Genomic DNA, 115,343 nt, shown 5'->3' on the forward strand with positions numbered 1-115,343 from the left:
CAAGTTAGAGTAACTGAAGGCACGCGGGAAAGGTTACAGGCTTTTGAAGGCATCGTGATTGCTAAACGTAATCGCGGTTTGAATTCAGCATTTACCGTCAGAAAAATTTCGCATGGCGTGGGTGTTGAGCGTGTTTTCCAAACCCACAGTCCATCGGTTGGCAGTATCGAAGTAAAACGTCGCGGTGACGTTCGTCGCGCTAAACTTTATTATCTGCGCGATTTGGCTGGTAAAGCCGCACGTATCAAAGAGAAACTTTCTTAATACGCTGCAATCTGGTTCGTTTATAGCGAATCAGGTAATGAGAAAAGGCGGCCTGCTCAGCTGCCTTTTTTTTTGCCGATAGCAAAAGAGAGATGTGATGCCTTTACATATCGTTTGGCAAAATGTTGCGGATGGTGAAGAGTCCCTGCTCGCCGTGCCACTACTCAATGCGGAATTGATATTAACCATGGCCGGTGAAATCATTACGGATGCATCTTGGCACGTTGGCGGAGAGTTAACTAAGACTTTGTCACCACAGGCTGTTAGTGTGCAAAGTTATCTGTTAAACCCGATGCAAACCGAACTGCATGTTACCTTGCTAAGCCAGGGTAGCGTGTACGCTAATACGGTTTGGAGTGCGTTATTGGCTATTCCCGTCGGGCAAGTGGAAACATATTCGGGGTTGGCGGAAACGCTGGGTTCAGGACCTAGAGCAATAGCGGGGGCTTGCCGAAATAACCCTTATGCCGGGATTATCCCGTGTCATCGGGTGGTGGCAAAGCGTGGCATCGGCGGTTTTATGGGGCAGGCCGATGGCGAGTTTGTGGCGCTTAAACACCGTTTACTCGAGTACGAGCGTGGTTTGGGATTGGACAGGGAATGAATTCGGCGCAGACCATAGAGGCATTCTTAAACGCATTGTGGTTGGAATTTGGATTAAGCGACAATACGCTATCGGCTTACGGCAGCGATCTTAAATTGTTTGCGAAGTGGCTGAAGGATAAGGATATAACCGCTGTTGACGACACGACGATCAAGAGTTTTTTGGCTAACCGACAGCAACAAGGTATAACCAGCCGTTCGTCGGCCAGAATTGTCTCTTGTTTGCGGCGCTTTTACGGTTATTTGCTGCGCGAAGGTAAGATTAATATCGATCCTACCCAATTAATAGACTCGCCACAGCTTGGCCGCACGTTGCCTGATTCATTGTCAGAAACCGACGTCGAATTATTGTTAAATGCTCCGGAAGTTGCCGACAAGTTGGGTTTCAGGGATAGAACGATGCTTGAAATGCTTTACGCCACAGGGCTGCGGGTGTCCGAGTTAGTCGAACTGAAGTTTAGCCAAATCAATTTCCGGCAAGGTTGTGTGCGCATCGTCGGTAAAGGCGATAAGGAACGCCTGGTGCCGGTTGGTGAAGAAGCCATGGATTGGGCGGAACGTTATCTGAATACTGCCAGACAAGCAATCCTGGGAAATAGGCAAAGCGACTATTTGTTTGTTACCACCCGGGGCACTTCTATGACCAGACAGGCTTTTTGGCACATTATCAAACGCTATGCTGTGCGGGCAGGTATCGATAAACATTTGTCGCCGCATACGCTGCGTCATGCGTTTGCCACGCATTTATTGAATCATGGCGCTGACCTTAGAGTGGTTCAGCTACTGCTCGGCCACTCGGATTTATCCACTACCCAAATTTATACGCATATTGCCCAACAGCGTTTGAAAGTATTACATACCCAACATCATCCAAGAGGCTAACCATGACTGCATCGATTCATCCCACCGCTTTTATCGAAACCGGCGCCATGCTTGGAGAAAACGTCAGCGTTGGGCCGTTTGCGGTGATAGAGGCGGGCGCCGTAATAGGGTCGAACAGTCAAATAGGTGCTCATGCCGTAGTGCATGCGCATGTCAAAATGGGCGACGGTAATGTGTTACACCCGCACGCTGTGCTAGGCGGCTTACCTCAAGATTTGGGGTTTGATGCGCAAACCGAGTCGTGGCTAGAGATTGGGGACAATAACGTGTTTCGAGAAGGATTTACCGCCCATAGGGCTACAGTAGCTGGCAGCGCTACCAGGATCGGTTCAGGTTGCTATTTCATGAACAACAGCCACGTTGCCCATGATTGCGCGGTTGGTGACAAAACGATTTTTGCCAATAATGTGGCGATTGGCGGTCATGTAGAGGTGGGGCATAACGTGTTTATGGGCGGGGCGGTAGTTGTGCATCAATTTTGCCGGATCGGCGCTTATGCCATTGTGCAAGGCACTACGGGGATTAACATGGACGTGATCCCGTTTATGCTGATAGGTGGCCGGCCCGCGAAACATTATCGGCTCAACATAGTGGGCTTACGGCGAGCCGGTATAGTAGGTGAGAATTACAAAGTGCTTTCCGCCGCGTTCAGATTGTTGAAAAATAAAAAAAGCCTCGAAGAATTGCAATCTACCGAAGAGCTGCAATACTTAAGGCGTTGGCTGGCGGTCGATTCCAAGCGTGGATTACACGGATTTATCGATGTTACCAACTGAATTCAATAGTCAGGGGCAATGCCGTAGGAATTTAACAAATTAGTTCCGGAGGTCAAAGTGGCAAGCCAGTCAGCTAACAGACAGCAAGATTTATCATGAAAATACAAGTAATCGATAACATCGACCAAATCCAGCCACTGATGTTGATGGCGGAAGCGGATGTTGCGTTTTATTCGGATGAGATCCAAGCCCTTAATGCCGCTGAACAGCTCCAACCCAACATCATTTTGCTGAATTTTGCGTTGCGCGGTAGCCAAACGCCCGACTATACCAACTTGTTATTGGCGGCCAGTCCGACCAGTAATATCGTGATCATCGGCGATGACTTGCATGAAGAGCAAATTCTGCACTGCGTGTTGGCTGGCGCCAAGGGCTATCAGAATAGTCAGTCACTGGCGGCCTATATCAACAGAATGATCCACGCAGTCGCGGCTGGCGAGGCTTGGTTGAGCCGTAAGATCGTTGCTTATCTTCTGGATGCCATCCACCGGAATTATTCGCTGCAAGCGAGCAGCTAAAAGTGTAAACCAGCCTCGAAATAAAAAGTTTGTCCGGCGATGGGCTGATTATAAGGGTAACTGGACGTAGCCGGTTCCTTGCCATGGCTATCGAACAGGTTCCGAGCGGATGCAGTCAGATCCAGATATCCCATCAGTTTTTTAGCATTTAAAGTTAGGTCGACCGTTTCATAATCTTTTAAAACTCGCGTATCTTCCGGGCTGCTAAGGCGGTGACCTATCCAGTTAATTTGGGTTTGAATCTGCCATTTCGGCATAAAATTCCAGGCGAGTGCGGTGTAAACATGATGCTCGGGGACATTGCTAACCCGGGTGTGCGTCGCTTCGCTGCGGGCAAATTGCCAAGCGTAGTTACCGCGTAGATTCCAATCTGCGTGAAATTTCCAATCCCATTCAAACTCGCTGCCATAGCCGTCTTGACCTGACGTGTTACGCTCGGTTAGCGTGCCGGCGCCGGAAATCGGGCCGCTAATCAAATCGCGGATCTCATAATGGTACAAATTCAACGCGGTTCTCAGATTCTTCGTTGGACGATAATCGAATGCCAGTTCGGTAGTTGAGATGGTTTCCGGGCTCAAAGCCGGGTTACCAAGGAAAAGCGGACTGTTTTGCTGATATTGTTCTACGAAGCTTGGCGCTCTGTAAGCTTGTCCATAGAGCAATTTAGCAGTCAACTCAGAATTGATGTTCCAGACCAACGCAGCGCGGGGGTTCAATGTGCCGCCAAAGTCGGAATAGTGGTCAAATCGCAAACCGGTGGTCAGGTGCCAGTCCTTGGCAAATTGCCATTCGTCTTGTATCGCCGCGGACCAGATGTCGCGATGATGGTCGTCAATGAATGTGAGAGGGGTTCCAGTTAAGTCTTGTAAACCGCCAGCAACATTGATGGCGGGAAATGCCGATAGCCCGGACCCGTTGATAACACCTACGCCGTAATTGCGCGCTTCCTGGGTGTTCATCTCCTCATAGCGGAAGCCGGCGATCATGCGGATTAAATGATCGGAAAAGCCTTTGTAAATACTGGTTAACTCAAAACTGGGTACAGTATTTTTAAAACCGGCGACAAAGCGCAGCCCCTCCGGAAATAGCACCAAGCCTCGGGTCGCCGCCAGTTGATCGGTGACGTTGCTGTCCGCGCCAATCGGTAAAATTGAGCCGGCCGGAAACCCGTAAATATTGGCGGATACATCGCTATGTAAAAAGCTGGCGTGTGCTTGTAGTTCCCAGTTCTCCAAATCATCCTCAGTGGAATAACGCACATCCGCCAAGTAATTGCTGCCATCGCCCTTGCCCTTGTTATCCAGCGCGCCATAAGCGCCGGAACGAAACCCGTAATCGCTTTCGTTAAAAGCCCAAAATCCCAAATCCCAATGTTTGCGCTGTAAGCTGAGATGACCGTTCCAGCGTTCGTTTTGGGTTTGCATGGGGCCGGGAGCGAGCGATATATTCGTTCCCAACGCTTGGTCGACTTGGGTTTGCGCGTCGGCAGCGATGATTCGCTCGGGATCGACCCCGTTATGACTATATTGCAGGCTACCTGCCACATCCCAGCCTTGCCATTTACCGCCGTATTGACCCCAAGCGCTTTTCGTATCGGCATTGCCGCCGCGTGCGCCGACCGTGACGCCATCAATATCCGCGGCCTTTTTGGTGACAATATTAATCACCCCCGCGAAGGCGTCCGCCCCGTATAGCGCTGAGCCCGGCCCGCGAATCACCTCGACACGTTGAATATTTTCGACGGGAATAATCATTCCCGCCATATGCGTACCCTGATAGGGCACGGAGAAACGTGTGCCGTTGAGCATGAGCAAGACTTCGGCATTGGTTTCATTGCGCATGCCGCGCATCGTGTAACTATAGTCGTTAGTCACCGGTTGGATCGTAACATGCATGCCAGGTACGGTTTCCAGCACCTCGTGCAGATCGGTAGCGCCCATCGTGGCAATTTGCTCGGCGGTGATAACGGTGGTCACTGCTGCCGATTGCGATACCGATTTGGCGGTACCCGAGGCAATACTCACTGAAATATTGGCTAATTCCGCTGGCGATAAATCCAGAAAATCGTTGACGGTTTGGTCGGCATAGGCCTGCTGACCGATGAGACTAAGGACTAGAGAGTGTTTGAAAAGCCGTTTCTTCACTGTTTTCAGCATAGGATTTCTCATAATTCCCGCAGAGGTGCCGGTTTGGCAATGCCGTAGCCTTGTGCGTAATTCACTCCCAAGGTTTGTAGTAGATCGAAAATACTCTGGTTTTCCACAAATTCGGCGATGGTTTTTTTGCCCATTACATGGGCGACCTCATTGATCGCTTTAACCATAGTCAAATCCACCCGATCATCCAGTATGTCTTTTACAAACAGCCCGTCTATCTTTAAATAATCGACCGGTAGGTTCTTTAGGTAAGCGAAAGACGATAGGCCACTGCCAAAATCATTCAGGGAGAACGAGCAGCCTTTTTGGCGCAGCGAATCGATAAATTGCCGGGCATAGGAAAGATTGCTGATAGCCGCTGTTTCGGTGATTTCGAAACAAATCTTGTGGGTGGGTATCTGCCATTTGCGGAATTGCTCGTCGATAAAGCCCAGCATGGCTTGGTCCGACAGCGACAAACCGGACAGATTGACCGAGCACATTTCCAGACGGTCCAGAAAGCCTGGTGTCGTTGCCAAGTGCTCGAACAAACGGGAGATCACCCAACGATCTAAAGGCGAAGCCATATTGTAGCGTTCCGCAGCAGGTAGAAAGGCGCCGGGCGGAATCACCTTATCTTGATCGTCTCGGTAGCGGATTAAGGTCTCGAAATGCAGACCACCACGATTAGCGGCTATGGGTACGATCAATTGACCGAACAACTGGAAGCGGTCTCGCTCGATTCCCAGGCGGATTTTTTCCACCCATTGCATTTCGCCTTGGCGCAGCGTGAGTTCTTCATCGTCCGGGCTGAATATATGTACTCGGTTGCGGCCTTTTTCCTTGGCGGCATAACAGGCGGCATCGGCTTCTTTCAATACATCAACAGCATTGCCGCAAGCGCGATTGATGGGGGCGATACCAATGCTTACGCCGATATTGAAACTGCGATTTTCCCAGGCAAATTGGAAGTCGCATACCGCATTACGTAACTTTTCTCCGGTGATGATGGCTTGTTCCAGAGAACAATACGACATCAGGATGCCAAACTCGTCGCCGCCCAGTCTAGCCAATATGTCCATTCTGCGTACTTGTTGGCGCAGTACTTCGCCGAGTTGCCGTAGTAGCTCGTCGCCCGCCAGATGGCCGCAGGTATCGTTGACGATTTTGAATTGATCCAGATCCAAATAACACAAAACGTGATGGCTGTCGTTGGCTTGCGCCTCCAACACCAAGTTTTGAATATGGATGTCGAATTGGCGGCGGTTGACTAGGCCGGTCAATTCGTCGTGGCTGGCCTGATAAGCGATTTTTTCCGAGAGGCGTCGGGTTTCGGTAATGTCTTCGCAAACCAGCAACAGGTGCGAACGATTGTTTTCGTCTTTCACCAGACGCGCGGTTTCCCTGGCCCAGATGATGTTGCCGTTGCGGCAGATGATGCGGCTTTCCAGCTTATGTACTTGTTCGGGATGATTACGGCAGATTTGGAAGAACTGGTTGCAGTTGCCTATATCTTCGGGATGGGCGAAGTTGAAAATAGAGCAGCCTTGCAGTTCTTCAACGCTCAAACCCAGCTGGCGGGCGCCGAAGCGGTTTACCGAGATGATTTGCCCTTGCATATCCAGGTTAAACACCATGGTCGGGTTGTTGTCGTACAAGGCCTGGAAGTTATTTTTGACACTAATCAAGGCTTTGTTTTGAATCTCCACGGTATCCAGCATACCGTTGAACGCATCGACCAAAATGCCCATTTCATCATTGCTGTGCTTGGCTGCGCGCAAGGAATAGTCGTGTTCCTGGCTGACTTTCTGCGCGGTTTTAGCCAGTTGGGCGATGGGTTTCGCCACCCGGTTTAATAAGGGGGCAGTCAGCAAAAAGGTAATGGATAAAGCCACAAACAATACAATCAGCACCACACCGATAAATTGCAGTTCTCGCCAGAAGGCCGCACTGAGGTCGGAGGATAGAAAAATTCCGCCGACAATTTCGTCATCCAGGCGCATGGGCTGATAAACATAAAGGTTGAGTTTATCGAAATAATTACGCAAGCCATGCGATACGATCGGGCAGGTGGCGGATTGCTTGTCCAGCGAGGTGAACAGCTGACCTCTTTTGGTGTAAACGCACGCGCTGCGCAAATCAGGGAGATTATTCAAGGACACCAAGTTTTCCTTGGCCAAATTGGCGTCGTCGAACATCACTGCAGCCACACTTCGGTTGGCGATCAGGCTGGCTACGGCGATTAAGTCGCTTTGGGCCTTGCGCTTTACTTCGGTGACGTTCACCGTTACCAAAATCACCAAGGCCAACAGCATGGAAAATAAGCTGGAGGTGATGGCGATGCTGAACAATTTGCCTTTGATGGATAGCCGTGAGAAGAATCTACTCATGCTCGCCCCCCTCCACCAGCGTGGCAACTTCGATGAGTTTGGCGCTGACGTTAAAACCGCTTTGCTTCAAAGCCTTGAGGTTGAGGTGCAGTTTGACTTTGCCGTCGTCGAGTGCAAAGCCGATCATGCCGCCGGATTCGGCAAAAAACGGCTCACTACTGACCGTCAGTGATTTTTTCAGCGATCCGACCAGTAATACACCGGGTAAAGCAAGGTCCGCCCGCTGTTCGGGATTGTCGAAATAGACGATGTCGCAATCTTTCGCCTGTTTGGGCGCATCGAATTTGAACAACCGAATCGGTTTTTCCTGAACGGTCTTGCTCTCCAGCGGGCTCAGCAGACTGCCGAAAGGGTCGTGGCCGATGATACAAATATTAAAGGTGGGGCTGGCTTTTTCCGGCCAAGTGATGAATTTGGTGAAGTTATAGAGATAGGCGGCCTTGACCTTATACTCCAGGTTCAGTTCGTCTGCCGGCGACGGCTGACTGACAACGCAACATAGGATTACCCACTTTACGAGCTCAAAAGCGCGCCGCAACGACAATGCGTCATCAGTGGAAAAGACGGAAACCAAGGTTATTCCCTACCGGATAAAATCATCAGGCAAGGATAGTTGAAAAATTATCGGTTGCTGAAAAATCCCCGCAAGGCCCGAATCATATAGGCATGGTCGAGTACGCCGGCACTCTCGCGAATGCTGTGCATGGCCCACATAGGGGAGCCGACATCGACACTGCGGATGCCTAATTTCGCCGACGCTATCGGGCCTATCGTACTGCCGCAAGGTAGGTCGCCGTGATGCGCGTATTTTTGATAAGGCACGCCGGCTTGCTGGCAAACGCGGATGAAAGTCGCCTCTGAAATGCATTCGGAGGCATAACGATGGTTAACATTTACCTTGATGACCGGCCCATGGTTGACGATAACTTTGTGGCCGGGTTCGTAGGCGCCGGGAAAGTTGGGTTGATAGGCATGCGCCATATCCGCGCTAACCATAAAACTATTAGCTAGCGAACGCCGGTAGTCGTCCGGGTTACTGCCTACCGCATTGGCGATACGCTCAAGCACATCCGGCAGGAAACTGCCAGCCGCGCCTTTGCAGCTTTCGCTGCCGATTTCCTCGTGATCGAAAAACGCGCAGACCAGAGTGCTCTCGGTATCCAGTGTCGGTGCATCCAGCAAAGCCGTCAGTCCGGCATGGCAAGACGCCAAATTATCCAATTGGCTATCGGCATAAAACAGTTGCTCATCACCCCACAGACTGCCTTTCTGGGTGTCGTAGGCATTGAGCTCCCAACTTAAAATTCGCTCGGCGGCAATGTTGCCGGCTTGTTCCAGCAATTGCCGAAACCGGTCGGCGGGTAATTGTTGCTCGACACTGGCTGAAAAAATTAGCGGCAACTCACTTTGTTTTTTTAGCTTCAGGCCGTCTTCGTTGACGCTGCGGTTCATATGAATCGCCAGATTCGGCAGACGCAGCAACGGTTCTTCAAATCGCAGTAGCCGGCTGGCAATGTTGCCGTTTTTATCCAGATAGGCAATACGGCCGGCCAGACTCAGATCACGGTCAGTAAACGTAGCGAGAATTGGCCCGCCGTATACTTCCACGGCCAGCCGCAGCAATTTGTCCGAGTCGATCAGCGGCTGCGGTTTGACGCGCAGCCCCGGCGAATCGGTATGGGCGCCGAGTATTTTGAAGCCGGTTTCCGCCAAGGCTTGTTTGCCGATGACAAATGCGGCGATGGAAGAATCGTCTCTGATCACATAATAGCGACCACCGCTAACCAATGACCATGTGTTGCTTTCTTGGATGCGTTGGAACTGATGCGCCTGCAAGCGTTCTTCTATGCTGGCCACCGCATGCCAAGGGCTGGGGCTGGCGTCGATGAAGTCCAGCAAATCTTGCACTTGTTGCTGAGCGGAGATCATGATTTTTCCAGTGTCAGCGCCACGGAATTAATGCAATAGCGCAGGCCTGTTGGTTGCGGTCCGTCTTCGAATACATGGCCAAGGTGAGCGCCACAGGACTGGCAGGTCACTTCAATTCGCCGCATGCCGTGGCTGTTATCGGGGTGCTGATCCAGGCTTTCCGAGTTCAGCGGATTCCAAAAACTGGGCCAGCCGCAGCCGGAATGGAATTTATGTTCAGAAGTAAACAGGGCGTGACCGCAGCAGACACAGCGGTACACGCCGGCTTCGTCACAATCGGTATATTTGCCGGTAAAGGGCGGCTCGGTACCTTTTTCCCGGCAGACATGATATTGCTCGGGAGTTAGCTTCTCGCGCCAGGCTTGTTCAGTATCGTGTTTCTCGGTCATGGTAGTGTTCCGCATGCTGTAATTAGTGGGCATTGTACCCAGTCTACCTCGGCATCAAAAGCAATCAAAAGCCGGGAATATTTCAGTTCATTGCATCAGGAGGTCCTAATGTTCTTGAGCCGTAAGGTTTTGAAGCATATAACACCACTATAAAAATAATTAATATGCAGAGTGTGTTCATCTAAACAGCAGCGAGGAGAAGGTCATGGCAAGAATTGTAGTGTTGGGTGCGGGGATCGGCGGTGTGCCGATGGCTTACGAAATGAAGGAAACAGTGGGGAATGCGCATGAAGTCGTGGTGATTTCCGATTCGCCGACTTTCCACTTTGTGCCGTCCAATCCCTGGGTGCCGCCGAAATGGCGCAAACCGGAGGATTTGAAAATCGAGCTGGCGCCGGTGATGGCGAAAAAAGGCATCAACTTCATTCAAAAGGCCGCGACCAAAGTCGATCCGGCCAACAACAAAATTGATCTGGCGGATGGCTCTTCGGTTGAATACGACTATTTGATTATCGCCACTGGTCCACGCCTGGCCTTCGATGAAGTACCGGGTTTGGGGCCGCACGGTGGGCATACCTCGTCGGTCTGCCATGTCGATCATGCTGCATTGGCTGCCGAGGATTGGGACAAATTTATGGCCGATCCCGGTCCAATTGTCGTTGGCGCGGTGCAAGGAGCGTCCTGTTTCGGCCCGGCTTACGAATATCTGATGATTCTGGAAACCGAACTGCGTAAACGCAAAATCCGCGACAAAGTGCCGATGACTTTTGTCACCTCCGAGCCATATATCGGCCACCTGGGCCTCGGCGGGGTCGGCGACACCAAAGGCTTGCTGGAAAGCGCGCTGCGCGACAAGACCATTAGATGGATCGCCAACGCCAAAGTGGATCGCATCGAAGCCGGCATGATGTATGTCACCGAAGTGGATGAAGACGGTAACGACAAGAAAAAACATGAAGTGCCGTTCAAGCATTCGATGATGCTGCCGGCGTTTACCGGCGTAGATGCGGTGCGCCATTGCGGCGCGGAAGGTTTGACCAATCCGCGGGGATTCGTGATCGTAGATCAACATCAACGTAATCCCACCTACAAAAACATTTACTCGGTCGGGGTCTGCATCGCCTTGCCGCCGGTGGAGAAAACCCCGGTGCCGACCGGTACCCCTAAAACCGGTTACATGATCGAATCCATGGTGACGGCTACCGCCCACAACATCCGCGACGAACTAGCCGGCAAACAGCCGTCGGACATGCCGAGTTTAAGCGCTTTGTGCCTGGCGGACTTGGGCGACACCGGCGTGGCGTTCTTGGCCGTGCCGCAAATCCCGCCCCGAAATACCACTTGGTCCAACCATGGCAAATGGGTGCATCTGGCCAAAATCGGTTTTGAGAAATACTTCATGCGCAAGATTAAAAACGGCATCAGCGAACCATTTTATGAACGCATGATCTTGAAATTCCTCGGCGTGGTGCGTTTGAAATAGCAGGCTATATGTCTATTGATCGTCTGGTAATGGCGTTTGCCGGCTCGTTCGTTCTGATCAGTCTGGCGCTGCGCTGGCGCGCTGGCATTCGCCGAATTGGCTTTGGTTTACCGCGTTTGTGGGCGCCAATCTTGTGCAGGCGTCATTCAGCGGCTTTTGCCCGTTGGCGATCATTCTGAAAAAGCTGGGTGTTAAAGCCGGGGAGCGCGTATTGAGTTGTTAGATTTTTGCTGGGGAATTGGGTTGGTAGCGTTTATACCAACCCTGACAGCATGTTGATGAGGGGTTTATAATTCGAGCATTAACCGCTCAGCTAACAGAGGAATCCTACACCAGCCTGACCCGCAATTTTAGCTGCTAGTTTCTCGAAATCTTCATAGCAACTTCTAACTGCTTCAATATGGGCGCCAATCGCACCATCAGCGGATTTCAGAAAAAAGATCGGTTTACGTGCTTCCATTGCCATGGGCATAAGGCTGCGGTAGTGTTTGAGCATGGATAGACAATATGGATCTTGTTCCACAACAAGTCCAGAACCGCTTTGCTCATCCAATACGTCAGTTCGATAAACATCTGGAATACGTTCCATCCATCGTTTATAGGCTTTCACCGGGCGCGTGCTCATCGTACTGTGTTGCATTACGATATAACCGATCGGTTGCATAGAACCTTTGGGCATTGATAGATCGGAAGGTGCTGTTGGAAGAATCTCACTCCACACCCTTCGCCATTCTCGCAAAGTGGGCCCGAGGTTTTTGAGGCCTTGCAAAGAAAAGAGATCGGGAGCCAAAGGCAAGCAAACTTGATCGGAAGCAATTAGTGCTGAACGGTTGATCGCTCCCAAATTGGGGCCAACATCTATGAACGCTATTTCCGCTCCCCAGTCCGCTCCTTGCTGAATCAAGCGATGAAAAGCCGTCATAGACCGAAAAGCCGACTCATCGTTGTTACGACAGCGCGGCCACGCATCGGAAAGTTTATCCTCAAATCTTGAAAGGCCCAGATCACCGGCTATAAGGCCAAGTTGTTCAGTAATCATTTCTACATGTGGCTTGTTAATATCACCTATGCCTCGCAGAATGGGGCGAATTGATCCGTACACAGTGTCGGGATGTTCTGCATCCGGCCAAAGCTCCTCCAGCCTATTCTCATCCAGAAACATACTGGTAAGGTTGGCTTGGGGATCAAGATCAGCCGCCAGAGTTTTAATGCCATGGTCTGCAAACATCCAAGCCAAATGATAAACGAGGGATGTTTTACCTACGCCGCCTTTGTTGTTAAAAAAAGCGACTGTCTTCATGTCGGCCTCCGGTAAACCTTAACTAGTACCGTATGCTCATCGAACACGAACTCGGCCGGACGATTGCCGTTCTGCGCTAACAGGGCTTGCGCTCTTTGAACGCCGTAACCGAACCTGTTTACAAAACCGAGCGATTTCATTGCCTCGGCAATAATCGGATTCCGATAACTATTGCGCGTTGGGAAGTTTTCCGGCGTTGCTTCTCCATACAAACCGCCCGGGCTATGAATTTCGATGTGATCACTGAACATATAAAAGCGAATTGGCGTATTGCTGTCGTAGTTGCGATGCATCACTGCATTCATCAACAATTCCCTTAAGGCCCATTCAGGATAATCCGGGAGTAGTTTCTCGGCAAGTAAGCTGGTTGGGCGCATGCTGGTCTGGATAATGCTTTTTAGCCTGACCTCCAATTCGCGCAGTACTGAATGAAGATCGCCGGAAATTTCAGCCTGATCATCAGGCAGTTCGGTAAGCGTAGTGTTGGGAACCTTGAGATATTGGACATATGCCCCCGGCAGGAAAAAACGCGGGTTTTTGCCAAATAACAAAATGCCGGCATGAGAAGGACGTTGTCGCTCCGGATCGTAAAGCCGAAAAGAGGCTAATTGTTGTTCGATGGGTCGATGGTTGGCTGCGATGGTTTCTGAATCGACCGCTTCGCGCCGATAAGCGTCGAATTGTCCTAGAGCCAGATCACTGATTGTTGATTCCGGACAGGGGCGAGCGTCGAACGAGCGAGCCATGGCGACTCTGCGTTCGCTGAGTATGCGTTCTTCTTGTTCGGTGGCAATAGCTTTGCGTGGGCCGACCCTGATCCATACCCGGCCTTTGTAGCGTACCGGCGGCAGATCGGACGCCGTGACTTCGACGACTGCGATGTCGCCGTCGGCAAAGGAAAACTTGCTGACGGTCATGGGGGGTTGCGGTAGAACGTTGCCATCGGATCTGATGCCGCCGAGATTCTTCAATAATTCATCATTGACAGTCAAGCCGGCGAGTGTGCCATCGTCTTTAACGCCAATTAGTAAGTAACCGGGTTGTTTGTGATTGGGTAAGTTATTGGCGAAAGCGCATATCGCTTCGCAAAACTTGTCGGTTTTATTGATCGACTCAGTTCTTTCGATGTTGTCGGCTTCTAGTTTCAGTAACAAATCACGTAGGTGGCTTTCGGTCAACATAAGGAGATACAAGGTCAGTAGAGCCGTAATAGTTAGATGATCGGTCGATTATGGCAAGTTAACCGAACGACCAGCAAGCTAATAACAACAGCAATTGGCGATATTGGTCGTCCTCTCCGTGCTGATTGTAGTCATCATTCCTCCGTAAGCTCCGGTTTGTCGTGTTTGCTACAATTTAAATTCAACAAAACCAGATAGAAATCAGTGTCTTATCAAATGGCACACCGGTTGCTTTGTTGTTAACAAAAAGCGAGGTGTGATGCCATGAAATCGACCAAAGATATTGCGGAACTGCTGGACGAACCGGCTTGCGAGCATAACAAGAAGGAAAAGTCCGGCTGCGCAAAACCCAAGCCCGGTTCGGCGGCGGGCGGCTGCGCTTTCGACGGCGCTCAGATTGCGTTGCTGCCGATCGCCGATGTGGCTCATATCGTCCACGGTCCTATCGCCTGTGCCGGCAGCTCCTGGGACAACCGCGGCACCCGTTCTTCCGGCTCGGAATTATACCGAATCGGTATGACCACTGATTTGACCGAACAAGACGTGGTGATGGGGCGTAGCGAAAAACGCCTGTTCCATGCGATCAAACAAGCCATCGAAACCTACAATCCGCCGGCGGTGTTTATCTACAACACTTGCGTACCGGCTCTGGTGGGCGACGACATCAACGCGACTTGCAAATCCGCCGCCGAACGCTGGGGCGTGCCGGTCGTACCTATTGATTGCGCCGGCTTCTACGGCACCAAAAACCTGGGTAACCGCATCGCCGGCGACGCAATGGTCAATCACGTGATCGGCACCCGCGATCCTGATCCGTTGCCGCCCGGCACCGAGCGCCCGGGTATCAAGGTACATGACGTGAATCTGGTGGGCGAATACAACATCGCCGGCGAGTTTTGGCACGTGCTACCGCTGCTCGACGAAATGGGCTTGCGCGTATTGTGTACCTTGTCCGGCGACGCCCGCTTCCGCGAAGTACAAACCATGCATAAAGCCGAAGTCAATATGATGGTGTGCTCTAAGGCCATGGTCAACGTGGCCCGCAAACTACAACAAAGCTATGGCACGCCGTGGTTCGAAGGCAGTTTTTACGGCATTACCGATACCAGCCAGGCTTTGCGCGACTTCGCCCGAGTGATTAACGATCCTGATTTAATCGAACGCACCGAAGCCATCATTGCCCGCGAGGAAAACCGCATCCGCGAAGCGCTAGCGCCCTGGCGAGAAAGGCTAAAAGGCAAGCGGGTATTGTTGTTTACCGGCGGCGTGAAAAGCTGGTCGGTGATCTCGGCACTGCAGGATTTGGGTATGGTGGTGGTGGCTACCGGCACCAAGAAATCTACTGAAGAAGACAAAGCGCGGATTCGCGAACTGATGGGCGAAGACACGCTGATGATCGAAGACGGCAGCCCGAAAGCCTTGTTAAAAGTCGTTGCCGACTACAAAGCCGACATTCTGATCGCCGGCGGCCGGAATATGTACACCGCGTTGAAAGCGCGGATTCCGTTCCTGGACATCAATCAAGAGCGCGAGTTCGGTTACGAAGGTTATCAAGGCATGCTGGAACTGGTCCGGCAATTGGCTTTGACTTTGGAAAGCCCGGTTTGGGAAGCTGTGCGGGCGACACCGCCCTGGCGCACCGGAGGCCTGAAAAAATCGGCCACTATCGAGGCGCCAGCAGAGCCTTTAGCGGCTCAGGCGGCATAGCATGGCCGACATCGTCAAACGCAATAAAGCCCTGTCGGTCAATCCGCTAAAGGCCAGTCAACCTACCGGCGGTTCCTTGGCCTGCCTGGGTTTTGACCGGGCGATTCCGATGCTGCACGGCTCGCAAGGTTGCACGGCGTTTGCCAAGGTGTTTTTCGTGCGGCATTTCCGAGAGCCGATTCCGCTGCAAACCACTGCCATGGATCAAGCCAGCTCCGTGTTGGGTGCCGACGAAAATGTCATCGAAGGCATCAAAGCGATTGCCGAAAAATCCAACCCGGCTCTGATTGCGGTACTGACCACCGGTTTGGCGGAAACTCAAGGCTGTGACGTGCACCGTAATGTTCGCGAGTTTCGCGACCGTTATCCGGAATATGCCCACGTGGCGGTGGTCGCAGTAAATACGCCCGATTTCACCGGCTGTGTGGAAACCGGCTATGCGGCGACGATTTACGAAATTATCAAAGCTCTGGTGCCGGACGCGGAAACCGCAGGGACCAAGCCTGGCAATCGTCAGCGTCAGGTCAATTGTCTGGTTAGCCCCATGTTGACGCCCGGCGATCTGGAAGCTTTGCGCGATTTGATCGAACAATTCAATTTACGCCCGGTGCTGGTGCCGGACTTGTCCGATTCGCTGGACGGCAGCTTGACAGACGACGATTTTTCGCCAGTCACCATCGGCGGTACGCCAGTGTCGGAGTTGGCGACCTTGGGTGAAGCTAAAGCCAGCTTGATAATCGGCGCCTCTCTGCGTAAATCCGGCGAACTGTTGCAGGAAAAAACCGGTGTCCCCAGTTTCTATTTTGACCATCTTTATGGCTTGCAGGCTAACGACGCCTTGATTACAACCTTGGCCGACATCAGCGAAATGCCGGTGCCGCAAAAGATTGAACGGCAGCGCGCGCAATTGCAGGACGCAATGCTCGATACCCATTTCATGCTCGGCCAACTGCGGGTGGCGATCGCAGCTGATCCAGATCAACTCAATGCTTTGATTCATCTGGTACAAGGCATGGGTGCGGAAGTGGTGACCGCGATTTGTGCCGGAAATACACCAGTGCTGGCGACGGCACCGGTGGACAGCATCAAGATCGGCGACCTGGAAGATTTGGAAGTTATGGCTAAAGAACGCAAGGCGCAATTGCTGATCGGTAACTCGCATGCCGTGGCTAGCGCCGAACGCTTGGGCATACCGATTCTGCGTATCGGTTTTCCGTTGTACGACATCATCGGCGGTTATCAGAAAACCTGGATAGGCTATCGCGGCACTCGGCAAACCTTGTTTGATTTAGCCAATTTGGTGATCAACTTTGCCCACGAGGAGATCGAGCCTTACTACTCGCCGTATGCGCAAAAACCCGAATCCGAACGTCAAGCGTGCTCGCCGTCATGTCATTAGCCCGCCGCATGCACGTTTTGCATACCCACGAACAGAGGATGCCTATGGAAACCGCTATTAAAGTCGCTTTTGCCACTACCGACATGGTGCACGTTGATCAGCATTTTGGCTCAGCCAAATCGTTTGCTGTCTACGCGGTGGATCCGGAACAGTTCGAATTCATGGAAGCTGCGCAATTTGGCGAACTCGCGCAGGACGGTAACGAAGACAAGTTGTCGGTGAAGATTCAGTTGCTGGAAGGCTGCGCGGCCGTGTATTGCCTGGCGATTGGTGCCTCTGCAGTGAAACAAATCGTCGCGCAAGGCATTCAGCCGGTCAAAGTCCACGAAGGCAGCACCGTCAAGGATCTGATCGCGGATTTGCAAGCCGAAATGAAAGCTGGGCCATCCAGTTGGTTGGCCAAAGCCATCAACCTACACAAAGGCCCCAATCCGGAGCGGTTTAACGCGATGGAAGAGGAGGGGTGGGATGAATAGATTGGGTTGGGGTAGCTCGTAAATAGTTAAAAGCCTTGGCGCGTCGGAATGGTTTTGCCCCGCATGCCGCGCCGAGCACCGGAGCTTTTGAACGGATCGGCCCGGTAGGGGCGCCGCAGGGATGCGGCGCGTTGCCGAAGGGGCAGGAATCCCCTTTCGGCAACCCTGTTCAAAAGCTTCGGAGCGCAGGGAATAAGCGGCATCCGGGTGTCTTTTCTTTTGGATACTTTTCTTTGGACAAGCAAAGAAAAGTATCTCGCCTGTCGGTGCGAGAACCGACATTAAAACAGTCGTCGCGTTAGCGACACCCAAATGAATATTTTTCAGTTAGGCCATAAACCTAACTAAACAAAAACCCAAAGGAGAACCACCATGGCCCAACCCGCATTAGTCGTCGAAGCAGGCGACCCGTTCATGAACTCGGAAATCGTCGTCGAGATGGTCAAACAACTGCGCGCACTCGATACCTACGACACCTACGAAGGCTGGTCGGAAGAAAAGATCATCGATCCTTTGGTGATGACCAAAGAACGCAAACGCGAGATACCGATTATCGGCGACCCGGATGAAATTACCTTGGCGCGCGTCAAAGCCTATTACAACTCCATTGCGTCGTTGATCGAAAAGAAAGGCGGCTTGATGGCCGTGCCGGTGATCAACATCACCCACGAAGGTTTCGGCCGGGCTTTGGTATTGGTCGGTAAATTGATCGTGGTGGATAAAGTCTTGCGCGATGTGCACCGTTTCGGTTTCCCCAGCCTGGAAGATTTGGCGGCCAAAACCGATGCAACCATTGAGAAAGCGCTGGGTTTGATCACAACCTATAGAGAAGTAGCCGAAGCTTGAGGTGTGCGATGAGCGACGAAGAACTGAAAGTATTGGAAAAAGACGTAAAAAAAGCCAAGCGTATTGCTAGTGAGGCTGCCTCGGTATTGCACGATTTGATCGAAGACAGATTGCCGGATGCCTATGGCGAACTGATGGGCATTGCGCAAGCCACTTACGACGCCTGCAAAGCCTGGGATGATGCCAACAAGAAGTTCTTGGCTGCCAGCAAAGAAACGGCTTAGGAGACGATCATGAGCGAATTTGTAACCGGCGTGACCTTTGGCGGCACCGTTTGGACACCGTCTTACGTTACCGACATTAATCAGCGTACTTGTATCGGTTGCGGCCGTTGTTTCAAGGTTTGTCCGCGCGACGTATTTGATTTGGTCGAAAAAGACGAAGCCTTATCAGCCGAAGATTTTGGCGACGATTACGGCGACTTTGAGGACGATGACGATAACAGCATGGTGATGAGCTTGAAAAATGCTGCTGACTGTATTGGTTGCGAGGCATGTTCCAAGGTGTGTCCTAAGGATTGTTTTACGCATGAGCATAAGGCGGCGGCTTGATTTTTTAGCTTTTAAGTTTCGGCTTATCGTAGGGTGGGCACGGTTTTTGTGCCCACGCGGATTTTAAGCAATGTGTCGCTGGCGCGACGGCTGGTTTTGAAGTCGGGTCTCGGCCCGACAGCCGAGATACTTTCTTTTGCATGGCCAAAAGAAAGTATCCAAAGAAAAGGCCACCCCGATGCCGCTTTAATCCTGCGCGCCGCAGCGTTTATCGAGGGTCGGCAGAAGGGGCATCCCAGCCCCTCCGCCGACGCACCGCATCCCTGCGGTGCCCCTTCGGGCAATTCTCGATAAACGCTGCGGTGCTCGGCGCGGCATAGGGGATCTGGCTTGTCCCGGAATTGCTAAGTTATTGGAGTTAATTCGGGGGTGAGCTGTCGCCAGCTGTTTTAGGTTCACAATGCTTTGTAAAAGCCCTTTTTAGTTTTCTGGTGCTGGATGTAAATCTAGGAGCATCGAGAGTAGAACGGTCGTCTCCCGTATGCCGCGCCGAGCACCGGAGCTTTTGAACGGACAAATCGGCAGGATAGCCGATTTGCATGCGCAGCACCCGAAGGGCGAGGCACATGGATGTGCCGAGTGAGCAGCCCGCAGGGGCGCCGCAGGGATGCGGCGCGTTGCCGAAGGGGCAGGGAGCCCCTTTCGGCAACCCCGTTCAAAAGCGAGGAGCGCAGGGAACAAGCGGCATTCGGGCCGCCTTTTCTTTGGATACTTTCTTTTGGCGGAGCAAAAGAAAGTGTCTCGGTTGTCGGTCCGAGAACCGACATCAATGAATTCGTCGCGATAGCGACACCTTATTTTTAGTTAAACCATAAGGAATCCCACTATGCCTCGTCCCGATAAACACGTATTCGTCTGCACTCAAGCCCGTCCGCAAGGCCATCCGCGCGGCTCCTGTACCGCCAGTGGTTGTGCCGAGGTGATGAACGAGTTCATGAATCAAATTCAGGCCCGTAACCTGTTCGAGAAAATCGGCCTAACCAATACCGGTTGCATGGGCCCGTGCATGCTGGGGCCCAGCGTATTGGTCTATCCGGAAGGGGTGATGTACGGCAAAGTCACCAAGGATGATGTCAAAACCATCATTGATCAGCATTTGTTGGGTGGCGAGCCGGTCGCCGCGTTGGTTGCGCCCGCCGAGGTCTGGTAATCCATGAGTCAGCTCGGCTTTTTTGAAGAACGGGTTTTATTCAGTCCGGATGTGCCGGAAGAGGTGAATAAACTGTTGCAGATGGCGGTAGCGGCCAGCCACGCTGACAAGCCTTTGGCGGAAAAGTATTTCAGACAGGCGCAGGCCTTGGATAGTGCTTGTCTGCAAACCTATTTTGCCTTGTATAAATTCTATTTTTACCAAGGCCGTTTGCTGGAAGCCGAGCTTGAAGTCATGGCGGCACTAAACGAAGCGGCTCGGCAGGGCGGTTTTCCAGCCGACTATCGGAAGCTGGGCCGCGAGTTGGCGCAGTGGGATATGTACGCCAGCGAAGTCGCGCTGTTTTATCTCTACAGTTTAAAAGCGCTAGCCTTTATCAAACTGCGGCGGCAGTTGGATGCGGAAGCACAATCGATATTAGTCTTGATGCGTGCATTAGACCCGGAAGACCGTTCCGGCGCCTCGGTGATTATGGATTTGGCGGATGCAGTGCTGGAGGATGCCGCATGACCAGCGAACAGGTTGCCGAGCAGGTGGCGGCACGGCGGGCTTTCGGCGAGACAGTCTGTCAACGCATTATAGAAAATATCGTCAAGCTGGGCTTTCCGCTGCAAACCGAACTCAGTTTGCCGAAATTCGATAGCGCCGAGTTCAGTTTAGTCACCGACCCGTTTACCCAAACCCAGGATCTGGTGGGTTATTGGTACAATGCCGGTAAGCAGCGCATCGGTCAGATTAAATTTCATGGCGACGGCAGTTTTTATGCCGAATACGATGTTGTGCAGCCGCACCCGACCAAAAAACAATGGTTCGTCGAGGCCATTAATGCCTGGGGCCAGCAAGACAACATTAAAACCGAAGCAAAATTGCTAGACATCCCGCAATAAGGGGGGGCAATGGCTAACCCAAAACGCTTGTACGAATTGCTGCTGGACTATTGCAGCAGCGATGCCGTGGTGGACAACCTGATGATCGGTTTGGTTTGGACAGTGTGCCAAAGTCAGGGCCGGGCGACCGCCGGTTTGGCGATGAGTCCGGGGCAGAACACGCGCACCTTGCCGTGGTCCGGCACCTTGGTGGGCAAACCGGTGACGGATTTAGCCGCCTGGATTACCGAATGGGAACCGTATAAAGCCACGGTTGCCATGGCAGCCATCAACAGTTGCATCAACGCCCGGCCTTTGCCGGATTCGCTGGTGTTGGACAGTCACGACGAACATGCCAATCTGGCGGTGTTCGAGCATTTTTTGCCGCAGCTGCATGGCAAAAACGTGGTGGTGATCGGCCGTTATCCGGGCATCGAACGCTATCAAGACAAAATGCATTTAACCATTTTGGAGCGACAACCGTCTGCTGCCGATCTGCCGGATTCCGCGTGCGAGTTTTTATTGCCGCAAGCTGACTGGGTGTTTTTGACCGCCAGCAGTATTCCGAATAAAACCTTTCCGCGGCTGGTAGAGCTATCCAGTCACGCCAAAACCGTGTTGATGGGCCCCACCGTACCGTGGCTGCCGCAGTTGCATGAGTTTGGCATCGATTATCTGGCCGGGGTGGAAGTTGTCGATCAAGCGGCCTTGTATCACACCGCCGCGCAAGGCGGAGGCGTGCGGATCTTTAATAATGGCTTACGCTACCGCGTGGCGGAACTGGCCCCGCAAAGCAGTATTAGCTGGTTGAAGCAGCAAATCGCCGATTGTTTTAACGAAAGAACCCAGCTGACCGAAGCGATGGAGCAATGGTATCGCGACGGTAATAAGGCGCGCTTCCCGCAGTACTCATTGTTGGACCAAATCAACAGCCGGCTGTCGCGCTTGGATAGCAGCTTTAAATCGCTGTGGGACAATTGTGCGCCTGGCTAAACAATGAACAACGCAGTGCCGGAGGCGTTTAACAGCCACCGATTATTATTGATGTACAAAGGCGATATTAGCGCCTTGACCTTGTTTGCCCAGCAGGCCGGCGGCAGCGTGTGCTTTCCGCAGTCTTTGCCGCCGCTGTCGGTCGCCTTCGATGAGGACGCGACGGTAAACGACGGAAAAATCACCGTGCATCCGGCAACGCTGGTTAACGCCATCAATCGTCTGCTGGGGTTCGATAACGATTTACTCTATGCCGAAGCGGGTTTTAAAGAATACGTCGATACCCCAAAAGGTACCGTCACCGTATACATGGCGCGTTTCAAACTGCTGGATCCGCCGCACCGCTTGATGCAGTCCTTGGGTTGCCAGATGCGCACCTTGCCGGAGTTGCGCGGTCGGCCGCCAGCTGAAATGGAGTTGTTGCGCCGGGCTTACACCAAAATGATGGAGGGCTAACATGTTCGATATGATGGATTTTGGCATGGGCGAATTTACGGGCGATGACGGCTCGGGGTCGCCTGCGCCCAACGGTCCGTATATCCCGGAAGCCAGCGAATGTATGCGCTGCGGCATGTGTGTCAGCAGCTGCCCGACTTTTCGCTTGTTCGAAATCGACGCCGAAACGCCCCGGCAACGCATCCGCACCATCAGCAAAATCTTGGTGGAGGATGTACCCATCAGCGCTGAAGAGCGCGCCCATTTGGATAGTTGTCTGCAATGCCGCGCTTGCGAAACCGCCTGTCCCAGCCGGATGCGTTACGGCGCCTTGTTCGATCAAGCCCGAGCGAAATTGCAGGAGGCGGTGGCCCACCCTTGGTTAGCCAAGTTGGCGATGTACTTTATCGAACATAAACGCCGGCGGCGGATGTTGTTGCCCATGCTGTCGTTATATTTACGTTCCGGTTTACGAAAACCGCTGCGAGCCAGCGGCTTGCTGCGCAAATTAAAATTAGATACCGCCGAAAGTTTGCTGAACGAGCCGGCCCTAGGCAGTTTGGCCGGGATTTATCCGGTCGGCAGGCGGCAGCGGCAGCGCGGACGAGTAGCCTTATTTACCGGTTGCCTGGCCGAACATTTTGACCGCGCCACGCAACGGGCTGCAATCAAGCTACTCAATACCATAGGCTATGAAGTGGTGGTGCCGGAAGGCCAAGGCTGCTGCGGCGCCATTCATCAGCACAACGGCTGTTCCGCGCAAGCCTTGAAAGAGAAAAATATCGAAGCGTTTTACCAATTGGAAGTGGACGCGGTGATCTACGTGGCCAGTGGCTGCGGCGCGATGTTGAGCGAGTACGAAGGCGATAATAGCGAAACCGCCGGTTGGTTTGCCAAGCGCCTGCAGGACATCAACGAATTTTTATTGGAACATTGGCCGAAGAACTTGGAGCCTGCTGCGTCCAATATGAATGTGGCGGTGCACGAGCCGTGCAGCCAGCGCAATGTGTTGAAAAACGGCCGTGCCGTGCATGAGCTGCTGCGGAAAATCCCCGGTTTAAATATCGAAGCCCTGCCGGATAATCAACTCTGCTGCGGCGCCGGCGGCAGCTATATGCTCAGCCACCCGGACAACGCCCAGCAACTGCGTAACGCCAAGCGCCAGGCCATCGAAGGCTCCGGTGCGGATGTGGTGGTTAGCAGTAATTTCAGCTGTGCGTTTTACCTGAACGCCGAACGCGCCGAGACCGCGCGCAAGCTAGTGCACCCTATCCGCTTGTTGGCGGATAGGGTATAGGTTTACCACTTCATACTTTGGCTTCATAGCCAATCTTGGCACTGTAGAGTAGCCAACCGCCTAGTCGATACTGCTCAGGTTGCAGTTTGCTAGGCGGGCTGGATCACTGGTAAAGTGGCTGCGCAACCTCTTCAGCGCTCCCTATGACCTGTTTCGATGACCCAAGATGACCGGTAACTATCGATTCCACTTGTACGCGGTGGTTTTGGTCGGCCTCTTTGAGACGTTAGAGGCCTCGGCCGATGTCCTGATTCAGGGCATAGACGGTGAGTTATTAAGGAATGTTGAAATCAGCTTGTCTTTGCGTGAACAGGACTGCAAGGCGCCTGATTGGAAAATCAATAGTCTGTTCCTCAAGGCCGATCAGGAGATCGACGATGCGTTACGCGCGTTAGGTCACTACCACGTCAGCCTAGAAAAAAATCTGGATATTAAGCCCGATTGCTGGCAGGCGCGCTTTGTTATTACGCCCGGCGAGCCGATGCGCGTGACCGCGATTGACCTGCAATTTCTCGGTGAAGCGGTTGACGATCCGGCATTCGCGAGCTTACGGGAAAAGTTATCCGCCAAAGTAGGCAGCCCGCTGCATCACGGGCATTATGAAGCCTTAAAAAAACAAATCGAGGCATTGGCCTTAGAGCGTGGTTACTTGCAAGGCCGCTTTGCCACGAGTCAATTGCGCGTCGATCCTTCTCAAGATCGGGCCGATATTGTGCTGCATTACGATGCGGGGCCGCGTCTTTATTTTGGCGAAGTCAAGATTGACCAGGCTGTTCTTGATCCCGCGTTTGTTGCCAAGTTGGTCAAGGTCAAAACCGGCGAGTATTACGATAGTCATAAGCTAGCCGATACGCACAATGCGCTGTCCAACAGCGGCTATTTCAAATCGGTGGATATTCATCCGGATTTAGCCGGCATAGCCGATAGGCAGGTGCCCGTCATGCTGAGTCTGTATCCGAACAAGCGCCATCATTACGGGATGGGTTTTGGATACGACACCGATAAGGGGCCTTTGGTCAGTGGAACTTATCTCAATCGTTTGATCAATCCGCAGGGCCATTATTTCAACGCCGAACTGGATCTATCGCCGGTCTTGGCTACAGCCGGCGCTGAATACACCGTACCGCTGGATGATCCGCTCAACGACTCCTTGAGCTTTGGTGCGGGTGTGAAACGCGAAGACACGACCAGTTATACCTCGTGGGCAGGGAAATTATCGGCGCGCTTGAAGCACGCATTCACCAGTGGCTGGAAGCAGACATTGTTTATCGACTACAGTTACGAGAAGTATACGGCGGCGAATACGACCGACACGACGCTATTGCTGTTACCCGGCGGCAGTTGGTTGCGTTCGGTATCGGACAATCCGCTTCGACCGACACGCGGTTATCGGTTGGAGTTCTCAGTGGATGGCAGCTACAAAAGCCCGCTGTCCAATATCAGTATGCTGCAAGGGTCAGTGGCGGGCGTGTGGATGCACCCCGTTGGCGACGTGGGACGCATTGTGCTGCGTGGCGAGCAAGGCGCCACGTTGGTGGATAATTTCGACAAGCTACCCACTACTTATCGTTATTTTGCCGGCGGTATGAACAGCATACGTGGTTACAGTTACAAAGAACTGGGACCTAAGGACGCTACGGGCGCGGTGGTGGGCGGGCGCTTTTTGAGTGTGGTCAGCGTTGAATATGAACATTCGGTACTCGACAATTGGGGGGCGGCCGCCTTTATCGATGCCGGCAATGCCTATAATTTGGACGGCATTCAAGTGAAGACAGGCGTGGGATTAGGGGTGCGTTGGTACTCGCCGATTGGTTTGGTACGCCTGGATTTTGCGGTGCCCCTGCAACCCGCCGACTCCTCGTTTCAAATCCATTTTGCCGCAGGGACACGTTTGTGAGCCTGTGGCGCTGGTCGATGAGGTGTCTGCGGGGGCTACTCCTGGTACTGCCGTTGCCGTTGCTGCTGTTGGCGGTCGTGCTGGCTATGGCCAACAGCCAGTCGGGAAGTCGCTGGCTGATTCAGCAAGTACTGCCGACCGAGGCCAGCATTACCGACATCGACGGCACCCTGCTGCATCGTTTGCAGTTGGCAGGGGTGCAGTATCATGCCGATGGCACCCAGCTCAAACTCCGCTACCTCTCGCTGGCTTGGTCCCCGCTCGATTTACTGAAAGGCGCGCTGCAGATCGATGAAATCGCCATCCAGGGTCTGGAATTGACCCTGGAATCGGACACTCAGCAGGCGGATGCCAGCAGCCATTTTGACCCGGAAGCCTCGCTACCCGTGCCGCTGGCGCTGCGCTTGGATCGTTTGACGGTTAACGATGCTACATTCATCCAGTCCGGGCAACGTCACGATCTCCCAAATCTCACTTTGTCTGCCAACACCGAAGGCGGCCGCTTGCATTTAACCCATATGGTCGCTGAGGCTGCGGACTATCAGCTTGATCTAAATGGATGGTTGGGCTTAGGTGGCGGCTATCCACTGGCGCTGAACGCGAAGTGTCAGTTGCGTTCGGCCGAATATGGCGACTGGCAGACAGCCAGCAAATTCAGCGGCGATCTGAAGCGCTTGATACTGGACATCAGTGCCTCAGGCCCGTTCGCTGCAACCTTGCACGGCCAGATTGATGAGCTGTTACAAACCCCGGGTTTTGCATTGCAAGGCGATTGGGTCGATGCGCGCTGGCCCTTGGTCGGCAATCTTCCGCAATTGACAAGTCCGCAGGGTTCGCTGACGGTGCAGGGTAGTGCCTCAGCCTTTCAGGCCAAGCTGACCGCCGATGTGCGGCGAGCCGAGTTGCCGGATGCTCACGTGGATCTGGCAATGGAGGGCACGCCGACGTCTGCCAAACTCCAGCGATTCCTGGTGGCATCCAAGGCGGGCAGCTTGGCTGTCGACGGTACGATTGCCTGGCAGGACGCTGTCCAATTTGCTTTGCATGCGCAAGCCAGAGATTTTAACCCGGCGGTATTGCTGCCGGATTTGCCGGGGCGCTTGTCGCTTGATGGGGATGTCGAGGGACGTTTGAACACGGGCGCACCGCAGCTTAAGGCGCAACTGCATAGGCTGGATGGGCAATTGCTCGGCCAGCCGTTGAGCGGTGGGGGAAAATTTGCGCTGGACGGGCAGGTCGTGGCGGTCGATCAGTTACAACTGTCATCAGGTAGCAATCGGTTACACGCTGATGGTCGTTTGGGTCCGGCTGAATCCGCGCTTCGCTTTGATTTGCATACGCCGGCTTTAGCCGGTTTGTGGCCCGGTCTGCGTGGTAAAGCGCATGTTAACGGTCTTCTGCGCGGTGATTGGCATTTGCCGGATATTGAGTTGACGGCGCAGGCGGCGGGGCTTGGCTATGCGCAACAGCAAGTCGGCGCATTTGATCTGACCTTGGATTTTCAGCCAAACGCCCATAGCCGGCTACAAATGCATGCCCAACATGTGCTTAGCGGTCACGACACCATCGACAGCGTGGCGATAGCTGCCAGCGGTACTACAGCAAAACACAGCGTTAGCCTGGATGTCCGGGCGCCGCAGGGGCAATTGGCGCTGGCGCTGGCCGGCCGCTGGCAAGCGCCGCGCTGGCAAGGGGCGTTGCAGGCTTTATCCTTGCAAGTCCCTCAACTAGGTGCCTGGGAATTGCGGCAAGCGGCCGCCTTGACGATAGACCAGCGGCCTGCCGGTGCCGATGTGCGCTTGGCCGATACCTGTCTGACGCAAGCGAATGCGTTAATCTGTTTGCAGGGCGATTATCTGGCAAATGGCGATCTGAGCGGTCAGGGGCGGGTCAGCGACTATCCGTTGGATTTGCTAAGCGCTTATCTGCCGGCGCATTGGCAACTTTTTGGCAGCTTGGCCGCGACTGCCGAGGTTCGCAAACGCGGGAGCGGTTTGCAGGGTGATTATCGATTGGCGCTGGCAGAAGCCGGCGTGTCGCTGCCGGTCGGCCGGAATGGGTTGGTGGTGCCGTTTCGCAAGGCCATTCTGTTCGGCAATCTCGCTGGCGAGCGCTTGACTGCCGATCTTGATTTGGCGACTGACGGTAGCGACTTTATCCGCGCTCAGTTGCAACTGGATCAAGGTGCCGGACAGGGCTTGGCCGGAAACCTGGCGGCAAAAATCAACGATCTTGGTTTGTTTCAGGGGCTGGTGCCTAATATGTCCGGGCTTAAGGGGCGATTCGGCGCCGATCTAAAACTGGGGGGCTCGTTGCCTCAGCCAGTTGCACAGGGGCGTCTGAGTTTGGAGGATGGTCGCTTACAAATTGATGAGCTGGGTATTGTTTTGTCCGATATTCAGCTGCATGCCGATGCTGTGAATGATGATCAGCCGCTTCAAGTACACGGCAGCCTTCGTTCCGGCGGCGGTCGGCTTGCCATTGATGGTTTGTTGGGCCTGGATGGCACTGCCGATCTTGATGTGCTGGGTAATGACTTTGAGGTAGCTAAGTTGCCAGAAGCCGAAGTGACCATCGCGCCGCATCTTAAGCTGGGCCGCTCGGCCCGTGGTGATGCCAAAGTGACCGGGGCGTTGGGAATTGACAAAGCCATGGTTAAAATCAAAGAACTGCCGGCCAGCGCGGTGGCGGTCAGTCGCGATGAGGTGATCGTCGGCAAAACGGACTCGGATCAGGCTATCGAAGCGCCACCGGGTATCGACGCTGACGTGGCGATTCAGTTGGGGCAGCAAGCCAGTTTTTCCGGGCTTGGCTTGGATACAAAACTGACCGGGCAACTGCAATTTCTGAAACTTGATAGACGTCTTGCCTTGCATGGTGCCATCGATATGGCTGACGGCCGTTACCGAAGTTACGGACAAGATCTGAAGTTGCGTAAGGGCCGGTTTTTATTCAACGGCCCGATTGATCGCCCGTGGCTGGACGTCGAAGCCTATCGGGTTTCCAAGGATCAGAAGGTGACGGCCGTGTTGCAGGTGAGCGGTTCGGCCACTGCGCCGCAGACCAAGATTTATACCGAGCCCAGCCTGCCCGAGTCCGATGCGCTGGCGTATTTGATTACCGGGGCTTCGCTGAACCAAGCCGGTAAGGATGAAGGCAATATGATCGCGAGCGCCGCTTTATCCTATGGCGCAGGGCGGCTGTCGTGGCTGACCGAGAAACTGGGTATAGACGAGTTTGAAGTGCAGCAAGGCAAGTCGTTTGCCGATACGCTGGTCACTGCAGGACAGTATCTGACGGCTAATACCTATGTGGGCACCAAACTAGGCCTGTTCAGTAAGCAGGCACTGCTGGTTTTGAAATACAAACTCACCGATAGCATCAATCTGGAAACCCAAACCGGCACATCGCAGCGTGTCAAAGTCAATTATGAGTTTGACACGGATTAAAGCCCGCTACCCAAATGGCCATCATTCATGGTCTAAAAAACGCTCTCATCCAAAGTTAAGCCTTTCCTAATACATTCTTAATTAAACCCTCAGGTTTTCTCTCATCTTGGCTCGGTAATCTAATACTCAAGCGAATAGGGGTTATCAACCCGTTCGCATTAGGTTGGGTTTCCAGGGACGGTGACCCTTAGTCATTGGATCAAGACGATATAGGGGTTAAACCATCATGCCACTCGGTTTGGGAAATATTTTCAACGGGCTTTTTAAACAGTACGGTCACACGGTGATTTTGTTGCTGCGCGTCATCGACGTCGCCATGTTGTTTGCTGCCGCTTGGGTGACTCACTATTTTTGGTTGCGCGAGTACGTTGTCGATCAGGATTACCGGATCGTCATCGCGCTGGGCATCCTGGGTGCCATCATCTTCTTCGAAATCGGCCAGGTCTATCGGCCTTGGCGTAACGATGCGATGCGCGGCGAAATTGCCCGTATCGTCAGAGCTTGGATTTCAGCGTTGGTGGCGGTGGTGTCCATCGTCGCCTTAATCAGATTGCATTTTTGGTTCGGTTCCAGTTATCGCTGGATTGCCTCCTGGGGTGTGCTGGGTTTGGCTTTTGTGTTGGTAGCGCGCGGGGTGTTGTCGCAAGTGCTGCGTTTCTTACGGGCTCGCGGTTGGTCACAGGGCCGCATTGTGATGGTGGGTTTGAATCAAATGGCGGTAGCGGTAGCGCGGCAGTTGAATCATTCGTCCTGGGCCGGGCTGCAAGTGGTCGGTTATGTAGACGATAGAGGCGATGATAGAAATTCGATCAACGATTTTGCACTGCCGCGTCTCGGTAAACTGGAAGACCTGCCGGGCATCATCTCAGCTCAAGCGATTGATGAAGTATGGGTGGCTTATCAGGGTGAATCCTTGACTGAGCGCGCCCAATACCAACTCCGCCATTTGCCGGTCAGCATTCGGTTAGTGATCGACTGTTTTGCCTTCAAACAAAGCAAATTTCTGAGCTTGAACACTGTGGCTGGTATTCCGACCCTGGATTTCTCAGTATCGCCGTTGCATGGCATCAATCGTTACATCAAGGAAATCGAAGATCGACTTTTGGCTTTGATTTTATTACTGCTGATCAGCCCGCTGATGTTGGTTTTGGCAGTGGGCGTGAAGCTGAGCTCGCGGGGCCCGGTGTTTTATCGCCAGGAGCGGGTGGGTTGGAATAATCGCTCGTTCACGATGTTGAAGTTCCGCTCCATGCCGGTGGATGCCGAAGCCAAAACCGGCGCGGTCTGGGCCAAGCCCGGTGAAAATCGCGCCACCCCGTTCGGCGCTTTCCTGCGCAAAACCAGCCTGGATGAACTGCCGCAATTGATCAATGTGTTGCGCGGCGATATGTCGTTGGTCGGCCCACGCCCCGAGCGTCCGGATTTCGTCGAAGTGTTCAAGGACCAAGTGCCTAACTATATGAAAAAACACATGGTGAAAGCCGGCATCACCGGTTGGGCGCAAGTTAACGGCTGGCGCGGCGACACCGACCTCAACCGTCGCATCGAACACGATTTGTATTACATCCAGCATTGGTCGCTGTGGTTTGATTTGGAGATCGCCTTCCGCACCGTGCTGACCGGTTTTATCAATAAAAACGCCTACTAAGGACACACTTACATGTTTAGATTGATTCCCATCATGCTGATCTTAACCTTGCCTGGTTGTTTCCTGGCGCCAGGCATGGATATGAATACCGATAATGGTTTGACCGAAATCGAGATGCCGATGAAAAAAGACGGGCAATTGGTCAAGGAGAAAGTCCGCATCGTGCCGATTACCGCCGATCTGATCATCGAAAGAGAGACCTCTCGCCGGCAAGCGATCAACAGCCTGCCGCCGGTAGACCCCAACAAAACCAGCTACCGCATCGGCCCGCAGGATAGATTACAAATCACCGTTTGGGAGCATCCGGAACTGAACGATCCCGGCGGCGAAAAAATCATGCCGGAGCTGGCCGGTAAAGTAGTGGATGAGAACGGTGACCTGTATTACCCCTACGTCGGCAGTATCCACGTGGCCGGCAAAACCGTCAGCGAAGCCCGCGCCGATTTGACGCGCGAGCTGTCCAAATATTTCAAAAAGGTCAAACTCGACATCCGCGTGCTGTCCTTCCAGGCGCACCGAGTCGCGGTGGTCGGTGAAGTCGTGCGTCCCGGCGTGCAAACCATGAACGAAACGCCATTGACGGTCGCTGAAGCCATCACCCGCGCCGGCGGCTCGACCAAGGACTCCGATTTTGCCAACGTAGCGCTGGCCCGCGACGGCAAACTCTACAAACTGGATGTGCAATCAATGTACGAAAAAGGCCTGACCACCCAGAATTTGCTGTTGAAAGACGGCGATGTGTTGAATGTCGGCGATCAAAAAGACAGCAAGGTGTTTGTGATGGGCGAAGCCAATCGCCAGCAAGCCATCCAAATCAACAAAGGCCGGATGAGTTTGTCGCAAGCCTTGGCCGAGGCGTCCGGGGTTGATTTTAATACCTCGCGGCCCGGTGATATTTACGTGATTCGCGCCGGCGACATGCAGCCGGAGATTTTCCAACTAAATGGCGAATCGCCCGACGCGATGATTCTGGCCGATCAGTTTCCGCTGCAAGCGCACGACACCTTATTTATTGGTACCGCAGGTGTTACGCAATGGTCTAGGGTCCTGAACCAAATTTTACCCGGCTCGTTTACCGCAATCATGTCGCAAGCCGCGATGATGGGGATGTAACAAATGATTTACTCACAAAACGAAGCTACCCCGGTTTTGCAACCGCTGAATCAGGTGCGGATGCCAGAGTCTAGCGTCAGTATTCGCGACTACGTCGATCTGCTGATCGAAGGTCGGAAAACCATTTTTATCGCGCTGTGTTCAGTGTTGCTGATCACCACCGTGTATCTGGTGTTGGCACCACGTACCTACAAAGCCGATGCTTTGCTGCGGATTGATAAAAACAAGGCCTTGCTGTCCGCGACGCTACGCAGCGAAAACAATCAAGCGCCAGCGGAAGCGGAAAGCCCGCGCGCGCAGCGCGAAGTGGAGATTTTGCGTTCGCGTTCGGTGTTGGGCAAAGTCGTGGATAACCTGAATTTGACCATCGAAACCGAGCCGTACTTTTTTCCGTTGATCGGTGAAACGCTGGCGCGCCGGCACGATGCGCACGACGGCATAGCAGATGCCTGGTGGGGGTTCAGTCGCTGGGCTTGGGGTGGCGAAAAGCTGAAAATCGCTGCGTTCAGCGTGCCAGACCGTTATCTGGAAAAAGAGTTTACCTTGATCGCTTTGGAAGCCGGGTGTTTTCAACTGCTCGACCCGCGCGGCGACGAATTGCTGGCTGGCCAGGTGGGCGAGGTGTTGAGCGCCGAGATCGGCGAGAAAACCCCGGTGACGATTAAAGTCGAAACCCTGGAAGCGCATCCGGGTACGCATTTTGAATTAACCCGCCGCACCGCGCTGTCGGCTATCGAAACCTTGCAAAAAGCCTTCGCGGTCAAGGAAGTATCGAAAGACACCGATATTCTGAGCGTGGAATTGAAAGGCCGCGACCCGGAGCAACTGGCCAAATCGGTGAACGACATTGCGGCAATTTACGTCAACGCCACGGTGAATTGGGAATCAGCGGAAGCCTCGCAAAAACTGGGTTTCCTGGAAAGCCAGTTGCCTATCGTCAAGGAGCGTCTGGAAAAAGCCGAGCAAGGTTTGAGCGCGTATCGCCAGCAACACGGCGCGGTGGATATTTCCGCCGAAGCCGAGATTCTGTTGAAACAGGCGTCGGATATGGAGACCCTGGGTATTCAGCTCAAGCAAAAATACGACGAACAAAGCCAGCGCTTGGAAGCCGAGCATCCGGACATGATTTCCACTAATGCCCAGATTAAGCGCGTGAATAACAAGCTGGCGGCTTTGGAAAAACGCATCAAGGATTTACCGAAAACCCAGCAAAACATGGTGAGTTTGTCGCGCGACGTGCAGGTAAACACCGAGTTGTATACCTCGCTGCTGAACAGCGCGCAGGAACAACGCATCGCTGCCGCCGGCTCCTTGGGTAACTCACGCATCGTTGATTTCGCCGTCACCCCGGAAAAACCTTACTGGCCTAAGCCTGGTTTGTTGTTGGCGATAGCTAGCTTGCTGGGTCTGAGCTTGGGCTCGGCCTTGATTTTTCTCAGACATTCCTTGCAACGCCACGACAACTATCCGGCCTTGCTGGAATATCAAGTCGGTTTGCCCTTGTTTGCGGCGATTCCGCATAGCAAAAAGCAGCATAAATTGGGACGCTTGCTGGGTAAGGATAAAGACAACGGTATTCTGGTCTCTCAGGATCCATTGGATATTTCCGTCGAGTCGCTACGCGGACTGCGTACCACACTGGAAGCCACGTTGGCCCAGCATGAAAGCAAGGTGATCATGGTCAGCAGTCCGGCGCCGGGCATGGGTAAATCCTTTGTCAGTTCCAATCTGGCAGCCTTGCTAGCCAGCATTAAAAAGCGGGTGCTGGTGATCGACGCCGACATGCGCAACGGCCGCTTGCACGATACCTTTTCGATTGGCAAGCAACCGGGTTTGTCCGATTTATTGTCCGGCCGCGCCACGCTGGGCGAAGTGATTGTCAGCTTGCCTGACGTGGGTATCGATTTGATCCCGCGCGGCAATATGGTGCTGAATCCGGCGGAATTGCTGGTGCTGGGCGAATTGTCGGAAACCCTGGAACAACTGAAAAGCTTTTACAACCACATCGTCATCGATTCGCCGCCGATTCTGGGCGCGACCGATGCGGCGATTCTCGGTAAGCATGCCGACGCCACTTTCCTGGTCGTGAAAGAAGGCCGATATACCGCGCAAGAACTGGAAGTCAGTGCCCGCCGTTTCCAACAGGTTGGCATCAAACCTAACGGTTTCATCATCAACGATATGAAAGAAGGCTCGTCTTACTATCCGTATTACGGTTATGCCTACCAACGCGCGGATCAGGAACCGAAGGACGAATCCAGCTGGAGCGATAAATATCACGCAGTGGGCGATTGGTTGGGTAAGCAGTTGGACAGGGAACTGTTGCCGGTTCCTGCCGAAAGCGACGAGCGGGTTTAAATAATAACGATGAGAATCCGCCTGGAAAAAGACCTGCCGGTGCTGTTGATTGCGCTGGTTGGTGCATCAACGGTTGCTTCGCTGCCGCAGGTCGAATCGGCTTGGGCCGGTATCAAGGAAGTCTACGGCGAGCAGGAAATGGGTTTGCGGATTCTGCGCGAGGCGTTATTGGGCGTGCTGATCGTTTACGCTTGGCTGGAACCGCGTTTGCGTAACGGAATTTTTACCAGTTCGGTGTTGGCGTTTCTGGGGGTGATTTGTAGCTATGTCCTGTTTGAAGTGGGCTACGCCCTTTATCTGGATTTGCCGCTGGTCGTACCGCTGACCGGCCTGCGGGTGTTCGAATATCTGCCGGTGGCCTTGATCGGTTTCGTCACCAGTCGTTTGGGTGCCGGCGATTACGTGTTGTACAAATTCGCCAGCTACCTGCGCTATTACCTGGTGTTGCAAACCGGTTTGGCCCTAGCCCAGGCTCTTTGGGCGCCACCGTTGTTCGGCGTGTCGATGTTGGGCGGCGGCCGGCCGTTCGGCACCTTCGTCAGTCCTAATTTGTTTGGCGCGACGATGGCGACTTGCGCGTTGGTATTTGCCTTGGTGCCGGGCATGCGCCGTTGGTTAGCGCTGAGCGTATTTTTAGCGTTGTTGAGTGGCTCCCGCACCGCGTTTATCAGCTCGTTGCTGGTGGTGTTTTTTCAAGTTTATGCCGCATTGCGGCCACGTGATCGCTGGGCGTTAGTGATGCCCGCGCCGATTTTGGCGGTGGGCGCGTTGATTTTGGCTTCCAGCCCTTTATTGAGCGGCCGCGACGATGCCGATCCCACCCAGGACGGCAGGATCGATTTGTGGCAGCGGGTGTTTACCAATCATGTGCACGATCCGATGGATGTGCTGTTCGGTTGGGGCTTGGGTTTGAGTTCCAACACCGTCAATCTGTTGTTCGGTGCCGAGTATTTTCCCGGCCAGTTCGATTCCGACAGCCTGTATTTATTTCTGTTGAACGGCTACGGTGTGATTGGCTTGCTGGCTTATCTGACTTTTTTATGGATCACGACACGGATGTCTATCCACCCAAACAAAGGCTTGGTGGCGATGTTCATCTTCGCTGCCGGCCTGACTTTTAACATGTGGGAGTATTTTCCGCAGAATGCATTGTTAATGATGCTGTGGGGCATGGTACTGGGCTGCACGGCCAAAGCCGGGGCAATGGTTCAGCCCATGCCGGCCGGAACCGATTACTCCCCGCGATTACCTTAGGAAATCTGCGATGTTCGGTGCATTGAAACAGAGCAAATTATTTGGCGATGCCTTTTGGGCCTTGTTCGGTCAGGCGGCCTCGGCCTTAGCCTTATTGCTGGGTATGCGCCTATTGACGGAACTGGTCAGTCCGGCGGTTTACGGCCAAGTGGCCTTATTGAACGGCTTTGTCGCGCTGGGCGTGGCGGTGTTTTCTTATCCGTTTATCTGCGCCGGCATGCGTATCGTGCCGGAATGCGAAACCGCCGGCCAGAGTACTGGTTTGCATGCTGCCGTCGCCGGTTTGACGCTGCAAGCCACCATGTTAGCCATTGGCCTACTGGTGCTGGGTGGTTTTGCCTACGGTTATTTTGTCGAGGTCAGCAGCGTGTTGTTTTTGCTAACCGGCGTGTTGTTGGCGATGACGGTACAGCGGGAATTAGGCATACAGTTGGCGATAGGCGAGCGTAAACAGCGCCTGGCCAGTCTTTGGCAAACCACTGACAGCGTGTTGAGACCCGCTTTGGCGATAGCGCTGGTCTGGTGGTGGGGCGGCAATCCGGAATGGGTGTTGCTGGGGTACATCCTGGCCAGTTTGCTATCCAATCTGGTTTGGATCGTTTTGAAGCGCCGCAATGCCGTTAGGATGCCAGCGACCGACAGCCGCTCTTTTCGCCGCGAGGTTTGGGTCTATGCCTTGCCCCTGATTCCGATGGAATTGATTTTCTGGATCAACGGTTTGGGCGATCGTTATGTGATCGGTTATTTGCTGACTGCTGCCGACGTCGGTTTGTATGCCGCGACTTACATGATTGTCAACGAGGCCTTTAACCGCAGCGCGATGGTGCTGCTGCGCACCTTTCAGCCCGCCTATTTTCAGGCCTTCTCCGCACAGCAATTGCAAAAGGCCTTTTCGATTTTATGGGTCTGGATAACCAGTGTCGCGGCCCTGGGTGCGTTCGGTTTGTTGCTGTTACTGCTGACTAAGGATTGGGTGGCTTCATTGGTCTTGGCAAAATCCTATCACGCCGCCGTGGATTTAATGCCGGCGATGGCGCTGGGCTGTGCTTTGCATGCCTTGGGTACGGCGCTGGCGCAACCTCTGCTGGCGCATAAGCGTACCAAAACTTTGTTGAAAGGCCGCTTGTGCGGCGCGGTAGCGGCGGCGGTGACGATTCCCGTGCTGGTCAGCCAATACGGTTTGCCCGGCGCGGCCTGGGCCAATCCGGTTTATTTCGGCATCGAAGCCGTGGTATTGGCAATCTTGGCAAAACCTTGGCAAGCCGACCGCCGCGCCAAGTCTGGAACGATTCAAACATTGAGACAACAACCGCTCGCGGCGGATGCTTAAAAGTGATAACGGTGAACACGATGACATACGCAACAATGACAACAGAAATCTATGGCGAAGTGCTGCGCGCCTGCGTAGCTTGCGGCGCGGAAAAAATCGGTTTTTGGCGGCAAAAAGACTATCTGTATACCGATAGCGCCAGCAGAAAAGCCTTCCGGATTTACCGCTGCGCCTGCTGTGGCACCGGATTTTTGAATCAACCGCCGCATCGGCAATGGTTGCAAGCCATCTATCAATATTCCGGGCAGGCGTTGACGCAAGCGATCACGCTGGACGAAGTGATGGGCCGCGAGGCGGCGTTTCCTAACTGCATCGTGGATGCCAAGCGCATGGCGCTGCAAGCCGATCAGTTGAACAAATCCGGCAACCACCGGGCTTTGGACATTGGTTCCGGGTTTGGCTTTTATACCCGCGCCTTGCGCTTGCTGGGTTATCGCACCGTCAGCATCAATCCCGGCCAGTATGAAAATCGGGTGTTCCAGGATTTAAACGGCGACGAGCCCTTGCCGATCATGTTCGAGCAGTATCAGCCCGAACAGGCATTTGGCGTGGTAGTGATGTCGCAAGTGTTGGAGCACATACTCGAACCGGACCGCACTATTGCCAAAGTGGCCGATCTGCTGGAGAGCGGCGGCGTGCTGGCCTGTGCGGTGCCCAACTATGCGTCGTTTTTGGTCAAACTGCTGGGTACCAAAGAGAACGCCTGCCTGTGGGTGCCGGAACACGTCAATTACTTTACCGAAAAAGGTCTGAAAAGTTTGTTGGAGCGTCACGGCTTGCGCGTGGTTAAAACCGAGCAAGTCACCCGGATTCAGTACAACGCGCTATCCAGGCGTTTGGGTCTAACCGGCAGCTTGGCCAAGCTGGCCGACACCTTGGTTAAGTATGCGCAGATACCGTTTGCGGCGTTAATGGATACCTTGGGTTTGGGCATTTACCTGAACGTGTACGCGGTGAAGCAATAAGCCATGTTGACCGTCGTTATTCTGACCCAAAACGAGGAAGCCAATCTGCCGAGCTGTTTGGCCGGTATCCCCGAACGCTACCCCATCGCGATTGTCGACTCCGGCAGTACCGATAACACGCTGACCATTGCCCAAGAGCGGGGCTGCGCGATTCATCGTAACCCCTGGCCGGGTTTTGCCGAGCAACGCAATTTCGCGATTCGTCAATGCGGCATAGACACGCCGTGGATTTTGTTCGTCGATGCCGACGAAATTTATCCGCAGGCCTTTTACGACTGGTTTGAAGCCAAATTATCCGAAACTCACAGTATCGACGTGTTGATGGTGCCTTCGGTGTTGTATCTGCGTGGCAAACGCTTGAACCATGCGCCCGGTTATCCCATTTATCACCCCCGACTGGTGCGCCGCGAGACTACCCGGTTTGTACGCAACCACACCGGGCATGGCGAAGCGGTGTTGGATAGCTGCCGCATCGGCTATTCCGATATTCCTTACGAGCATTATTTTTACCACGGCGAAATTATCGAGTGGATGCACAAGCACGTCGGTAAGGCTGCGCAGGAAGTGCAATTACAACCCACCGCCGGGGCGGTGATGACCACGCGCGGCCGTTTGAGCGTATTGCTGGGACGCTCCTGGCTGCGAATACTGGCGCGGTTTTGTTATCACTATTTGTTACGCGGTGGTTTTTTGGATGGTGCGGCGGGGTTGGAGTTTGCGCTGATGTTTACTTGGTACGAAGCCACGATTTATTTGCAAGCAAAAGCCGGTAACTGGGCGAGGAGTGCGGTATGAAAATTTCGTTGGTGTTGGCAACCTTGGGCAGGGACGCGGAAGTCTTGGATTTTTTGAAATCGCTGCTGTTTCAGACCTATAAAAACTTCGAGCTGATCGTTATCGATCAAAATCGCGACGGCAAGATCGACGCCATTTTGGAATCTTACCGAGCGTTGATGAACATCAAGCATATAAAAGTGCAATTCACCGGCAACGCCCGGGCCAGGGATTACGGTATCGGTTTGGCGCAAGGCCGCATCGTCGCCTTTCCGGACGACGATTGTGCCTATGACCAGGATGTGTTGGAAAAAGTGGTCGCTGAATTTAAGCGGCGCGCAGATATGGCCATTCTGGTGGCCGGTTCCTACGATTTTTCCGCTACCCGGTTCAGCATCGGCGTGAATAGCCACAAAGCCGGCTATTTCAACCGCTTCCGGATGATGGGCGTGGAATTTACTCAGTTTTTTGATCTGCAACGGGTCGATAGGCAGCAGTTTCATTTGGATCACGATTTTGGCATCGGTTCCAAATATTCCGGTGCCGAAGGATTTGAGTTGCTGTACCGCTTGCTGCGCGCCGGCGGCAATGCGTTTTACACGCCGGAGATCAAGATTTTTCATGCCAACAAGGATCATTACAAACTCGGCACCGCAAGGATGTTGATGTATTCCACCGGCATCGGCGCTTATATCCGCAAGTTTACCAATCAACATGATGTGTTTATTTGGTACTACATAGCCCGCAAGATGTTTGTCGCGCCGGTGTTGAAAATGGCTTTGGCGCTGCTTACCTTCAATCCGCAAAAACTGGCGTATTCGTTTTACAACTTGGTCGGTATCTGGCGCGGGTTTTTGACCTACGGTAAATCGGAAAAATGTATTTAAAGACTGTTTCGGGAGAAATGAAATGGATGTAGGTATTGTCGCGACCCATGTGCCGCCGGCCAAAGGCTATGGTGGGGTATCGGTGACCTGTGGCGTATTGACCAAAGCTTGGGCGGAGCGCGGCCACAAGATGGCGCTGGTCGCCGCCGACGAGTCGATAGACGGTCGCTTGCGCGCCGAGGATGTCAAGCTGGGCAAGCAAGTCGATGTCAGGCTGTACCGGTGTTACGGCTTTCGACGCTGGGGCTTTGGTTTGGGCGCCATGCCAAAGATTTTCAAGCTCTGTTGGCAGGCACCCCGGATCTATATCCACGGCATTGCTACGTGGCCTTCCACGCTGGCGGCAATGTTTTGCGTATTGCTGCGCCGGCCGTTTATGGTGGCGGTACACGGCGGCTTGATGCCGGAACATGTGGCGCTGATTCGTCGGCAAAAGCCGCATAAATGGTTGTTTTACAAGTGGTTGACTTTTCCGACCCTGCGCCGGGCCATTGCGGTGCATTGCACCAGCGATACCGAAGCGGAGGGCGTCACCGACGTTTTGGGGCCGGACGCCAAGGTTTTATTGGTGCCGAACGGCATCGACAGTCGCGAGTTTCAAGTCGCCGGCTATCCGCAAGGCGAGGGCACCCAATTGTGTTTTCTGGGGCACGTGCAGCAAGAAAAAGGCATCAATGCGTTTATCCGGGCCTGGTTAAAAACGCGCCGGCCAAATGACCGTTTGGTGGTGGCCGGCCGCAGTGTCGATGGGGCTTATTTTGAAGAATTTCAGGCTTTGCTGGCGCAGGCTGGCGGTGCTATCAGTTATAAAGGCTATTTGCCGGTTGCCGAAGTGAAGCAGTTGTTGGCCGACAGTCATTTCCTGGTGTTGCCGTCCGGTTTGGAAGAAACCGGCGGTATGCGCGAAAATTTTGGCAATGTGGTTGCGGAGGCCATGGCAGCCGGTCGACCGGTGCTGGTCGCGAAAGGTTTGGCTTGGGATCATTTGGCAATGTATGGCGCCGGTTTGGTGTTCGAGCGCAATGAGGCTTCGGTTTGTGCGGTGTTGCGGCAAACGCAAGTGGTGACTCAAGCGACTTGGCAAGACATGGCGCTGCGTAGCCGTGAATATGTCGAACAGCAGCTGGACCCGGTTAAATTAGGCGATAAAGTCTGGAAAGTGATGACAAAAGCCGATCACGTTAAATTGCCGCAGTCCTTAATAGAAGGTTCGTCTTATGAATAAAAAAGTGGGTCTGATCGTGCCGACTCTGAATGCCGGCGAGCTTTGGGAATCGTGGTTACAAGCCTTTGCCGCACAAACTGTGAAGCCTGATTATTGGCTGCTGATAGATTCCTCATCCGCCGACCACACAGTGGCTTTGGCTCGCGACGCGGGTTTTGACGTGGAGGTGATAGCCAAGTCCGAGTTTAATCATGGCGGCACCCGGCAATTTGGCGTGAACCGGCTGGCGGATGCCGATATTCTGGTGTTTTTGACTCAGGATGCCTTGCTGGCGGCCCCCGATGCCATCGAAAAATTACTGGCAGCGTTTACAGACGACAGCGTCGGCGCTGCTTACGGCCGGCAATTGCCCCATCGCAACGCCGGGCCGATCGGCGCGCATGCCCGTTTATTCAATTATCCGCCGCAAAGTCAGGTGCGCAGTTTGCAAGATAAGGTGCAATTCGGCATCAAGACGGCGTTTATTTCCAATTCGTTTGCCGCGTACCGGCGCAGTGCGTTGATGGGCGTTGGCGGGTTTCCTGTCAATACCATCATGAACGAAGATACTTTTGTGGTCGGCAAGATGTTGCTAAACGGCTGGAAAGTGGCTTATTGCGGCGATGCCTCTGTGTTTCATTCGCACGATTACGGATTTGTCGACGAATTTAAGCGCTATTTCGATATTGGCGTTTTTCACGCCCATACGCCTTGGTTGCAGCAGACCTTTGGCGGTGCTTCGGGCGAAGGCCGGCGTTTTGTCGTGTCGGAGTTGAAGTATCTATTGAAAAATGCGCCCTGGCTGCTGCCTTCGGCCTGTTTGCGCACCGGTCTGAAATGGCTGGGCTATAAAATGGGCGGGAGGATGCACGCTAGAATGCCGCAGAGCTTGAACAGACGCTTTAGTTTGCATAAAGCTTATTGGGCGGGCGCTATTTCTGAAAATAGCCTTAACGGCAGATCGTAAATCGATGATTTCCTTATGACGACTAAGCCAGTATTTCCGCGGAATAACGGCAAAACTGGTTCTAAAATTAATCCAATCTTCATCTTATCCTAATCTAAATTACAGTTTTTCTTCATCTTGACTCTGTAGATTCCTAGCCAACATTGTGTTTTTCCGGTCAGAACCGGTTTTTTTTGTTCATTGTACGTAGGCGTCGCGCCGGTATGGTTCAGCAAAAATTCGGAAAAAATACAAGGTTGGATGTGCAAAAGGCCGACAGGGTCTTTCACCGATAGAGCGGGGATAACAGCAACATTTGTTATCAATTCTTTGAGTTTGAAGAGTAGTGCCCGGATGTTTAGGGAATTTGATTAATTACGTTATGGAGTTTCATCTTGATTTCTGAAAAGCATTCATTTGATAGTTGTTTTGAGGTTTTTTTAGCTGACACGCCTGAAAGCAAACGCATTCATTACAACCTCAGATACCAAGTTTATTGCGACGAAATGGGGTATGAGGACAAAGAAAATTTTCCGGAACAAATGGAGTTCGACGAATGGGACCGCCATTCCGTGCATTTCATGGTTCGGCACCGATACACCGGGCAATGGTTGGGCGCGTTACGCTTGGTTTATCAGAATCAAGCGGTTTTCCCTTTCGAAGCCAAGTGCGTTCCCGACCAGCCTATAACCCCTCAGCAATACCAACAATCAATAGAAATATCCCGTCTCTGCGTATTGAGAGAAGCCAGACGCTTTGCCCCGAGGGCTTTCCCGCAACAGGAGCAAGACGCTGAACAAGTTGCCAAGGACAGCGGTAACATTCGTTATCTGCATACCATTAAAAATCAGACTCGCAGCATAATGTGGGGTTTGTATCGGGCGGCGGTTGTCTACTCGGCGCGGAACGATATTAAACAGTGGTACATATTGGTAACGCCGTCTTTGGCTTACGCGGTTAAGAAAGAGGGGTTTGAAATGCAACAGGTAGGCGGCGCCTGCGACCATCGCGGTCAGCGTATTCCTTATGCATTGGATGTTGAGCATATTCTTGCCAATCCTTTGTGGCAAAAAGACTATCAGTTGGATTATCGCAAATATTCAGAACTGCTAGAGCAATCGGTGGCTAAGCGGCAAAGAGCTTAAAGTATCGGCGCGCGATCATGCCCAGTTTTAGATACTAAGCGGTTTGCAGGGCATTTATCGCATCCAAAAAAAGCCCGGTTTGCGCTGGCGATCTATTAAATCTGGGCGGTGCGGCTGCCGGATTGGAGTAAGCCGCTAGTGTCGTTACCGATGCCAGACCATAGCGTGAAAGCAGCCCTAAGTCATGCGGCAGACGCCGCGCGGGCGTGTCGGCGTTGTTTAAATCCCCGCGCAGCTTATTCCCGGAAACTTCCGTCTTCTGAAAGCCATTATGTCGCGGCTCGTCGTTAAGCCTTTACGCTCTCAGTTCCTCTAAAGTCAGGCCGAGCAGGCTTGAGCTGTTTAATTAGCGCCAGCCCAAAAGAACCACGCGCCTCAAACCGAAAACTTGATGCCTCAGGTCCAGCCGTACCGGGAATCTACATAAGATAGAGCCCGGACATAAACAATCCATTTTGAATTTGCCAAGGCTGCCGGCCACCGTTGCAGACACTGTGCAGCCGTTTTTTGGGTGGGCGTTTTTCTGTCTTATTCCAGCAGCTTACGGTAAAGTTGCAGAGTCAAACTGATATACTGGCTTTCGTCTGTCTCAGCTTAGCTATCTGCTGTTTCGGGTCGGAAGCCTACGTCATTATTATAAAAACTATATTAGCCAGGATTATTTATGGAAGCTTATTTGCCCATGATTCAAAGCATACTGTCGGATTGGTATCGATTTACGCTGGAAAACCAGGAATATGCCGGCGCTTTAGCGCTTGCCGTGTGGTTGCTGACGGCAATGTTTTACAGTATCAGGATTTATTTTTTAAAAAAAACCAATGCCATCAATTTAAAAGCGCGTCTTGCTTTACAAGCTGATTTGGAGGCGGCGCAACAGCAACAGCAAGCCTTGCAAGAACAATTGACTGCCAATACCGAGCAGATGGAAGCTGCCAAAGCCTTGGCTGATAACGAAACGCAACGGGCAGCCGGTCTGGAAGAAAAGCTGGTACTGGCAAATCGGCAGGTGATCGACAGTATCAAAACCTTGGCCACCAGTTTCGAATTGACCGAGCCCGCCTTACCGGCCGCCAACGATCTGCAATCGACTGATCTGTGGCCACGATATTTCGCGCTTACCGCGCAAATTACCGAACGCTTTAAAGCTGAGCAGCAGGGCAAAACCGAGTTGCAACTGGCTCTGTGGGCGGAAACCTCCAAAGTCGCTGAAAAAGATGCGCTATTGGGGCCGTTGCAGTTGCGTTTGGAATCGCAAACCGAACAGTTGAATAAACTGGAATTGGCGGTGGAAGAGCAAAAAATTCTGCGCGAGCGCGAACAAGCCAGCGCGGAAAAACTACTGGCGGAGGCCCAAGCCAAACATCAAGCCGAACTGGCGCGTTACGCCGACTCGGCCAAACATTCGGCGATTCCTGCGCCTGTTTACTCGCAGCCGGTATCTCAACCGGAGCCAAAAGTTGTTATCAACGAAGCGCCCGCAGTTATCCAGCCTGCCCCGGCTGTTGTTGCTGAACCTGTCGTGGTTCAGGCACCTGTCGAGCCGCCAAAGCCGGTCGAGCGCGAAGTTGCGCCGGTTGTGGATAAGCCCAAACCAGTGGTTGCCGAGCCGGCACCGGCAAAACAGTCGTCCGTCGATAAATTGGCCGAGAAAAGTGGCAGTTTCGGCAAGTTCAAGCAAATGTTGAACAACACGATGCAGCAAATGGCTAAGTTGGATCAGAAACTGGGTACACAAACAGAAGTCGCGGCCGAGGCCATCCAGGAAGAGTTGGAAGAAGTCGCCACACCTGTCGTGGAGGCGGCCGCTGAACTTAAGGAAAATGTGGTGGAAATCGCGGAAAATGCCGCAGAAGCGATCAAAGAACCGGCTGCCGGCGTTGGCGGAAAGCTGAAAGGTTTGTTCGGTAAAAAAGCGGCAGAGCCCGCCGTTGAGCCTGAACCGGTAGCGGAGCCCGAGCCGATTGCCGAAACAGTTGCCGCCGCAGTCGAACCCGCCAAACCTGCCGGGCTAAAAGGTTTGCTCAAAAAGTGGAAATGATAGTTTCCGCCGTTTAAAAAGCAGTCGGGCAAACCTTGTTTGTTCGGCTGTTTTAATCCGCCACCGATTCCAATAGAAACCTGCCAGTGGCTCCAGCCGGCCATGAATCGACAACTGCATGTGGATTGTCAAAGACTGCAACGCTGTAGCATCAATGGAGGGGCTGCGGATTCGAGGGTGTCGGGGCGCTAGCCACCAAATCTGCATCGGCAATTGCAGGACATTGCCTTTCGAAACCTCGATTGCATAGAGGCTACTTGCTTTAAACTTGTGCGCAACCCGTTTGACCTCGTGCACGAGATATTTTGCTATCGTCGCAACCTTTTTTACCTTGCACGCAAGCCTCCGAGCCTGGCGATTAAGCCTAAAAGCCTTGCGGGCAAGGCAAATTGATTCGCCCGCAAGGCAAAATGCCTAGCGCGCAACCCGATTGACCTCGTGCACGAGATATTTTGCTATCGTCGCAATCTTTTTTACCTTGCGCGCAAGCCTGCCGAGCCTGGCGATTAAACCTAAAAGCTTTGCGGGCAAGGCAAATTGATTCGCCCGCAAGGCAAAATGCCTAGCGCGCAACCCGATTGAGTTCGTGCATGAGGTATTTTGCTATCGTCACAACCTTTTTTACCTTGCGCGCAAGCCCGCCAAGCCTGACGACTAAACCTAAAAGCCTTGCGGGCAAGGCAAATTGGTTCGCCGTTCCGGCAAAACGCTTTGCGCGCAACGGGATTAAGCTCGCGCGCAAGGTCATTTTCTATGGTCGCGAAGCTTTCTGTATTGCCTGCCAGCTCACTAAACCATGCGGCAACGTGTTTTGGTTAGAGTCAGAGCGAACGAGGCTTGCGCGAATTGCTCAATGCGATTAAAGCGAGGCATCAAGGCGCGAATGAAGGGGAAATAGTTAATACCCGAAAAAATCATGCCGCGCACTAACCCAATCGCCCTGGAATTGAATGCAATTGATCAATGTATTGTTGGCAGGTTTGCGCGGCTACCGGCCACATTGCGACATTCAAGTTTTTAATTTATGGCAGCTGAAATTCAAGAAACTGTCGTTCAGAGTTTAAGCTACTGCTCCAATGGAGAAATAGAGGCGGCATAACGTTCAAAGAAGATACTAGCGTTCTTGTGAGGCTGATAGCTCTTATGGTAATGCGCTACTTCCTCCCAGAGAGTTCGAAGTATAACTTTCATTAGGTCGAGCGGTTCCACGAAGTTCTGAGTCGGCAATACGCAGTCGTCAGATGACGGCATGTAGGTGTCTAGTGCCATTCCATCAGCCCAGCCATGATCGGTCATCCGCTTAACGTAGATCATCAAGTCTGGCTGAACCTTCACTGCGTCCAGGATCTGGAGTGCACACAGGCCCTCGAAGATGTACGGAGTATTAGCCTTCCGTAGATGATCTGACAGTTCTTTCAGTTTGAGATTAGCGAAGAAGCCTCCTTGATTCCTGTGCAGAAAGTCATCAGCACTGATGATATTTAGGTTCCAGTGCGCTGCAAGACTTCTAGCAAGTGTTGTCTTACCTGATGCTTGGAAACCGTCAATGGCAATGACTTGCAACCCCTTTGGCGATATGGCCGAGGCTACTTCGTCAGTGGAGTGGTAGACAGGCATTTGGTTTAGTTTAGTGTTAGTTGAGCGAATCACACCATATGTAAAATCAATAAATTTAATTGATTACAGTAAAAAAGCAGCAAACCCTAATAACTTGCTAGACGCAGACCAAGTTCATTCTGGAGTCCGAGCATAATTGAAGGGGGGGCATCGTCAAGAAGATGCCCAATAGAAAGCTTTGAGAGAGGTGAAAATTCATCAATCACATTATATTTATCGGATAGTAATTTAAACAAAAGTTCTGTTGCTTTTGCATTATTAAAATTTATCACCTCAGCTTCCGCAAAATTTGCAGATGCAAAGTCTTGGTCAATAGCATGAGCAAAATCTGCTAAATTAGCTAGTATCTCTTTTTGATCATTTTCGCTTAGATTATAACCAGTTGAAGCCGCCATAGTTCGAAACTCTGCAATTAAACTTGCCATGATGTTAGCAATATAATGAGGAGCACCAAGTACTGTTGAAACATACGACAGATATATTGATATATAGAAAATAGTCAGGTAATGGCGAGCCATAAGAGGTGACTCAATAATGGCGCTTGCTGCAGGAAATGATGAACAAATTTGTCCTGGTTCAAATTCTGAAAGAATTTTTTCTGCAGAGTGACATCCTTGTCTAAATGCAATTTGGCCTAATTGCAGGGCGGATATACTTGTTCCATCTGAAAAGATGAAATCATTACCATTGCCCTGGTTCTTAGGTAATTGGTTGGAATGTTCACGATCCAAGGATATTGGATGATTCTTTAACTCTTTCTTACCATGTCCATGGATTAACTCCCTTTCCTCTTTATTTAGTAAGAAAGTTAATAATCCAAGTGACATCATTCCAGAAAAACCACCGAAAACTAAGGCCAAAAAAATTGTAGTACCTAAATCAGATTGAGGCGCAAATTTCACAAAAACACCACCAGTGACCATTGCACCAAAAATCATTGCTAAATTTATAGCCATCTTTATAGACATTTTTTAACCTTTTAAAATTAATTATTAGATTCGTAAGTCGATTAGAGAAACGAAAAAACTAGCAAATGCTTTGAAATAAAAGTTAATTGTTGAATTCAAACCACTAAATTTTAAAGTCTTAAGGCTTGGTTTCATTATTATTCAGCCAGCCTACTTCCACAATCGCGGAGTTAGCTTATTATTCGTTAGGGGGGCAATGCAAAGCTCAACTGACTGTCGCTTTTGGGTCCAGGGTGTGTAAAAACGTATAAATCCAAAGAGCGGTGGAAAAATAAGTTAACTTGACTCGCTCATTTTATTTCTGGGTGGAAAGATTTATTCCCCAAGCAGATGAAATAACCAGAAAAGTGGGAGAAATTTTAATTTTTGAATTTTATTTTTGCGTTTTTACACAGCCTCGCTCGATCAGAGACAATTCGCCTCTTTCCAAAGACCTTGTAGTGTTCAGCCGCCGCCCTATCGAATTGGGGCCCCGATACGCCATCGGAACAGATGGCGGTTTTCAATCGGAATAAGCAAACTGTCTAAACTTCCGGTACGAAAAAGAACGGGCTGCCTTCGTGGCCGGCGTGCTGTAAAGGTGCATATTGCGGCATTTGTTCGAAACCGCCTTTTGCCGCCGAAGCCCTTACTTGATTGGCCACATCCCGGAAAATATCGTAATCCTCGATGATGCGTTTGTTACCGCGCAATACTTTCAAAAACGCATTGGCAAACACCGAATGGTCGCCGCCACCCTGATCCATAACCGGTTTTACGCCGCCGGAAGTCAGCACGGTGCGGGCCTTGCGGCTATTCATCGCTTTTAACCAGCGTTCGCGCTTGGCGTCGTCCATGCCTTCCGGCAGTTTGGCTACTGCCGAACCGGTCAACGCGCCGGAATAGCAAGAATCGGCTACCACCATAATGTGTTTGGCCGGCATGATGCTTAAAAATTCCGTGATGCTTTGGCTGGAAATCCAGTTGGCGCTATTGCCGGTTTCCGAATCGACCGGCAGCCAATAGGCGGTCTGACTTTTCTTGTCGATCTCGCCGTGGCCGGCGTAGTAAACCAGCAAATTATCCTGTTCGGTGAGTTTTTGATTCAGTTCGTTGAACGCCGACATAATCGTGTGGCGATTGGCGTTGATCAGCAATTTGGTTTTGAAGCCGTAGCGTTCGCGTAATAGCAGTTCCAGGCTTTTGGCGTCGGCGATGGGGGTTTTCAAAGACGGATAAGCGCCGTACTCGTTATTGCCGATAATGATTGCGTAGAATTTGCCGAATTGAATATCGCCCGAGCGTTTCAATTCACTGCCGTTGCTGCTCGGAAACACTGCCTCGGCCGCGTTACCGGAAGCCAGCAGGCGCAGGCTCAAGTCACTGCTTTGATTGCGTTTGTCTGTAGCGACGATGCGCACCAAGGTTTCGTCGCCTTTCAAGCTAACGTCGGTTTCAAAACGGCCGTTGGCATCGACTTTTATCGCTTTGTCGTTTAACAGCAAGCGGCTCAGGCCGGTCGCCGCGTCGATTTTGCCGACGATGCGTTTGCTGCTCTCGCCCAAGCCAAATTGAATGCTGGGAATACCCCGGGTGACGGTGACGGCGGGTTCCAGCAATTCGATATTCGGACCGTTGCCGGAGGCCACCACGTTGGATGCTTGTTGCTGGAGTTTTTCTTTCAGCGCGGCAATTTCCTTGGCTTGCTGTTGCAAGGCCTGCTTGCGCAAATCTATTTGATTTCTGTCCAGTTTGTCCTGTGAGGTCAGCCAGCCGGTCAGTTCGGCCGATTGTTTTTGGTAGGTTTCGATTTTTTCGTTGAGCTTGTTTTCGATATCGTTGGTTTTGCTTTCGACAGCTTTAGCGCTGGGGCTTTGCTGGCGCGCGGCTTCCAGTTCGCGTTTCATGCGCTGCCTTTCCTGGCTGAGAGATTGTGTCAAACTGCCCAATTTGGCTTGTTGGTCTTTTAATTGGCTTTCTTTTTCGCGCAATTGCTTTTCCAGCGATTCGATGTCGCTGGAGCCGCCGGGCGTGGTGGATTTTTGTTGTTGCAGTTTGTTACGCAAGGCTTCCAACTCGTCTTGAGCCTTGCGTAAACTTTCCTGTTGATCCTGGGTTTGCTGGCGGGTGCTTTGCAGTTGCTCGCGCAGCTGTTCTGCTTCGCGGCGGGATTCGGCTACTTCGCTGCGCAAGGTCGCCAATTCTTCGCTATTGGCGATGGCTTGGGCATTGACGGCAGGCGCGAACTGGATGCCGGCGTCTTCCAGGCCGGCCGATTTGCGATACCAACGTAGCGCGGTTTCCTTGTCTTCGGTAACACCCAGGCCTTTTTCGTAGAGATGACCCAAGTTCAACTGTGCTTGGGAATTACCCTGATTGGCGGCTTTTTCGTACCACTGCGCGGCGGCTTTGTAGTCGGCTGGCGTACCCAGGCCTTTTTCGAAAATTTCGCCGACATACAGTTGGGCGGCGGCATCGCCTTCCTGGGCTTTGGGTAGCCAGATATTTAAGGCGCTGGCGTAATTGGCGCGGTCGTAAGCGACATATTCGCCGCCGCGGACTTCACAATCGGCAGCGGTCGTGCGGATGGGGCGGCGGGCGCTGAGATAAGTCATTTGCGAGCCTAGCTTGCGTACCTGTCCGGGCAGTAGGCAATCGACGACAAACAGTTTGCTGGTGTCGGCCACGATATAGCCTTCGGTGGCTTTAGCCATTTCTTCCTGGCTGACATCGCGGGCGCAGGCGGACATTAAAATGCCGCCAATTGCCAATGCCAGCGTACGGTTCAATACTCTTTGTGTCGCCATGGTGTGCCGCCTCGAATGATTGATTTTATCTGGCAACCATAGCAGAAATCCGCTACCCCGCAAATGGCTAGGGCTGGTGGTCCAGACGTTTTAGCATCTGCGGCCAAATGGCTTGCCAGCCATGGCCGTGATCGGCATCGACGATTTCGACTTGGCTGTTGGGGCGTTGCTGTAAGGCTTGTTGGAATAATGCCGGCGGAATGTTGTTATCGCGCTGGCCCAGCAGATGCCATTCCGCGATGCCGGGTTTGCCGGCGCGCTTAGCCGGGTTTAGTGAGTCATGCAAACGCTGGTAGCCGTGATGATCGGCCCAGATATCGATGTCGTAATTCCCCGCCAGAGTCACCAACGCGACGGTTTGCGGCAAGCGCTCGGCTATCAATAGTGCCAACGTGCCGCCGCCGCTGTGGCCGATCAACACCACTTCGCTGTAACCGTTTAGCGTGCAGAACTGTGTTAATGCTTGGGTCATAGCCGCTACCACGCTTTCGCTATAGCGGGCGCCGGTCCACAAGCTTTGCGAGCAGCCGGGGTCGCCGGCGTGGCCGTTGTAGCATGGCCGTCCCAGGTATAAAGCTGGCTTCGGGTCGGAAGCCATTAATGACAGAACGGTAGCTGTGCGGGTGGTCGGGTCAGAGGCTGGAAACAGTCCACGTTCCCAAGGGTAGCCGTCACCTTCAAGATAAACATGCAGGCGTTTACCGGCGGATGGCGGCAAATGGGTAAACGATGTGAGATTGAATCCGGCGGCTTCCGACTCCAAGGCCTGAAAGCCGAATGCCGTGGCTTGCTCAAGTAGGCGCATGGCCGGGGTACTGCAAGCTGCCAGGAAAAGCAGCAGACTCAGTTTAATCAGCAAATGTAGCCGCTTGACAGGCATGAGGTACAGGCGATTTTGAATAGACCACGCTGCTTGCGGGGCTTGCAGCGTGGTCAGGAGGCTTGGTCGTCCGGCAATCGACCGTTTGCCAGGTTGTTTAAAACGACAGACGCAACCCGCTGGAAAAGGCGTGGTTTGACACGTTTGCCCGGTCGATGATGGTGTTGTAGGCCACGAAAGCGGACATGCCGTCGGCAAATTGGCCGGCCACGTTAAATCCTAATTGCATGAAATCGCGGTCCGGATTGTCGGAGCGGATGTTAAAGCCGGCATTGTTTTGCACGAAGCGCACGACGCTGACTTGGGCGTTATAGCTGGATTCATGTACCCATTCGGCATTGACTTGCGGCACGATCACGCCCCAAGGCAGGCTCCACGCATACGAAGCCCTGGCGCCGGCTTTGGTTAGCATGGATTCTATGTTTTGTTTGCCGTAGCTGGTGCCGAAGCTGGAGCCACCTGTTTCGCGGTAGCCGTCCACTTCGGTTTTGGCGTAGTCGAAACCGATATAAGGTCCGACCACTACCTTGTCGATGTGGTAGTTATAACCTGCGCCCAAGCTGGAGGCATACTGCATGCCCGAGGTGCTGCCTTTTGCCGAGGTGTTGAAAAAGCTCATTGCCCGCTCGGATTCGTAATCGATGCCGCCGACACTGGCCAGCGCGTCGATATAGAAATCCTGAATATTCAAAGTGCTGTATAGCGAGCCGGTATAGGCTGCGGTATAAAGCTGGCCGGCGCGGTTGCTGAAATCGGCTTTGTTGTGAGCGTTATTAAAGGCCACCCCCACAAAAAAATTATCGGTGAAAGCATAATCCGCACCGACCGTGACACCTTGATTGTCAAAGCTGTAACCCTGTTCGTTGGCAGTGCGGTTCCGGCTACCAAAACTGCCGTCGATATTGCCGTATAGGCCCAGGCGTTGAAATATTTCCGGTAGTTCGTCGCCGCTGCCGCCGCCGATTTTGGTGCCGCCCAGGTTGATGCCGCCCGCATTACCGGCGCGCAAGGTGGCGATGCGATCCATTACGCTGCTGAAATTCGCTCGCGAAGTGGCAACCGTTGTGGCTGCAATCGTATTGATCTCTTCAGGGGTGATTTGATCGATAACATCGGCTTTGGCAGCCGCGCCCAGGCCGGCGATTCTGGCGCAGTCGCTGATAACAGCGCTGCTGGTGGGTGATGCGCACAAGCTATTAATTGCCAGAGAGGTAGCGCTGGCGTTGGAGGTGGATTCGATAATTTGCGATTGGGAAATGACCGCGCCGCCGCTGCCGGCATAGCTAATCAATCTTGCACTGCCCGAGCCGGTGCCGGTGCCGGGAATGATCAGTCCCGAGTCGCCGACTATCAGTAACACATTGCCCGTGTCGCTGTTTATATTGGAACCCGCGATAGCGTCGGTTGATGCAAACGGGTAGTTTGCCAGCGCGACAGTATAGCTGCCGGGGCTCAAGGGGTAGTCGTTAATCAGCGAGTTAAAATTCGGAGAAACGCCCGCCGCGCCGCAGTCTATTTGGTTACAACCGTCGTCGTTCTGAGTGAGTACGGAGAGGCTGGTAAAATTGCCGGTGCCGCTCAGCAGGAAAATATAGGGGTCCGTTGTGGGGCCGCTGGTGGCAATATCGACCAGTGTGGTTTGTGATAGCGAGAAGGGCAGGTAGCCCACGGATCCCGCCCCGGAGCCGGTTAGATTGAATGTGCCGCTCGCGAATTCCACGCCTGCCGCGAGTGGCGACGCCAGCAGCAATGTCACTAACGAGCCTGCGGTTAGGGATTGCCGTTTGCTTAATCGCGCAACAGCGGTTTTAGAGCAGAATAGTTCAAAAAAAAACAGTGATTTCATGAGCATTTATTCCAAATAATTTTTGCAACTTATTATAGATGCATGTTGATGTTTTCAATAGTAATTAAATTTTTCTGGAGATTCGGTGTCGGCCAATCGCGCTTTTTCTTATTGAATCGTGGTCAGTAAATTTCTGATGACCGTCGGGCTTGGGAGAGATCAAATGCAGCGGTGGCGAGAATTTGCCGGACCTGGACGGGATTTATCCCGGTCGATTTTGGTGCTTGGCGGTTTTTAGACCATCAAGGGCAATTGCCGCGACACGAACAAGCTCTTCGGCTAAAATCCTTACACTTTCCCTGACTGTCGTTTGCCATGTCCAGATTTGAGCTCGCATTGAAAGCCTTTCAGCAGGCTCAACTAGCCTATGAAGATTTATTGGCGGTGGCAGCCGCGTTAAGCGCGGAACCCGAACAGGTTTTAGATGCAGCCCGCCAATTCTTGGAAAACGAATATCGGAACGGAAAAATTGGCGCGGATGTTTATCGCGGTTTGCAATCGGTCATGCAAGACGAAACCCGGTTTGTCGACGACCAAACCCAAATGGCGCCTTCACGGGTCTCCGCTCCAGACGATGCAACCAGCATAGTATCGGCGCCGGCTACGGCGACGACGATACTGCCGGTTTCACCCGCTACGCAAACACCTACCCTGACGACCGAATCCTTGCTGCAAGGCTTGGATCCCTCGCAGCCGCGCGCCGAGCTGACAGTCGGTAGTACCTTGAAAGGTCGTTTTGTGCTCGAAGAGTTGCTCGGGGTGGGCGGCATGGGTATGGTGTTTAAAGCCACCGACTTGCGCAAAGTAGAGGCCTCGGATAAAGAGCCTTTCGTCGCTTTAAAGGTGTTAAACCAGGATTTTCAATTCAATCCGATGGCACTGGTGGCTTTGCAGCGGGAGACCAAGCGCGCGCAAACCCTGTCTCACCCCAATATTATCAAAGTCTACGATTTTGATCGGGACGGTACGCACGTGTTTATGTCGATGGAATACCTACAGGGTAGGCCGCTCAGTCATCTGATACGCGAGCATGTCGACAGCGGATTACCCTTCAAAAAAGCCTGGCCTATCATCAGTGCGATGGCTGAAGCCTTGGCGCATGCGCATAAGAAAAATATCGTGCATTCCGACTTTAAACCGGGGAATGTGTTTGTCGGCGACGACGGCGAAATCAGAGTGCTGGATTTCGGGATTGCTTGCGCCATTGGCCGCAGCGAAACAGACGGCCACGACGCGACGATTTTTAATGCGAGGTCGCTGGGCGCTATGACTCCGGCCTATGCCAGTTTGGAGCAACTGCAAAATAGCGATCCCGATCCGCGCGACGATATTTATGCCTTGGCTTGCATCACTTACGAACTGTTGAGCGGCAAGCATCCGTTTGGCCGGTTATCGGCGGAAAAGGCCACGGAAGTCAATCTACAGCCCAAACCCATTGCCCAGCTTAAACGCCGGCAATGGAAAGGATTGCAAAAGGCTCTGGCTTTTAGGCAGGAGGATCGCTGTGCCACTATCGACGAATTTTTAGCGGCCATCGGACCGCATACGTCTGTCTATTACGGACTGTGGTCAACGGGTGTGTTGCTGGCTTGTTTGATCGGGTTGAACGTCTATTGGACTCTAAACGAAAAGCAAACCGCTACCGAAGTGGTAAAGGTCGCTGTTGAGCTCAATCCCGAGCAAAACCAAAAAATTAAGGATTTGCTGGAATTGGCGGATATTCATTTTGATGTCGGTTACCTCACCGCGCCGACCGGCAGCAATGCGTTCTGGGCTTATCAGGAAGTTTTGAAAATTGATCCATACAACAAAGCGGCCATGGATGGCATCAATAAAATTGCCGATACGCTGGAACAGCAGGCGTGGGAGTTTTACGAAAAGAACGACCGCTCGGAGGCTTTGAAAAAAGTACAGGAAGGTTTGGAAGTCAACCCTGTGCACAAGGGCTTACAGAGTTTGCGAGATAAGCTCAGGTTTAATTGATTTAGTTTTCCGATCTTTGCGGAGGGATTTTCAAAGAGCGGTGAATCTGGGGGAAGAGGTGTGTTTACGCAGATTATCAGCAGATAATTCTGCAAGTAATTCTGATTGGGCTATTTGTCGCGGCTAAGCCTGCTAAAGCCGGTCTGTGACCGAGTTTAGCAGGATGAAAGCGCAGTTTAGTGTTGATTATGCAGCTTTACGACGGCGAGACATGGCGATGCCAAACAAGCCCAGCCCGGTCAAGGCCAAGCTTGCTGGTTCGGGTACGGTATTATTTGGTTGGGTCACAACGCGAATTTTGTTTTCAATCGCGGCTGCATAAGCATTCGCGTCAGCAACGCCAATGTAAAAGCCTTGAGTTGGGAAATTGTAAGGTGAGGTTGTGTCGCAAGGACCCGGGTAGCAAATGCTGTTTTGCAGATAGGCAGTATCTACCCCGCCACCAATGCCTTCGATACTGATGTTATCCACGCCGGCAGCAATCAAATTATTGCGCGCGGTAATTGCGGTTGCTTCGTTGCTTGTGACTCCGTCTGTTGCAAAATTTACGTAAGAAAAATCGATATTCAAAGTAGACGCCGCCAGAGTGGTTCGCATGGTGTCGAATGCCGCTGTAAAGTTTGTGCCGCCACCACTATAACCTAGGTTGGCGATACTCGTGGCCAGTGATGTGCGGCTGGCCGCGTCTGTGACGAGGAAGTTTTGAATGTCCGCGGTCGCAGAGCTGCTAAATGTCACGACAGAGATTTCATAGTTGCTGTTCAGCGGAATCAAATTATTAACAGCGTTGGATAATCCAGCTTTGATGATATTCCAGTTTGATGAGCCAATGCTGCCTGATTCGTCGAGAATAAAGCCAAGTTGGATGGTGCCGGCATTGGCTGAGCTGGACGCAAATGCGCTTAGTGCGAAGGTAGCCGCCATTGACGCAGCCAAAGTGAGTTTGCGGATTTTTCTCATGTGATCTCCAAAAAGTGTTCCATTCAAGTTAACTCCCCAACAGTTCGGAGCGTTTTTACCTGGCAAAGCGTTTTCGTTGGACGAGTCCCGATTGCCAGGTAGTGTCTCTTAGTTGGGGAAAGCAATTCATAAAAAGCAAGTATTGGGCCACCTTATTATTTTCAATAATTTGCACTTGAACGGATTGTTCGACGTATTTTTTTTGTAAAAAAAATCGACACTATTTTAGGGGGCGGACTATCGATTGGTTTTAGATTTCAAGACCGGAAGTTCGATGGTTTTCAATTTGTTGTTTTGAAATAAATAAAAGACTTGCCGTGCCGGTTGCAAGGCAAATTAGTAAATTGGCAAACAGGTGGTTTTTTTCATGATCGGTGGCCTCCTAGTGCAGGTGGATATTTAAGGGGTTGGCGCGGATGACATGCTAAAATTCGGCGCATTATGACTTCCTATGCGCCGATTGCCAGTGGCTTCTCAATTATTCCCAGTATCCGATGATGCAACGCCCGCGCGACTGCGGGAAATTCCTTATAACTACACCTCGTTTTCTGATCGTGAAATCGTCATACGTCTGCTCGGCGAAGACATGTGGTGGGTGCTTGAGTCGTTACGCGGTGAGAAAATTACCGGGCGCTCCGCGCGGATGTTGTATGAAGTATTGGGCGACATTTGGGCGGTACAGCGTAACCCTTATCTCGAAGACGATTTGCTCGATAATGCCAAGCGGCGGCGCGCCTTGCTGCAAGCCTTGCGGCATCGTTTGGGGCAGATGGAGGGCCGGCAAGCCGAACTGGAGAATCAGCACACCGGGCGGGCCGAGCGGGTGGGGCAATTGATTGCTGCTGCCCATCAGGCTGTAAATGAATTCGAAGCCCATTTCGAACGTACCGCGCAACTGCGCCGTAGCGTGCTATCCCTGCTGTCGCAATTCACCCGCAAGGACAACATCAGCTTCGACGGTTTCGCCCGCGTCAGCCACGTCACCGATGCCACCGACTGGCGGGTGGAATATCCGTTCGTGGTGCTGTATCCGACATCTGAAGATGAAGTCGGGCATTTGGTGCGCGGCTGTATCGAACTGGGCTTGACTATCATCCCGCGCGGCGGCGGCACTGGTTACACCGGTGGTGCGGTGCCGCTCAATGCTTATTCGGCGGTGATCAACACCGAAAAGCTGTTGGTGATGGGGGCGGTAGAGCGACATACGCTATTACCGGGCGTGGAGTGTTCGTATGCGACGATTTACACCGGCGCCGGCGTCGTCACCCGGCGGGTGATGGAAACCGCCGAACAGGCCGGTTTGGTATTTGCCTGTGATCCGACCTCCGCGGATGCGTCCTGCATCGGCGGCAATATCGCGATGAACGCCGGCGGTAAGAAAGCCGTGCTATGGGGAACCGCGTTGGACAATCTGGCCTCCTGGCGGATGGTGACGCCGGACGGCAATTGGCTGGAAGTAGAGCGGCTGAATCACAATCTGGGTAAGATCCACGAACAGGATAAAGCCAGCTTTTTGTTAAAGCGTTTCGATGCCGGTGGCAAGCAATTGCTGGGTGAAGAAACTCTGGAAATCTCCGGCAGTTTTTTCCGCAAGACCGGGCTGGGTAAGGATGTCACCGACAAGTTTCTCGGCGGTTTGCCGGGTATTCAAAAAGAGGGTTGTGACGGCATCATCACCTCCGCACGCTGGATTCTGCACGAAATGCCGCCGGTTAGCCGCACGTTTTGCCTGGAGTTCTTCGGGCAGGTGCGAGAGGCGGTGCCTTCTATCGTCGAAATACGCGATTATCTGGCGGATTTGCCGAAAGAGGGTGCTAGCCGCGTGATGCTGGCCGGTTTGGAGCATCTGGATGAACGCTACGTCAAAGCGGTTGGCTACGCCACCAAAGCCAAACGCCATGGCCGGCCGAAAATGGTTTTAATCGGCGACATCGTCGGCGACGATGAAAACCAAGTCGCAATGGCGGCGTCCGAAGTGGTGCGCATATGTAATGCGCGCGGTGCCGAGGGCTTTATCGCCGTGAACCCGGAAACCCGCAAAAAATTCTGGCTGGATCGTGGTAGGACGGCGGCGATTGCCCGGCATACCAATGCCTTCAAAATAAACGAAGACGTGGTGATTCCGCTGCCGCGCATGGGTGATTATTGCGACGGCATCGAGCGCATCAACATCGAATTGTCACTGAATAATAAATTGCGCTTATGCAGTGCCTTAATTGAACTGCTGGGCGGCGACTTGCCGCTTAGAGCCTACGAAGAAGGCGTGAATAAAGCCGAATTGTTGGACGAGCGTCGGGCCTTGGCGTTGGATGCGGTAGACACGGTAAAGCAGCGCTGGCAATGGATTTACGATAATTTGGATTTGCCGTTGGCCGAAGCCGAAAAAGCCTTCGCGTCACAAGGTATCCAGGCCGGCGAACTGAGCAATCGTGCCGCCGAGCCGATTTTGTTTCATCGCTTGCAGGATTATTCGTTACGGGTGTCGTGGAAGCAGGAATTACTACCGCGCTTGCGGGAAATTTTCGAAGGCGATAATTTTCGGCCCATCGTCGAGCGCATCGAGGCTTTGCATAAGGAAATTCTGCGCGGCCGGGTTTTTGTAGCCTTGCACATGCATGCCGGCGACGGCAACGTGCACACCAATCTGCCGGTCAACTCCGATCATTACGAAATGCTGCAAGAAGCCAATGCCGCCGTGGCGCGGATCATGACCCTGGCGCGTTCATTGGGCGGGGCGATTTCCGGCGAACATGGCATCGGCATTACCAAATACGAATTCTTGACCGAGGACGAGTTGGCGGATTTTCATGCGTATAAAAACCGTATCGATCCGGAAGGGCGTTTCAATCGCGGCAAGTTGATGCCGGGTGCCGATTTGCGTTCGGCTTATACCACGTCATTTAGTTTGATGGGTTTTGAGTCCTTGATCATGCAGCAAAGCGATATTGGCGCGATTTCCGATTCGGTGAAAGACTGTTTACGCTGCGGCAAATGCAAACCGGTCTGCGCCACGCATGTGCCGCCGGCCAATTTGTTGTATTCGCCGCGCAATAAGATTTTGGCGACTTCATTATTGATCGAAGCGTTTTTGTACGAAGAACAAACCCGGCGCGGGATTTCGATTACCCATTGGAAGGAGTTCGAAGACGTCGCCGACCATTGTACGGTCTGCCACAAATGCTTCAATCCGTGTCCGGTGGACATCGATTTCGGCGATGTGTCGATGAATATGCGCAATCTACTGCGCAAGATGGGTAAGCAAAGTTTCAATCCGGCCAAGACCATGGCCATCGCATTTTTGACTGCGTCCAGCCCGAACACCGTCAAAGCGATGCGCACGGCAATGATTGACTGGACTTACAAGGCGCAACGCATCGGCAATACGCTGTTAAAACCGTGGAGCAAGGCGCAGATCGCGCAGCCGCCGGCTACAGTCGGCAAGCCGCCGGTGCGTGAGCAGGTGATTCATTTCATGAACCGAAAAATGCCCGGCGATTTGCCGACTAAGACGGCGCGAGCGCTGCTGGATATTGAAGATGGTCAAATCGTGCCCATCATTCGCGACCGTGCGAAAACCCGCACCGATTCCGAAGCAGTGTTTTATTTTCCGGGTTGCGGTTCCGAACGCTTGTTCTCGCAGGTCGGATTAGCGACGCAGGCGATGCTGTACGAGATCGGTGTGCAAACCGTGCTGCCCCCTGGCTATTTGTGCTGCGGCTATCCGCAACGCGCCGGCGGGCAGTTTGATAAGGCGCAGAAAATTACCACTGACAACCGGGTGTTGTTCCACCGGGTAGCCAATACCTTGAATTACCTGGATATTAAGACCGTAGTGGTCAGTTGCGGCACCTGTCAGGATCAATTGCAGGATTACGAATTCGAGAAAATTTTCCCCGGTTGCCGCTTGATTGATATTCACGAATATCTGCTGGAAAAAGGCGTACGGTTGGAAGGCGTGAACGGGGCGCGTTATCTATATCACGACCCGTGTCATAGTCCGTTCAAGCAGCAAGACCCGATCAAAGTGGTCAATCAGTTGATCGGAGCGCCGGTCGCCAAATCCGAGCGCTGTTGCGGCGAGTCTGGTACCTTGGCGGTGGCGCGGCCGGATATTTCCACGCAGATTCGTTTTCGTAAGGCGGAAGAATTGCAGAAAGACACGGCTAAATTACGGTCAGACGGCTACGACGGCGCGGTGAAGATGTTGACCTCCTGTCCGTCGTGCATGCAAGGCTTACAGCGGTTCGAAGACGAAGTCGAGCAAATGGAAGTCGATTACATCGTCGTGGAAATCGCTAAGCATGTGTTGGGTGATAACTGGATGACCGGTTATTTGGATCGGGTGAGCAAGGGCGGTGTTGAGCGGGTTTTAGTGTAGGGGAATATTGTTGAGGGCGGCCGACTGATATTTCAGTCGGCTTTGCTATAAAGACGAAAGCCCTCTTTGCCGCAAAGGCTGTGCTTGTCCAATCTTTGATGATGAGGGATGTACTTATCTTCGGACAACAAAAAGCCGCGATAAATCGCGGCTTTTTAAATTTGGAGCGGGAAACGAGACTCGAACTCGCGACCCCGACCTTGGCAAGGTCGTGCTCTACCAACTGAGCTATTCCCGCAAAATATAGTAATGGAGGCTGCGACCGGAATCGAACCGGTATATACGGCTTTGCAGGCCGCTGCATAACCATTTTGCTACGCAGCCTTTATAAGGACAATAAAAAAGCCGCGATTTGCCGCGGCTTTTCAAATTTGGAGCGGGAAACGAGACTCGAACTCGCGACCCCGACCTTGGCAAGGTCGTGCTCTACCAACTGAGCTATTCCCGCTTGGCTTACTATCCTGCGTATTATAAAAAGATATTTTTTTGTGTCAACAGTTATTGCAGGTTTATTGCCGAAGTCCAGGCTTTTCGGCCTTGGCATTCGCCGGATTCAGTGATCTCAACTTCCGCCCACAGAACATTTTTGTCGGTGGTGTCAGCTTGAGATTGAATCAGTTTTACAGGAGTGTTAAGCGGCATGTGTTTGCAAGCGCCGTCGCGGTCATTTTCTTCGGTATCATCGTAAGCGGCCATGGAGCCGGGAACGGAGACCAATCTTACAGTTGCATTTGGGTCATAAGTGTTGGGGCTTTTCAACACGTAGTTCTGACCGGGAACCATGGCTTTGGCTTGGTGAACAGGCAATTTGGCATCGGAGCCACCACCAAAAATCAAGGCGACCAAGACCAGCGCCGCAGCGCCCACGCCGCCAAAAAATACTTTAGGATTGGATTCTTTTAGTGCCAACAGGTTAGCGACAATATTTCCGGCCGCATCTTTTGCCGCTACGGCGGAATCAGCGGCTGAACTTGTTTCCGGTTGCTTAGGCTCTTCAGCTTGATTTTGGGCTTCAGTCTCGTTGTTGTTTTCGTCAAGGCTCATGCGATGTTTCCTCTTAAGCTAGTTATTATTATGGTTAAGTGGTTAAAGTTACCACGCCGTTCGAACATTTCAAGCATTCATTTTTTTAGTCATTGGGTCGTATCTTAAGGGGAACTGTAGCAAAAATGAACAGGCTGGGATAAAAAAGCTAATTGGATCGCTGGTTTGCTGTCTTTGCATGGGGGTGGTCGATGTGATTGTCCTGTTCGGAGTTGCCGGTTTATATCTGGATTCTTTGACAGTGCTTGTTGTGGTACTCGGGGCTGTGATGATAGGAGTGAGATCTTTTTGGTCTGATCATGAATGCGATTTTTGCTTTGACTTGTTCTTTTTGGAGGCTATCTCGAGGGTGTGTTTTTCGACTAATCGGGAGTTGGCTAAGGTTGTGGAGGCGGAAGAGTACGCTGGACTGGTTAATCCATCAATCTTGGAGGAAAACTGGTTTTCCTCCAAACCAATCTGCGGTCCTATTTCGATACCCAAGTTTCACCTTTTGCTTCTTCAATGCTTTTTCTAAAAAGGTTCAAACTATATTGTTTGTAAGTGTCATTTTTCCAATCCACATCCATCGTTGATACCGCGCTTATCCATGCATCCTTATTTGGCCTGTTGTAAAACCAATGGAATTCATTATCAAAGATCATGTTTTTAATCTTCTTTGGATAGATTTTAATTCGCTGAAGAATTTTGGCATCCTGTTCCGGAGAGTTATAAAAATACAAGGATATAATGCCGCCATAGCAAGTAAAATTTGCCAGGTTTTCATCTTTGGAAAGACAGGATTTTTCAATAATATTTAGTGTTGTTTCTAAGGCATGAGAGGAAGAAATGGATTGGAGTGTTTTTTTTCCTTCCGTAACCTCGTTATAAGCTTTCAAACATTGCTTGTCATTATATTGAATGCATCTATTTAAAATGTCTAAAGTTTTAGGAAAGTCCAGGCCAAATTTGGCGAGATATATTTGCTCAAAGGATTTTGGTAAAAGAAGTTCAAGATTTTTTTGTTCGGTATTTACAGCATCGCAGCTGAAGCTAAGTATTAAAAGCAACGCGAAAATGATGGTTTTCACAAGGACTGTTATATACATTATTTGTATTCCGTCCAGTTTGGGTTACCGAGTGAAGTGGGTGTTTTTTCAATCCGTTCCATTATATTTGTTATGTTAGATGGAGTATCGACAACGCCAAAATCGATTTTATTTTTTGCCCCCGCGCTAGCTACGCCGAAAACTCCATTCCAGGTTTTTGCGAAGCCTTCGGTATAGCATCCATAAAATTTTGAAACCTGCTTGGGTTTTTTGATGAATTTCTTAACTAGAGCGCTATTTTTTAAAATATCTGCTTTATATATCATATCAGTAGCAAAGGCAGTCGCTTGACATGCCGAATTATGAGTAAGAGCTAGCATTAATCCATCCCCGCTAGCATGTCCGCTATACCAAACCCGGCTAATAGAGTTATCGCTCAGTGATAGCAGATAGCTCCAAAAGTCTTCTGGTTGATTAATTCCTTTGTATTGAATGCTGTAGGTTTTAGCAATGGTTTGAATTTTATTTATATAGCTGGTGCCGCCCGCTGCTATTAATTTATCTGTTGCCATTTTTCGGATACTGTGTAGGTTATATCCGTCATCTTCCTTTTCTTCGGCTTTGGTGATAACTGAGTCAGCATCCCATCTTTTTTTATAAGGCGGCTCGTATAATACCCAATGAATTAACTCCTTGGGTTGTTTATTGTACAAGTTTTTCATCGCAGCCAATTGCAATGGCACAATATAATTTGACCAACGCTGGTCATGAGCTTTATCACAACCCATAAATAAACCTGGGCCGCCAATCAATATAACAAAGTTTTCCATTTTACTTTTCCAATATTATTTGAGTGTTATTTTGTGCAGTGTATGTAGCAAGTAATGATGTGGTGTCTGTGCATCGCCCTAACCAGGGTGATATACAAGGCAGGTTCGAGTCGCCTGCTCAAATACGCTTTGTTATTGAAGCTCTTCCGGGTGAAAGTAGAAATATTCAAAGCGGGGCGTTTTTTACCTTATTTAATTCGAATCTAAAAACCGGGTATTTCCCTGTTAAAGCGCCACAGAAACGCATTGAAAGCTTTTCTTGTCCTCGCTCTCGTCGCTTAGCAGTACGATCTGGTTTTCATTATTCGGAAAAAAGAACGCGGCTTGGATATTCAGCTCTTCGAGATCGGCGGGATTTCGCGTCAGATGGTCGAACACGCTTAGTTCGTTGTCTTCGTCGTCCGCAGTGATGAAGTAGCCGTCATTTAGCGCAATTGCGCCGGATACATTTGATCGGCCTTTGTAGATTTTTGTATCCATATCAGAATCGCTGGCGAAATGTTGATTTCAAGATAGCTGGCCGGCTGGCGATGCCTGATTAATCCGGCCCTAATATTGTCACTGACGCGCAGCAGGTAGCCCTGTTGCCAAAATGGATTCCCGCTTTCGCGGGAATGACGAAGGCTTACTGAACCGCGCTGAAGTAAGCTCGGGGGTTACTCGTCCGGGCTGCCGATAAAGCGATAAATCAATGCGCCCAAAACCGCGCCAATAATCGGCGCCAGCCAGAATAGCCAGAGTTGCGCCAAGGCCCAGTCGCCGACGTAAACCGCCACACCCAGGCTGCGCGCTGGATTGACTGAAGTGTTGGTGACCGGAATGCTGATCAGGTGAATCAATGTCAGGCCCAAGCCAATCGCGATAGGCGCCAGTCCGGCAGGGGCGCGGGCGTCGGTGGCGCCGAGGATGATCAGTAAAAACATCATGGTCATCACCACTTCGGTAATTAATGCGGACAATAGGGAGTAGCCGCCCGGCGAATGTTCGCCGTAACCGTTGGAGGCAAAGCCGGCGGCTACGTCGAATCCGGCTTTGCCGCTGGCGATTAAATACAACACGCCGCCGGCCGCAATCGCGCCGAGCACTTGCGAAACGATGTAAGGCAACAATTGATTGGCCGGAAAGCGGCCGCCCATCCACAAGCCAACCGATACCGCCGGATTGAGGTGGCAGCCGGAAATATGGCCGATGGCATAGGCCATGGTCAGTACTGTCAAACCGAACGCCAGCGAAACGCCGAGCAAGCCGATGCCCACATTCGGAAATGCAGCGGCTAACACCGCGCTACCGCAGCCACCAAGAACCAACCAAAATGTCCCGAAGGACTCGGCTACATACTTTTTCATATGACTCTCCTGTGTGTTGTTATTGTTTTGCCTGTTATTGATCGCTTGTTTTTTGTTTAATAATCAATTGGCTAGCGCACTGTATTCTCTGTCTTTGTGTGATGTCAATCACAATAAACGGCTAGGTTCTTGCTTGGTGCTTGCTATTTCCAGCTAGCTAGCCGGTTGCGCGGAATCGAGAGCGTTTTGTGGTACCGGGAATTCCGGAAGAATAGTTCGGGAAAGTTTATTTCGTATGGCTAATTTCCCTATTCGATGTGAGAATTAGGGCTTATCAGTGTCCGACATTCTTCTCAGTTAGCCCCCATGCCCGATATTTCCCTGCACGGCCACAGTACCAATTTGATCGGCATGGCGACGGCGTGTTTGGCCAGTCACCTATTTAACGAATACCCCAAGCCCTTGCATATCGCCGGAACCCGAGAATCCGCGCCCGGACTGTTTGAGCAGTTGGCCGGACAAGCCTCGTTGGCGGATTGCGGGCGGATATTTCAAGACTACATGTGCGTGGTATTCGGCTTCGAAACCGAGCAGCGTTTACGCGACGATGCCGACGGCCGGCGGCGTTACCGCAACAGCTATCTGCGCCTGATTCAAGATTGGGGTCTGGATTCCAATAACGCTCAAGGTGCGGTACTGAAGGGTTGGGTGGAAAGCCGCTTTGGCCTGTTCCCCAATTACCATAAACAACAAATCAGCAGTTTCATGAGTAAGGACTGGGTAACTTACATCGAAGAAAAGATGAACAGCCGCTACCACAATAATTGCATCTACATGCAGTTGGATTTGTTATATGAGTTTTGCCAGTGGGTGATCGAGCGCTTTCAGGTGCCGGCTGCAACCCACAAAACCCTTTATCGAGGGGTCAATGCCTTGGGCGATTGGAGCCGCGAGCACAAGATTGTGCATTTCAACAGCATTGTGTCGTTTACCGACCGCTACAGCATCGCCAGCGAATTTGGCGGCTATGTTTTGGAGGTTGAGGTGCCGATGGTGAAGCTGGTGTTTTTTAACGATTTGTTGCCGCACCACGCCTTGCGCGGCGAGGCCGAATATTTGGTGATTGGCGGTGATTATCGAGTGAAGGTGTTGCGATGAATGAGCAATTAATGGATCGGGCCCTGGGTGCTTACCTGGGTTTTGCTTGTGGTGACGCGCTGGGTGCGACGGTGGAATTCATGTCGCCGAAGCAAATTCAGAGTCGTTACGGCGTGCATACCGAAATGATAGGCGGCGGCTGGCTGGGTTTGGAGCCGGGGCAGGTGACAGACGATACGCAAATGTCGCTGGCCTTGGGGCGGGCTATCATTGAGCATCAAGGTTGGAATTTGAAGTCTGTGGCCGACAATTTTCTCGCCTGGTTGGAAAGCGATCCGCCGGATGTGGGCAATACTTGCCGACGCGGCCTCGTGCGGTATCGTGATGAAGGTGTATTGATGGGGTTGCCGCGTGAAGATGACGCCGGTAACGGCGCCTGTATGCGTAATTTGCCGGTGGTGTTGGCGACGCTAAATCGGCCGGATGATTTCGAATTATGGAGTCTGGAGCAGAGCCACATCACCCACCATAATCCATTGTCCGACGCTGCTACGCTGGCATTGGGTCGAATGACTAACCAGTTGATTCATGGACAACCTGTTGAAGCCTGTTTACTGGAGGCCAAACGCTTGATCAACCAATACAGCGAATTTGCCTACCACCCTTATCCGAGTAAAGCCTCGGCCTACATCGTCGATACCACACAGACGGTGCTGCATTATTTCTTCAATACCGATAATTTCGAATCTTGCCTGATTGCTACCGTGAATCAGGGCGGCGATGCCGATACGACGGGTGCCTTGGCCGGGATGTTGGCAGGGGCCAAGTATGGATTGGCGCAGATTCCGGAGCGGTGGCTGGCTCAACTGGATAGTCGGGTCGGTGCAGAAATACGCGGGCAGGTAGCGGCACTTATCAAGATGAATAACTGATAAGCACACCGGCGGTTTTTGTGTCATTAGATATGCAGATGGCTTGTCGTTAACCAAGTTAGTAAGGATATGTCGATAGTAAGCTGATTTCCGGTCCAGGCCGAGGATTGTTGTCGGCTCAGAACAAGCTGGTTTGGTGCGTTATTTCCTGATTTACCGCAATCAGCCTAGAATAGCCGGCTCATATCTACTGTCATTGGTCATCGATGAAAGATAAATCGTTTACTTTCGAACAAATTCATATCGAAGTCGCCCGCAACGCATCTGACGATTTCAACTTGTTTCACGACAAGCATAAATGGCTGCAGGTCACGCACAATCCGTTTAAAGGCCCGATCGTGCTGGGCTTTCAGTTAAATACTTTGATCGAATATCAGATGCGCTTATACCGGGAGGCGCATCACGAAGACCAGATTATCGCCGACAATCAGCTGCGTTTTAGTAATTATCAGATCATCTTTGTTAATGCCTTGCGGCCGCGGCAAGAGATGACGCTGGATATTAAAAAGACCTTGATTGCGACAATACCCGAGCTGACTTTGACCAATCGCATCGCGATAAAGTCGCAAGGCAAAACCATTTTGCTGGGGTATAAAAAAGAAACCAAACAGCCTTTGTTTTTAGCGGATACTGATTTAAGCGGCCTGCCGGATTTGAATGCCCTATGCGATAAAACCGTGGTGCCCGGCACCGAGTTTTTTTTAAAGCGCAAGTGGATGAATAACGGCAACGTCAAGAACTTTTTGTCCGGATCGTTTGCGGAACAGTCGGATTATTTCGACGAGTTGTTGCAGGTGGCGCAGTATCCGGAAGTGTTTCCCTGCAGTTTGACGTCCGGCGCGTTGCTGGAGAAGGCGCAGTTGGAAAACCACGACTTCAAACGCAATCCGATGGTATACACCTCTCACGACATTTCAGTGGATCGCGTGCATCTGGCGACTTTGAAAAACAACGACAAGCTGCATATTCTGGTCAAGCAACTGCCGGAGTCCCCGGATAAAACCCTGAATCACACCAGTATCATGCTGCGTACCTACGAATGTTTTGGCGTGTTGGAGAACCAGGCAGTTTTGTTCCGGATCAAACTGAATTTGGTGCCTTTGGAAGAAATTATTAAAAATTTGAGCGGGAAAACATAGCCTCAGGCCGCGAATCGCCTAGTCGCGGGCGAATGTTGTGAATTTTTTGGAACATAAAGTATAATCCGCGCTGTCGTTAGGCAAGGCCAGTGACGAGATTGCAAATTCAATTAATACAACACTAAAGATAAGGTAAGTGCTCGCAGTCAGGCATTTGCATTGTTCGAGGAAAAAAATATGAGTAATATCGAAGAACGAGTAAAAAAGATTGTCGCAGAACAATTAGGCGTAAAAGAAGAAATCGCGAACGATGCGTCTTTTGTTGACGATCTTGGTGCTGATTCTTTAGACACAGTTGAACTCGTCATGGCTCTGGAAGAAGAATTCGAATGCGAAATTCCAGACGAAGAAGCTGAAAAAATCACCACAGTCCAATTGGCTATCGATTACATCAACGCCAATCTGCAGTAAGTTGTTTCCAAAAGTTAGTGGGTGCTTGCCATCCACTAGCCGGTTTATCTCCCTTCTCTGGTTGTCTTCTTTTTTTACCGGTAGTTTACTGTGAGCACACGTCGAGTTGTTATAACGGGCTTAGGCGCCATTACGCCGTTAGCCAATAATGTTGCCGATACCTGGGATGGCATTGTCAACGGGAAGAGCGGCATTAGTCCGATCGATTCATTTGACATATCCCCTTTTGCAACGACGTTCGGCGGTGTCATCAGAAATTTCAATATCGGCGACTATATTGCCGAGAAGGATGCCAAGCGCATGGACGGTTTCGTGCATTACGGCATTGCAGCGGGCTGCCAGGCGATTGAGGATTCCGGTTTTGAAGTCACCGAAGAAAATGCCGAGCGGATCGGTGTGGCTATCGGCGCCGGCATCGGCGGCATTACCGGTATTGAAGAATGCTATGCCACCTACGTGGCCGGCGGACCAAGACGGATTTCGCCTTTCTTTGTGCCGGGCAACATCATTAATATGATTTCCGGTAATCTGTCGATCAAATACGGTTTGAAAGGCCCCAACTTTGCCATCGTCACCGCCTGTTCAACCGGTACGCATAATATTGGCGACGCTGCGCGCCTGATCAAATACGGCGATGCCGATGTGATGGTGGCCGGTGGTGCAGAGCGCTGCACGACCTCGCCGACCGCGATGGGTGGATTCGCTTCGGCAAAAGCCTTGTCGCGCCGTAATGACAGCCCTACCACTGCTAGCCGACCCTGGGACCGCGACCGTGACGGTTTCGTCCTCAGCGACGGCGCCGGAGTAGTAGTCCTGGAAGAACTGGAGCATGCCAAGGCGCGCGGGGCGAAAATTTACGCGGAGCTGGTTGGCTACGGCATGAGTGGCGACGCATACCATATTACTTCGCCGTCTGAAGGTGGCGAAGGCGCGGCGCGTTGCATGCGCAATGCGATGCGTGACGCTAAAGTTAATCCTGAAGACGTGCACTACATTAATGCCCACGGCACCTCGACGCCGGCTGGAGATATTGGCGAAACGCATGCCATGAAGTTGGCGCTAGGCGATCACGCTTATAAATTGGCCGTCAGTTCCACCAAGTCTATGATCGGTCATTTGCTAGGCGCGGCGGGTGGCATCGAAGCGGTATTGACGGCATTGGCTATCCAGCACCAAATCGCACCACCCACCATCAATTTGGAAAATCCCGATCCTGAGTGCGATCTGGATTATGTCCCGAACATAGCCAGAAACATGAACATCGATGTTGCCATTTCCAACTCGTTTGGGTTTGGTGGCACCAACGGTTCTCTGGTTTTCAAACGTTACCAATAAGCGTTTCCGCTTCCGCAGTGTCGTCTGGCTATGTTTTTATTGAACGGCGAGCACAGACACTGTGTCGATGTTGCTGATCGAGGATTTCAATACGGCGACGGTCTATTCGAGACTGTCGAAGTATTGCAGGGCAAACCGCTGTTTTTTGATCGCCACCTAACACGCTTAGCAGAGGGTTGTCGCCGGCTGCGAATCCCGATGCCGGATACTGTCTTGCTCGACACGGAAGCCCGGAAATTGTGCGAATCCAGCGAGCGGGCCGTGTTGAAATTGATGGTCACGCGCGGCAGTGGTGGCCGCGGTTACCGGCAGCCAGAGCAAGTTATCCCTACCAGGCTGTTCAGCCTGCATCCTTACCCCGATTATCCCCTGCAATTTCAAACAGACGGCATCGCCGCGCGTTTTTGCGAACAGCGTTTGTCTTTGAATTCTAGCTTGGCCGGTATCAAACACATGAATCGACTCGAGCAGATTTTAGCCAGAGCGGAATGGCAAGATGATTCGATTCAAGAGGGTTTGATGTTGGATACTCAAGGCCAGGTCGTGGAAGGCACGATGAGTAATCTATTCATCGTCAAGTCAGGCAGTTTATACACGCCGCCGTTGGGACAATGCGGCGTCGCCGGTATTGTGCGAGAGTTGATTATGGCGTTCGCGCAGTGCAGCAAGCTACCGTTGTTTGAGCAAGCAATCGATCAAACTGCCGTTTTGCAGGCTGACGAGCTATTTGTCAGCAACTCGGTAATCGGTATCTGGCCGATTAAACGGCTGGAAGCGCAAGTTTTTAGTGTCGGCGCCATCACCCGGCGCTTGCAAGACTTGCTCAACGCAGCCCGCATGGCAGAGGTATAGCAGTGTTTAGAAGCATTATCGCATTTACATTATTGATGGTATTGGGTTTGGTGTCGATTTGGGCCGGCATGCACTATCAACTGATTCTAAAAAAGCCGGTCGTCATGACCGAAACCGTGATTGAAATTAAAAAAGGCGATACGCTGGAATCGGTGGTGAAAAATCTGCGTGCCCAGCAGGTGACGGTGAATCGCTTATGGTTTCGGTTGTTTGCCTATCGGAAAAATCTCGACCATTTGTTGAAGGTGGGTGAGTATGTGTTAGCGAAAGGTTCTACCGCCGCCGACATTCTGCAACAATTGACCGATGGTAAAACCCGCAAGTATTCGATTACGTTTCCGGAGGGTTGGTCCTTTAAGCAAATGTTCAATACCATCAAAAACAACCCCAACCTGCAACACACGCTGACCGATAACCAATTGGAAGACCTGATGGCGCAAATCGGTTCGGATAAGAATCATCCGGAGGGTTTGTTTTTTCCCGACACCTATTTCTTTGAAAAAAATACCTCCGATGTCGATTTGCTTAAGCGTGCGCATGATCGCATGCAAGCGGTGTTGAACGAAGAATGGCAAAAACGCGATGACGGCGTGCCCTTGGAAAACCCTTACGAGGCGTTGATTTTGGCGTCTATTGTCGAAAAAGAGACCGGCGCCGGCGAAGAGCGCAGAAAGATCGCCGGGGTATTTGCGCGGCGTTTAAAGAAAGGCATGTTGTTGCAAACCGATCCTACCGTCATTTATGGCATGGGCGACGATTACCATGGCGATATCCGGCATAAAGATTTGCGCGAACCCACACCCTACAACACCTATATCATCGAAGGCCTGCCGCCCACACCGATTGCAATGCCGGGCAAGCAGGCGATAGTAGCCGCCTTGCACCCGGATAATAGTGATGCTTTGTTTTTTGTCGCCCGCGGCAATGGCCGCCATGCGTTTTCTTCGACCTTGGCTGAACACGAAAAATACGTCGATCAATATCAACGATGACACACGGACGATTTATTACGCTGGAAGGTGGAGAAGGCGTTGGCAAGTCCACCAATCTGCAATTTATCAAACAGCTGCTGGAAGAACGAGGCATCCCGTTGGTACTGACCCGCGAGCCGGGTGGTACCGGCATTGCCGAAAAGATTCGCGGGATTTTGTTGGAACGGCAAGCGGAAAGTTTGACCGAGCAAGCCGAGTTGTTGTTGGTGTTCGCGGCTCGCGCTCAACATATTCAACAAGTGATCTTGCCGGCGTTGCAGCAAGGGCAGTGGGTGGTGTGCGACCGTTTCACTGACGCTACTTATGCGTACCAGGGCGGAGGCCGCCATATGGATCTACACACCATAGCCTGGCTGGAAAACACCGTGCAGGGCACGCTTCGGCCGGATTTGACCTTTGTCCTCGATGCGCCGATAGAAATCGGCATGCAGCGCGCCAAGCATCGGGGCGAACTGGACCGGTTTGAAACCGAACAGTTAGCGTTTTTCGACCGAGTCCGGCAAGCATATTTGCAACGTGCCGCGACGGATTTGCGTCGTTACAAAATTATCGATGCCAGTTTGCCGCTCAGCGAGGTGCAACAGCAGTTGCGCCTTGAGTTGGCAGGCTTGTGGGCCGATTGATGTCTACCCAAATGCAGGTTTACCCCTGGCAACAGGATAATTGGCGGCAGTTGCACGGTTATATCGAGCAACAACGCATCCCGCAAGCCTTGCTGTTTTCCGGCGCGGCAGGGCAAGGCAAACGGCATTTGGCCGGATATTACGCCCGAACCCTGTTGTGTCACGCGCCGCTGGCCGATGCGAGTGCCTGCGGTCATTGCATTGCTTGTAAATTGTTCGATGCGCAAACCCATCCCGATTTTCTGACGATAGAACCTGACGAACCGGGCAAGGCCATCGGTATCGACAAAATCAGGCAGTTAATCGTCAAGCTGGCGTTGAAGCCGCAATATGACCATGCCTACCGCGTGGTGATTATTCAGCCGGCCGATGCCTTGAATACGGCTTCGGCGAATGCGTTTTTGAAATGTCTGGAAGAGCCGACCGAACGCACGTGCTTATTGTTGATCAGCGAGCAACCGAGCCGTTTGCCAGCGACGATTCGCAGTCGTTGTCAGAAAATCGATTGCGTAACCCCCGCTCACGAACTGGCAATGACTTGGTTGCGGCAGCAGCGCAGTGTCGGAGAGCAGGCCGATCTGCTCTTAACTCTGGCCCAAGGCTCGCCGCTATTGGCTCAGCAATACGCCGAACTCAATATGATTCAGCTCCGGCAGCAGTATTTCGACGCCTGGTTGCAAGTGGCACAAGGCAAAGAGAATCTGTTAACCGTCGCCGAATTCTGGCAAAAGCAGGAAAAGATTGATTTGGCCGTGGTGTTACGCTGGATGGCAAGCTGGGTCGCTGATATTGTTAAATGCGCTTACCGGGCGGAATCGCTGGAACTTGCCAATCCGGATCTGAAAAATGCCTTGCAAGCCCTCGCCCAGCGGCTAGAATTGAAACGCCTCTATCGGTTTTACGATAATGTGCTTACCACCAAGTCGCAATTGAACACGCAACTTAATAAACAATTGATGGTCGAGCAGCTATTGATTAGCTGGTCGCAACTGAATAGACACTAAGCGTATGGCAGAATCAGCAGCACCCAGACAAGGTATCCTGTCCTTATCGATCAAGGATAAAAACGCGCTGTATGCGGCGTACATGCCCTTCGTGAAAAATGGCGGCTTGTTCATCCCGACCAAACGCGAATACGAGATGGGTGAGGAAGTGTTCATGTTGCTGAATTTAATGGACGAAACTGAACGCTTGCCGATTGCCGGTAAAATTATCTGGAAAACGCCGTCCGGCGCGGAAGGCTATCGCGCCGCCGGTATTGGCGTGCAATTCAGTGATCAGGATGGTGGTGCTGCGCGCAATAAAATCGAAACCTATCTGGCCGGTGCATTAGAATCTGATCGCTCCACGCACACCATGTAAACACTTTTGCGGGCGGACTTTGCCGCTTGTCTTTACTTTTCTAAACTCATGTTCATCGACTCCCACTGCCATCTTGATCGTATCGACTTGGCGCCCTACGCTAATGATTTCAATACCTTCATGCAAGCGGCACGCGCGGCCCAGATCAGCCATATGCTGTGTATTGCTATCGATATGGAAGCCTATCCGGCTATGCTGGAGCAAGTCATGCCGTATTCGGACATCTCCTTGTCGGTGGGCGTGCATCCAAATGTTCATGATGGGCGTGAGCCCACGCTGGATGACTTGCTGCAGTTGGCCGATAACGAAAAAGTGATCGCCATTGGTGAGACGGGGCTGGACTATTTTCGTAGCGAGGGCGATTTGGAATGGCAGTTTCAACGGTTTCGCACCCATATCGCCGCCGCCAAGACACTCAACAAGCCTTTAATTATCCATACTCGCGAAGCTGGGCAGGATTCCTTGGATGTGTTGCGGCAAGAAGGCGCGGACCAAGTGGGCGGGATTATCCACTGTTTTACCGAGGATTGGGCTTATGCGGAAAAAGCATTGGATTTGAATTTCTATATCTCTTTTTCGGGCATCGTGACCTTCAAGAACGCGGAAGCCATCAAAGATGTGGCGCGTAAAATACCAGCCGACCGTTTTCTGATTGAAACCGACTCACCGTATCTGGCGCCGGTGCCGTATCGCGGTAAACCGAATTATCCGACCTATGTGCGCTACGTGGCGGAACATATTGCGGATTTGCGCGGAACCTCTGTCGAAGCCATTGCCGAGCAATCGACCGAGAACTTTTATCGCCTGTTTGCCGGATCTTCGGCCGATAAGCTACGTCGGGCTAGCTAAAAAAAACGACCGGGTCCATGTTGCGATGGACCGGCCGTTCGGAGAGGTGGGGTATAACTCTCATTCCCCATAGGGGCGCATACAAGAGTTGCTTGCAGTTTACTGAAGCGACACTGTCCTGAAAATGTGGCATTTTGCCGCGTGGCAAATTGTCGCTGCCCTGGCGGTTAACCTAATTCCTTGAAGTGCCGTCATGACATCTATCTACCTTTTATGCCCTGGGGTATAGCAACTTTATTTTTCTCGGAATATGGATCTGGAATTAGCTAGTCCGCTAGGAGTTTTTCAACTCCAGCGCTTACCTTTTCGCAAAAATGAACTGCTGCGGGCTTGGGATGCTGCTGACGAATATCTGTTAAATCACCTGGCTGCCGCAGGCATTGCCGAGCATGGCAGTATCGTCATCCTCAATGACAGCTTCGGTGCGTTGGCAGTTTCGCTAAGCGCTTACCGGCCAACCGCTATGTCCGATTCCTGGCTTTCGCAGCAGGCGACACGTATTAATCTGGCATTGAATCGCATAGACCACGAGCGAGTGCGCTTGTTGGATAGCCTGTCGCTACCGGAAGCGGACATTGATTACCTACTGATTAAAATCCCCAAAACCATGGCTTTGCTGGAGTATCAATTGCATAGGCTTAAACCGTTGTTGAAGGCTGATTGTCGGGTAATCGCTGCCGGTATGGTAAAGACCTTACCGCCAAACACCTGGAAATTGCTGGAGCGCTTGGTCGGGCCCACGCAGCCCTCTTTGGCGGTGAAAAAAGCTAGACTGATTTTTGCCAGTGTGGATCAAAATCTGCAACTGCCGGAAAACCCTTATCCCACGCGCTATCAGTTGGAGAATAGCGATCTTTCGGTCTGCAATCACGCCAACGTATTTTCTCGCGATAGCCTGGATATAGGCACCCGTTTTTTATTGGAGCATCTGCCGCAAAACTCCGAGTACCGAGATTTTATCGATTTGGGTTGTGGTAACGGCATCGTCGGCGTGATGTTGGCAAAACAAAACCCAAATGCGCGAATAGGGTTTATCGACGAATCGTTTATGGCTATCGCCTCGGCCAAAGAAAATTTTGCGGCGGCTTTTGCCGATAGTCGGCAGGCCGATTTTTTAGTTGCCGACTGTTTGAGCGATTACCCGGAGAACAGTGCAGACTGCATAGTCTGTAACCCGCCGTTCCATCAACAGCACACCATAGGCGATCATATTGCCTGGCAGATGTTCCGGCAGGCACATAAGGTCTTGCGTAAGGGCGGTGAGTTACGGGTAATCGGTAATCGCCATTTGAACTATCATCTGGCGCTGAAGAAATTATTCGGCAATTGCCGGCAGCTGGCGGCAAATGCCAAGTTTGTGATTTTCAGCAGCGTGAAGGTTTGAGCTATTCGATATTTTTATAATGTAAGGATGAAATCTGTTCGGAAACGATGCCGATCAGAAAGATAAACAAGGACGACAAAAACAGTACTGCGCTCATATTGGTAAATCGGTTTTCCGTGAAGTAGGTGTAGCCGTAATAGCCGGCTCCCAAGCTAAATACTATGCTGCTGATGGGTAAAAATAGCCGCATGGGCGAGAACAGCACCCCAATCCGTAAGATAATAATAAAAAATCGAAAACCGTCATGCATCAGCCGGATATGGCTTTTGCCGCTGCGTTTGCCGGCGTGGATAGGAATGTAGGCTACCGGGAAGCCGGAGCGAAAAAACGCCATCGTACTGGTGGTCGGATAAGAAAAACCGTTGGGTAACAAGTAAAGAAATTTGCGGAATTTGTTGGCTCGGGCCGCACGAAATCCGGAGGTAAGATCTTCTATTTTGTGTCCGGTCATCATTGATGCCAGCTTATTGTAGAACTTATTCGCCAGACGTCGGAATAATGAGGCATGGCTACCGGCGTTTCGGGCACCGACCACCATATCGTAGCCGTCGTTCAGTTTGTTAAGCAACGCCGGAATGTCGCCGGGGTCGTGTTGTCCATCGGCATCCATAAACACCAAAATATCGTTTTTTGCATGTCTGGCTCCGGTTTTAATCGCCGCACCGTTGCCCATGCTGTAAGGGTGATCAATCACTGTGACACCGGCCGCGCGAGCGATGGCGGCAGTATCGTCCGTCGAGCCATCGTTTATCAGCAGAATTTCCGCATCCGGGTACAGCAGATGTAACAGCGGTAAAAAGGACGGCAGATTTTTAGATTCGTTTTTCGCGGGGATGACGATGCTGATCGACGGGATGTTATTCATGAAAATCCAAAGGTTGGCAAGGAAACATGCCGAAATGTGGACAACAGTCTAGCAGAATTAAAGGGTATCGACAGCTGGGGTCGATTTATCGAAACTGGTCTTTCAATAGGCGTAATTGCCTGAAAACCGCCAAGTCGGATTGGTCTGTCATGCCGATATTGCTGCGAATGCCGAGGTCGTGCGCCCTAAAAAAAGGGTTGGTCGCCAATTCCAGGCCGATAGTCGAGGGAAGGGTGGGGCGGTTTTGTTGGCGAAGTTCGGCGACTTGATCAATTCGCTGTCGCAATTGCGGATTGTCCGGATCAACCGACAACGCAAAAAGGCCATTTGCGGCGGTATATTCGTGGGCGCAGTAGATGCGGGTTTCGGCCGGCAAGGCTTTCAGTTTTTCCAACGAATGCCACATCTGTTCGGCGCTGCCTTCGAACAATCGGCCGCAACCCAGCGAAAACAAAGTGTCGCCGCAAAACAAAGCCTGGCTATCGGCGCTGTAATAAACGATATGCCCTACGGTATGGCCGGGTGTGTCGATGACCTGAAAGCACTGATTGCCGAGTTTAACTACATCCCCGTCGCCGAGCAGTATGTCAATGCCGGGGATACGCGCCTGGTCGGCTGCCGAGCCAACGATCTTGCAGCCGGTTTGCTGCTTGAGTTGTAAATTGGCGCCTATATGGTCGCTGTGATGATGGGTATTAAAAATGTAATCAAGTTGCCAGGATTTTTCGACTAAAACATCGATAACCGGATCGGCAACGGCGGGGTCAATCACGGCGGTCAATCCGGAATAAGTGTCTTGTAATAGATAAATGTAATTGTCTTGTAGAACCGGTATTTGCAGGATTTCTAACATTTATCTATGTGCAATAGTTAATCAATAATTATTTTCTGGCAATGAAGACCATTTGGTGACAATGGTAAGGATCGATTTTTTCAAAAACAGGCTGAATGAAGTTTGGCAGCGGATATAAGCCAAAGCCATACCCCGTGACTTGTGAGAAACCAATAGTGTTTAGATATTTTTTCAGCGTCAAGTAACTGAATACCACTAAATGGCGGTGAACAGGTGTATCGGACTCGGTATCCCAGTGAAGTTCATCTGCGCTGACCTTAAAAACTTCCTCCGATTTCAGCAAAATATCCGAGTCGGGGTGTGGGCCGCTAGAGGGCATTTTTCCGGCAAGAATCAGGGCGGCGGTGAAATAAGTGCTAATGTTTGGGGTTAAAAGCACCAGTTTGCCCCCTGGCTCTAATGTTCTATGCGTCTCTTTGAGAAAATGACAGCCATTTAGTAAATGTTCCAAAACAGAAAGCGCGAATACACAGCTGAATTTGTCGTTTTCGAAAGGCAGCTTTTTATTCAGATCGCCCTGCTGAACATTAAGCTGCTTTAACCGGGCCGCATTGACGCTGTCACTATCCCACTCGATGCCGTGATATTGAGCGTGGGTTAAACCTATTTCGGTAGCAAGGCGATCAAACCAATAGCCGCTGTTGGCACCACAGTCAAGACATGCTCCGCCATTCTCTTTTAGCGCCGATACTATTTCCCTGGCCGCCAACGCATACGCTTCCGACATCGTGCGTTGGTACAAGGACTTGAAATAGCTCTGTAACATCGGGCTGTTTACGCACAAACCGCCCGAATCTTAGCCAAGATACCCTTAGTATCCAGGCTGCATAATGCCAGCAATTCCTCGCGACTACCTTGCTCGACGAAGCGATCCGGCAGGCCGATGTTCAACACCGGCATCAGAATGTTCTGTGGCTGCAAGAACTCGTTCACCGCACTGCCGGCACCGCCGGCAATCACGTTCTCTTCAACCGTGACGATCACGTCATGGCTTTTCGCCAGCTCTAGAATCAAGGCTTCATCCAGCGGTTTCACAAAGCGCATATTCACCACCGTCGCGCCCAGCTGCTTGCCGGCTTCCACTGACGGTGTCACCATACTGCCCCAGGCCAGAATCGCAATGCGGCTGCCTTGATGGCGGATTTCGCCTTTGCCGATGGGGAGTTCGGTCAAGGCCTTATCGACCGTGGCCCCCGGCCCCTTGCCGCGCGGATAGCGCACCGAGGCCGGGCCTTTGTGCTTGAAACCGGTGGTCAGCATCTGCCGGCACTCGTTCTCATCGGCCGGCGCCATCACCAGCATATTCGGAATACAGCGCATATAACTATAATCAAACGCCCCGGCATGGGTCGGACCGTCCGGCCCCACGAGACCCGCTCGATCCAGGGCAAACAGCACATCCAGATTCTGCAAAGCGACATCGTGGATTAACTGATCGTAAGCGCGTTGTAAAAACGTCGAATAAATCGCCACCACCGGCTTGGCCCCCTGACAGGCTTGACCGGCCGCCAAGGTCACCGCATGTTGCTCGGCAATCGCCACATCGAAATAGCGTTTCGGAAACTGCTGGGAAAACGCCACCAAGCCCGAGCCTTCGCGCATCGCTGGGGTAATCCCTAACAGCCGCTCATCCTGCTTGGCCATATCGCACAACCAAGTGCCGAACACTTCCGTATAGGTCGGGTGTGGCGAAGGCGCGGCTTTAGGTAAATAATCCTTGCTCGGATCGAAAGCCGGCACCCCGTGATAGGCTAACGGATCTTTCTCGGCTGGCGCATAGCCTTTGCCTTTCTTGGTCACCACATGTAAAAACACCGGCCCGGACAAATCCTTCAACTTCTCTAAAGTCGAAACCAGCATCGCCACATCGTGGCCGTCGATCGGCCCGAAATAATTAAAGCCCAACTCCTCGAACAAGGTACCCGGCACAATCATGCCCTTCACATGCTCCTCGGTTTTCCGGGCCAGTTCCCACACCGACGGCATACTAGCCAAGGCCTTCTTACTCTCTTCCCGTACCGACGAATAAAACTTGCTCGACAACACCTTGGTCAGATAATTATTCATCGCGCCTACTGGGGGCGAAATCGACATATCGTTATCGTTCAAAATCACCAACAGATTGGCATTCACATCACCGGCATGATTCATCGCCTCGTAGGCCATGCCGCCGGTGATCGAACCGTCACCGATGATCGCCACCATCTTCTTGTCTTCCCCGCGTAACTGCGAAGCAATCGCCATGCCCAGTGCCGCACTGATCGACGTTGACGAATGGCCGACGCCAAAGGCGTCGTACTCACTTTCCGAGCGGCACGGAAACGCCGACACCCCGCCCAAGGTGCGAATCGTCGGCATCCGCTCTTTCCGCCCCGTCAAAATCTTATGCGGATAAGCCTGATGGCCCACATCCCATACCAACTGATCCGAAGGCGTATCGAACACATAATGCAGCGCCACCGTCAGTTCCACCGTGCCCAGGCCAGCCGAGAAATGGCCGCCGGAGATACTGACGGTATGGGTCAGATAGCGACGCAACTCATCGGCCAGGGGTTCGAGTTGTTCAGGCTTCAGGGCCCGAACGTCGGCGGGAGTCTGGATGGTATCTAGTAACGGAAATTCGTTAGTCTGTTTCATGATCAGTACAGGGGTTCACGATAGAACATCAGGATGACGCCTATCTGGAATAAAGCGAACACTGAAATAAATCCGGCTACGTTTTTACCGGGCGAATCTAGCTTAAGTTCCAGCCAGCGACCGCAAGCCAGGATCAGCGAGAATACGCCCATCATGGTATGGCCGACCTGAATCAGGAAGGCGGTTTTTGCCTCGAAACCGACATGCGAATGCGCCAACAGCATCATGCCGCCAAATGCCGCCAGCAACGGAAACATGTAAGGCATGAAGCCGCTGTTATTGTTAAGACGGGCTCTAACTTCGATCAAACCCAATACGAATACCAGTAAAGTGGCGATACGATGTTGCAGAATTTCGCCATTGTTAAACGTGCTTTCCCAGAAACCGATAGGGCCGAGCGGCCAGCTTTCGGCGTCGCTGCGGAAAAACAGGAACACGCCCAATGCCATGAAACCCACCGGCCAGAAGCGCGCCCAACGATGGAAGCGATCAGAAAACGACAACATCGCGAAGAAGCTCATGGTCGCCAGGAAGATGCCGGAGATGTTGTGGTTGTAATCCGACCAGGCGGTAGCGGCCTCGGACGGAATCTGACCGACGATGGCCACCCGTCCGGCTTCACCGGCAATTAAGGCTTCGTGAGTCGGCGATTCCCAGCGTGGTACGCGCGGATGAAACATGTTCAAGACTTCTTCAAAACTGGCCGTTAAATGCGGAATGTCGACTGCGGGCGGTTGCGAGGCCAAACTGGCGGCAGTGAACAGGATAGTCAGCAGTATCAGGGTTTCCGCTTCGATATAGTAGGGCACGCGCGCGGTCAGGGCATACAGGCTGCGGCTGGTGAAATAGGCATTCACGGCTTGCCGATTCAACCAGGCAAAGCCTAATGCCAGGCCCAGCATGATGATTTTTACCAATAACAGATTGCCGTAGCCAGCGCCGATGAAGCCTTGGAAAGTGCGGATGTAATACCAGGCCAGCGGCGTGCCGGTGACCAGCAATATGACGACTGAGCCGATGCCCACTGCCGAGAAGCGTTTCAGCAATAAAGGCCAAACTTCAACGGCTATGGCATTACGTTTTTTCAAGCCCCATAACGTCAGAATTTGAAATATGCCGCCTACCCAAGTGGCCGCAGCGATCTGATGCGTGACAGTTAACGTCATTAACAGGCCGCGATCCTCCAAACGACTGGCGCCGTGTACCAACCAGGCTGCGGAAATGACCAGCGGCACAATAATCGCCGTGGACAGCACCCAGAATTGTTTGGAGCGTGGATTGCTTTTTAACGCTTGCCGGATGAACACCGCCAAAATAAAAGCGCAGGTAGCGCGCGCTAAACCGGCCTGGAATTGCACGGTTTGGAAAAACGCCGGGAACGGCGATTTGCCCAAGGTCACGGCCATCAGCCATATTTTCAGGCCGATTTTCGACAATTGGGTGATGACCAGGGCTTTGCTGCCGAAATGAATCAGGTTGACGGTTTTGCTCAGCAAGGCCGAGTTATACAGCGCCTCTTCATGCCAGGGGCGCAGGACTAACAGTCCCCACAGCAAGCCACCGATGGTGATGGAATAAAACGTGAGATCGACGCCGCCTATCAGTGAGTCTAAATAATTTGCAATGCCTTCCATGCGGATCACTTAGCCTGTTTGACAAAAAAACGCAGCAGGTCTTCGCTGAGATGGCCGTCGGCGGCGAAGATTTTTAATTTGATGGCATATTCGCCGGGTTCCAAGGCTGGCAGATGCAGCAAGACTTGGCCGGGTTTTTCGCCCGGCGTGGCCGTAATGGTTTGCATTTTATCCCCGGCACTGACCAGGAATACTTCCGATAAATCCAATTCCACTTTGGAATTGAACGATAATTCCACGTCACTGGCCAAATTGACCGGCACGGGTTTGAGTTTTAAAGAATTGTGCGTGACAACGGCGTGGCCGAAAGCGCTGTTACTGGCGACCAGTGCCAAGGCGAACAAAGCGGGTTTGAAAAAATTCATGTAGGGCACCTTATTTTTTGTTTTTCAGAGCATGGCCGGCCAGGTTTTTACCCAGCGTCCAGATCGAACCGGTGACGTTATGCGTATCGGCAATGGTTTTTTCCACGGAATTGACGATCCAATCGCGGTCTTTTTGAGTCAGCGTCAGCGGCGGTAAAAATTTGACCACGTTCATGCCGTGGCCGGCCACTTGCGCCAGTACCCGATGTTCCTTGAACAGCGGGATCAGGATCATCTGGCAGAAGAGGCCTTTGTTGGCGGCTTCCAGCATGGCCCAGGCGGCTTTCAATCCCAAGCTTTTCGGCGACTGGAATTCGATGGCAATCATTGAACCTTTGCCGCGCGCTTCCTTCAGGAACTCGTATTTTGGCGCCATCGCGTTGATGGTGGCTATGATGTCTTCCCCGACCTTGGCACTGTTTTCGACCAGTTTTTCTTCGTGAACCACATGCAAGGCAGACAGGCCGGCAGCCATTGCCATATTGTTCTTAGAGAAGGTTGAACCATGCACGACGGCTCGGTCCATGCGGTTGAACACGGTGTCCATGATATGGGTGGTCATGGCGACGCCGCCGACAGGGATGAAGCCGCCGGACAAGGCTTTGGCCATCAAAATCATGTCCGGTTTAACGCCCCAGTGCTCGATGGCCCAGAACTTGCCGGTGCGGCCTATGCCGGTCTGGATTTCGTCGGCCACGAACAAGGTGCCGTATTTTTTACATAAACGCTCGACTTCCGGCAGGTAGTTGTCGTCCGGAATGTTGACGCCTTTGCCCTGGATGGGCTCGACAATGAAAGCGGCGACATCTTTGCTGCTCAAAGCTTGTTCCAGTGCGGCCAAGTCATTGAACGGTACGGAAGTACATTCCGGCAATAGTGGGCCGAAACCTTCGCGGAAGATGTGTTCGCCGGTCAGTGACAATGAGCCCATCGTCAGGCCGTGGTAGCCATGGTCGCAATGCACGATACGCGAACGTTTGGTGGTGTAGCGGGCGAATTTGATCGCCGCTTCGACGGCTTCGGTACCGGAATTGCAGAAAAACATTTTCTCCAGATTGTCCGGGCAGGTCGCCAGAATTTCTTTGGCCAGCAGGCCGCTGAGCAAGGACACATCCATCTGTACCAGGCTGGGTAATTCCAGCGTCAGGGTTTCTTGCAGGGCTTTGATGATGGTCGGATGGTTGCGTCCCATCGCAAACACTCCGAAACCGCTCAGCAAGTCCAGGTATTCGTTACCGTCTTCGTCGTAAAGATATTGGCCGATCGCTTTTTTATAGTTTCTGTCGTAACCGATAGTGCGTAAGACGCGCACCATCTGGTTGTTAAGATAATGCTCGTGCAAATCGAATTTCTCGTCGAAATGCTGAGTAAAAAGATCGGCAATGCTAAAAGACATGTAATACCTCGTAAGTGCTTGGTTTATTTCCGGATTACGCTATGTTCCCGCTGCTTAACCCTTCAATAATTCACGGTTTTCTGCTAAAAAACGATGATTTCGTTTAGTTGTTTGGCAATGATTTTCAAGGTTTTTTGCGCGGCATGAAAATGTAAGCCCAACTTGATGAGACTGGGCGCTTCCCATGGGTGGGTTGCCAAAAAACGCAAGAGTTTGCTGGTTTCTACCTGCCCCTGGCCATTTAGGGCCTGAGTAACCGCTTGGGGTAGGCTCATGCTTACCGGATCGGCAATCGTACGAATTGCCAGACAAGGTAAGTTCGATTGCTCGGCAATTTTGGCCATGGCGCAGCTTTCCATGTCCAAGGCAATCGCACCGGTCTGCCGGTATAGTTTGTGCTTATCGCTACTGTTGCTGACGATATGGCTGCTTTCAGCCAACTTACCATTGGAAATCGGAAACTGCTTATCCAGCAACTCGTGCAGACGCTTACGCCAGCGCGGATCAGTATCGAACACCTGTTGTTGCTCCGATAACAGTTGCTCGGCCAACATCAGATCTCCCGGTTTCAATTGCGGCGACAATGCGGCTGCGCAGCCCCAACTGATCAGTTTTTTAGCGCCTTTGGCGATTAACAGGCGCGTGGCCCGCTCCGCATTGACCGGTCCGGCACCGGCAAATGCCAGGAGAATGTTGTCGGCGATTCTGACGCAATCACCCTGGACCAACTTTAGGCGGGTCAGGGTGGAGAGCTCTTCCGGTAAGGCAACAAGAATTCCTATGGTCACTGTTTGGCTAATTCGTTACGGTATCTAGCCAACGCCCACAATGGGAAGAATTTGTCATAGCCGTGATACTTCAAATAAAACACCTTTGGAAAGCCCGGTGCGGTAAAGCAGGGGTCATTCCAAACCCCGTCCGCCTGCTGGCTGCGCAGCAGGAAATCAATGCCGGCTTTGACTTCCTGGCTATGGACTTCGCCGGCGGCGATCAAGCCCAACACGGCCCAAGCGGTTTGGAAGGCGGTGCTGAAATGGTAGCGGCCGCGAAATTTCTTATCGTCGTGATAACTCAAGTTGTCTTCACCCCAGCCGCCGTCTTCGCGTTGGACGCTTTTCAGCCACGCCGCAGCTTTGGTGTACATCGGGTCACTTTTCGGTACATCGGTTTGTTCCAGGCCCAGCAAGGCAGACCAGGTGCCGTAAATATAATTGGTGCCCCAGCGGCCGAACCACGAACCGTCGGCTTCTTGATCGCCGCGGATGTATTCGATAGTGCGTTTCAGGGCTGGTAAATATTCGTCGTGATCCTTCGCCACTCGGGCCATCAGCATCGCGCAGCGGGCGCTGACGTCGACAGTCGGTGGGTCGAGCAGGGCGCCGTGGTCGGCGAATGGAATTTCGTTCAGATAGTAATAGGTGTTGTCGACATCGAACGCGCCGTAGCCGCCGTTTTGCGATTGCATACCGACAATCCAGCGTGTCGCTCTGTGAATGGACTCGTCCAATTCAGGTAGATTGGAGTCTGCCATCGCAAAGCCAACAACCGCTGTATCGTCGACATCGGGGTAATGCGGATTGGCAAATTGAAATGCCCAGCCGCCACCAGCCAGATTAGGGCGGCGAACACGCCAATCGCCTGGTTCGTCAGACAGTTGTACGCTCTTGAGCCATTCGTAAGCTTTGCTTAGTTGCGGAGCGTTAGCGGTTTTGTCGGATTCCTGCAGAGCCAATGCCGCCAGTGCCGTATCCCAAACTGGCGATAAGCACGGTTGACAATAGGCGTAGTCATCTTTGATAACCAGCAGTTTATCGATTGATTGGCGAGCGATCACCACGTTAGGGTGATCGGCTGGAAAGCCTAGTAACAACATGGCTTGGTAGGCGTTAACCATGGCGGGGAATATGCCGCCCAAACCATCCTCGCCATTCAGGCGTTCGGTAAACCAATCAACGGCTTTTTGAATGGCGTGTTCGCGCATGCGTTGTGGAATCAACGGCTCGGTAACGCGGCCCAGTTTATCCAGGCCCAGGAAGAATTTATTCAGCAGAGTCCGTTCTGGAAAGTAATGTTTTTCCTCGTCCGGATGAACGACAAACAATTCCAGGACGTTGACCTTGTGCGGATTTTTGGCTTTAGCCTTTAGGGTGCACATGATGAACAGCGGTACCATCACGGTGCGCGACCAATAGGATACTTTGTCCAGATGAAACGGAAACCAGCTGGGCAGCAGCATAATTTCCACCGGAATATACGGCACGCCGCGCCAGGGTAATTGTTCGAATATCGCCAGTGCGATTCGGGTGAAGACGTTGGCGCGCGCCGCACCGCCTTGGCTGAGTATCCACTCTCTTAATTTGACCATATGCGGCGCATCGATGGCGTCGCCGGCCATTTTTAAGGCGTAATAAGCTTTGACGCTACCGCTGATGTCGCCGGGGCCGCCGGTAAATAGCGGATAGCTGCCGTCTTCGGCCTGGCGGCTGCGCAGGTAAACGGCCATTTTGCGCTGCAATTCTTCATCGATGTCGTCCAGGTAGTGCATCATCATGATGTATTCGGACGGGATAGTGCAGTCGGCTTCCAGCTCAAATACCCAATAACCTTCCGGGCTTTGCAGGCTAAGTAATTTTTCCTGGGCGCGTGCGATAGCGGCATTCAGTAAGCCAAGGCCGCTTTTACTGCTGCTGGTATTGTTCGTGTCGTGGCTGCTGGTATCTATATGGGCTTCAGTAAACATAGTGATTCCTTATTGTCCAGTGTGCGATATAGGTGAATAGTGCCAATCCGGCGATTTCAAATTACGGCTGGTCAGGTTAAACAGTAGGGATAGCAGCAAATTGCTGCGCACGGTCAATTTGGTCGCGACAATAGTGGCTTTCACACTATTACGGCTGATTTTGACCTGATTCGATTCGTTGAAATTAAGGTTTGCCTTGATTTTCTTCAAGGTCAGTACGGCCATACCCAGCGCCCAAAGGCAAAAGTTGCGGATGCCGGTTTCGTGGCTGGGCAGGAGTTGTGTGTAAGTTAATGCATTTTGCAAATGCCCGTGAGCGATAGCCACCAGATGGCTCAGGCCGAGGCGGAAACGCTCGTCGTCGGTTTCCGGCGTCAGCTCGGCCAGATTGAAACCGGTTTCGGTGAAAATGTCTTGCGGTAACCAGCATACGCCGCGTTTGGCGTCGTCCCAAATATCTTTCAGGATATTGGTCATTTGCAGACCTTGACCAAAGGAGACTGAGAGCCTCAATAGTTCTTCGCGATGCGCGGCTATTTCCGGAGAATAATGGCAGAACAACTTTGCCAACATCTCACCGACGCAGCCGGCTACGTAGTAGCAGTAGTCGTCCATGTCTTTCAGGGTTTTCAAACCGGCATGTAAATCCAACGCCTGATAGACCGGCATGCCGTTCGCCATCGTTTCCACGCAACACGCCAGGGCTTCTATTTGCGGAGCGTCCAGTGAGCGGGTTATGGCAATCACGCGAGGCACCAGCTGGATCAGGCTATGTTCGGCCGGAATGGTTTGCTCAGAGAGCAGTGGAGCCAGCTCGGCGCTGAATACATCTGCGTTATTGCCGGTCTTGACTATGTCTATAAAAGCGCTGCAAAAGTATTTCTTTTGTTCGGCACTAAGGGATATTTCGTCTTCTATGGTGTCGACAATCCGGCATAGCAAATAAGCATTCGCCACAGCCGGATACAGTTCATCCGGGAGTTGCGGGATAGTTAGCGCAAACGTGCGCGACACGCCTTCAAGCAAGGTGGCTTGCAGTTCGGCGTCGGCTAGTTGTCTGAGCAACTCCGGATTATTGATTAGTGTTTGAGATCCGTTCATCTGTATCAAGGCTAACTATTAGTTGCCCAAATGATAGACTGTTTGTTGGTGTTTTGCAAAGTGATGTTGCTTTATGGCAAATTTGTCGAAATGGTGCTGGCAAAAGCAATATATGAGTTCATGTTTCTGATCTTTGTTGTTGTTTTAGAAAAATAATTATGGTTTTTTAGGGGTTAGGCTTTTTTGTGGTTGCTAAGCGGCTTTGTGTGGCTTTCAGGAAATGTGCGCATGTTCTTGTTGTTTTTTGCGTATTTTATCTGGAGTATGTTGTTGGAAAGTGGTATTCTGACCACATCTAATTGTGCGCCTCGAGCCTAATTGATGGTCTAAATTGGCCGCAGCAGGTGTCACTTCTAGGATGGTTATCGGTTTGCGGCTGTTGTTTTTTTGTAACAGCTGTGGTCGCTGGATGTCGTGATAGTTTTTGGAGAATAATGCTGTGAGTGTTCCTTTACGTCAGCAATTGGCTGTAGGTAGTTATCTGATCAAGCAAAAGATCAAAGGTGTAAAAAAGTATCCTTTGGTTTTGATGCTGGAGCCCCTGTTCAGATGCAATTTAGCATGCGCGGGCTGCGGTAAAATCGATTATCCCGATGATATTCTCGACAAGCGGCTTTCTGTTGAGGAGTGTTTGGCTGCGGTTGATGAATGCGGCGCACCGATGGTGTCCATTCCAGGCGGCGAACCCTTGATTCATAAAGAAATGCCGCAGATTGTGGCCGGTATCGTTGCTAGAAAGAAGTTTGTTTATCTTTGCACCAATGCCTTGCTGTTAAGAAAACGAATTAACGATTACACGCCATCGCCTTATTTGACCTTTTCCGTGCATCTGGATGGTTTAAAAGAGCGGCATGATACTTCCGTTTGCCAGGAAGGCGTTTTCGACATCGCTGTCGAAGCGATCAAATTAGCCTTGAGTAAAGGTTTCAGGGTTACCGTCAACTGCACCCTGTTCCAAGGTGAAACCCCGGAAGAAGTGGCGGAGTTTTTGGATTACGCGATGGAGTTGGGTGTAGAGGGCGTCACTATTGCGCCTGGATTCAGCTACGAGCGCGCGCCTAAGCAGGACGTGTTTATTAAAGGTCTTGACGTTAAAAACCTGTTTCGCGGTATTTTCAAAATCGGCAAGAACCGTAAGTGGAAATTGAACCATTCGTCGCTGTATTTGGATTATCTGGCCGGCAATCAGAATTACGACTGTACGCCATGGGGTAATCCAACGCGCAACGTATTCGGCTGGCAAAAACCTTGCTATTTGTTGGCTGACGAAGGTAATGCTAATTCTTTTCAAGAGTTGCTGGATGACACGCCTTGGGACAAATACGGCACCGTGAAAAACCCTAAGTGCGCTAACTGCATGGCGCATTGCGGCTATGAGGCAACGGCGGTTGAGGATACCTTGGCGCATCCATTGAAAGCACTTTGGGCTGCGGTGCGCGGTCCCAAAACCTCCGGTGAAATGGTTGCCGAAAAGCAGCCGGAGTTTATTGCTTCTTTCAAAAAATCGGCAATTTCCGAGATTCCAGTAAAAGTAGAGTCTTAAGACGAACCCAGGAAGTCATCCTCATTAACAGGTTTTCATAACGGCTATGTTTAAAAAATTGTATTTCGGTCTTAGTTTGCTAATGCTTGTCTGTCTGTCTTCCTTAGCTAATGCTGAAGAGATTTCTGCGCGTCAGGTTGTCGAAGAGTTTCAAAATCAGCTGCTGAGCGTAATGAAAGCCGGCAAAGAGCTTGGCTTTCAAGGGCGCTACGACAAACTGGATGTGGCGGTAAAAAAGAGCCATGATTTGCCTAAAATCGCCAGAATCGTGGTGGGCAAGCAATGGGAAGAGTTGACAACGGAGCAGCAGAATAAACTGGAAAGCGTATTCAGCAAGCTTAGTGTGTCGGCATATGCTCATAACTTTAAAGACTATTCGGGCGAATCGTTTACCTTTGCTTCTGAAGAGGAGACCGGTAGGGGGGGTGTGGTGATTCATACCAACTTGCATATTCCCGGCGAAAAGGATGTCAAGTTCGATTATATGATGAAGAAAAAAGACGATGGCTGGCAAATTATCAATATAATAGCCGATGGCGTCAGTGATTTGGCATTGAAAAGATCGGATTACACTAGTGTATTAAGCCGTGATGGTTTTGATGCCTTGATCGTTAAAATCACTGAGAAAATTGAAAGTTACGCAAAGCAATAAGTTTGTTAGGAATCGTCAGTAATGTATAGCCCTCGTTATCAAGGCAGCAGCCAGGCATCCCTGTTTTGGGTGGTGTTATTTTCAAGCGCATTATCGGTAACCGGGTGTGCTACCACGGATAAGCATCCGGTCGATGCTAACAGAGCGTCTAAAGCTAAGTCAGACGCAGCGGATCCTTACGAAGGTTTTAATCGCTCCATGTACGGTTTTAACATGGGCTTGGATAAGCATTTGCTGAAGCCCATCGCTAATGGTTACAAGACTGTAACCCCCAATTTCATGCAAACTGGAGTCAGCAACTTTTTTACCAATCTTAAAGGTATCAATGTTGTTTTGAACGATGTTCTGCAAGGTAAGTTTGAACAAGGTGCTTCTGATACTGGGCGATTCTTGACCAATTCCACGGTTGGTTTGCTCGGTTTATTTGATGTGGCCAGCGACTTGGGATTGCAAAGCAATGTTGAAGATTTTGGTCAAACACTCGCGGTCTGGGGTGTCGATCAAGGCCCCTACTTGGTATTGCCGGTTTTGGGGCCGACTACTGTGCGTGATGGCGCGGCAATTGTGGTGGATAAAGCCGCCAATCCAGGAACTTACGTGCCGGGGACGGGTATTGTCGAGGGTATTAACGACAGAGCAAATGCCGAAGGTGCGTTGAATTTTATCGACGAAGCGGCGTTGGATCCTTATGTCTTTACCCGCGAGTCATTTTTGCAATACCGCAAAAACTTGATCAATGACGGTAAGAGTAATTCGACTGACTATGATCTTGACATAGACGCGGATGTCGATGTCGGCGAAATTTCTTCAGCAAAGCCTAAAGAAGCTAACGCGACGCAAAAACCAAAAGCCGATACGGCTAAAAAACTACCCGGCCACGTGCAAAATAGCATTGAGGTAGGTCCTGGCAGCGCAAAGGCAGGTAGCGCTGCGTTCGATAGCATGTCCAAATCGTTCGATAATGCTGCTTTGGAATTTGAAAAAGCCTCGGACAAAATGGACCAAATGAGTAAAAAAAAAAGACCGCTTAAGCGCCGTTAATTTTGTTTGAAGAGACGCAGGGAAGCGTCTCCGTAGTATTTCTCAGTAATGCAATAAGGAATGCACTTCGTAGTTCCCCAGTTTTTCCCGCCCTTGCAAGAAGTCCAGTTCCACCACAAAAGCGCAGGCTACCACGGTAGCGCCCAGCTTTTCGATCAGTTCGCAACTAGCCTTGGCGGTGCCGCCAGTGGCCAATAGATCGTCGATCAACAACACCTTGTCGTTACTGTCCACTGCATCGATATGCACTTCCAGTTCAGCCAAGCCGTATTCCAGGTCGTAAGAAACGCTTTGTACATCATAAGGTAGTTTGCCGGGTTTGCGGAGTGGGATAAACGGAATACCCAGTTCCCAGGCCACCAGCGAACCGAAAATAAAGCCGCGTGCTTCCATGCCGGCCACTGCGGTGATGTCGCGGCCTAAGAAAGGATGTAGCAGTTGATGGACCGCTAGACGTAATGTGGCTGGGTCTTTGACCAGTGGTGTTATATCTTTGAAGATAATGCCGGGTTTTGGAAAATCCGGAATATCCCGAATCTTGTTTCTCAATCTCTCCATTTCTAACCTCCAGATTTACGCACAAACCGCCTGAATCTTAGCCAAGATACCCTTAGTATCCAGGCCGCATAATGCCAGCAATTCCTCGCGACTACCTTGCTCGACGAAGCGATCCGGCAGGCCGATGTTCAACACCGGCATCAGAATGTTCTGTGCCTGCAAGAACTCGTTCACCGCACTGCCGGCACCGCCGGCAATCACGTTCTCTTCAACCGTGACGATCACGTCATGGCTTTTCGCCAGCTCTAGAATCAAGGCTTCATCCAGCGGTTTCACAAAGCGCATATTCACCACCGTCGCGCCCAGCTGCTTGCCGGCTTCCACTGACGGTGTCACCATACTGCCCCAGGCCAGAATCGCAATGCGGCTGCCTTGATGGCGGATTTCGCCTTTGCCGATGGGGAGTTCGGTCAAGGCCTTATCGACCGTGGCCCCCGGCCCCTTGCCGCGCGGATAGCGCACCGAGGCCGGGCCTTTGTGCTTGAAACCGGTGGTCAGCATCTGCCGGCACTCGTTCTCATCGGCCGGCGCCATCACCAGCATATTCGGAATACAGCGCATATAACTATAATCAAACGCCCCGGCATGGGTCGGACCGTCCGGCCCCACGAGACCCGCTCGATCCAGGGCAAACAGCACATCCAGATTCTGCAAAGCGACATCGTGGATTAACTGATCGTAAGCGCGTTGTAAAAACGTCGAATAAATCGCCACCACCGGCTTGGCCCCCTGACAGGCTTGACCGGCCGCCAAGGTCACCGCATGTTGCTCGGCAATCGCCACATCGAAATAGCGTTTCGGAAACTGCTGGGAAAACGCCACCAAGCCCGAGCCTTCGCGCATCGCTGGGGTAATCCCTAACAGCCGCTCATCCTGCTTGGCCATATCGCACAACCAAGTGCCGAACACTTCCGTATAGGTCGGGTGTGGCGAAGGCGCGGCTTTAGGTAAATAATCCTTGCTCGGATCGAAAGCCGGCACCCCGTGATACGCCAACGGATCTTTCTCCGCCGGTGCATAGCCTTTGCCTTTCTTGGTGACCACATGCAAAAACACCGGCCCGGATAAATCCTTCAACTTTTCTAAAGTCGAAACCAGCATCTCCACATCGTGGCCGTCGATCGGCCCGAAATAATTAAAGCCCAACTCCTCGAACAAAGTACCCGGCACAATCATGCCCTTCACATGCTCTTCTGTCTTACGGGCCAGTTCCCACACCGACGGCATACTAGCCAAGGCCTTCTTACTCTCTTCCCGTACCGACGAATAAAACTTGCTCGACAACACCTTGGTCAGATAATTATTCATCGCCCCCACCGGCGGTGAAATCGACATATCGTTATCGTTCAGAATCACCAACAGATTGGCATTCACATCGCCGGCATGATTCATCGCCTCATAGGCCATCCCGCCGGTGATCGAACCGTCGCCGATGATCGCTACCATCTTCTTGTCTTCCCCGCGTAACTGCGAAGCAATCGCCATGCCCAGGGCCGCGCTGATCGACGTCGACGAATGACCGACCCCAAACGCATCGTACTCGCTCTCCGTCCGGCACGGAAACGCCGACACCCCGCCCAAGGTGCGAATCGTCGGCATCCGCTCTTTCCGCCCCGTCAAAATCTTATGCGGATAAGCCTGATGGCCCACATCCCACACCAACTGATCCGAAGGCGTATCGAACACATAATGCAGCGCCACCGTCAGTTCCACCGTGCCCAGGCCAGCCGAGAAATGGCCGCCGGAGATACTGACGGTATGGGTCAGATAGCGACGCAACTCATCGGCCAGCGGCTCCAGTTGTTCAGGCTTCAGGGCCCGAACGTCGGCGGGGGTCTGGATGGTGTCTAGGAGCGGGAAATCAGAGGCTGTCATGGGTTAAAAAATTCCTTTATATGTTTGCGCCGCAATATTCCGCGCCAGCCCAGTAGACGCAAGCGGAAAACCGGAAGGATTGTGGCGCAAGAAGTATAAATCGTGCAGTTCGCTACGCTTAGTGTGTACGTTCGATGATATACAGCGACAAATCGCGTAACAAATCCGCTTCGCTGCCAAAGCCGGCTAGGCTGGCGACGGCTTGTTCATGCAGCTCCTGAGCTTTTTCCTTGGCGCCGGCCATTCCCAACAGTGCCGGGTAAGTCGGTTTGTCGTTATCGACATCTTTCCCTTGGGTTTTACCCAGTGTAGCGGTGTCGCTTTCAACATCCAGAATATCGTCTTTGACTTGAAAGGATAGGCCTATGCATTTGGCGTAGTGATCCAGTTTTTTTGCGACTTCGGCATCGAGATCCGGTTTGGATAGCGAAGCCAGATTGACGCTGGCGCGAATCAACGCGCCGGTCTTGTGGATGTGCATGTTTTCCAGTTCCGGCAGAGTCAGCTTGCGGCCGACAGAACCCAAGTCGATGGCTTGGCCGCCAACCATGCCTTGCGAGCCGCTGGCGCGGGTCAATGCCGCGATCATTTTGACTCGGGCTTCCGCGCCCGCTTGAATGGCTGGGTCGTTGGCTAATATGTCAAAGGCCAGTGCTTGCAAGGCATCGCCTGCCAAAATCGCAGTGGCTTCATCGTAAGCCTTATGACAAGTCGGTTTGCCGCGGCGTAAGTCGTCGTTGTCCATCGCCGGCAAATCGTCATGAATTAAAGAGTAAACATGGATAAATTCCACCGCGCAAGCCTGAGCGTCCAGCTGGTCTTCACTCAAGCCCAAGGCTTGGCCGGTGGCATAAGTCAGCAACGGGCGAGTGCGTTTGCCGCCGTCCAGTACGCTGTAACGCATGGCTTGATGCAAGGTTTGCGGCAGAATGTTCTCGCCGGGTAGCCGGGCGTCCAACGCCCGTTCGACGCGGTTCTGGCAGGCGGTAAGGTAGGCTTTTAAGTTACTCATCGGTGAATGGCTCCAAAGTTTGCTGGCCGTTTTTTTCTAATAAAATTTGGACTTTCTGCTCGGCGTCTTGCAGTGCTTGCTGGCAGGTACGAGTTAGTCTGATGCCGCGTTCGAAGGATTTTAAGGATTCTTCCAGGGAAATATCGCCGCGTTCCATCAGCTCGACCAATTTCTCCAGTTCTTCCATCGCTTCCTCAAATTGGGATGCGTTTTTACGTCTCGACATATTATAAAGTGGCTTGCGGTGCTCAAAAAATGACCAAGCATTATAGTATGAATTGCTCTGCCATTGAGTTTGGATTGCATCTGTTGTTTTCGATTTAGTGGCAGCAATTCGGTTCGTTCAGTTGTTCGCTAATACTGAGGCGTCAGCGGCTGCAGTTACAGTGACATTTTTGAGGTTGCCCAGGTTTGCCTGGATTCCAAGGCTCCAGCTTCCCGAGCCATTCACGTGCTCCGAACCTAAACACTTAGCGGGGGGGCATCCGAAATGTCACGTTGCAATTATCCCTATCCCGTGTCCACCTGAACCGCTCTCCGCTTACGCCCTTATGCGATAGCTTTTACGCCGCTCGGTACGAACCGTTCGCAAGCCAGACCAATTAACCTTTCGAAGTTTTACGATATTTCGTGCAAAAAACGATATGCCGTGGGCGATAGGCTGTATTAGCGGTGCTGTTTGTCGATGGCGGTTTAAAAATAATTGTTTTTATTCAATGGTTTATTTTGTTGTTACTTGGGTTTTTGGAAAGTGGCATTCCATTTGCCATTACAAGTCGAAGTTCATCGATTTTTACGACAGATTGTTTAAACATCGGATCGGTGGCTTTCTTCTAAACCAAATTATCGAACCGTTCGGCCGCCGTTTAGGCGCACCGAATCAAACTTTTTGAGGATATATCATGAAAACAACCAGCCGTTTTATCAGCGTTTTATTCGGTGCAGTCGTGGTCTCGTCAGCCAGCGGCGGCGCCGTTGAGAATGTCATAGACAATTCCGCCCCGTTGGTTTATTACGAATTCAGCGCCGGAGGAGTCACCACTTATTTCACCGATTGCAAAGGCATGGGTTCGCAGAACGAAGTGGAGCAAACCAGGGTTAGTGCGCGGGGAGAGAACCTTACAGTTAAGATACCCGGACGCTTATCGGCTAAAAATATTACCTGCAGTAAAGGTTTGACCAAGTCGATGGATCTCTGGACTTGGCGACAACAGTTTGTCAGCGGTAGGTCGGGCCGGTCGCGGGTCGATGCGACGCTGATAGCCTATGACCAGGCGATGACGCCCATCGCGGAGTGGAGCTTCAATGGCTTGTGGCCTGCTGCTATCGATTTCAACGAAACAACGTCCGGCAAAGAAACCATTGTGTTCGCCGTCGACCAAGTTCTACGTATGCGCTGATCGAAACCGGGGCTGGCGCCAAACAGTTGGCTTGTCGTCAAAAATCGGTGGCGGCGCCCTGGAAAACGGCGTGGGTCCGGCTTTTCCAGTGCTTAGGTAATTTCAGATGGCGCTTACGGAAGTCGAGGCATGGTGAGCCGGTTGATGAGGACCGGTGTTCCGGAGCCTCTCTGGCGCGCGTTGCTGACATATAATGGTCAGCCGACACACTGTTATTTCCTATTACGAGACATCATGACCCAAGAATATAACGCGGCCGCCATAGAAGTACTGAGCGGCCTGGACCCGGTGCGCAAGCGCCCCGGTATGTATACCGATACAACCCGCCCCAACCATTTGGTGCAGGAAGTGGTGGACAACAGCGTGGACGAAGCCTTGGCCGGCCACGCCGATACCATCAATGTTGTACTCTATAAAGACGGCTCGGTGCGGGTGGATGATAACGGCCGCGGCATGCCGGTGGACATACATCCCGAGCAGGGCATTCCCGGCGTGGAAGTGATCCTGACCCAACTGCATGCCGGCGGTAAATTCTCCAACAAAAATTATCAATTTTCCGGCGGTCTGCACGGTGTCGGTGTGTCGGTAGTGAATGCCCTGTCGGAAAAACTGCTGGTTGAGATCAAGCGTGGCGGCGGTGTTTATCAAATGGCGTTCGCCGGCGGCGACAAGGTTGGCGAGCTGCAGCAAAGCGGTACGGTCGGTAAAAACAACACCGGTACTAGCGTGCATTTTTGGCCGGACGGTAAATATTTCGATTCCAATCGGGTATCGGTCAGCAAGCTGAAACATGTGTTGCGCGCCAAGGCCGTGTTGTGTCCGGGCTTGAAAATTATTTTAAATTCCGAACTCAGCGACGAACAATTCGAATGGTGCTACCAGAACGGCTTGCAGGAATATCTGCTGGACCGGGTCGGCGACGCCGAAATCTTTCCGCAACCGCCGTTCATGGCCAACATGGCGGCCAGCAACGAAGCGGTGGAGTGGGGCATAGTTTGGACGCCGGACAGTTTGCCGGAAACCATCGCCGAAAGTTATGTGAATCTGGTGCCGACTGCCCAAGGCGGTACTCACGTCAACGGCTTGCGCGCCGGCTTGACCGAAGCGATGCGTGAGTTTCTGGATTTTCGCAATCTATTACCGCGCGGGGTGAAAATTGCCCCGGAAGACGTTTGGGAAAGCTGCCATTTTGTATTGTCGGTAAAACTGGAAGACCCGCAGTTTTCCGGGCAAACCAAGGAGAGGCTGAGTTCGCGCGAATGCGTGACCTTTGTATCCGGCGTCGCCAAGGATACGTTCAGCCTGTGGCTGAATCAGCATCCGCAGGAAGGCGAAAAGATCGCCGAAATCATCCTGGCTAGCGCCCAGAAACGCCTTAGAGCAGGCAAAAAAATCGTCCGCAAGAAAATCACCAGCGGCCCGGCTTTGCCCGGCAAACTGGCGGATTGTTCCGGACAGGACTTGAGTCGCACCGAACTGTTTTTGGTCGAGGGCGATTCGGCCGGCGGCTCGGCCAAGCAGGCGCGGGACCGAGAATTCCAGGCCATCATGCCGTTGCGCGGTAAAATTCTGAACACCTGGGAAGTCGATTCCGGCGAGGTGATGGCATCTCAGGAGGTACACGACATCGCGGTGGCGCTGGGTATAGAGCCGGACAGCAACGACCTGCAAAATCTGCGTTACGGCAAGATCTGCATCCTGGCCGATGCCGATTCCGACGGTAACCACATTGCGACTCTGATTTGCGCGCTGTTTTACCAGCATTTCAATGCCTTGGTCAGAGCAGGGCATGTGTTCGTCGCCATGCCGCCGCTGTACCGGATCGATGTCGGCAAGAAGGTATTTTACGCGCTGGACGAATCGGAGCGCTTGGGCGTGTTGGCGCGCATCGAAGCCGAGAAACTCACCGGCAAGATCAACATCCAGCGCTTTAAAGGCTTGGGCGAGATGAATCCCTCGCAATTGCGGGAAACCACGATGAATCCCGACACCCGCCGCCTGGTGCAGTTAACGGTAGCCGAAAACGACGATACCCGCGAACAGATGGATCTGTTATTGGCGAAGAAGCGTGCCGGCGATAGGAAAAGCTGGCTGGAAGATCGGGGTAACTTAGCGCAAATATAAGCGACACTCTGGCCGGAGTTAGAGGGCTCCGGCTGGCTTGACCGTCAAATATCCATCAACAGCATTGGAATGCCGTAGGTCAGTATGAAGTAACTAAATGCGTAAACTACGCTGACGCTGGTTGGGTAACTGAAGAAAGCCCGAAAAATATAGCTGACGATAGAGATATACCAGACAACCAAAAACACCGCGATGCCTATGCCAATTTCTTCGCGGTAGATATGGTGTTGCAATACCAGCCAATAGTCGAGAGCCTCGGCAGCGACAGCCAAGGTCATGATGAAATTCTCGCAGACGAAAATCGAGGTATACAGCTGATTAAAACAGCCCCATTTTTTTTCCATCAGCAATAAGATCGCCACCGAGCCGAAAGCCATGACGGTGCGGCCCAAAACTTCCAATGTGCCGTCCGCCGGATCGGAGATCAAGCCTTCAACAATCATCCCGGAAATCAGATAGAACGCCACGTTTTTCCACATAAACGAGTTGGGCGGGACTAACTCGGAGGGGTTGTTCAGAAACCAGCAAGAGGATAGATACTTCAGCAGTAGATTCATAGTCGACACTTATATTCGATAAAAGCAGGTTTTATCGAATTGAAAAAACCGTCCATTATAGACGGGCGCTAGCATAACGGGGTTTTGACTTCGTTTTAGGTGCGTATTTGGAGTATAAGGTGCCGCCGTTTAAGGAGATGCAGCCTGCGGTTTTACCGATTCGTTTGTATAATAGCCCTTCATTTCTCCGCGTGTGGCCAGCAAGTGCCAACGCTCATGCCCAATCAAACTCCGGAACCTTCATGATCGAACTAGGCAAATTCAACACTTTAACCGTCGTCAGCCAACGTGATAATCAGTATGGTCTGGATGGTGGGGCGCTTGGCGAGATTGGCTTGGCGGACAAAGATGCTGCGGATAATCTAAAGGTTGGCGATACTGTAAACGCCTTTGTCTTCATTGACGGTAAGAATCAAACTATCGCTACCCTGCAAACGCCGCTTGCGCAAGTCGATCAGGTAGCTTGGTTAAAATGTATATCGCTCAGCCATGCCGGTGCGTTTTTGGGATGGGGATTGCCCAAGGATTTGTTGTTACCGTTCAGCGAACAGAAGGGGAAAGTCGTCGAAGGCCGTTCTTATCTGGTGCGTCTGTTTTTAGACGAAAACAACCGCATCGCCGCCACGATGATTTTGGACGATTTCATTCAGGATCAGGCGTTTTATTACAAAGACGGTCAGGCGGTGCAACTCATTATCGCCGACGAAACCGACTTGGGTTTTAAAGCGGTGGTGGATAATCAATATTGGGGCGTGTTGTATAAAAGCGAGACTTTTCAGCCCTTGCAAAAAGGCCAGTCATTGACCGGCTATATTAAAAAAGTCCGCCCCGACAATAAGCTGGATTTGGTCTTGAGCCAGGAAAAATACGGCCAGAAAGTCGATGCCACGTCTGAGAAGATTTTGACGATACTGGCGAAGCGCGGTGGTTATGTGGCGCTAACCGACAAAAGTGCGCCGGAGATTATTTACGACACCTTTGGCGTCAGTAAAAAAGTCTTCAAGCAGGCCATAGGCGGCTTGTATAAACAACGGCGGATCGTCATCGAAGAAACCGGTATCCGTTTGGTCGATCAAGCTTAAAGAAAATGGAGAGACGCAATAGTTTGCGTCTCTCCCGAGGATCAGCTTTAGAGACTAAGGCCGATATTGCGAGAACACGTAATCGGTTTTTTGCTCCGATGCATGGCAGGCAAAGCAAGAAGTGCCGCCGTCTTTCACCAGCCGTTCGGTTTTGCTGTTGCCGGCAAAACCTTCAAAGCCCCAGCCGCCGGTCGCGGCAAATTTTTTCGCGTCTTTCAGCATCACGCCCACCAGCTTGCGTTCGCCTTCCTGGATGGTTTTATCCTTTTCCTGATATTGCAACAAGTCGAACACCAACACCGAGCCGTCTGCGTACTTACCGGTTTTCAAACCCGCTTCCGCTTGTTTATTGGCGTAGACATGGTGCAAGCCTTGAAACGGATTCTCCAGGGCGTGGCCGGGTTGAATCAGCATGCTTTTAGCGTGCAGCCAGTTGCGATAGCCCTCCGGAAACGGTACGGCCTGATCGGCCGCAAACGCGGTAAAGGCAACTGTGCCTAGCAGGCCCGCCATCAACAACGAAATGCTTTTTTTCATGATCGTATCCCCCATAAAAAGTAAAGACCCTATAATTTCGAATCGAAACTATAGGGTCTTTTTAAGCGGGTTTGCGGATTTTGTCAAACAAATAGTGATGCGCTATTAGTTTGCTTGGCGAAGCGCGGCTGAATAGTAGGTGCGGTGTTAAGCGGGAATGGCGGTTAAGACGAAAGCAGGGGAGGGAAAGATGGCGTGGCGTTGGGCTGCAAAGGCTTGCAACCCAAGTGACCAGCTAATTAAATCTTACCGTCCAACCCCATCTGAAAATATTTATGGGTGATTTTTTCTTGGTTTTCCAGCAGCCAATCAATATCCGGCGTGTTGGTCATGGCTTTATGAATGGCTTTGGCCATGGCCTCGCGGTGGATGTTGAACAAAATTTGATGATCCAGCTTGTCATCTTTGATCACGCTGGGATTCAACCATACCGAGCAAATAATCCCCAAGTCGTTGGCTTTTTCTTTGGGAATATCACCCGCGCGCACGGCATCCAATACGCCGTTAGCAATCGCTGCCTGCACGGTGCCCATTAAAATATTGGTATAACGGCTGTTCTTGACAGTGACCTTGCTGACCATCAGCGTGACCGGGCGCACCTGAATATCGGTATTTAAAATCGCGAATACCCGGGTGTGGCCCTGAACTTGATCGCCGGTTAAAGTGGCAATCGCGGTGCCGACCGGTCCGTCCAGTTCGCCGATGATGATTTCCGGTTCTGCCGCCGTACCGGCTGGGCCGCCCGCTACCAAGGCTTCGCCGGTGCGCATAATGATTCTTTCGCTCATGTGGGTCTCCAAATGTATGTTGAGGTTAGTAATTTTCCGGAGGGAGGGGGAGCTAGGCGTCACGGCTCAACACCATCGCCCCGTATTCTTCCGGTGTGATTATGCCGCCCAGACTTTCTGCAGCGTGACTATCGCAAGCCGGCAACACATCCTGCACCGCATCAATACGCTTCCATTGCGGCAACGGCGTGTCTTGATGGGCTTGCGGCACGTATTTCGAGCTGGCAAGCCGGCTCATGCGGTGGATATAACGCGGACAGTTGATGAATATCTCGCTAATCGCCACCCGCACCATCAGCTCGGCGCCAGGGTATTCGGCCAGCAGCGGATCGTTGGCTTCAATGCGGGCGTCGCCATGCACCCGAATCCGGTGCGGGGTTTCGAAGTCGATGAACAGCATGCCGATTTTCGAGTTGCCGTTGATATTGCCCATCGACAAAAACATGCCATTGCCGTCGTAACTGGGGAACGCCAGTTCCTGGGGATTAACCACCTTCACCAAGCCGGGATTGCCGCCCTTGTAAGAGCAAGTCGGGTAACCGCGCTGGTCTATCGTAGTCAGAAAGAAAAAATCCCGGCTCTCAATAAACGGCTGATGCTGCTCGCTGACTTGCTGTTCAACGATCATTTGTTCCAAACGATCCGCGAGCTTGACGGTGTCGTGTTGAGATTGCAATTGGCGGTGCTGCGGGCTGTAAAAGTCGCTCATGGGCGATGCTCCTTGATGGGATGGTGCGGCGATTCTAACAGGAATGCTGGTTAGTCAGGTTTTGCGGTTGCAAGAAACGGAACGCCTGGTCGGATTGCTACGAGGAGCGTGGGAACAATAAAAAACGCCTTATTTTCTCAGCCAATTGAACGCCGCGCTTAATTTGCGTTTGGCGTCGTTTTCGATGATTCGGTCATGAGCCAGCACAATCCGCTCAACATCCAACGCCAGCAGCGCATCGACCGAGCGCGCCAATGCGGTTTTATCTTTAACCAACAGTTTCATGGTTCGCGACATTGCCAGTTGATCGTAGACGCCGAGCAGTCTCGCTACAACGCGCGCTAATCCGATGTGTTCAGCGCCGAAGCAAAATAGCAGGTCGGTAAGAATCAAAGTACCCGTTGTGCTGTGAAACCAAGCCGTCTCGTTAATGATGGGTAGGCCTTCCACAAATACGGGGATTAATTCGGTCGTCCAGGCCGGCTTTTCCAATGGTGACAGCACCGGGTAAGCGCTAAGGTCCGGCCGCTTTTCCGCTAACCCTGGCGCGATATAGCCTTCGGCATTCGGGAACGCCTTCATGAATGGCGTAAAAAACAGGTGGTGGCTCTTGTTCGGTGCCAGCACATAACGCACTGGGCCGATTTCGGCAATTTCAGTCACCAGTTGGGCTGACGGCTCGATCGGCGAATGCACCCAAATCGATCCGTCCCGCAGTTTGACGAAAGTGGCTCTGGTGCTTAGATTTAACGGACCGAATTGAATGGCTTGCTGTGCATACCAGATTTGGCCGGGAACGAGAGTTTTTAGGACCACTTGAGCTTGGGGGGCTGGGTAAATCTGGATATGCTAAAAGACGAAAAGTACGATGTCAAAGCCTTGAATGGACTAGAAGAGTTAGTCCGCGTGGGCACAAAAACCGTGCCCACCCTACGCAGCTGGTTTTACAGTTGGATGACGCAGAGCGTATGAACGATAAATTAAAGTTAAGTTAGTCTATTCAAGAAAGTAGCTTCAAAAACATGACCACGGTGAATACCAAATTAACCCCGATTGTCCACTTGAGCGTCTTAAACTCCTGTTCCGTGTAGATTTGATATTTCAGCATCTGTTTCTGTACAAAATGCAGACGGTTTTCCTTGCTGTGCTGTTGGATGGCTTCCACAGCTTTGAATGCTTTACACTCGCTGACGCCAGCATTTTTAAGCAGTTCGTAGACTTCTGTGGCGATCTTTGACATGTTTTAACTCCGAAATCGTGCAGGGTTTTCTCCCGTATGCCGCGCCGAGTACCGCAGCTTTCGCCGGGAACAGCCCGAAGGGGCGATGCAGGGATGCATCGCGTTGCCGAAGGGGCAGGAAGCCCCTTTCGGCAACCCCCGGCGAAAGCGAGGAACGCAGGGCATAAGCGGCATCCGGGTGTCTTTTCTTTTGGATACTTTTCTTTGGACAAGCAAAGAAAAGTATCTCGGCTGTCGGTCCGAGAACCGACATTAAATTCAGCTTCGCTTTAGCGAAACATATTTCGAAGGAATGGATCGTATATGGCATTTATTAAGACATTTTGCTCTAAATTTCATCATCTAGGAGATCATCCAAAAGGTTATCAATTCCCGCAGATTTCTCTCTTACTGTATTCATCAAATCAATTAAAGCAGGCGAGTGGTCAGCACATTCCCATAGAACTCTGTCTTGGGCATCAAGGACAGCAAATACAATTCTTTCAGACCAGTAAAAAGACTCATTTTCAGGGTAGAAACTTTGATATCGTTGCTGATAAATTGCAACATATTTGTCTTTGTATTTTGCTTCAAAATATATTGGAACAATATCATCTGTACCTCTTGTGATAGAACTAGGAGGGTCTTTTATATTCCATTGGATTTTATTTTCATTGGTAAATCTAATTAATTTTGTTACCAACTGGGTTGCTTTGCTATGAAAACTCATTATGTCAATCCCATTGAGAATCTTTGACTAATTGTTGAAGGCTTGTGACTACAGTATTTAGATCAGTATATAGACTCCAGCCCTTATCTTCTGTAATTTCCGAAATACTGGATTTGAATACCATATATTTTCTAGGTTGAAGTTTCCTTAGAAATTCGTTAATTTTCTTTTGTTCTTCAATAGGTAGTTTAGTTTTGATATTTTCAAGTAGGGCTTTAACTTTTGCAAACATTTCTAAGGCTGGTCGTTCATTCGTAGACCAAGTTTTAAGTCTATTCGAAATCTCGGATGTGGCTTTTTCCAACTCTTTGGTAATAGTCGGAAGTCGAGCTCTACGCAAGAATGATCTACGAATGGTACGCGCCTCAAAAAATAGAAAAATAGTGATTATTAGACCGATAATAGAGCTTATCGAGCTAATATCTATAATCCATTGGGGGAGTAAGCTGTTCAACTAATTTGTCTCCAAGAACGCCTATTTGTTAATTGTAAAAATGCTAATTATCACAGTTAGAGGGGGCAGAATTAGGTAGCCGAGTTTTGTCAAAGTGATTAGCCAGAGATGCCAATCGGCTTACTCATGGCTCCATAGATTACGGCTTAACATTCCCCCCATGCAACCCACATTCCTTCTTCGCTGCATCCTCCCACCACCAACGTCCCGCGCGCTCGTGCTGATTAGGTAAAACCGGCCGGGTGCAAGGCTCGCAGCCGATGCTGATATAGCCGTGTTGGTGGAGTTCGTTGAACGGTACCTGATAGGCTTCGATGTAATCCCACACCTGCGCGGATGACCAGTTCAGCAGCGGATTGAATTTAATTAATTGTTTGCCGGGGCCGGAGAAGCCGGCGTCCAGTTGCACTTCCGGGATGTCGCCGCGGGTGTCCAGGCTTTGGTCTTTGCGTTGGCCGGTGATCCAGGCGTCCAGTGTTGCTAGTTTGCGTTTTAAAGGTTCGACTTTGCGGATGCCGCAGCATTGTTGGTGGTTGTCTTCGTAAAAGCTGAACAGGCCTTTTTCTTTGACAAAGGCATCCAGCTGCTCGCGGTCCGGGCTCAAAATGTCGATGCAAATACCGTAATGCTTACGCACTTGTTCGATAAAGCGGTAGGTTTCCGGATGCAGGCGGCCGGTGTCCAGCGAGAATACTTGAATGTCTTTTCTGATTTGCAAGGCCATGTCGATCAGCACCACGTCCTCGGCGCCGCTGAAGGAAATGGCGATGTTGTCGAAATGGGCCAGCGCGGCTTTTAAGATCGTGCGCGGATTTTTACCTTGCAGCTCGGATTGGGCGGTGCTTAAGTCGAATTCAGTCATGGATTTAGCTCTGGGCAAAGTAACGGGATAAATACTCATCAAAGTCCAACTTGTCGTTGGCTTCGATGTCGGCTTGTTTTTGCAGGGACGCGGCAGCCATGTCCTCGAACTGCCTTTGGGTTTCATCGTCCAGCGGTTCGGCGTTGAAATAATGTTTATGCAAGGCCGAGGTATTGCTGGCAAAGCAGCCAAATTCCTGGCCATTTTCACGCATGCAGGCCAGGATGCGGGCTGACGGCGTCAAGGCCGGATTGTCAACGACCGCCAACTGGTGTTGCAAAGCCAGTTGATAGGGGCGTTCCAGGCTGCCTCTGTCCAGCACCGCGCAGATCGGTTGCATGGCGTACAAGATGCTGTGCGCCCATTGCTGTAAGGTGACGGTTTCGCCGTTGCGGTTTAATTGCAAACCGGGGCGGCGGCCTTGATTGGCGACCAGCAATTGGTTGCTGTTGTTAACCTGGAATTCGTCCGGGCCTTGCGGCGGGCTGTCCTGCAATAAACAATACAGTAAGAAGGCCTCGACAAAGCGGGCGGTGCTTTCGTCGATGCCGATCGGATTCAGCAGATTCAAATCCAGCGAGCGCATTTCCACATACAGCACGCCGCGCCGTTTCAGCGCCAGCGTCGGCTTCTCGCCGGATTTGGCGATCTGCTTGGGGCGCATGGTGCTGTAAAACTCGTTTTCGATTTGCAGAATGTTGGCGTTCAGCTGTTGGTACTCGCCGTCCACTTTCACGCCGATAGCTTCGTAGTCCGGATAAGGGGTGTTGATGGCTGCGCTTAGGCTGTCCACGTAGCCGTCCAGCGAGTTGTAATCGATCTTCAAGCCCGCCTGGTTCTTGCTCTTGTAACCGATGTCGCTCATGCGCAGCGAGGTCGCATAGGGGTGGAACACGGTGTGCTCGTCAAACTCCTTGAATTGCTCCATCAATTGCGGGCGGCTTTTGAAAAAAGTTTTGCAAATCGCCGGCGAGGCGCCGAACAGATACAAAATCAACCAGCCTTGGCGGTGGAAGTTACGGATCAAACCGAAATAAGCGTTGGAGATAAAGTCTTCCAGGCCTACCGTGCAGCCGCTTTGCTGGTACAGCGCCGGCCACAACGCTTCCGGCACCGAATAATTGAAATGGATGCCGGCGATGGCTTGCATGGTGCGGCCGTAACGGTGCCACAAACCTTTACGGTAAACGTGCTTCATCTTGCCGATGTTGGATTTGCCGTACTCCGCGATGGGGATGCTCAAGTCGCCGTCGATACCGCAGGGCATGCTGGTGGCCAGCAGCATTTCCTCGCCTAGATGCGGGTAGACAAACTGGTGGAGCTGGTGCATGTAGTCCAGGGTTTGGCGGATGTCGGCAAACGGCGGAGTGATGAATTCCATCAGCGCTTCCGAATAATCGGTGGTGATGTAAGGGTGGGTCAATGCCGAACCGAGCGCCGTGGGGTGAGGCGTTTGGGCGATCTCGCCATGCTCGGTGATGCGCAGGCTTTCTTTCTCGATGCCTTTCAGGCCTTGTTTTAACAGGTATTGTTGATCGTTATCGATCAAATATTTAAGACGGTCGGGTAAACGGCAGTAAGTAATGAGCATAGAAAATTAGGCGCCTTCCGCGGCTTGGGTAAGCGCGGCATTATATAGGGTGGATTTTGAATTGTTGAAATCGGCGTGCTGTACATTGAATTAAGGAGATTGGGGATGTGCGTTACTATTTCAAGGCGTAGAAGGCCGTAGCGGATTTCGCATGGATCGGGCGGTTGCGGATGATGGCCTGATCTATGGTCTAATACCTCGACAACTTTTTTGCCGGTTTAGATTTAGCAAGTAATGATTTATGACCAATAACCCCGCCCTGCAAACCCTGCGTAGCGTGTTCGGCTACGACAGTTTTCGCGGCCAGCAGCAACAGATTATCGAACAATTGATCGGCGGCCGGGATGTGTTGGTATTGATGCCGACCGGCGGCGGCAAGTCCTTGTGCTATCAGATTCCGGCCCTAGTGATGGACGGCGTCGGCATCGTCATTTCGCCGCTGATTGCGCTGATGCAAGATCAGGTCAGCGCCTTGCATCAAGTGGGCGTGCGAGCGGCCTATTTAAATTCGACGCTGGCGCTGGAGCAGGTGCGCGAGATCGAACAGAAGTTGCAGAACGGCGAGTTGGATTTGCTGTACATTGCCCCTGAGCGCTTATCCAACGCCAGAACCCAGGCCTTGTTCGCCCGCTGCAAGATCGCTTTGTTTGCCATCGACGAGGCGCATTGCGTATCGCAATGGGGCCACGATTTTCGCGCCGATTATTTGTTGTTGTCGGTGTTGCACGAACAGTTTCCGCAAGTACCGCGCATCGCTTTAACCGCCACAGCGGACGAGCGTACCCGCCAGGAAATCATTACCCGGCTGGCGCTGGAACAGGCTCAGGTGTTCGTCAGCGGTTTCGACCGGCCGAATATTCGCTATCGGATCATTCAAAAAGACAATGCCCGTCAGCAATTATTGACCTTTATCCGCAGCGAACACCCCGGCGACACCGGCATCGTTTATTGCTTGTCGCGTAAAAAAGTCGAGGAAACCGCCGAGTGGCTGAACGGTAAGGGCTTGAAAGCCCTGCCGTATCATGCCGGCATGGAGCATAGAGAGCGGCAGAAGAATCAACACCAGTTTTTGATGGAAGACGGTTTGATCATCGTCGCCACCATTGCTTTTGGCATGGGCATAGACAAGCCTAACGTGCGCTTCGTGGCGCATCTGGACTTGCCGAAAAGCGTGGAAGCCTATTATCAAGAGACGGGCCGGGCCGGCCGCGACGGCCTGCCGGCCAACGCCTGGATGGCTTACGGCTTGCAGGACGTATTGACGCTAAGGCAAATGCTCGGTTCATCCAATGCCGACGAGGCGCACAAGCGGATTGAATTGCACAAACTGGATGCGATGCTGGCCTTGTGCGAAATGGTCAGTTGCCGGCGGCAGGCGCTGCTTGGCTACTTTGGTGACGTTCTGGAGCAGGGCTGCGGCAATTGCGATACTTGCCTGGAGCCGGTGGAAACCTGGGATGGCAGCGTTGCCGCGCAGCAAGCCTTGTCGTGCATCTATCGCACCGGCCAGCGTTTTGGCGTGACCTATTTGATTGATGTGTTGCTGGGCAAAAGCGACGACCGGATGCGCCAGTTCGGCCATGACAAGCAGTCCACCTTCGGGATCGGTAAAGCGCTGGACGAAAAACAATGGCGCTCGGTGTTTCGGCAATTGGTCGCCAAGTCTTTGGTGGAAATCGATTTCGAAGGTCACGGTAGTTTGAAATTGACCGACGCCTGCCGGCCGGTGTTGCGGGGTGAGCAAACTTTGATGTTGCGCAAGGATGCGCAGATCGCCAAGACCCGCCGCGAAAAACCCGAAAAACGCCAACCGGGTGGCGCGGCGGACAGCGCCTTGTGGAATGCTTTGCGAGCCAAACGCAAAGAATTGGCCGACGAGCAGGACGTGCCGCCCTATGTGATTTTTCACGATGCGACTTTGATGGCGATGGTCGATGCTCGGCCGCGTAATCATCAGCAATTGAGCATGTTGTCCGGTATCGGCCAACGCAAACTGGAATTATACGGCGATGAGTTTTTGGCGGTGTTAGCCCAATTCGACGACGAGCCGCCGGTGTCAGCCACCGACACGGTTGCGGAAAGTCTGGATTTATTCAGATTGGGCTATAGCGTCGAGCAAGTGGCGAAACAGCGTGGCCTGAGCGAGGACACGATTTACAATCACATGGCCAAAAGTCTGGAACTGGGGCTGGTGGCGCTGGGCGATGTGTTGAGCTTGTCGCCGGCGGAAGTCAGTGAAATCGAAGCGGTGTTGTTAAGCTTGCCGGAAGAACAACGCAATGCCTTGAAGCCGGTCTACGAGCAACTGGGCGGCGCTTACAGTTACGGCGTGTTGCGTTGTGTCAGAGCGGCTTTACAGCAGCAGCTTGGTTGAGTTTGTCGTGCGTGAAGCGGTAATCAGTCTTAAGGCAATGATCCAGCCACTTTTGCAGGAAATAGTTTAAGCGCCATTTGTAGTTTCTGATTTCCACTAGACTGCCGGGATCTTGGTAAACCTTATCGACTGTCGGCCGGTCAATGTCGCGCAGCACTTCCGCCAATTGCGCATCCAGATAAATCCGAATTTTCACCGCCGGCACGATGTGCTCTGACAGTTGTTGGTCGAAGCAATGGCTAAGTTCTATCGTCAAGGTGTAGGGGTTACGCTCCAGCACTTGCAGATACAGCGCCGGTTTGTTTTGAGTCAGGCCGACGGCGGTTTTATCAAAAGAGCGCAGATTCGGAATCAGCCTGAACAACTTCTGATAATTGGATTCGCAGATCTTTTCCAGGCAGAGTGCGGTGTTGACCGGTTGCACCAAGCTCATGCTTAGTCTTCCCGATAGCAAGCATTGGCGCTGGCGGTTTCCCACAACACCACTTGATCGACATTAAAGCCTTGTTGTTTGACGTGCTGGTAAATCATCTTACTCAGTACTTCGGCGGTGGGATGTTCGTCGATTGCCAAAAACTGTTCGTGGTTGGCGACCAGGGCCGGGATGATAGGGTCGTCTTTATGCAGTAAAAAGTTGTGATCCAGCACCTTATTGATAAAGCCATCCACGCAGTCTTTCACGTCGGAAAAATCGCAGACCATGCCTTGGTCGTTTAGGCTGTTTTGTTTGATGGAGATGCTGGCTTTGACGCTGTGGCCGTGCAAGTTGCGGCACTTGCCCGGATGGTTCATCAGGCGGTGGCCGTAGCAAAAATAAACTTCTTTGGTGATGATATACATAGCGTGCTACGTCCTTGTCAGGAGCGGGTGTTGTCCTTAATTGCCTTTAATGCTTTTGATTGATGCGGCTATTTCAAAGCTGCCGTCGCCTTGTTTGACGCTACGCACCACTTCGATGAAGGCCGTCATCGGTGGGGTGATTTGGGTTTTCGGCATGATGCTGACTTCCATGGCTAAACCGACATCGAACGGCCGGTTGGCAATAAACGATACGCCGGCGCCGCTCAGCGTTGTGCATTTACCGGTACTGACCTCGCTGGAATCGGCCAGCTTATAGGTAATGTCACAGTCCACATCCATACGGATGTAATCGCGTTTTTCATCATGATTCAGCATTGGCTTCCCCCGATTCGGATTGGCAGTGGTTGGGTAAAAAATCAGTCGCAGGGAGTTTACTATAAAAATCCGTGGCTCTGGTTAGGAAATAGTGGCTCATATCGCCCGAATCAGCGGATTTTTTGGGCGGGCTGTGACGCAGTTGGCATCCAGGCAATTGCCAGGTTCGGCGGTTTTATTGCCTGACTATCCCAGGCTATTTGTGTAAAATTCCGCCACTTTTTCATTACAGACAGCGCAGGCAGCAGCATGAGTAAATCCATTGTCCTTACCGGTATCACCACCACCGGCACGCCGCATCTTGGCAATTACGCCGGGGCGATCCGGCCGGCGATCAATGCCAGCAAAGACGAGCAGGTCAGACCGTTTTATTTTCTGGCCGACTACCATGCGCTGATCAAATGCAACGAGCCTGCCAGGGTCAAGCAATCCAGCCTGGAAATCGCCGCGACCTGGCTGGCGCTGGGATTGGATACCTCCAACGCGGTGTTTTACCGCCAGTCCGATGTGCCGGAAATTCTGGAACTGACCTGGATGCTGACTTGCGTGACCGCCAAGGGCTTGATGAATCGCGCCCATGCTTATAAAGCCGCCGTCGCCGAAAACGAAGAAACCGAAGGCAACGATCCGGACAAAGGCATCACGATGGGCTTGTTCAGTTACCCCATCCTGATGGCCGCCGATATTTTGATGTTCAACGCCAACAAGGTGCCGGTGGGCAAGGATCAAATCCAGCATATCGAAATGGCCCGCGACATCGCCAGCCGCTTTAACCATATTTACGGTGAACATTTTGTCTTGCCGGAAGCGGTGCTGGACGACAACGCCGCTACCTTGCTAGGCCTGGATGGCCGCAAGATGAGCAAAAGCTACAACAACACCATCCCGTTGTTCGAGCCGGAAAAGAAACTGCGGAAACTGATCAACAAGATCAAAACCAACTCGCTGGAACCGGGCGAACCCAAGGATACGGAAGGTTGCACCTTGTTTGGTATCTATCAGGCCTTTGCCAATCACCACGAAGTCGAAGCGATCCGCCAACGCTACGCCGAAGGCATAGGCTGGGGCGAGATGAAGCAGGTGTTGTTCGAGAAAATCAACGATGAAATCGCCCCGGCTCGCGAGCGTTACGAAGCCTTAATGGAAGCGCCGGAGCATATCGAGCAGCAATTGCAGGAAGGCGCCGAGAAAGCCCGTGCCATCACCCGGCCGTTTATCAATACCTTGCGGGAAGCGGTGGGGATTTCCAGATTGGCGATATAACCGCGCTAAGCCTTTAGAGACGCAAAAACCTTGCGTCTCTAGTTCACTCCCAATGTGGTTTGTCTATAGCCATATTGACTAATACTTGCTCAAGGATGATCGTGTCCCATGTCCATCATCGCTATCTACGTTATCAAGCTGCTGTTGTTGCCGCCAACCTCTTTGGCGATGCTGGCGCTGGTTGGCTTGCTTTTGCGCAAGCGTAAATGGGGAAAGAACATGGCGATAGTCTGTCTGGCACTGTTGTGGTTATTGAGTTTGCCGATTGTGGTTAAGCACTGGGCCATGCTCTGGGAAAGGGTTCCGCCTCTTTCTACCGAAGCCGTGCAGCAATTTAAACCGCAGGTCTTGGTGGTGATAGGAGGCGGCATCGAAACGTCAGCGCCGGAATATCCTGGGCAGGTTACTTTACATGTCAGAACCTTGCTGCGTGTGCGCTATGCTGCCAAGTTGGCCGGGGAGCTGGGTTTGCCGATTTTGGCTTCCGGGGGCGGTATGCTGGAGCCGGATGAAATTCCCGAAGCGGATTTGATGGCGCAAACCTTGGAGAGCGAGTTTAAAACTCCAGTGGCCTGGCGGGAGCCGCGCAGCAGCAATACTGCCGAAAATGCCCGTTTCAGTCGCGAGCTGTTGAATGAGTTAGGTATTAATAAGATTGTCCTGGTCACCCAGGCCTACCACATGCCGCGAGCTGCTTTGGAGTTTCGTAAAGCCGGTTTTGAGGTCTTGCCGGCGCCAACGGCCTTTATCGGTCACGCAGGCAAATCCCGCTGGCTGGATTGGTTGCCGTCTCCAACAGCTTGGTCCAACAGCTTCCTGCTGGCCCACGAAATGGTCGGCATGTGGTGGTATCGAATGCGTTACTGATATAACGCTGCTCCACCTGGCCCGTTCATCAACGGCGCGGCCGCCGGGCAATTGGCTATAATGGCAGGCCGCTTTCTTACTTGACGCCATCATGTCCAAATCGCCCACCAAGGAAGGTCTCCGCCGCGCCGCGGACGCACCGCCATTACCCGCCAACCCCTGGCGTTTTATCCTGTTTTGCTTGAAGCCGTTCCGCTGGCTGTTGCTGTTGATGCTGATACTGGAAACCGGCCAAGCAGCCGGCAGCATCTTGGTGCCGTATGCGATTAAAGCCTTGATGGACGCGGTTGCTAGTCAGCCCGTGCCGGTTGTTGATTGGCTGGAGACTTTCAAACAACCCTTACTATTGCTGGCCGGCCTGAATCTGGCGGAGATTATTTTCAGCCGCAGCAGCGGCGCGGTGCTGATCATCATGGGGCCGCGCTTGCGGCAGGGCACGGCAAGGTCCTTGTTCGCTTATCTGCAAAACCACGCGCCGCGCTACTTTGGCAACCATTTCGCCGGCGCGCTGGCGCATCGCATCAGTGAAACGGCGATGAGCGTCAATCACACCACCTGGTCCATCATCTGCGATTTCTGGCCGATCGCGGTGACGTTTACGGTGTCAGTCACGCTATTGCTGGGCGTGCATCAAGGCCTGGGTTTATTCGTGGCCGCCTGGGTGCTGCTGTACGTTTTGATCTCCTATTGGCTGGCCACCCGTTGCCAACCCTACGCCCAGGATTTTGCGGCCACCCGCAGTATGGTCAACGGCAAGATCGTTGATGCCGTGACCAATATTCTTAATGCCAAGCTATTCGCGCGATTGCAGCACGAACGCGCATATCTTGACGGTTTTTTGGATACCGAACTAAAAAGCGCCCGCCGCACCTTTTGGTATATGGAGCGGGTGCGCTGGTTTCAATTTACCGCTGCCGCTATCTTGAAAATCGGCACCATCGGCTACGCCTTGCAACTGTGGCAGGCTGGCGAAATCAGTGTCGGCGCCTTTGCCATGAGCACCGGTTTGGCGATTTTGGTGATCGGCGATGCCCGCAATTTGAGTCGACGTTTTCTGGAGTTTTTTGAGTACGTCGGTAACGTCGCCAATGGCGTGGACACCATCATCCAAAGCCACGAAATCATTGACGTGGCGGACGCCAAGCCCTTGCAAATCAACCAAGGTCGCATCGAATTTAAAGACGTTTGCTTTAGCTACGAGCCGGGGCGACAAGTGTTCGATCATTTGAATGTGGCGATAGAGCCGGGGCAGCGGGTGGGCTTGGTCGGTTTCTCCGGCTCCGGCAAATCCACCTTTGTGAATTTGATCCTGCGCAATTTCGAACCGCAAACCGGGCAAATCCTCGTCGACGGCCAAGATATTTTGTTGGCTACCCAGGATTCCTTGCATGCGCAAATCAGCCTGATTCCGCAAGATCCCAGCCTGTTTCACCGCAGCCTGAAAGAAAACATCGGCTACGGCAAACTGGATGCCGACGACGCGCAAATCAGCTTCGCCGCCAAATTGGCGCACGCCGAGGAGTTTATCGCCGCGATGCCGGAAGGCTATGAATCACTGGTCGGGGAGCGCGGCGTCAAACTCTCAGGCGGCCAACGCCAGCGCATCGCCATCGCCCGGGTGATGCTGAAAGACGCCCCCATCCTGATCCTGGACGAAGCCACCTCCAGCCTCGATTCAGTCACCGAAAAAACCATCCAGGAGAACCTGGAGCGGGTCATGGGCCGCAAAACCGTCATCGCCATCGCCCACCGCCTGTCCACCATCGCCCATCTGGATCGGGTGCTGGTGTTCGATCAAGGCCGTATCGTCGAGGATGGCAGTCATCAGGAATTGTTGGCTAAGCAGGGTTTTTATTACCGGCTGTGGACGATGCAGGCGGGTGGGTTTTTACCGGATGAGGTGGTTTAGTTGATTGAAATTGGAAATCAAAAGGGTGGGCTATGCTGTTGTGCCCACCGTTTCATCGGTGCAAGGTTAGTTCCGCGTAGGCACAAAAGGCGTGCCCAACCTACAAGGCTTTAGCGCCTAGAAGCCAAGTGTCAGGGATGGTATAGTTTTCTCTAAGTTTATGGGTGTCGTATTTTTCACCGCCACTTGGAATGTTAAATTTCCACTCACACTAAAAATCAATCATTTGAGCGCAAACAGTAAGAGTTATGCGTTAAATGCGCCAGTTTATTTGACAACTGATGTCATAGCTTACGTTAGTGATCACGTTCATACATCATGACAACTGCCACAACAGCACTGGACGAATTGGTTAGCTTCTTGAATGAGCAGGTTGCGCGACTCATTGCTGCATCTGAAATTGATGCTGTGGGGCAATTGGACCTGAGGGATGAAATTGCCCGCCAGCAACTAAGCCGCACAGCAGAACTAGTGCGCGGAGCTGCTGCATTGGGTGCTAACCATAATGCTGCTTGCTTAGGCATTATTGGGCGCTGTCTACTTGAGCAACTGATCACAGTCCTGTGGGCTATCCGTTCGATTGAAAATGCTCAAGAACATCAGAGCTCGGCAACTGCAGAACTCGCCAAAGCGCTCAAGATCAACTTGAAGGCCGGAACGGCAAAAATCAAGAACAGGCATACAGGAGAAGAAGCTACCGCAGAGTTTCTAGAAACCGAGCAAATGAAAAACATTCCCAAACGGAGGAGCGTAGAAGAGTTAGCCAGGGAAGCTGAGGTTTCGGATTTGTACACGGTCTTCTATCGGTTCATGTCACTAGAGACGCATGGCCATCATGACGTGTCTACGGAAGCCTCAGATCCAATCTCTCTATGCGAAATGCATCTCCAAAGCATTGGTGCTATCAGCCGAGCAATTGGGCAGGCCTGCGTTTGGTGGCTTTTGCATCGGAGCGGGCCAGACAATGAATCCATACGTGATGTTTTGGGGCTCAATAGCAAGTAGCCTCGATGGAATCGAGGTTTCGAAGGCCAATATCCTGCAATTGCCAATATGTGTTTGGTGGTCGGTAAGCCGACGCCCTCGATTCCGCTGACGCTGCATCGAGGCTACAATGGCTCATCGCTACGAAAAGATAGACTGGCAAACAACAACCTTATTCGTGATCTCGCCCATGTCGATACGTCTTGCTATTCCGGCCGATGCAAAAGCCATTGGTCAAATTCGCGTGGCGGCTTGGCGCGCTGCTTACCAGCCGTTCATGCCGTCGGAGTTCTTGGCGTCGTTAGATCCTTCCGCAAACCTGGACGCACTAACAGAACGGTTAACTAATCCAACCAGAGAGTTCATGGTGTTCGTCGCCGAGGACGAAGGCAATACGGTTGGCTTTTCAATCATCGGCGCACCTCGTTATCAGACACAGGAACTGACTGTTGAACTTTGGGCGCTCAATGTGTCGCCTGCCCATTGGCGTCAAGGATTAGGGAGAAAACTCGTTGATCGTTCAGTGGCGGAATCATTCAATTTAGGTTTTGCCTGCATCGAGCTGTGGTGCATCAAAGGCAATTCCCCAGCCGAAGCTGCGTATGCGGGTTGTGGTTTTACACTCACCGATAAAGAGCGCACATCGTCGGCGTTGACGGGACATCCATTGCACGAAGTTCTTTACTCAAAGATACTCTAAGATCACTTCGAAATGGATTTGACAGTAAAGTAACCGTCCACGCTGCTATCTAAAACAAGTAGCCTCAATGGAATCGAGGTTTCGAAGGTTATCTCCTCCCAATTACAGACAAGAGTTTGGCTGTCTGTAAGCCGACTTCCTCTTTCAGGGCTGTGGAAGTGTTGAACAGCGTGAAGTGCATCGTTCGTGATTGCTCAGGGTTGGAAATTTGGTATGAGCTAAGCGCTATTTCTGGTCGGCTTGGCTGGTGGGATTCAATCTAGTAGGTCGGGATAGGCATAAGCCATAACCCGACCTAGTCATCTTTTATGCCTCAGCCGGCGCGTTCAAACCCTTGATAATATCTAACACCGCCTGCGCATGCCCTTCATGGTTGACGCCATACATGGCTTCGATCAGTTTGCCGTCTTTGCCGATGATGAAAGTCGAGCGGACGATTTTCCATTTTTTCACGCCGTCTTTTTCCACTTCCTGCCAAACCCCATAAGCCTCGCACAGGTCGCCGGAGGTGTCGGCCAGCAGTTGCACGTTCAGGCCGTATTTGGCTATGAAGTCGCGGTGGCTTTGGCAATCGTCTTTGCTGA

Annotated in this window: 106 protein-coding genes and 3 tRNA genes (2 of these 109 cut by a window edge); 60 read left to right on the forward strand and 49 right to left on the reverse strand. The window is 52.0% G+C overall.

Translation table 11 applies throughout. The annotated features are described in order from the left end of the window. From rplS to JL719_RS04625, 5 genes are all read left to right on the forward strand, one after another. Positions 1-264: the 3' portion of a 50S ribosomal protein L19 gene (gene rplS / locus JL719_RS04605; protein ID WP_020484866.1), read on the forward strand. Its footprint begins 84 nt before the window's first position; only the last 264 of its 348 coding nucleotides appear in the window; its start codon lies beyond the left edge, outside the window; the stop codon is at positions 262-264. A gap of 97 nt (positions 265-361) precedes the next feature. Further along, positions 362-868, forward strand: coding sequence for a methylated-DNA--[protein]-cysteine S-methyltransferase (locus JL719_RS04610; protein ID WP_033157170.1), 507 nt, complete (start codon positions 362-364; stop codon positions 866-868). Continuing rightward, positions 865-1,749, forward strand: a complete 885-nt coding sequence (gene xerD / locus JL719_RS04615) for a site-specific tyrosine recombinase XerD (protein ID WP_033157169.1) — start codon at positions 865-867, stop codon at positions 1,747-1,749. The genes JL719_RS04610 and xerD overlap by 4 nt, the downstream gene beginning before the upstream one ends. 2 nt (positions 1,750-1,751) lie before the next feature. Further along, positions 1,752-2,525 carry an acyl-ACP--UDP-N-acetylglucosamine O-acyltransferase gene (lpxA, locus tag JL719_RS04620; protein WP_033157168.1) on the forward strand — a complete coding sequence of 258 codons (774 nt, stop codon included), beginning with the start codon at positions 1,752-1,754 and terminating at the stop codon, positions 2,523-2,525. A 95-nt stretch (positions 2,526-2,620) separates the two neighbouring features. After that, positions 2,621-3,043, forward strand: a complete 423-nt coding sequence (locus JL719_RS04625) for a transcriptional regulator (RefSeq protein ID WP_033157167.1) — start codon at positions 2,621-2,623, stop codon at positions 3,041-3,043. On the opposite strand, the gene JL719_RS04630 is transcribed toward JL719_RS04625, so the two are convergent. Genes JL719_RS04630 through msrB form a run of 5 tightly spaced genes read right to left on the reverse strand, consistent with a single transcriptional unit; the run spans position 3,040 to position 9,886 of the window. Beyond that, positions 3,040-5,199, reverse strand: coding sequence for a TonB-dependent receptor plug domain-containing protein (locus JL719_RS04630; protein WP_033157166.1), 2,160 nt, complete (start codon positions 5,197-5,199; stop codon positions 3,040-3,042). The genes JL719_RS04625 and JL719_RS04630 overlap by 4 nt on opposite strands. A gap of 8 nt (positions 5,200-5,207) precedes the next feature. After that, a complete protein-coding gene (locus tag JL719_RS04635; protein ID WP_033157165.1) occupies positions 5,208-7,568 on the reverse strand; it encodes an EAL domain-containing protein in 2,361 nt (786 codons plus the stop codon). Further along, positions 7,561-8,142 carry a YfiR family protein gene (locus JL719_RS04640; protein WP_033157164.1) on the reverse strand — a complete coding sequence of 194 codons (582 nt, stop codon included), beginning with the start codon at positions 8,140-8,142 and terminating at the stop codon, positions 7,561-7,563. Before JL719_RS04640 ends, JL719_RS04635 begins: the two co-directional genes overlap by 8 nt. A gap of 47 nt (positions 8,143-8,189) precedes the next feature. Next, on the reverse strand, positions 8,190-9,497 hold the full coding sequence (locus JL719_RS04645; RefSeq protein WP_084153312.1) for a M18 family aminopeptidase: 1,308 nt from the start codon (positions 9,495-9,497) through the stop codon (positions 8,190-8,192). Next, on the reverse strand, positions 9,494-9,886 hold the full coding sequence (gene msrB / locus JL719_RS04650; protein ID WP_033157163.1) for a peptide-methionine (R)-S-oxide reductase MsrB: 393 nt from the start codon (positions 9,884-9,886) through the stop codon (positions 9,494-9,496). Before msrB ends, JL719_RS04645 begins: the two co-directional genes overlap by 4 nt. Before the next feature lie 205 nt (positions 9,887-10,091). Here msrB and JL719_RS04655 point away from each other — a divergent pair, with 205 nt between their 5' ends. After that, entirely contained in the window at positions 10,092-11,369 is a 1,278-nt protein-coding gene (locus tag JL719_RS04655; RefSeq protein WP_033157162.1) for an NAD(P)/FAD-dependent oxidoreductase, read from the forward strand. Between the two features lie 118 nt (positions 11,370-11,487). Continuing rightward, a complete protein-coding gene (locus JL719_RS24500; protein WP_225893020.1) occupies positions 11,488-11,592 on the forward strand; it encodes a hypothetical protein in 105 nt (34 codons plus the stop codon). A 90-nt stretch (positions 11,593-11,682) separates the two neighbouring features. On the opposite strand, the gene JL719_RS04665 is transcribed toward JL719_RS24500, so the two are convergent. Then, positions 11,683-12,669, reverse strand: a complete 987-nt coding sequence (locus tag JL719_RS04665; RefSeq protein ID WP_033157161.1) for a ParA family protein — start codon at positions 12,667-12,669, stop codon at positions 11,683-11,685. Further along, the gene (locus tag JL719_RS04670) at positions 12,666-13,850 is read right to left on the reverse strand and encodes an RNA-binding domain-containing protein (RefSeq protein ID WP_033157160.1); all 1,185 of its coding nucleotides are present in this window, start codon (positions 13,848-13,850) and stop codon (positions 12,666-12,668) included. The genes JL719_RS04665 and JL719_RS04670 overlap by 4 nt, the downstream gene beginning before the upstream one ends. 264 nt (positions 13,851-14,114) lie before the next feature. On the opposite strand from JL719_RS04670, the gene nifE reads away from it, so the two are divergent. From nifE to JL719_RS04805, 27 genes are all read left to right on the forward strand, one after another. Further along, on the forward strand, positions 14,115-15,557 hold the full coding sequence (gene nifE, locus JL719_RS04675; RefSeq protein ID WP_033157159.1) for a nitrogenase iron-molybdenum cofactor biosynthesis protein NifE: 1,443 nt from the start codon (positions 14,115-14,117) through the stop codon (positions 15,555-15,557). 1 nt (position 15,558) lies between these two features. After that, the gene (gene nifN / locus JL719_RS04680; RefSeq protein ID WP_033157158.1) at positions 15,559-16,956 is read left to right on the forward strand and encodes a nitrogenase iron-molybdenum cofactor biosynthesis protein NifN; all 1,398 of its coding nucleotides are present in this window, start codon (positions 15,559-15,561) and stop codon (positions 16,954-16,956) included. Positions 16,957-17,000: 44 nt separating this feature from the next. Beyond that, positions 17,001-17,432, forward strand: a complete 432-nt coding sequence (gene nifX / locus JL719_RS04685; RefSeq protein ID WP_084153311.1) for a nitrogen fixation protein NifX — start codon at positions 17,001-17,003, stop codon at positions 17,430-17,432. A gap of 372 nt (positions 17,433-17,804) precedes the next feature. Next, complete coding sequence (locus JL719_RS04690; RefSeq protein WP_033157156.1) at positions 17,805-18,278, forward strand: NifX-associated nitrogen fixation protein; 474 nt, start codon at positions 17,805-17,807, stop codon at positions 18,276-18,278. An 8-nt stretch (positions 18,279-18,286) separates the two neighbouring features. Further along, entirely contained in the window at positions 18,287-18,502 is a 216-nt protein-coding gene (locus tag JL719_RS04695; RefSeq protein ID WP_020484884.1) for a CCE_0567 family metalloprotein, read from the forward strand. Positions 18,503-18,511: 9 nt separating this feature from the next. Next, the gene (gene fdxB, locus JL719_RS04700) at positions 18,512-18,829 is read left to right on the forward strand and encodes a ferredoxin III, nif-specific (protein ID WP_033157155.1); all 318 of its coding nucleotides are present in this window, start codon (positions 18,512-18,514) and stop codon (positions 18,827-18,829) included. 826 nt (positions 18,830-19,655) lie between these two features. Continuing rightward, entirely contained in the window at positions 19,656-19,979 is a 324-nt protein-coding gene (locus tag JL719_RS04705; protein WP_020484886.1) for a (2Fe-2S) ferredoxin domain-containing protein, read from the forward strand. 3 nt (positions 19,980-19,982) lie between these two features. Continuing rightward, positions 19,983-20,489 carry a hypothetical protein gene (locus tag JL719_RS04710; protein WP_033157154.1) on the forward strand — a complete coding sequence of 169 codons (507 nt, stop codon included), beginning with the start codon at positions 19,983-19,985 and terminating at the stop codon, positions 20,487-20,489. Then, positions 20,486-20,866 carry a hypothetical protein gene (locus JL719_RS04715; RefSeq protein ID WP_033157153.1) on the forward strand — a complete coding sequence of 127 codons (381 nt, stop codon included), beginning with the start codon at positions 20,486-20,488 and terminating at the stop codon, positions 20,864-20,866. The genes JL719_RS04710 and JL719_RS04715 overlap by 4 nt, the downstream gene beginning before the upstream one ends. A 9-nt stretch (positions 20,867-20,875) precedes the next feature. Continuing rightward, the gene (locus JL719_RS04720; protein ID WP_033157152.1) at positions 20,876-21,838 is read left to right on the forward strand and encodes a DUF364 domain-containing protein; all 963 of its coding nucleotides are present in this window, start codon (positions 20,876-20,878) and stop codon (positions 21,836-21,838) included. 3 nt (positions 21,839-21,841) lie between these two features. Then, a complete protein-coding gene (locus tag JL719_RS04725; RefSeq protein ID WP_033157151.1) occupies positions 21,842-22,294 on the forward strand; it encodes a hypothetical protein in 453 nt (150 codons plus the stop codon). Between the two features lies 1 nt (position 22,295). Further along, on the forward strand, positions 22,296-23,570 hold the full coding sequence (locus JL719_RS04730) for a (Fe-S)-binding protein (RefSeq protein ID WP_033157150.1): 1,275 nt from the start codon (positions 22,296-22,298) through the stop codon (positions 23,568-23,570). A gap of 166 nt (positions 23,571-23,736) precedes the next feature. Continuing rightward, positions 23,737-25,467: an autotransporter assembly complex protein TamA gene (locus tag JL719_RS04735; RefSeq protein WP_033157149.1), complete on the forward strand. Its 1,731-nt coding sequence runs from the start codon at positions 23,737-23,739 to the stop codon at positions 25,465-25,467. Beyond that, a complete protein-coding gene (locus JL719_RS04740) occupies positions 25,464-28,916 on the forward strand; it encodes a translocation/assembly module TamB domain-containing protein (protein ID WP_203531406.1) in 3,453 nt (1,150 codons plus the stop codon). The genes JL719_RS04735 and JL719_RS04740 overlap by 4 nt, the downstream gene beginning before the upstream one ends. Before the next feature lie 226 nt (positions 28,917-29,142). Beyond that, positions 29,143-30,564 (forward strand): undecaprenyl-phosphate glucose phosphotransferase, encoded by a 1,422-nt coding sequence (locus JL719_RS04745; RefSeq protein ID WP_033157148.1) that lies wholly within the window; start codon positions 29,143-29,145, stop codon positions 30,562-30,564. Positions 30,565-30,576: 12 nt separating this feature from the next. Continuing rightward, positions 30,577-31,677: a polysaccharide biosynthesis/export family protein gene (locus tag JL719_RS04750; protein ID WP_033157147.1), complete on the forward strand. Its 1,101-nt coding sequence runs from the start codon at positions 30,577-30,579 to the stop codon at positions 31,675-31,677. Between the two features lie 3 nt (positions 31,678-31,680). Continuing rightward, entirely contained in the window at positions 31,681-34,035 is a 2,355-nt protein-coding gene (locus tag JL719_RS04755; RefSeq protein ID WP_033157146.1) for a polysaccharide biosynthesis tyrosine autokinase, read from the forward strand. Between the two features lie 9 nt (positions 34,036-34,044). Next, positions 34,045-35,289 (forward strand): O-antigen ligase family protein, encoded by a 1,245-nt coding sequence (locus JL719_RS04760; RefSeq protein ID WP_033157145.1) that lies wholly within the window; start codon positions 34,045-34,047, stop codon positions 35,287-35,289. Between the two features lie 10 nt (positions 35,290-35,299). Then, on the forward strand, positions 35,300-36,619 hold the full coding sequence (locus JL719_RS04765; RefSeq protein ID WP_033157144.1) for a lipopolysaccharide biosynthesis protein: 1,320 nt from the start codon (positions 35,300-35,302) through the stop codon (positions 36,617-36,619). A gap of 20 nt (positions 36,620-36,639) precedes the next feature. After that, positions 36,640-37,584, forward strand: a complete 945-nt coding sequence (locus JL719_RS04770) for a class I SAM-dependent methyltransferase (RefSeq protein WP_033157143.1) — start codon at positions 36,640-36,642, stop codon at positions 37,582-37,584. Positions 37,585-37,587: 3 nt separating this feature from the next. Continuing rightward, complete coding sequence (locus JL719_RS04775; protein ID WP_033157142.1) at positions 37,588-38,379, forward strand: glycosyltransferase family 2 protein; 792 nt, start codon at positions 37,588-37,590, stop codon at positions 38,377-38,379. Next, positions 38,376-39,245 (forward strand): glycosyltransferase family 2 protein, encoded by an 870-nt coding sequence (locus JL719_RS04780; RefSeq protein WP_033157141.1) that lies wholly within the window; start codon positions 38,376-38,378, stop codon positions 39,243-39,245. The genes JL719_RS04775 and JL719_RS04780 overlap by 4 nt, the downstream gene beginning before the upstream one ends. Positions 39,246-39,267: 22 nt before the next feature. Continuing rightward, complete coding sequence (locus JL719_RS04785; RefSeq protein ID WP_033157140.1) at positions 39,268-40,470, forward strand: glycosyltransferase family 4 protein; 1,203 nt, start codon at positions 39,268-39,270, stop codon at positions 40,468-40,470. Further along, positions 40,463-41,416, forward strand: a complete 954-nt coding sequence (locus JL719_RS04790) for a glycosyltransferase family 2 protein (protein ID WP_033157139.1) — start codon at positions 40,463-40,465, stop codon at positions 41,414-41,416. Before JL719_RS04785 ends, JL719_RS04790 begins: the two co-directional genes overlap by 8 nt. Positions 41,417-41,790: 374 nt before the next feature. Then, positions 41,791-42,540, forward strand: a complete 750-nt coding sequence (locus tag JL719_RS04795; RefSeq protein WP_033157138.1) for a PEP-CTERM/exosortase system-associated acyltransferase — start codon at positions 41,791-41,793, stop codon at positions 42,538-42,540. 664 nt (positions 42,541-43,204) lie between these two features. Then, positions 43,205-44,578: a hypothetical protein gene (locus JL719_RS04800; protein ID WP_033157137.1), complete on the forward strand. Its 1,374-nt coding sequence runs from the start codon at positions 43,205-43,207 to the stop codon at positions 44,576-44,578. Positions 44,579-45,168: 590 nt separating this feature from the next. Further along, positions 45,169-45,441, forward strand: coding sequence for a hypothetical protein (locus JL719_RS04805; protein ID WP_129871345.1), 273 nt, complete (start codon positions 45,169-45,171; stop codon positions 45,439-45,441). Between the two features lie 202 nt (positions 45,442-45,643). Here the strand turns inward: JL719_RS04805 and JL719_RS04810 are convergent, their stop codons facing one another. The 5 genes from JL719_RS04810 to JL719_RS04830 form a co-directional block, all read right to left on the reverse strand. After that, positions 45,644-46,195 carry a nucleoside/nucleotide kinase family protein gene (locus tag JL719_RS04810; protein WP_129871346.1) on the reverse strand — a complete coding sequence of 184 codons (552 nt, stop codon included), beginning with the start codon at positions 46,193-46,195 and terminating at the stop codon, positions 45,644-45,646. An 86-nt stretch (positions 46,196-46,281) separates the two neighbouring features. Further along, positions 46,282-47,163, reverse strand: a complete 882-nt coding sequence (locus JL719_RS04815) for a hypothetical protein (protein WP_033157134.1) — start codon at positions 47,161-47,163, stop codon at positions 46,282-46,284. Positions 47,164-47,687: 524 nt separating this feature from the next. Further along, positions 47,688-49,949, reverse strand: a complete 2,262-nt coding sequence (locus tag JL719_RS04820) for a caspase family protein (protein WP_033157133.1) — start codon at positions 49,947-49,949, stop codon at positions 47,688-47,690. A 67-nt stretch (positions 49,950-50,016) separates the two neighbouring features. Next, positions 50,017-50,829 (reverse strand): alpha/beta fold hydrolase, encoded by an 813-nt coding sequence (locus tag JL719_RS04825; protein ID WP_033157132.1) that lies wholly within the window; start codon positions 50,827-50,829, stop codon positions 50,017-50,019. Between the two features lie 97 nt (positions 50,830-50,926). Further along, positions 50,927-52,675, reverse strand: a complete 1,749-nt coding sequence (locus JL719_RS04830; protein ID WP_033157131.1) for a DVUA0089 family protein — start codon at positions 52,673-52,675, stop codon at positions 50,927-50,929. 315 nt (positions 52,676-52,990) lie between these two features. Here JL719_RS04830 and JL719_RS04835 point away from each other — a divergent pair, with 315 nt between their 5' ends. Further along, entirely contained in the window at positions 52,991-54,658 is a 1,668-nt protein-coding gene (locus tag JL719_RS04835) for a serine/threonine-protein kinase (RefSeq protein ID WP_033157130.1), read from the forward strand. A 186-nt stretch (positions 54,659-54,844) separates the two neighbouring features. Here JL719_RS04835 and JL719_RS04840 read toward each other — a convergent pair whose 3' ends face one another. Then, complete coding sequence (locus JL719_RS04840) at positions 54,845-55,618, reverse strand: VWA domain-containing protein (RefSeq protein ID WP_033157129.1); 774 nt, start codon at positions 55,616-55,618, stop codon at positions 54,845-54,847. A gap of 451 nt (positions 55,619-56,069) precedes the next feature. Between JL719_RS04840 and JL719_RS04845 the strand changes: the two genes are divergently transcribed. Further along, the gene (locus JL719_RS04845; protein ID WP_033157128.1) at positions 56,070-59,996 is read left to right on the forward strand and encodes a DUF3683 domain-containing protein; all 3,927 of its coding nucleotides are present in this window, start codon (positions 56,070-56,072) and stop codon (positions 59,994-59,996) included. A gap of 162 nt (positions 59,997-60,158) precedes the next feature. On the opposite strand, the gene JL719_RS04850 is transcribed toward JL719_RS04845, so the two are convergent. The 8 genes from JL719_RS04850 to aqpZ all read right to left on the reverse strand — a co-directional run bounded on the left by JL719_RS04850 (position 60,159) and on the right by aqpZ (position 64,244). Continuing rightward, positions 60,159-60,234: transfer RNA gene (locus JL719_RS04850), tRNA-Gly, on the reverse strand. A gap of 12 nt (positions 60,235-60,246) precedes the next feature. Further along, positions 60,247-60,320: transfer RNA gene (locus JL719_RS04855), tRNA-Cys, on the reverse strand. Between the two features lie 48 nt (positions 60,321-60,368). Beyond that, positions 60,369-60,444, reverse strand: a tRNA-Gly gene (locus JL719_RS04860). A gap of 50 nt (positions 60,445-60,494) precedes the next feature. Next, positions 60,495-61,040, reverse strand: a complete 546-nt coding sequence (locus tag JL719_RS04865) for a hypothetical protein (RefSeq protein ID WP_033157127.1) — start codon at positions 61,038-61,040, stop codon at positions 60,495-60,497. A gap of 467 nt (positions 61,041-61,507) precedes the next feature. After that, a complete protein-coding gene (locus tag JL719_RS04870; protein ID WP_129871347.1) occupies positions 61,508-62,110 on the reverse strand; it encodes a hypothetical protein in 603 nt (200 codons plus the stop codon). A 17-nt stretch (positions 62,111-62,127) separates the two neighbouring features. Then, positions 62,128-62,898, reverse strand: coding sequence for a hypothetical protein (locus JL719_RS04875; RefSeq protein WP_033157125.1), 771 nt, complete (start codon positions 62,896-62,898; stop codon positions 62,128-62,130). 225 nt (positions 62,899-63,123) lie between these two features. Further along, positions 63,124-63,378 carry a hypothetical protein gene (locus JL719_RS04880; protein ID WP_033157124.1) on the reverse strand — a complete coding sequence of 85 codons (255 nt, stop codon included), beginning with the start codon at positions 63,376-63,378 and terminating at the stop codon, positions 63,124-63,126. Positions 63,379-63,554: 176 nt separating this feature from the next. Further along, the gene (gene aqpZ, locus JL719_RS04885; RefSeq protein WP_033157123.1) at positions 63,555-64,244 is read right to left on the reverse strand and encodes an aquaporin Z; all 690 of its coding nucleotides are present in this window, start codon (positions 64,242-64,244) and stop codon (positions 63,555-63,557) included. A gap of 306 nt (positions 64,245-64,550) precedes the next feature. On the opposite strand from aqpZ, the gene JL719_RS04890 reads away from it, so the two are divergent. The 12 genes from JL719_RS04890 to JL719_RS04945 all read left to right on the forward strand — a co-directional run bounded on the left by JL719_RS04890 (position 64,551) and on the right by JL719_RS04945 (position 75,161). After that, entirely contained in the window at positions 64,551-65,342 is a 792-nt protein-coding gene (locus tag JL719_RS04890; protein WP_033157122.1) for an NAD(+)--dinitrogen-reductase ADP-D-ribosyltransferase, read from the forward strand. After that, positions 65,339-66,214 (forward strand): ADP-ribosyl-[dinitrogen reductase] hydrolase, encoded by an 876-nt coding sequence (gene draG / locus JL719_RS04895; protein WP_033157121.1) that lies wholly within the window; start codon positions 65,339-65,341, stop codon positions 66,212-66,214. The genes JL719_RS04890 and draG overlap by 4 nt, the downstream gene beginning before the upstream one ends. Before the next feature lie 206 nt (positions 66,215-66,420). Further along, positions 66,421-67,353: a hypothetical protein gene (locus tag JL719_RS04900; RefSeq protein ID WP_033157120.1), complete on the forward strand. Its 933-nt coding sequence runs from the start codon at positions 66,421-66,423 to the stop codon at positions 67,351-67,353. Between the two features lie 177 nt (positions 67,354-67,530). Next, positions 67,531-67,764 carry an acyl carrier protein gene (gene acpP / locus JL719_RS04905; RefSeq protein ID WP_013820083.1) on the forward strand — a complete coding sequence of 78 codons (234 nt, stop codon included), beginning with the start codon at positions 67,531-67,533 and terminating at the stop codon, positions 67,762-67,764. Positions 67,765-67,854: 90 nt separating this feature from the next. Continuing rightward, positions 67,855-69,099, forward strand: coding sequence for a beta-ketoacyl-ACP synthase II (gene fabF / locus JL719_RS04910; protein ID WP_033157119.1), 1,245 nt, complete (start codon positions 67,855-67,857; stop codon positions 69,097-69,099). A gap of 30 nt (positions 69,100-69,129) precedes the next feature. After that, positions 69,130-69,951, forward strand: coding sequence for an aminodeoxychorismate lyase (pabC, locus tag JL719_RS04915; RefSeq protein WP_033157118.1), 822 nt, complete (start codon positions 69,130-69,132; stop codon positions 69,949-69,951). A 2-nt stretch (positions 69,952-69,953) separates the two neighbouring features. After that, positions 69,954-70,943 (forward strand): endolytic transglycosylase MltG, encoded by a 990-nt coding sequence (gene mltG, locus JL719_RS04920; protein ID WP_308441626.1) that lies wholly within the window; start codon positions 69,954-69,956, stop codon positions 70,941-70,943. Continuing rightward, complete coding sequence (tmk, locus tag JL719_RS04925) at positions 70,940-71,566, forward strand: dTMP kinase (protein ID WP_033157116.1); 627 nt, start codon at positions 70,940-70,942, stop codon at positions 71,564-71,566. Before mltG ends, tmk begins: the two co-directional genes overlap by 4 nt. Then, a complete protein-coding gene (locus JL719_RS04930; protein ID WP_033157115.1) occupies positions 71,566-72,570 on the forward strand; it encodes a DNA polymerase III subunit delta' in 1,005 nt (334 codons plus the stop codon). The genes tmk and JL719_RS04930 overlap by 1 nt, the downstream gene beginning before the upstream one ends. Before the next feature lie 4 nt (positions 72,571-72,574). After that, complete coding sequence (locus JL719_RS04935; RefSeq protein WP_033157114.1) at positions 72,575-72,928, forward strand: PilZ domain-containing protein; 354 nt, start codon at positions 72,575-72,577, stop codon at positions 72,926-72,928. A 48-nt stretch (positions 72,929-72,976) separates the two neighbouring features. Further along, positions 72,977-73,777 (forward strand): TatD family hydrolase, encoded by an 801-nt coding sequence (locus JL719_RS04940; RefSeq protein ID WP_033157113.1) that lies wholly within the window; start codon positions 72,977-72,979, stop codon positions 73,775-73,777. 250 nt (positions 73,778-74,027) lie between these two features. Next, a complete protein-coding gene (locus JL719_RS04945) occupies positions 74,028-75,161 on the forward strand; it encodes a methyltransferase (RefSeq protein ID WP_033157112.1) in 1,134 nt (377 codons plus the stop codon). A 1-nt stretch (position 75,162) separates the two neighbouring features. Here JL719_RS04945 and JL719_RS04950 read toward each other — a convergent pair whose 3' ends face one another. The 10 genes from JL719_RS04950 to JL719_RS04995 form a co-directional block, all read right to left on the reverse strand. After that, entirely contained in the window at positions 75,163-76,026 is an 864-nt protein-coding gene (locus JL719_RS04950; protein ID WP_033157111.1) for a glycosyltransferase family 2 protein, read from the reverse strand. A gap of 85 nt (positions 76,027-76,111) precedes the next feature. Next, positions 76,112-76,879, reverse strand: a complete 768-nt coding sequence (gene gloB, locus JL719_RS04955; RefSeq protein WP_033157110.1) for a hydroxyacylglutathione hydrolase — start codon at positions 76,877-76,879, stop codon at positions 76,112-76,114. A gap of 28 nt (positions 76,880-76,907) precedes the next feature. Next, positions 76,908-77,606 (reverse strand): class I SAM-dependent methyltransferase, encoded by a 699-nt coding sequence (locus JL719_RS04960; RefSeq protein WP_165385919.1) that lies wholly within the window; start codon positions 77,604-77,606, stop codon positions 76,908-76,910. Positions 77,607-77,653: 47 nt separating this feature from the next. Further along, on the reverse strand, positions 77,654-79,516 hold the full coding sequence (dxs, locus tag JL719_RS04965) for a 1-deoxy-D-xylulose-5-phosphate synthase (RefSeq protein ID WP_129871348.1): 1,863 nt from the start codon (positions 79,514-79,516) through the stop codon (positions 77,654-77,656). A gap of 2 nt (positions 79,517-79,518) precedes the next feature. Next, positions 79,519-81,150, reverse strand: coding sequence for a CopD family protein (locus JL719_RS04970; RefSeq protein WP_051670568.1), 1,632 nt, complete (start codon positions 81,148-81,150; stop codon positions 79,519-79,521). 5 nt (positions 81,151-81,155) lie between these two features. Continuing rightward, positions 81,156-81,515, reverse strand: coding sequence for a copper resistance CopC family protein (locus tag JL719_RS04975; RefSeq protein ID WP_033159609.1), 360 nt, complete (start codon positions 81,513-81,515; stop codon positions 81,156-81,158). 10 nt (positions 81,516-81,525) lie between these two features. After that, positions 81,526-82,911, reverse strand: coding sequence for an aspartate aminotransferase family protein (locus JL719_RS04980; RefSeq protein WP_033159608.1), 1,386 nt, complete (start codon positions 82,909-82,911; stop codon positions 81,526-81,528). Positions 82,912-82,994: 83 nt separating this feature from the next. Beyond that, the gene (locus JL719_RS04985; RefSeq protein WP_033159607.1) at positions 82,995-83,699 is read right to left on the reverse strand and encodes a phosphorylase family protein; all 705 of its coding nucleotides are present in this window, start codon (positions 83,697-83,699) and stop codon (positions 82,995-82,997) included. Next, positions 83,696-85,651, reverse strand: coding sequence for a squalene--hopene cyclase (shc, locus tag JL719_RS04990; RefSeq protein ID WP_033159606.1), 1,956 nt, complete (start codon positions 85,649-85,651; stop codon positions 83,696-83,698). Before shc ends, JL719_RS04985 begins: the two co-directional genes overlap by 4 nt. 9 nt (positions 85,652-85,660) lie before the next feature. After that, entirely contained in the window at positions 85,661-86,752 is a 1,092-nt protein-coding gene (locus JL719_RS04995) for a phytoene/squalene synthase family protein (RefSeq protein ID WP_033159605.1), read from the reverse strand. Positions 86,753-87,191: 439 nt separating this feature from the next. Here JL719_RS04995 and hpnH point away from each other — a divergent pair, with 439 nt between their 5' ends. From hpnH to JL719_RS05010, 3 genes are read left to right on the forward strand one after another with little or no spacing between them, the layout of a single operon-like run. Further along, positions 87,192-88,295, forward strand: a complete 1,104-nt coding sequence (gene hpnH, locus JL719_RS05000) for an adenosyl-hopene transferase HpnH (protein WP_033159604.1) — start codon at positions 87,192-87,194, stop codon at positions 88,293-88,295. A 46-nt stretch (positions 88,296-88,341) separates the two neighbouring features. Further along, entirely contained in the window at positions 88,342-88,947 is a 606-nt protein-coding gene (hpnM, locus tag JL719_RS05005) for a hopanoid biosynthesis-associated membrane protein HpnM (protein WP_026602012.1), read from the forward strand. 21 nt (positions 88,948-88,968) lie between these two features. Further along, the gene (locus JL719_RS05010) at positions 88,969-89,988 is read left to right on the forward strand and encodes an MlaA family lipoprotein (RefSeq protein ID WP_033159603.1); all 1,020 of its coding nucleotides are present in this window, start codon (positions 88,969-88,971) and stop codon (positions 89,986-89,988) included. A 42-nt stretch (positions 89,989-90,030) separates the two neighbouring features. On the opposite strand, the gene JL719_RS05015 is transcribed toward JL719_RS05010, so the two are convergent. The 4 genes from JL719_RS05015 to JL719_RS05030 form a co-directional block, all read right to left on the reverse strand. After that, the gene (locus tag JL719_RS05015; RefSeq protein WP_033159602.1) at positions 90,031-90,546 is read right to left on the reverse strand and encodes an adenine phosphoribosyltransferase; all 516 of its coding nucleotides are present in this window, start codon (positions 90,544-90,546) and stop codon (positions 90,031-90,033) included. Positions 90,547-90,561: 15 nt separating this feature from the next. Next, on the reverse strand, positions 90,562-92,421 hold the full coding sequence (dxs, locus tag JL719_RS05020) for a 1-deoxy-D-xylulose-5-phosphate synthase (protein WP_129871349.1): 1,860 nt from the start codon (positions 92,419-92,421) through the stop codon (positions 90,562-90,564). A 118-nt stretch (positions 92,422-92,539) separates the two neighbouring features. Next, positions 92,540-93,433, reverse strand: coding sequence for a (2E,6E)-farnesyl diphosphate synthase (gene ispA / locus JL719_RS05025; RefSeq protein ID WP_033157107.1), 894 nt, complete (start codon positions 93,431-93,433; stop codon positions 92,540-92,542). Then, positions 93,426-93,659, reverse strand: coding sequence for an exodeoxyribonuclease VII small subunit (locus JL719_RS05030; protein WP_033157106.1), 234 nt, complete (start codon positions 93,657-93,659; stop codon positions 93,426-93,428). Before JL719_RS05030 ends, ispA begins: the two co-directional genes overlap by 8 nt. Before the next feature lie 676 nt (positions 93,660-94,335). Here JL719_RS05030 and JL719_RS05035 point away from each other — a divergent pair. After that, the gene (locus JL719_RS05035) at positions 94,336-94,833 is read left to right on the forward strand and encodes a phage tail protein (protein WP_033157105.1); all 498 of its coding nucleotides are present in this window, start codon (positions 94,336-94,338) and stop codon (positions 94,831-94,833) included. 234 nt (positions 94,834-95,067) lie between these two features. Further along, the gene (parE, locus tag JL719_RS05040) at positions 95,068-96,957 is read left to right on the forward strand and encodes a DNA topoisomerase IV subunit B (protein ID WP_033157104.1); all 1,890 of its coding nucleotides are present in this window, start codon (positions 95,068-95,070) and stop codon (positions 96,955-96,957) included. Positions 96,958-97,001: 44 nt separating this feature from the next. On the opposite strand, the gene JL719_RS05045 is transcribed toward parE, so the two are convergent. Continuing rightward, entirely contained in the window at positions 97,002-97,514 is a 513-nt protein-coding gene (locus JL719_RS05045) for a hypothetical protein (RefSeq protein WP_033157103.1), read from the reverse strand. Between the two features lie 242 nt (positions 97,515-97,756). Here JL719_RS05045 and JL719_RS05050 point away from each other — a divergent pair, with 242 nt between their 5' ends. Beyond that, positions 97,757-98,596 carry a CvfB family protein gene (locus tag JL719_RS05050; RefSeq protein ID WP_033157102.1) on the forward strand — a complete coding sequence of 280 codons (840 nt, stop codon included), beginning with the start codon at positions 97,757-97,759 and terminating at the stop codon, positions 98,594-98,596. A 54-nt stretch (positions 98,597-98,650) separates the two neighbouring features. Here JL719_RS05050 and JL719_RS05055 read toward each other — a convergent pair whose 3' ends face one another. The 9 genes from JL719_RS05055 to gshA form a co-directional block, all read right to left on the reverse strand. After that, the gene (locus JL719_RS05055; protein ID WP_174843446.1) at positions 98,651-99,133 is read right to left on the reverse strand and encodes a cytochrome P460 family protein; all 483 of its coding nucleotides are present in this window, start codon (positions 99,131-99,133) and stop codon (positions 98,651-98,653) included. Positions 99,134-99,372: 239 nt separating this feature from the next. Beyond that, entirely contained in the window at positions 99,373-99,921 is a 549-nt protein-coding gene (gene fae, locus JL719_RS05060; protein ID WP_033157100.1) for a formaldehyde-activating enzyme, read from the reverse strand. 52 nt (positions 99,922-99,973) lie between these two features. Further along, positions 99,974-100,630 (reverse strand): pyridoxamine 5'-phosphate oxidase family protein, encoded by a 657-nt coding sequence (locus JL719_RS05065; protein ID WP_033157099.1) that lies wholly within the window; start codon positions 100,628-100,630, stop codon positions 99,974-99,976. A gap of 129 nt (positions 100,631-100,759) precedes the next feature. Further along, positions 100,760-101,446 (reverse strand): DUF4336 domain-containing protein, encoded by a 687-nt coding sequence (locus tag JL719_RS05070; RefSeq protein ID WP_051670071.1) that lies wholly within the window; start codon positions 101,444-101,446, stop codon positions 100,760-100,762. Between the two features lie 184 nt (positions 101,447-101,630). Beyond that, positions 101,631-101,870, reverse strand: a complete 240-nt coding sequence (locus JL719_RS05075) for a hypothetical protein (protein WP_033157098.1) — start codon at positions 101,868-101,870, stop codon at positions 101,631-101,633. Positions 101,871-102,198: 328 nt separating this feature from the next. Beyond that, on the reverse strand, positions 102,199-102,579 hold the full coding sequence (locus tag JL719_RS05080; RefSeq protein ID WP_129871350.1) for a hypothetical protein: 381 nt from the start codon (positions 102,577-102,579) through the stop codon (positions 102,199-102,201). Between the two features lie 4 nt (positions 102,580-102,583). Continuing rightward, positions 102,584-103,033 (reverse strand): hypothetical protein, encoded by a 450-nt coding sequence (locus tag JL719_RS05085; RefSeq protein WP_033157096.1) that lies wholly within the window; start codon positions 103,031-103,033, stop codon positions 102,584-102,586. Between the two features lie 139 nt (positions 103,034-103,172). Further along, positions 103,173-103,895, reverse strand: coding sequence for a phosphoadenylyl-sulfate reductase (locus JL719_RS05090; RefSeq protein WP_033157095.1), 723 nt, complete (start codon positions 103,893-103,895; stop codon positions 103,173-103,175). A 4-nt stretch (positions 103,896-103,899) separates the two neighbouring features. Continuing rightward, positions 103,900-105,486, reverse strand: a complete 1,587-nt coding sequence (gshA, locus tag JL719_RS05095) for a glutamate--cysteine ligase (RefSeq protein WP_033157094.1) — start codon at positions 105,484-105,486, stop codon at positions 103,900-103,902. Between the two features lie 241 nt (positions 105,487-105,727). Between gshA and recQ the strand changes: the two genes are divergently transcribed. Further along, the gene (recQ, locus tag JL719_RS05100) at positions 105,728-107,860 is read left to right on the forward strand and encodes a DNA helicase RecQ (protein WP_033157093.1); all 2,133 of its coding nucleotides are present in this window, start codon (positions 105,728-105,730) and stop codon (positions 107,858-107,860) included. Here the strand turns inward: recQ and JL719_RS05105 are convergent. The 3 genes from JL719_RS05105 to JL719_RS05115 are packed head-to-tail and all read right to left on the reverse strand — an operon-like array spanning position 107,829 to position 109,036. Beyond that, positions 107,829-108,293, reverse strand: coding sequence for a DUF1249 domain-containing protein (locus JL719_RS05105; RefSeq protein ID WP_033157092.1), 465 nt, complete (start codon positions 108,291-108,293; stop codon positions 107,829-107,831). The two genes, recQ and JL719_RS05105, sit on opposite strands and share 32 nt — an antisense overlap. Positions 108,294-108,295: 2 nt before the next feature. Beyond that, on the reverse strand, positions 108,296-108,700 hold the full coding sequence (locus JL719_RS05110) for a 6-pyruvoyl trahydropterin synthase family protein (RefSeq protein ID WP_033157091.1): 405 nt from the start codon (positions 108,698-108,700) through the stop codon (positions 108,296-108,298). A gap of 36 nt (positions 108,701-108,736) precedes the next feature. After that, entirely contained in the window at positions 108,737-109,036 is a 300-nt protein-coding gene (locus tag JL719_RS05115) for a PilZ domain-containing protein (protein WP_033157090.1), read from the reverse strand. Positions 109,037-109,285: 249 nt separating this feature from the next. Between JL719_RS05115 and JL719_RS05120 the strand changes: the two genes are divergently transcribed. The 5 genes from JL719_RS05120 to JL719_RS05140 all read left to right on the forward strand — a co-directional run bounded on the left by JL719_RS05120 (position 109,286) and on the right by JL719_RS05140 (position 114,759). After that, complete coding sequence (locus tag JL719_RS05120) at positions 109,286-110,299, forward strand: tryptophan--tRNA ligase (protein WP_033157089.1); 1,014 nt, start codon at positions 109,286-109,288, stop codon at positions 110,297-110,299. Positions 110,300-110,407: 108 nt separating this feature from the next. Then, positions 110,408-111,166: a YdcF family protein gene (locus JL719_RS05125; RefSeq protein ID WP_033157088.1), complete on the forward strand. Its 759-nt coding sequence runs from the start codon at positions 110,408-110,410 to the stop codon at positions 111,164-111,166. A gap of 91 nt (positions 111,167-111,257) precedes the next feature. Next, the gene (locus JL719_RS05130) at positions 111,258-113,075 is read left to right on the forward strand and encodes an ABC transporter ATP-binding protein (RefSeq protein ID WP_033157087.1); all 1,818 of its coding nucleotides are present in this window, start codon (positions 111,258-111,260) and stop codon (positions 113,073-113,075) included. A gap of 318 nt (positions 113,076-113,393) precedes the next feature. Next, positions 113,394-114,080: a DUF5677 domain-containing protein gene (locus tag JL719_RS05135; RefSeq protein ID WP_201799018.1), complete on the forward strand. Its 687-nt coding sequence runs from the start codon at positions 113,394-113,396 to the stop codon at positions 114,078-114,080. Positions 114,081-114,189: 109 nt separating this feature from the next. Then, positions 114,190-114,759: a GNAT family N-acetyltransferase gene (locus tag JL719_RS05140; protein ID WP_051670069.1), complete on the forward strand. Its 570-nt coding sequence runs from the start codon at positions 114,190-114,192 to the stop codon at positions 114,757-114,759. Positions 114,760-115,065: 306 nt separating this feature from the next. Here the strand turns inward: JL719_RS05140 and JL719_RS05145 are convergent, their stop codons facing one another. Beyond that, a protein-coding gene (locus JL719_RS05145) for a peroxiredoxin (RefSeq protein ID WP_033157086.1) crosses the window boundary here: on the reverse strand, positions 115,066-115,343 show its 3' portion. It continues 211 nt past the right edge of the window; 278 of the gene's 489 nt are visible here — the last part of the coding sequence; its start codon lies off the right edge, out of view — the gene reads right to left on this strand; its stop codon occupies positions 115,066-115,068.

The sequence above is a fragment of the Methylomonas sp. LW13 genome (assembly GCF_016865255.1).
Lineage (GTDB): Bacteria > Pseudomonadota > Gammaproteobacteria > Methylococcales > Methylomonadaceae > Methylomonas.

Coding starts and splice junctions, on each gene's coding strand:
- JL719_RS04610 (WP_033157170.1), top strand. CDS start 362: ATGCCTTTACATATCGTTTGGCAAAATGTTGCGGATGGTGAAGAGTCC.
- xerD (WP_033157169.1), top strand. CDS start 865: ATGAATTCGGCGCAGACCATAGAGGCATTCTTAAACGCATTGTGGTTG.
- lpxA (WP_033157168.1), top strand. CDS start 1,752: ATGACTGCATCGATTCATCCCACCGCTTTTATCGAAACCGGCGCCATG.
- JL719_RS04625 (WP_033157167.1), top strand. CDS start 2,621: ATGAAAATACAAGTAATCGATAACATCGACCAAATCCAGCCACTGATG.
- JL719_RS04630 (WP_033157166.1), bottom strand. CDS start 5,199: ATGCTGAAAACAGTGAAGAAACGGCTTTTCAAACACTCTCTAGTCCTT.
- JL719_RS04635 (WP_033157165.1), bottom strand. CDS start 7,568: ATGAGTAGATTCTTCTCACGGCTATCCATCAAAGGCAAATTGTTCAGC.
- JL719_RS04645 (WP_084153312.1), bottom strand. CDS start 9,497: ATGATCTCCGCTCAGCAACAAGTGCAAGATTTGCTGGACTTCATCGAC.
- msrB (WP_033157163.1), bottom strand. CDS start 9,886: ATGACCGAGAAACACGATACTGAACAAGCCTGGCGCGAGAAGCTAACT.
- JL719_RS04655 (WP_033157162.1), top strand. CDS start 10,092: ATGGCAAGAATTGTAGTGTTGGGTGCGGGGATCGGCGGTGTGCCGATG.
- JL719_RS04665 (WP_033157161.1), bottom strand. CDS start 12,669: ATGAAGACAGTCGCTTTTTTTAACAACAAAGGCGGCGTAGGTAAAACA.
- JL719_RS04670 (WP_033157160.1), bottom strand. CDS start 13,850: ATGTTGACCGAAAGCCACCTACGTGATTTGTTACTGAAACTAGAAGCC.
- nifE (WP_033157159.1), top strand. CDS start 14,115: ATGAAATCGACCAAAGATATTGCGGAACTGCTGGACGAACCGGCTTGC.
- nifN (WP_033157158.1), top strand. CDS start 15,559: ATGGCCGACATCGTCAAACGCAATAAAGCCCTGTCGGTCAATCCGCTA.
- nifX (WP_084153311.1), top strand. CDS start 17,001: ATGGAAACCGCTATTAAAGTCGCTTTTGCCACTACCGACATGGTGCAC.
- JL719_RS04690 (WP_033157156.1), top strand. CDS start 17,805: ATGGCCCAACCCGCATTAGTCGTCGAAGCAGGCGACCCGTTCATGAAC.
- JL719_RS04695 (WP_020484884.1), top strand. CDS start 18,287: ATGAGCGACGAAGAACTGAAAGTATTGGAAAAAGACGTAAAAAAAGCC.
- fdxB (WP_033157155.1), top strand. CDS start 18,512: ATGAGCGAATTTGTAACCGGCGTGACCTTTGGCGGCACCGTTTGGACA.
- JL719_RS04705 (WP_020484886.1), top strand. CDS start 19,656: ATGCCTCGTCCCGATAAACACGTATTCGTCTGCACTCAAGCCCGTCCG.
- JL719_RS04710 (WP_033157154.1), top strand. CDS start 19,983: ATGAGTCAGCTCGGCTTTTTTGAAGAACGGGTTTTATTCAGTCCGGAT.
- JL719_RS04715 (WP_033157153.1), top strand. CDS start 20,486: ATGACCAGCGAACAGGTTGCCGAGCAGGTGGCGGCACGGCGGGCTTTC.
- JL719_RS04720 (WP_033157152.1), top strand. CDS start 20,876: ATGGCTAACCCAAAACGCTTGTACGAATTGCTGCTGGACTATTGCAGC.
- JL719_RS04725 (WP_033157151.1), top strand. CDS start 21,842: ATGAACAACGCAGTGCCGGAGGCGTTTAACAGCCACCGATTATTATTG.
- JL719_RS04730 (WP_033157150.1), top strand. CDS start 22,296: ATGTTCGATATGATGGATTTTGGCATGGGCGAATTTACGGGCGATGAC.
- JL719_RS04735 (WP_033157149.1), top strand. CDS start 23,737: ATGACCGGTAACTATCGATTCCACTTGTACGCGGTGGTTTTGGTCGGC.
- JL719_RS04745 (WP_033157148.1), top strand. CDS start 29,143: ATGCCACTCGGTTTGGGAAATATTTTCAACGGGCTTTTTAAACAGTAC.
- JL719_RS04750 (WP_033157147.1), top strand. CDS start 30,577: ATGTTTAGATTGATTCCCATCATGCTGATCTTAACCTTGCCTGGTTGT.
- JL719_RS04755 (WP_033157146.1), top strand. CDS start 31,681: ATGATTTACTCACAAAACGAAGCTACCCCGGTTTTGCAACCGCTGAAT.
- JL719_RS04760 (WP_033157145.1), top strand. CDS start 34,045: ATGAGAATCCGCCTGGAAAAAGACCTGCCGGTGCTGTTGATTGCGCTG.
- JL719_RS04765 (WP_033157144.1), top strand. CDS start 35,300: ATGTTCGGTGCATTGAAACAGAGCAAATTATTTGGCGATGCCTTTTGG.
- JL719_RS04770 (WP_033157143.1), top strand. CDS start 36,640: ATGACATACGCAACAATGACAACAGAAATCTATGGCGAAGTGCTGCGC.
- JL719_RS04775 (WP_033157142.1), top strand. CDS start 37,588: ATGTTGACCGTCGTTATTCTGACCCAAAACGAGGAAGCCAATCTGCCG.
- JL719_RS04780 (WP_033157141.1), top strand. CDS start 38,376: ATGAAAATTTCGTTGGTGTTGGCAACCTTGGGCAGGGACGCGGAAGTC.
- JL719_RS04785 (WP_033157140.1), top strand. CDS start 39,268: ATGGATGTAGGTATTGTCGCGACCCATGTGCCGCCGGCCAAAGGCTAT.
- JL719_RS04790 (WP_033157139.1), top strand. CDS start 40,463: ATGAATAAAAAAGTGGGTCTGATCGTGCCGACTCTGAATGCCGGCGAG.
- JL719_RS04800 (WP_033157137.1), top strand. CDS start 43,205: ATGGAAGCTTATTTGCCCATGATTCAAAGCATACTGTCGGATTGGTAT.
- JL719_RS04805 (WP_129871345.1), top strand. CDS start 45,169: ATGAGGTATTTTGCTATCGTCACAACCTTTTTTACCTTGCGCGCAAGC.
- JL719_RS04810 (WP_129871346.1), bottom strand. CDS start 46,195: ATGCCTGTCTACCACTCCACTGACGAAGTAGCCTCGGCCATATCGCCA.
- JL719_RS04815 (WP_033157134.1), bottom strand. CDS start 47,163: ATGTCTATAAAGATGGCTATAAATTTAGCAATGATTTTTGGTGCAATG.
- JL719_RS04820 (WP_033157133.1), bottom strand. CDS start 49,949: ATGGCGACACAAAGAGTATTGAACCGTACGCTGGCATTGGCAATTGGC.
- JL719_RS04825 (WP_033157132.1), bottom strand. CDS start 50,829: ATGCCTGTCAAGCGGCTACATTTGCTGATTAAACTGAGTCTGCTGCTT.
- JL719_RS04830 (WP_033157131.1), bottom strand. CDS start 52,675: ATGAAATCACTGTTTTTTTTTGAACTATTCTGCTCTAAAACCGCTGTT.
- JL719_RS04835 (WP_033157130.1), top strand. CDS start 52,991: ATGTCCAGATTTGAGCTCGCATTGAAAGCCTTTCAGCAGGCTCAACTA.
- JL719_RS04840 (WP_033157129.1), bottom strand. CDS start 55,618: ATGAGAAAAATCCGCAAACTCACTTTGGCTGCGTCAATGGCGGCTACC.
- JL719_RS04845 (WP_033157128.1), top strand. CDS start 56,070: ATGCGCCGATTGCCAGTGGCTTCTCAATTATTCCCAGTATCCGATGAT.
- JL719_RS04865 (WP_033157127.1), bottom strand. CDS start 61,040: ATGAGCCTTGACGAAAACAACAACGAGACTGAAGCCCAAAATCAAGCT.
- JL719_RS04875 (WP_033157125.1), bottom strand. CDS start 62,898: ATGGAAAACTTTGTTATATTGATTGGCGGCCCAGGTTTATTTATGGGT.
- JL719_RS04880 (WP_033157124.1), bottom strand. CDS start 63,378: ATGGATACAAAAATCTACAAAGGCCGATCAAATGTATCCGGCGCAATT.
- aqpZ (WP_033157123.1), bottom strand. CDS start 64,244: ATGAAAAAGTATGTAGCCGAGTCCTTCGGGACATTTTGGTTGGTTCTT.
- JL719_RS04890 (WP_033157122.1), top strand. CDS start 64,551: ATGCCCGATATTTCCCTGCACGGCCACAGTACCAATTTGATCGGCATG.
- draG (WP_033157121.1), top strand. CDS start 65,339: ATGAATGAGCAATTAATGGATCGGGCCCTGGGTGCTTACCTGGGTTTT.
- JL719_RS04900 (WP_033157120.1), top strand. CDS start 66,421: ATGAAAGATAAATCGTTTACTTTCGAACAAATTCATATCGAAGTCGCC.
- acpP (WP_013820083.1), top strand. CDS start 67,531: ATGAGTAATATCGAAGAACGAGTAAAAAAGATTGTCGCAGAACAATTA.
- pabC (WP_033157118.1), top strand. CDS start 69,130: ATGTTTTTATTGAACGGCGAGCACAGACACTGTGTCGATGTTGCTGAT.
- tmk (WP_033157116.1), top strand. CDS start 70,940: ATGACACACGGACGATTTATTACGCTGGAAGGTGGAGAAGGCGTTGGC.
- JL719_RS04930 (WP_033157115.1), top strand. CDS start 71,566: ATGTCTACCCAAATGCAGGTTTACCCCTGGCAACAGGATAATTGGCGG.
- JL719_RS04935 (WP_033157114.1), top strand. CDS start 72,575: ATGGCAGAATCAGCAGCACCCAGACAAGGTATCCTGTCCTTATCGATC.
- JL719_RS04940 (WP_033157113.1), top strand. CDS start 72,977: ATGTTCATCGACTCCCACTGCCATCTTGATCGTATCGACTTGGCGCCC.
- JL719_RS04945 (WP_033157112.1), top strand. CDS start 74,028: ATGGATCTGGAATTAGCTAGTCCGCTAGGAGTTTTTCAACTCCAGCGC.
- JL719_RS04950 (WP_033157111.1), bottom strand. CDS start 76,026: ATGAATAACATCCCGTCGATCAGCATCGTCATCCCCGCGAAAAACGAA.
- gloB (WP_033157110.1), bottom strand. CDS start 76,879: ATGTTAGAAATCCTGCAAATACCGGTTCTACAAGACAATTACATTTAT.
- JL719_RS04960 (WP_165385919.1), bottom strand. CDS start 77,606: ATGTCGGAAGCGTATGCGTTGGCGGCCAGGGAAATAGTATCGGCGCTA.
- dxs (WP_129871348.1), bottom strand. CDS start 79,516: ATGAAACAGACTAACGAATTTCCGTTACTAGATACCATCCAGACTCCC.
- JL719_RS04970 (WP_051670568.1), bottom strand. CDS start 81,150: ATGGAAGGCATTGCAAATTATTTAGACTCACTGATAGGCGGCGTCGAT.
- JL719_RS04975 (WP_033159609.1), bottom strand. CDS start 81,515: ATGAATTTTTTCAAACCCGCTTTGTTCGCCTTGGCACTGGTCGCCAGT.
- JL719_RS04980 (WP_033159608.1), bottom strand. CDS start 82,911: ATGTCTTTTAGCATTGCCGATCTTTTTACTCAGCATTTCGACGAGAAA.
- shc (WP_033159606.1), bottom strand. CDS start 85,651: ATGTTTACTGAAGCCCATATAGATACCAGCAGCCACGACACGAACAAT.
- JL719_RS04995 (WP_033159605.1), bottom strand. CDS start 86,752: ATGAACGGATCTCAAACACTAATCAATAATCCGGAGTTGCTCAGACAA.
- hpnM (WP_026602012.1), top strand. CDS start 88,342: ATGTTTAAAAAATTGTATTTCGGTCTTAGTTTGCTAATGCTTGTCTGT.
- JL719_RS05010 (WP_033159603.1), top strand. CDS start 88,969: ATGTATAGCCCTCGTTATCAAGGCAGCAGCCAGGCATCCCTGTTTTGG.
- JL719_RS05015 (WP_033159602.1), bottom strand. CDS start 90,546: ATGGAGAGATTGAGAAACAAGATTCGGGATATTCCGGATTTTCCAAAA.
- dxs (WP_129871349.1), bottom strand. CDS start 92,421: ATGACAGCCTCTGATTTCCCGCTCCTAGACACCATCCAGACCCCCGCC.
- ispA (WP_033157107.1), bottom strand. CDS start 93,433: ATGAGTAACTTAAAAGCCTACCTTACCGCCTGCCAGAACCGCGTCGAA.
- JL719_RS05030 (WP_033157106.1), bottom strand. CDS start 93,659: ATGTCGAGACGTAAAAACGCATCCCAATTTGAGGAAGCGATGGAAGAA.
- JL719_RS05035 (WP_033157105.1), top strand. CDS start 94,336: ATGAAAACAACCAGCCGTTTTATCAGCGTTTTATTCGGTGCAGTCGTG.
- parE (WP_033157104.1), top strand. CDS start 95,068: ATGACCCAAGAATATAACGCGGCCGCCATAGAAGTACTGAGCGGCCTG.
- JL719_RS05045 (WP_033157103.1), bottom strand. CDS start 97,514: ATGAATCTACTGCTGAAGTATCTATCCTCTTGCTGGTTTCTGAACAAC.
- JL719_RS05050 (WP_033157102.1), top strand. CDS start 97,757: ATGATCGAACTAGGCAAATTCAACACTTTAACCGTCGTCAGCCAACGT.
- JL719_RS05055 (WP_174843446.1), bottom strand. CDS start 99,133: ATGAAAAAAAGCATTTCGTTGTTGATGGCGGGCCTGCTAGGCACAGTT.
- fae (WP_033157100.1), bottom strand. CDS start 99,921: ATGAGCGAAAGAATCATTATGCGCACCGGCGAAGCCTTGGTAGCGGGC.
- JL719_RS05065 (WP_033157099.1), bottom strand. CDS start 100,630: ATGAGCGACTTTTACAGCCCGCAGCACCGCCAATTGCAATCTCAACAC.
- JL719_RS05075 (WP_033157098.1), bottom strand. CDS start 101,870: ATGTCAAAGATCGCCACAGAAGTCTACGAACTGCTTAAAAATGCTGGC.
- JL719_RS05080 (WP_129871350.1), bottom strand. CDS start 102,579: ATGAGTTTTCATAGCAAAGCAACCCAGTTGGTAACAAAATTAATTAGA.
- JL719_RS05090 (WP_033157095.1), bottom strand. CDS start 103,895: ATGACTGAATTCGACTTAAGCACCGCCCAATCCGAGCTGCAAGGTAAA.
- gshA (WP_033157094.1), bottom strand. CDS start 105,486: ATGCTCATTACTTACTGCCGTTTACCCGACCGTCTTAAATATTTGATC.
- recQ (WP_033157093.1), top strand. CDS start 105,728: ATGACCAATAACCCCGCCCTGCAAACCCTGCGTAGCGTGTTCGGCTAC.
- JL719_RS05105 (WP_033157092.1), bottom strand. CDS start 108,293: ATGAGCTTGGTGCAACCGGTCAACACCGCACTCTGCCTGGAAAAGATC.
- JL719_RS05110 (WP_033157091.1), bottom strand. CDS start 108,700: ATGTATATCATCACCAAAGAAGTTTATTTTTGCTACGGCCACCGCCTG.
- JL719_RS05115 (WP_033157090.1), bottom strand. CDS start 109,036: ATGCTGAATCATGATGAAAAACGCGATTACATCCGTATGGATGTGGAC.
- JL719_RS05120 (WP_033157089.1), top strand. CDS start 109,286: ATGAGTAAATCCATTGTCCTTACCGGTATCACCACCACCGGCACGCCG.
- JL719_RS05125 (WP_033157088.1), top strand. CDS start 110,408: ATGTCCATCATCGCTATCTACGTTATCAAGCTGCTGTTGTTGCCGCCA.
- JL719_RS05130 (WP_033157087.1), top strand. CDS start 111,258: ATGTCCAAATCGCCCACCAAGGAAGGTCTCCGCCGCGCCGCGGACGCA.
- JL719_RS05135 (WP_201799018.1), top strand. CDS start 113,394: ATGACAACTGCCACAACAGCACTGGACGAATTGGTTAGCTTCTTGAAT.
- JL719_RS05140 (WP_051670069.1), top strand. CDS start 114,190: ATGGCTCATCGCTACGAAAAGATAGACTGGCAAACAACAACCTTATTC.